This window comes from Burkholderia sp. 22PA0106 (genome assembly GCF_047497155.1).
Classification (GTDB): domain Bacteria; phylum Pseudomonadota; class Gammaproteobacteria; order Burkholderiales; family Burkholderiaceae; genus Burkholderia.
In genome coordinates this window covers 2,064,295-2,176,143 of record NZ_CP163162.1, presented here as the reverse complement: position 1 = coordinate 2,176,143, position 111,849 = coordinate 2,064,295, and the positions used below count along the sequence as shown (strand labels likewise).

Annotated in this window: 102 protein-coding genes and 2 pseudogenes (2 of these 104 cut by a window edge); 52 read left to right on the top strand and 52 right to left on the bottom strand. The window is 68.9% G+C overall.

Features of this window, described 5'->3' with window-relative positions:
- From AB4850_RS09280 to AB4850_RS09260, 5 genes are all read left to right on the top strand, one after another.
- Positions 1–153, top strand: partial view of a hypothetical protein gene (locus tag AB4850_RS09280; RefSeq protein ID WP_414439526.1) — the 3' portion only. 129 nt of this gene lie to the left of the window's left edge; the window shows 153 of its 282 coding nt (coding positions 130–282); its start codon lies beyond the left edge, outside the window; its stop codon occupies positions 151–153.
- Positions 154–171: 18 nt separating this feature from the next.
- Positions 172–516, top strand: coding sequence for a carboxymuconolactone decarboxylase family protein (locus AB4850_RS09275; protein ID WP_414439525.1), 345 nt, complete (start codon positions 172–174; stop codon positions 514–516).
- A gap of 238 nt (positions 517–754) precedes the next feature.
- Positions 755–1,435: a cupin domain-containing protein gene (locus AB4850_RS09270; RefSeq protein WP_414439524.1), complete on the top strand. Its 681-nt coding sequence runs from the start codon at positions 755–757 to the stop codon at positions 1,433–1,435.
- Entirely contained in the window at positions 1,432–2,592 is a 1,161-nt protein-coding gene (locus AB4850_RS09265) for a flavin monoamine oxidase family protein (protein ID WP_414439523.1), read from the top strand. The genes AB4850_RS09270 and AB4850_RS09265 overlap by 4 nt, the downstream gene beginning before the upstream one ends.
- Positions 2,589–3,611 carry an alcohol dehydrogenase catalytic domain-containing protein gene (locus AB4850_RS09260; protein WP_414439522.1) on the top strand — a complete coding sequence of 341 codons (1,023 nt, stop codon included), beginning with the start codon at positions 2,589–2,591 and terminating at the stop codon, positions 3,609–3,611. The genes AB4850_RS09265 and AB4850_RS09260 overlap by 4 nt, the downstream gene beginning before the upstream one ends.
- Before the next feature lie 19 nt (positions 3,612–3,630).
- Here AB4850_RS09260 and AB4850_RS09255 read toward each other — a convergent pair whose 3' ends face one another.
- Positions 3,631–4,113, bottom strand: a complete 483-nt coding sequence (locus AB4850_RS09255) for an Lrp/AsnC family transcriptional regulator (RefSeq protein ID WP_414439521.1) — start codon at positions 4,111–4,113, stop codon at positions 3,631–3,633.
- Positions 4,114–4,390: 277 nt separating this feature from the next.
- Here AB4850_RS09255 and AB4850_RS09250 point away from each other — a divergent pair, with 277 nt between their 5' ends.
- Entirely contained in the window at positions 4,391–5,032 is a 642-nt protein-coding gene (locus AB4850_RS09250) for a LysE family translocator (RefSeq protein WP_414439520.1), read from the top strand.
- A 36-nt stretch (positions 5,033–5,068) separates the two neighbouring features.
- Here AB4850_RS09250 and AB4850_RS09245 read toward each other — a convergent pair whose 3' ends face one another.
- Both AB4850_RS09245 and AB4850_RS09240 read right to left on the bottom strand, forming a co-directional pair.
- Positions 5,069–5,338, bottom strand: coding sequence for a 4-oxalocrotonate tautomerase (locus AB4850_RS09245; protein WP_414441993.1), 270 nt, complete (start codon positions 5,336–5,338; stop codon positions 5,069–5,071).
- Between the two features lie 108 nt (positions 5,339–5,446).
- Positions 5,447–6,334, bottom strand: a pseudogene (locus AB4850_RS09240) (urea transporter); the annotation flags it as partial.
- A 181-nt stretch (positions 6,335–6,515) separates the two neighbouring features.
- On the opposite strand from AB4850_RS09240, the gene AB4850_RS09235 reads away from it, so the two are divergent.
- Positions 6,516–7,082, top strand: coding sequence for a putative glycolipid-binding domain-containing protein (locus AB4850_RS09235; protein ID WP_414439519.1), 567 nt, complete (start codon positions 6,516–6,518; stop codon positions 7,080–7,082).
- Here AB4850_RS09235 and AB4850_RS09230 read toward each other — a convergent pair.
- Genes AB4850_RS09230 through AB4850_RS09215 form a run of 4 tightly spaced genes read right to left on the bottom strand, consistent with a single transcriptional unit; the run spans position 7,060 to position 11,483 of the window.
- A complete protein-coding gene (locus AB4850_RS09230) occupies positions 7,060–8,052 on the bottom strand; it encodes an alpha/beta fold hydrolase (RefSeq protein WP_414439518.1) in 993 nt (330 codons plus the stop codon). The two genes, AB4850_RS09235 and AB4850_RS09230, sit on opposite strands and share 23 nt — an antisense overlap.
- 10 nt (positions 8,053–8,062) lie before the next feature.
- Positions 8,063–8,962 (bottom strand): metal-dependent hydrolase, encoded by a 900-nt coding sequence (locus AB4850_RS09225; RefSeq protein ID WP_414439517.1) that lies wholly within the window; start codon positions 8,960–8,962, stop codon positions 8,063–8,065.
- Positions 8,959–9,888: an SDR family NAD(P)-dependent oxidoreductase gene (locus tag AB4850_RS09220; protein WP_414439516.1), complete on the bottom strand. Its 930-nt coding sequence runs from the start codon at positions 9,886–9,888 to the stop codon at positions 8,959–8,961. The genes AB4850_RS09225 and AB4850_RS09220 overlap by 4 nt, the downstream gene beginning before the upstream one ends.
- Positions 9,889–9,905: 17 nt before the next feature.
- A complete protein-coding gene (locus AB4850_RS09215) occupies positions 9,906–11,483 on the bottom strand; it encodes a flavin-containing monooxygenase (RefSeq protein WP_414439515.1) in 1,578 nt (525 codons plus the stop codon).
- Between the two features lie 380 nt (positions 11,484–11,863).
- Between AB4850_RS09215 and AB4850_RS09210 the strand changes: the two genes are divergently transcribed.
- On the top strand, positions 11,864–12,829 hold the full coding sequence (locus AB4850_RS09210; protein ID WP_414439514.1) for a LysR family transcriptional regulator: 966 nt from the start codon (positions 11,864–11,866) through the stop codon (positions 12,827–12,829).
- Positions 12,830–12,895: 66 nt separating this feature from the next.
- Here AB4850_RS09210 and AB4850_RS09205 read toward each other — a convergent pair whose 3' ends face one another.
- Positions 12,896–13,384 carry a nuclear transport factor 2 family protein gene (locus AB4850_RS09205; RefSeq protein ID WP_414439513.1) on the bottom strand — a complete coding sequence of 163 codons (489 nt, stop codon included), beginning with the start codon at positions 13,382–13,384 and terminating at the stop codon, positions 12,896–12,898.
- Positions 13,385–13,825: 441 nt separating this feature from the next.
- Between AB4850_RS09205 and AB4850_RS09200 the strand changes: the two genes are divergently transcribed.
- Positions 13,826–15,169, top strand: coding sequence for an MFS transporter (locus AB4850_RS09200; protein ID WP_414439512.1), 1,344 nt, complete (start codon positions 13,826–13,828; stop codon positions 15,167–15,169).
- A 313-nt stretch (positions 15,170–15,482) separates the two neighbouring features.
- Here AB4850_RS09200 and AB4850_RS09195 read toward each other — a convergent pair whose 3' ends face one another.
- Together AB4850_RS09195 and AB4850_RS09190 are read right to left on the bottom strand one after the other, a co-directional pair.
- Positions 15,483–16,547 carry an Ldh family oxidoreductase gene (locus AB4850_RS09195; protein WP_414439511.1) on the bottom strand — a complete coding sequence of 355 codons (1,065 nt, stop codon included), beginning with the start codon at positions 16,545–16,547 and terminating at the stop codon, positions 15,483–15,485.
- 151 nt (positions 16,548–16,698) lie between these two features.
- Entirely contained in the window at positions 16,699–18,273 is a 1,575-nt protein-coding gene (locus AB4850_RS09190) for a UxaA family hydrolase (protein WP_414439510.1), read from the bottom strand.
- Positions 18,274–18,447: 174 nt separating this feature from the next.
- On the opposite strand from AB4850_RS09190, the gene AB4850_RS09185 reads away from it, so the two are divergent.
- Positions 18,448–19,401, top strand: a complete 954-nt coding sequence (locus tag AB4850_RS09185) for a LysR family transcriptional regulator (protein WP_414439509.1) — start codon at positions 18,448–18,450, stop codon at positions 19,399–19,401.
- Between the two features lie 84 nt (positions 19,402–19,485).
- Here the strand turns inward: AB4850_RS09185 and AB4850_RS09180 are convergent, their stop codons facing one another.
- Complete coding sequence (locus tag AB4850_RS09180; RefSeq protein ID WP_414439508.1) at positions 19,486–20,172, bottom strand: hypothetical protein; 687 nt, start codon at positions 20,170–20,172, stop codon at positions 19,486–19,488.
- A gap of 570 nt (positions 20,173–20,742) precedes the next feature.
- Here AB4850_RS09180 and AB4850_RS09175 point away from each other — a divergent pair.
- Positions 20,743–21,852, top strand: coding sequence for a lactonase family protein (locus AB4850_RS09175; protein WP_414439507.1), 1,110 nt, complete (start codon positions 20,743–20,745; stop codon positions 21,850–21,852).
- 192 nt (positions 21,853–22,044) lie between these two features.
- The gene (locus AB4850_RS09170; protein WP_414439506.1) at positions 22,045–22,644 is read left to right on the top strand and encodes a GNAT family N-acetyltransferase; all 600 of its coding nucleotides are present in this window, start codon (positions 22,045–22,047) and stop codon (positions 22,642–22,644) included.
- Between the two features lie 90 nt (positions 22,645–22,734).
- Here the strand turns inward: AB4850_RS09170 and AB4850_RS09165 are convergent, their stop codons facing one another.
- Together AB4850_RS09165 and AB4850_RS09160 are read right to left on the bottom strand one after the other, a co-directional pair.
- Positions 22,735–23,619, bottom strand: a complete 885-nt coding sequence (locus AB4850_RS09165) for a dihydrodipicolinate synthase family protein (protein WP_414439505.1) — start codon at positions 23,617–23,619, stop codon at positions 22,735–22,737.
- 98 nt (positions 23,620–23,717) lie between these two features.
- Positions 23,718–24,500, bottom strand: coding sequence for an aldolase (locus AB4850_RS09160; protein WP_414439504.1), 783 nt, complete (start codon positions 24,498–24,500; stop codon positions 23,718–23,720).
- Between the two features lie 86 nt (positions 24,501–24,586).
- Here AB4850_RS09160 and AB4850_RS09155 point away from each other — a divergent pair, with 86 nt between their 5' ends.
- Positions 24,587–25,204, top strand: a complete 618-nt coding sequence (locus AB4850_RS09155; protein ID WP_414439503.1) for a helix-turn-helix domain-containing protein — start codon at positions 24,587–24,589, stop codon at positions 25,202–25,204.
- Between the two features lie 219 nt (positions 25,205–25,423).
- On the opposite strand, the gene AB4850_RS09150 is transcribed toward AB4850_RS09155, so the two are convergent.
- Positions 25,424–26,590: a porin gene (locus tag AB4850_RS09150; protein ID WP_414439502.1), complete on the bottom strand. Its 1,167-nt coding sequence runs from the start codon at positions 26,588–26,590 to the stop codon at positions 25,424–25,426.
- A 522-nt stretch (positions 26,591–27,112) separates the two neighbouring features.
- On the opposite strand from AB4850_RS09150, the gene AB4850_RS09145 reads away from it, so the two are divergent.
- Positions 27,113–27,691, top strand: a complete 579-nt coding sequence (locus AB4850_RS09145) for a hypothetical protein (RefSeq protein WP_414439501.1) — start codon at positions 27,113–27,115, stop codon at positions 27,689–27,691.
- A gap of 238 nt (positions 27,692–27,929) precedes the next feature.
- On the opposite strand, the gene AB4850_RS09140 is transcribed toward AB4850_RS09145, so the two are convergent.
- Together AB4850_RS09140 and AB4850_RS09135 are read right to left on the bottom strand one after the other, a co-directional pair.
- Positions 27,930–28,940 (bottom strand): sulfonate ABC transporter substrate-binding protein, encoded by a 1,011-nt coding sequence (locus AB4850_RS09140; RefSeq protein WP_414439500.1) that lies wholly within the window; start codon positions 28,938–28,940, stop codon positions 27,930–27,932.
- A gap of 158 nt (positions 28,941–29,098) precedes the next feature.
- Entirely contained in the window at positions 29,099–29,953 is an 855-nt protein-coding gene (locus tag AB4850_RS09135; RefSeq protein WP_414439499.1) for a MerR family transcriptional regulator, read from the bottom strand.
- Positions 29,954–30,289: 336 nt separating this feature from the next.
- On the opposite strand from AB4850_RS09135, the gene AB4850_RS09130 reads away from it, so the two are divergent.
- Positions 30,290–31,843 (top strand): methyl-accepting chemotaxis protein, encoded by a 1,554-nt coding sequence (locus AB4850_RS09130; RefSeq protein WP_414439498.1) that lies wholly within the window; start codon positions 30,290–30,292, stop codon positions 31,841–31,843.
- A gap of 124 nt (positions 31,844–31,967) precedes the next feature.
- Here the strand turns inward: AB4850_RS09130 and AB4850_RS09125 are convergent, their stop codons facing one another.
- Positions 31,968–33,626, bottom strand: coding sequence for an ATP-binding domain-containing protein (locus AB4850_RS09125; protein ID WP_414439497.1), 1,659 nt, complete (start codon positions 33,624–33,626; stop codon positions 31,968–31,970).
- A 186-nt stretch (positions 33,627–33,812) separates the two neighbouring features.
- Positions 33,813–34,667 (bottom strand): helix-turn-helix domain-containing protein, encoded by an 855-nt coding sequence (locus tag AB4850_RS09120; RefSeq protein ID WP_414439496.1) that lies wholly within the window; start codon positions 34,665–34,667, stop codon positions 33,813–33,815.
- A gap of 508 nt (positions 34,668–35,175) precedes the next feature.
- Between AB4850_RS09120 and AB4850_RS09115 the strand changes: the two genes are divergently transcribed.
- The 7 genes from AB4850_RS09115 (at position 35,176) to AB4850_RS09085 (ending at position 42,451) form a co-directional block, all read left to right on the top strand.
- A complete protein-coding gene (locus AB4850_RS09115; RefSeq protein ID WP_414439495.1) occupies positions 35,176–36,504 on the top strand; it encodes an NAD(P)/FAD-dependent oxidoreductase in 1,329 nt (442 codons plus the stop codon).
- Positions 36,505–36,786: 282 nt separating this feature from the next.
- On the top strand, positions 36,787–37,524 hold the full coding sequence (locus tag AB4850_RS09110) for a hypothetical protein (protein WP_414439494.1): 738 nt from the start codon (positions 36,787–36,789) through the stop codon (positions 37,522–37,524).
- A 298-nt stretch (positions 37,525–37,822) separates the two neighbouring features.
- Entirely contained in the window at positions 37,823–38,617 is a 795-nt protein-coding gene (locus AB4850_RS09105; RefSeq protein WP_414439493.1) for a DUF4118 domain-containing protein, read from the top strand.
- 1 nt (position 38,618) lies between these two features.
- A complete protein-coding gene (locus AB4850_RS09100) occupies positions 38,619–39,536 on the top strand; it encodes an alpha/beta hydrolase (protein WP_414439492.1) in 918 nt (305 codons plus the stop codon).
- Positions 39,537–40,328, top strand: a complete 792-nt coding sequence (locus AB4850_RS09095; RefSeq protein WP_414439491.1) for a MipA/OmpV family protein — start codon at positions 39,537–39,539, stop codon at positions 40,326–40,328.
- Positions 40,329–40,492: 164 nt separating this feature from the next.
- Complete coding sequence (locus AB4850_RS09090; RefSeq protein ID WP_414439490.1) at positions 40,493–41,254, top strand: 2-keto-4-pentenoate hydratase; 762 nt, start codon at positions 40,493–40,495, stop codon at positions 41,252–41,254.
- 153 nt (positions 41,255–41,407) lie between these two features.
- On the top strand, positions 41,408–42,451 hold the full coding sequence (locus AB4850_RS09085) for a sulfonate ABC transporter substrate-binding protein (RefSeq protein WP_414439489.1): 1,044 nt from the start codon (positions 41,408–41,410) through the stop codon (positions 42,449–42,451).
- Positions 42,452–42,572: 121 nt separating this feature from the next.
- Here AB4850_RS09085 and AB4850_RS09080 read toward each other — a convergent pair whose 3' ends face one another.
- Entirely contained in the window at positions 42,573–43,565 is a 993-nt protein-coding gene (locus AB4850_RS09080) for an aliphatic sulfonate ABC transporter substrate-binding protein (RefSeq protein ID WP_414439488.1), read from the bottom strand.
- Positions 43,566–43,682: 117 nt separating this feature from the next.
- Complete coding sequence (locus AB4850_RS09075; RefSeq protein ID WP_414439487.1) at positions 43,683–44,258, bottom strand: flavin reductase family protein; 576 nt, start codon at positions 44,256–44,258, stop codon at positions 43,683–43,685.
- A gap of 259 nt (positions 44,259–44,517) precedes the next feature.
- Here AB4850_RS09075 and AB4850_RS09070 point away from each other — a divergent pair, with 259 nt between their 5' ends.
- Entirely contained in the window at positions 44,518–45,387 is an 870-nt protein-coding gene (locus AB4850_RS09070; protein ID WP_414439486.1) for an AraC family transcriptional regulator, read from the top strand.
- Between the two features lie 34 nt (positions 45,388–45,421).
- On the opposite strand, the gene AB4850_RS09065 is transcribed toward AB4850_RS09070, so the two are convergent.
- Together AB4850_RS09065 and AB4850_RS09060 are read right to left on the bottom strand one after the other, a co-directional pair.
- The gene (locus tag AB4850_RS09065; RefSeq protein WP_414439485.1) at positions 45,422–45,883 is read right to left on the bottom strand and encodes a DUF2000 domain-containing protein; all 462 of its coding nucleotides are present in this window, start codon (positions 45,881–45,883) and stop codon (positions 45,422–45,424) included.
- Between the two features lie 138 nt (positions 45,884–46,021).
- Positions 46,022–47,302, bottom strand: coding sequence for an Nramp family divalent metal transporter (locus tag AB4850_RS09060; protein WP_414439484.1), 1,281 nt, complete (start codon positions 47,300–47,302; stop codon positions 46,022–46,024).
- Between the two features lie 360 nt (positions 47,303–47,662).
- Between AB4850_RS09060 and AB4850_RS09055 the strand changes: the two genes are divergently transcribed.
- The gene (locus AB4850_RS09055) at positions 47,663–48,847 is read left to right on the top strand and encodes an ATP-binding protein (RefSeq protein WP_414439483.1); all 1,185 of its coding nucleotides are present in this window, start codon (positions 47,663–47,665) and stop codon (positions 48,845–48,847) included.
- 12 nt (positions 48,848–48,859) lie between these two features.
- On the opposite strand, the gene AB4850_RS09050 is transcribed toward AB4850_RS09055, so the two are convergent.
- Both AB4850_RS09050 and AB4850_RS09045 read right to left on the bottom strand, forming a co-directional pair.
- Entirely contained in the window at positions 48,860–49,879 is a 1,020-nt protein-coding gene (locus AB4850_RS09050) for a porin (RefSeq protein WP_414439482.1), read from the bottom strand.
- Between the two features lie 211 nt (positions 49,880–50,090).
- Entirely contained in the window at positions 50,091–51,347 is a 1,257-nt protein-coding gene (locus AB4850_RS09045; RefSeq protein ID WP_414439481.1) for an MFS transporter, read from the bottom strand.
- Positions 51,348–51,502: 155 nt separating this feature from the next.
- Between AB4850_RS09045 and AB4850_RS09040 the strand changes: the two genes are divergently transcribed.
- Both AB4850_RS09040 and AB4850_RS09035 read left to right on the top strand, forming a co-directional pair.
- The gene (locus tag AB4850_RS09040) at positions 51,503–52,183 is read left to right on the top strand and encodes a hypothetical protein (protein WP_414439480.1); all 681 of its coding nucleotides are present in this window, start codon (positions 51,503–51,505) and stop codon (positions 52,181–52,183) included.
- A gap of 71 nt (positions 52,184–52,254) precedes the next feature.
- Complete coding sequence (locus AB4850_RS09035; RefSeq protein ID WP_414439479.1) at positions 52,255–53,079, top strand: IclR family transcriptional regulator; 825 nt, start codon at positions 52,255–52,257, stop codon at positions 53,077–53,079.
- A gap of 97 nt (positions 53,080–53,176) precedes the next feature.
- Here the strand turns inward: AB4850_RS09035 and AB4850_RS09030 are convergent, their stop codons facing one another.
- Together AB4850_RS09030 and AB4850_RS09025 are read right to left on the bottom strand one after the other, a co-directional pair.
- Positions 53,177–54,454, bottom strand: coding sequence for a mechanosensitive ion channel family protein (locus AB4850_RS09030; protein WP_414439478.1), 1,278 nt, complete (start codon positions 54,452–54,454; stop codon positions 53,177–53,179).
- Positions 54,455–54,634: 180 nt separating this feature from the next.
- Positions 54,635–55,744 carry an OpgC domain-containing protein gene (locus AB4850_RS09025; RefSeq protein ID WP_414439477.1) on the bottom strand — a complete coding sequence of 370 codons (1,110 nt, stop codon included), beginning with the start codon at positions 55,742–55,744 and terminating at the stop codon, positions 54,635–54,637.
- A gap of 450 nt (positions 55,745–56,194) precedes the next feature.
- On the opposite strand from AB4850_RS09025, the gene AB4850_RS09020 reads away from it, so the two are divergent.
- From AB4850_RS09020 to AB4850_RS09010, 3 genes are all read left to right on the top strand, one after another.
- Positions 56,195–57,358, top strand: a complete 1,164-nt coding sequence (locus tag AB4850_RS09020; RefSeq protein ID WP_414439476.1) for a porin — start codon at positions 56,195–56,197, stop codon at positions 57,356–57,358.
- 304 nt (positions 57,359–57,662) lie between these two features.
- Positions 57,663–58,412, top strand: coding sequence for a sulfite exporter TauE/SafE family protein (locus AB4850_RS09015; RefSeq protein ID WP_414439475.1), 750 nt, complete (start codon positions 57,663–57,665; stop codon positions 58,410–58,412).
- Positions 58,413–58,588: 176 nt separating this feature from the next.
- A complete protein-coding gene (locus tag AB4850_RS09010; protein WP_414439474.1) occupies positions 58,589–60,010 on the top strand; it encodes a PLP-dependent aminotransferase family protein in 1,422 nt (473 codons plus the stop codon).
- A 103-nt stretch (positions 60,011–60,113) separates the two neighbouring features.
- Here the strand turns inward: AB4850_RS09010 and AB4850_RS09005 are convergent, their stop codons facing one another.
- From AB4850_RS09005 to AB4850_RS08990, 4 genes are all read right to left on the bottom strand, one after another.
- Positions 60,114–60,992, bottom strand: a complete 879-nt coding sequence (locus tag AB4850_RS09005) for a PhzF family phenazine biosynthesis protein (protein ID WP_414439473.1) — start codon at positions 60,990–60,992, stop codon at positions 60,114–60,116.
- Positions 60,989–62,026, bottom strand: coding sequence for a threonine aldolase family protein (locus AB4850_RS09000; RefSeq protein WP_414439472.1), 1,038 nt, complete (start codon positions 62,024–62,026; stop codon positions 60,989–60,991). Before AB4850_RS09000 ends, AB4850_RS09005 begins: the two co-directional genes overlap by 4 nt.
- Positions 62,023–63,084, bottom strand: coding sequence for a carbon-nitrogen hydrolase family protein (locus AB4850_RS08995; RefSeq protein ID WP_414439471.1), 1,062 nt, complete (start codon positions 63,082–63,084; stop codon positions 62,023–62,025). The genes AB4850_RS09000 and AB4850_RS08995 overlap by 4 nt, the downstream gene beginning before the upstream one ends.
- A 211-nt stretch (positions 63,085–63,295) precedes the next feature.
- A complete protein-coding gene (locus AB4850_RS08990) occupies positions 63,296–64,189 on the bottom strand; it encodes a LysR family transcriptional regulator (protein WP_414439470.1) in 894 nt (297 codons plus the stop codon).
- Between the two features lie 110 nt (positions 64,190–64,299).
- Here AB4850_RS08990 and AB4850_RS08985 point away from each other — a divergent pair, with 110 nt between their 5' ends.
- Positions 64,300–64,491: a hypothetical protein gene (locus AB4850_RS08985; protein WP_414439469.1), complete on the top strand. Its 192-nt coding sequence runs from the start codon at positions 64,300–64,302 to the stop codon at positions 64,489–64,491.
- A gap of 23 nt (positions 64,492–64,514) precedes the next feature.
- On the opposite strand, the gene AB4850_RS08980 is transcribed toward AB4850_RS08985, so the two are convergent.
- Positions 64,515–64,778, bottom strand: coding sequence for a cupin domain-containing protein (locus AB4850_RS08980; RefSeq protein WP_414439468.1), 264 nt, complete (start codon positions 64,776–64,778; stop codon positions 64,515–64,517).
- Between the two features lie 174 nt (positions 64,779–64,952).
- Here AB4850_RS08980 and AB4850_RS08975 point away from each other — a divergent pair, with 174 nt between their 5' ends.
- A complete protein-coding gene (locus AB4850_RS08975; protein ID WP_414439467.1) occupies positions 64,953–65,525 on the top strand; it encodes a murein hydrolase activator EnvC family protein in 573 nt (190 codons plus the stop codon).
- Between the two features lie 185 nt (positions 65,526–65,710).
- The gene (gene bla / locus AB4850_RS08970; protein WP_414439466.1) at positions 65,711–66,598 is read left to right on the top strand and encodes a class A beta-lactamase; all 888 of its coding nucleotides are present in this window, start codon (positions 65,711–65,713) and stop codon (positions 66,596–66,598) included.
- Positions 66,599–66,988: 390 nt separating this feature from the next.
- Here the strand turns inward: bla and AB4850_RS08965 are convergent, their stop codons facing one another.
- The 10 genes from AB4850_RS08965 to AB4850_RS08920 all read right to left on the bottom strand — a co-directional run bounded on the left by AB4850_RS08965 (position 66,989) and on the right by AB4850_RS08920 (position 78,870).
- Positions 66,989–67,243: a GlsB/YeaQ/YmgE family stress response membrane protein gene (locus AB4850_RS08965; protein WP_414439465.1), complete on the bottom strand. Its 255-nt coding sequence runs from the start codon at positions 67,241–67,243 to the stop codon at positions 66,989–66,991.
- Between the two features lie 151 nt (positions 67,244–67,394).
- Positions 67,395–68,150 (bottom strand): ABC transporter ATP-binding protein, encoded by a 756-nt coding sequence (locus tag AB4850_RS08960; RefSeq protein WP_414441992.1) that lies wholly within the window; start codon positions 68,148–68,150, stop codon positions 67,395–67,397.
- A 44-nt stretch (positions 68,151–68,194) separates the two neighbouring features.
- Complete coding sequence (locus tag AB4850_RS08955; protein ID WP_414439464.1) at positions 68,195–69,073, bottom strand: ABC transporter ATP-binding protein; 879 nt, start codon at positions 69,071–69,073, stop codon at positions 68,195–68,197.
- 4 nt (positions 69,074–69,077) lie between these two features.
- A complete protein-coding gene (gene nikC / locus AB4850_RS08950; protein ID WP_414439463.1) occupies positions 69,078–70,016 on the bottom strand; it encodes a nickel transporter permease in 939 nt (312 codons plus the stop codon).
- A gap of 53 nt (positions 70,017–70,069) precedes the next feature.
- Positions 70,070–71,140, bottom strand: coding sequence for an ABC transporter permease (locus tag AB4850_RS08945; protein WP_414439462.1), 1,071 nt, complete (start codon positions 71,138–71,140; stop codon positions 70,070–70,072).
- Between the two features lie 133 nt (positions 71,141–71,273).
- The gene (locus AB4850_RS08940) at positions 71,274–72,881 is read right to left on the bottom strand and encodes an ABC transporter substrate-binding protein (RefSeq protein ID WP_414439461.1); all 1,608 of its coding nucleotides are present in this window, start codon (positions 72,879–72,881) and stop codon (positions 71,274–71,276) included.
- A gap of 102 nt (positions 72,882–72,983) precedes the next feature.
- Positions 72,984–74,573: an ABC transporter substrate-binding protein gene (locus tag AB4850_RS08935; protein ID WP_414439460.1), complete on the bottom strand. Its 1,590-nt coding sequence runs from the start codon at positions 74,571–74,573 to the stop codon at positions 72,984–72,986.
- 84 nt (positions 74,574–74,657) lie between these two features.
- The gene (locus AB4850_RS08930) at positions 74,658–75,389 is read right to left on the bottom strand and encodes a hypothetical protein (RefSeq protein WP_414439459.1); all 732 of its coding nucleotides are present in this window, start codon (positions 75,387–75,389) and stop codon (positions 74,658–74,660) included.
- Positions 75,390–75,470: 81 nt separating this feature from the next.
- Positions 75,471–76,379, bottom strand: a complete 909-nt coding sequence (locus tag AB4850_RS08925) for a bestrophin family protein (protein WP_414439458.1) — start codon at positions 76,377–76,379, stop codon at positions 75,471–75,473.
- A 166-nt stretch (positions 76,380–76,545) separates the two neighbouring features.
- Positions 76,546–78,870, bottom strand: a complete 2,325-nt coding sequence (locus tag AB4850_RS08920; protein ID WP_414439457.1) for an FdhF/YdeP family oxidoreductase — start codon at positions 78,868–78,870, stop codon at positions 76,546–76,548.
- Between the two features lie 166 nt (positions 78,871–79,036).
- On the opposite strand from AB4850_RS08920, the pseudogene AB4850_RS08915 reads away from it, so the two are divergent.
- Both AB4850_RS08915 and AB4850_RS08910 read left to right on the top strand, forming a co-directional pair.
- Positions 79,037–80,452, top strand: a pseudogene (locus tag AB4850_RS08915) (PLP-dependent aminotransferase family protein); the annotation flags it as partial.
- A gap of 143 nt (positions 80,453–80,595) precedes the next feature.
- Positions 80,596–80,928 carry an ArsR family transcriptional regulator gene (locus tag AB4850_RS08910; RefSeq protein WP_414439456.1) on the top strand — a complete coding sequence of 111 codons (333 nt, stop codon included), beginning with the start codon at positions 80,596–80,598 and terminating at the stop codon, positions 80,926–80,928.
- Between the two features lie 55 nt (positions 80,929–80,983).
- Here the strand turns inward: AB4850_RS08910 and AB4850_RS08905 are convergent, their stop codons facing one another.
- Positions 80,984–81,973, bottom strand: a complete 990-nt coding sequence (locus AB4850_RS08905; protein ID WP_414439455.1) for a LysR family transcriptional regulator — start codon at positions 81,971–81,973, stop codon at positions 80,984–80,986.
- A 198-nt stretch (positions 81,974–82,171) separates the two neighbouring features.
- On the opposite strand from AB4850_RS08905, the gene AB4850_RS08900 reads away from it, so the two are divergent.
- The 7 genes from AB4850_RS08900 (at position 82,172) to AB4850_RS08870 (ending at position 91,174) form a co-directional block, all read left to right on the top strand.
- Complete coding sequence (locus AB4850_RS08900; protein WP_414439454.1) at positions 82,172–83,287, top strand: porin; 1,116 nt, start codon at positions 82,172–82,174, stop codon at positions 83,285–83,287.
- Between the two features lie 88 nt (positions 83,288–83,375).
- Positions 83,376–84,560, top strand: a complete 1,185-nt coding sequence (locus AB4850_RS08895; RefSeq protein WP_414439453.1) for an alpha/beta hydrolase — start codon at positions 83,376–83,378, stop codon at positions 84,558–84,560.
- A gap of 77 nt (positions 84,561–84,637) precedes the next feature.
- The gene (locus AB4850_RS08890; RefSeq protein WP_414441991.1) at positions 84,638–85,945 is read left to right on the top strand and encodes an MFS transporter; all 1,308 of its coding nucleotides are present in this window, start codon (positions 84,638–84,640) and stop codon (positions 85,943–85,945) included.
- Positions 85,942–86,964 (top strand): alpha/beta fold hydrolase, encoded by a 1,023-nt coding sequence (locus AB4850_RS08885; protein ID WP_414439452.1) that lies wholly within the window; start codon positions 85,942–85,944, stop codon positions 86,962–86,964. Before AB4850_RS08890 ends, AB4850_RS08885 begins: the two co-directional genes overlap by 4 nt.
- Positions 86,965–87,079: 115 nt before the next feature.
- Positions 87,080–89,332, top strand: a complete 2,253-nt coding sequence (locus AB4850_RS08880) for an autotransporter outer membrane beta-barrel domain-containing protein (RefSeq protein WP_414439451.1) — start codon at positions 87,080–87,082, stop codon at positions 89,330–89,332.
- Positions 89,322–90,836 carry an autotransporter strand-loop-strand O-heptosyltransferase gene (locus AB4850_RS08875; RefSeq protein WP_414439450.1) on the top strand — a complete coding sequence of 505 codons (1,515 nt, stop codon included), beginning with the start codon at positions 89,322–89,324 and terminating at the stop codon, positions 90,834–90,836. The genes AB4850_RS08880 and AB4850_RS08875 overlap by 11 nt, the downstream gene beginning before the upstream one ends.
- Positions 90,837–91,036: 200 nt before the next feature.
- Entirely contained in the window at positions 91,037–91,174 is a 138-nt protein-coding gene (locus tag AB4850_RS08870) for an oxidoreductase-like domain-containing protein (protein ID WP_414439449.1), read from the top strand.
- Between the two features lie 172 nt (positions 91,175–91,346).
- Here AB4850_RS08870 and AB4850_RS08865 read toward each other — a convergent pair whose 3' ends face one another.
- Both AB4850_RS08865 and AB4850_RS08860 read right to left on the bottom strand, forming a co-directional pair.
- Positions 91,347–92,012 (bottom strand): cation diffusion facilitator family transporter, encoded by a 666-nt coding sequence (locus tag AB4850_RS08865; protein ID WP_414439448.1) that lies wholly within the window; start codon positions 92,010–92,012, stop codon positions 91,347–91,349.
- 327 nt (positions 92,013–92,339) lie between these two features.
- A complete protein-coding gene (locus tag AB4850_RS08860) occupies positions 92,340–94,130 on the bottom strand; it encodes a S8 family peptidase (RefSeq protein ID WP_414441990.1) in 1,791 nt (596 codons plus the stop codon).
- 515 nt (positions 94,131–94,645) lie between these two features.
- Here AB4850_RS08860 and hpaI point away from each other — a divergent pair.
- The 4 genes from hpaI (at position 94,646) to AB4850_RS08840 (ending at position 97,784) form a co-directional block, all read left to right on the top strand.
- On the top strand, positions 94,646–95,446 hold the full coding sequence (gene hpaI, locus AB4850_RS08855) for a 4-hydroxy-2-oxoheptanedioate aldolase (protein WP_414439447.1): 801 nt from the start codon (positions 94,646–94,648) through the stop codon (positions 95,444–95,446).
- A gap of 355 nt (positions 95,447–95,801) precedes the next feature.
- Positions 95,802–95,942 carry a hypothetical protein gene (locus tag AB4850_RS08850; protein ID WP_414439446.1) on the top strand — a complete coding sequence of 47 codons (141 nt, stop codon included), beginning with the start codon at positions 95,802–95,804 and terminating at the stop codon, positions 95,940–95,942.
- Between the two features lie 146 nt (positions 95,943–96,088).
- Positions 96,089–96,790, top strand: coding sequence for a hypothetical protein (locus tag AB4850_RS08845; protein WP_414439445.1), 702 nt, complete (start codon positions 96,089–96,091; stop codon positions 96,788–96,790).
- Positions 96,791–96,815: 25 nt separating this feature from the next.
- Positions 96,816–97,784, top strand: a complete 969-nt coding sequence (locus AB4850_RS08840; protein WP_414439444.1) for a LysR family transcriptional regulator — start codon at positions 96,816–96,818, stop codon at positions 97,782–97,784.
- Positions 97,785–97,877: 93 nt separating this feature from the next.
- On the opposite strand, the gene AB4850_RS08835 is transcribed toward AB4850_RS08840, so the two are convergent.
- The gene (locus AB4850_RS08835) at positions 97,878–99,551 is read right to left on the bottom strand and encodes a thiamine pyrophosphate-binding protein (RefSeq protein ID WP_414439443.1); all 1,674 of its coding nucleotides are present in this window, start codon (positions 99,549–99,551) and stop codon (positions 97,878–97,880) included.
- On the bottom strand, positions 99,544–100,785 hold the full coding sequence (locus AB4850_RS08830) for an MFS transporter (protein ID WP_414439442.1): 1,242 nt from the start codon (positions 100,783–100,785) through the stop codon (positions 99,544–99,546). Before AB4850_RS08830 ends, AB4850_RS08835 begins: the two co-directional genes overlap by 8 nt.
- A gap of 685 nt (positions 100,786–101,470) precedes the next feature.
- Here AB4850_RS08830 and AB4850_RS08825 point away from each other — a divergent pair.
- The 3 genes from AB4850_RS08825 (at position 101,471) to AB4850_RS08815 (ending at position 104,416) form a co-directional block, all read left to right on the top strand.
- Positions 101,471–102,463 (top strand): TRAP transporter substrate-binding protein, encoded by a 993-nt coding sequence (locus tag AB4850_RS08825; RefSeq protein ID WP_414439441.1) that lies wholly within the window; start codon positions 101,471–101,473, stop codon positions 102,461–102,463.
- 114 nt (positions 102,464–102,577) lie between these two features.
- Positions 102,578–103,057, top strand: a complete 480-nt coding sequence (locus AB4850_RS08820) for a TRAP transporter small permease (RefSeq protein ID WP_414439440.1) — start codon at positions 102,578–102,580, stop codon at positions 103,055–103,057.
- 6 nt (positions 103,058–103,063) lie between these two features.
- Positions 103,064–104,416 carry a TRAP transporter large permease gene (locus AB4850_RS08815; RefSeq protein ID WP_414439439.1) on the top strand — a complete coding sequence of 451 codons (1,353 nt, stop codon included), beginning with the start codon at positions 103,064–103,066 and terminating at the stop codon, positions 104,414–104,416.
- A gap of 107 nt (positions 104,417–104,523) precedes the next feature.
- Here AB4850_RS08815 and AB4850_RS08810 read toward each other — a convergent pair whose 3' ends face one another.
- Positions 104,524–105,249, bottom strand: coding sequence for an RES domain-containing protein (locus AB4850_RS08810; RefSeq protein WP_414439438.1), 726 nt, complete (start codon positions 105,247–105,249; stop codon positions 104,524–104,526).
- A 9-nt stretch (positions 105,250–105,258) separates the two neighbouring features.
- Complete coding sequence (locus AB4850_RS08805) at positions 105,259–105,936, bottom strand: hypothetical protein (RefSeq protein ID WP_414439437.1); 678 nt, start codon at positions 105,934–105,936, stop codon at positions 105,259–105,261.
- Between AB4850_RS08805 and AB4850_RS08800 the strand changes: the two genes are divergently transcribed.
- Positions 105,935–106,216 carry a hypothetical protein gene (locus AB4850_RS08800; RefSeq protein WP_414439436.1) on the top strand — a complete coding sequence of 94 codons (282 nt, stop codon included), beginning with the start codon at positions 105,935–105,937 and terminating at the stop codon, positions 106,214–106,216. The genes AB4850_RS08805 and AB4850_RS08800 overlap by 2 nt on opposite strands.
- A gap of 235 nt (positions 106,217–106,451) precedes the next feature.
- Here AB4850_RS08800 and AB4850_RS08795 read toward each other — a convergent pair whose 3' ends face one another.
- Positions 106,452–106,583, bottom strand: a complete 132-nt coding sequence (locus tag AB4850_RS08795; protein WP_414439435.1) for an HHHH-motif protein — start codon at positions 106,581–106,583, stop codon at positions 106,452–106,454.
- Between the two features lie 247 nt (positions 106,584–106,830).
- On the bottom strand, positions 106,831–107,355 hold the full coding sequence (locus tag AB4850_RS08790) for an Lrp/AsnC family transcriptional regulator (RefSeq protein ID WP_414439434.1): 525 nt from the start codon (positions 107,353–107,355) through the stop codon (positions 106,831–106,833).
- A gap of 197 nt (positions 107,356–107,552) precedes the next feature.
- Here AB4850_RS08790 and AB4850_RS08785 point away from each other — a divergent pair, with 197 nt between their 5' ends.
- The 3 genes from AB4850_RS08785 (at position 107,553) to AB4850_RS08775 (ending at position 110,665) form a co-directional block, all read left to right on the top strand.
- Positions 107,553–108,569, top strand: coding sequence for a 1-aminocyclopropane-1-carboxylate deaminase (locus AB4850_RS08785; RefSeq protein WP_414439433.1), 1,017 nt, complete (start codon positions 107,553–107,555; stop codon positions 108,567–108,569).
- A 207-nt stretch (positions 108,570–108,776) separates the two neighbouring features.
- Positions 108,777–109,550 carry an SDR family NAD(P)-dependent oxidoreductase gene (locus tag AB4850_RS08780; protein ID WP_414439432.1) on the top strand — a complete coding sequence of 258 codons (774 nt, stop codon included), beginning with the start codon at positions 108,777–108,779 and terminating at the stop codon, positions 109,548–109,550.
- A gap of 50 nt (positions 109,551–109,600) precedes the next feature.
- The gene (locus AB4850_RS08775) at positions 109,601–110,665 is read left to right on the top strand and encodes an L-idonate 5-dehydrogenase (protein WP_414439431.1); all 1,065 of its coding nucleotides are present in this window, start codon (positions 109,601–109,603) and stop codon (positions 110,663–110,665) included.
- Positions 110,666–110,824: 159 nt separating this feature from the next.
- On the opposite strand, the gene AB4850_RS08770 is transcribed toward AB4850_RS08775, so the two are convergent.
- On the bottom strand, positions 110,825–111,661 hold the full coding sequence (locus AB4850_RS08770; RefSeq protein WP_414439430.1) for an ABC transporter permease: 837 nt from the start codon (positions 111,659–111,661) through the stop codon (positions 110,825–110,827).
- Positions 111,654–111,849, bottom strand: the final stretch of a protein-coding gene (locus tag AB4850_RS08765) for an ABC transporter substrate-binding protein (protein WP_414439429.1). The gene runs 995 nt beyond the window's last position; only the last 196 of its 1,191 coding nucleotides appear in the window; its start codon lies beyond the right edge, outside the window; it ends in the stop codon at positions 111,654–111,656. Before AB4850_RS08765 ends, AB4850_RS08770 begins: the two co-directional genes overlap by 8 nt.

Below are 111,849 nucleotides of genomic sequence, written 5' to 3'. Positions count from 1 at the left end.
CGCGATGCGGACGTGCAGGTGCTGCACGGCTTCGACACCGAGGCGCACGCGCAGGCCTATCTGACGAGCGCGCTGTTCACCGCCGACGTGGTGCGCGAGCTGACGCCGCTGCTCGACGCCGCGCCCGATGTGCGCGTCTACCAAGCCGCTTGACCCGAGGAGCAATCGATCATGATGCAGGAATGGAATGGCTACCGCGACGCGCTGCTGGAGCGTGTCGGCGATTTTGCGAAGCTGAACCCCGACGCGATGCGCGGGCTGATGACGATCGACGGCGCGGGCGCGAAGCTCGGCAAGCTCGAACCGAAGATCCACGAACTGATCGCGCTGGCCGTGGCCGTGACGACGCGCTGCGATGGCTGCATCGCGGTGCATACCCGGAAGGCCGTCGAGCACGGCGCGACGCGCGAGGAGATCGCCGAGGCGCTCGGCGTGGCGATCGCGCTGAACGCGGGGGCGGCGCTGACCTATTCGGCACGTGTGCTTGAAGCGCATGCGGCGCTGCCGGCTGCTTGAGGGGGGCGGGTTGCAGGGCGGTGGTGATTGCGGCTGAGGCTGCAATCACTGCTGCTGCGACCACCGCGACGGCTCAACTGCCTCAACTGCTGCGATCGCCGTAGCAGCCGTAGCAGCCGCAACACCGCGATGACTGCGACCGCCGTAACCGCCGCAATCTGCGGCACCTCCCGTGCCCCCGCCGCGGATTCCCGCTCGCACTCGAAGCCGCGGCGCAAGTTCTATCAAGGATGCCCTCATGCTCGTCAATGCCGATTTCGCGCTCCGTGCCGTGGTGCCGGCCGATCAATACCGCTGGATTGCCTCGCCGCAGGCCGGCGTCGAGCGCGTGATGTTGGATCGCGTCGGCGGCGAGCAGGCGCGCGCCACCAGCCTCGTGCGCTACGCGCGCGCCTCGTCGTTTCCGAGTCATCCGCATCCGGGCGGCGAAGAGATCCTGGTGCTCGCGGGCGTGTTCTCCGAAGGCGAGCGCGATTACCCGGCCGGCTGGTATCTGCGCAATCCGCCCGGCTCGGCGCACCGGCCGTCGAGCGACGACGGCGCGCTGCTGTTCGTCAAGCTGCGCCAGATGCGCGCCGACGACACGCGCACCGTGCGCATCGACACGCGCGATCCGGCCGCCTGGCTTCAACGCGGCGAGCGCGAGTTCTGCCCGCTGTTCGATTCGCCGAGCGAAACCGTGGCGTTGCAGCGGCTGGCCGCGCAGGCCGAGCCCGATCTCGCGGCGGCGGGGCGCGTCGAATTGTTGGTGGTCGACGGCGCGCTATGGCTCGACGATCGCAGCTACCCGTGCGGAAGCTGGATTCGCCTGCCCGATGGCGACCGCCCCGATTGCCGCGCGCAATCGGCCGGCACGACCGTCTACGTGAAGACACTGCGCGAGACGCCCGACGAGACGCCCGACGAGGTGCCGGCATGACGCGCGACGCCAGCGTGGTGATCGTCGGCGGCGGCCTGGCGGGCCTCGTCGCGGCGTGGCGGCTCGAACGGCAAGGCGTGGCGGTCGTGCTGATCGAGGCCGGCGAGCGGCTGGGCGGGCGGATCGAATCGCTGACGACCGCGCAGATGGGCACGGCCGAAGCCCTGACGGACGACTCCCCGCGCTTCGATCTCGGCGCGACGTGGTTCTGGCCGTCGCTGCAGCCCGAGTTGAGCGGCCTGATCGAGGCATTGGGCCTGCCGAGCAGCGCCCAGCACGAATCCGGCGACATGCTCGTGGAGCGCTCGCCGCACGCCGCGCCGCAGCGCGTGCAGGGCTATGCGACCGGATCGATGCGGCTCGACGGCGGCATGGCGGCGCTGGTCGAGGCCGTTCGGGCGCGTCTGAACGCCACGCGGATCGTCACGGGCGAGACGGTGCGCCGGATTCGTCGCGTGGCGTCGGGCATCGAACTGGACGCAACCGATACCTGCGACCGAATCACCACGTATCGGGCCGGGCATGTGCTGCTCGCGCTACCGCCCCGGCTCGCGGCGGCCACTATCGCGTTCGAGCCGGCGTTGCCGCGCGCGCTCGCGATCGCGTGGCGCGACACGGCCACCTGGATGGCGCCGCATGCGAAATACCTGGCCGTCTACGACGCGCCGTTCTGGCGCGAGGCCGGCCTGTCGGGCGCGGCGCGCAGCGCGGGCGGCCCGCTCGCGGAGCTGCACGACGCCTCGCCGGCGCATGGCGCGGGCGCGCTGTTCGGCTTCTTCGGCGTGCCGGCGCGCACGCGCTCGCGCGTGGCCGACGCCGTGCTGCGCGAGCAATGCCGCGCGCAACTCGTGCGTCTGTTCGGCGCGGAGGCCGCCACGCCGCGCGCCGAGGCGATCCGCGACTGGGCGCGTTTGCCCACTGTTGCGACCGCCGCCGATCAGGATGGCGGCGCGGGCCATGGCATCGCGCCGCCGGCCGCCGTTGCCATCGGCCCATGGCAGGGCTGCCTGACCGGCATCGCGAGCGAATGGTCGCCGCGCTTTCCGGGCTACGTGGCCGGGGCCGTCGAGGCGGCCGAGCGCGGCGTGCATGCCTGGCTTGATGGCGTAGGCCGCGCGCCAGTGTCATGCCTTTCATCGAACCGGGAGCCATCATGAAACCGACTTACCGCGCCATGCAGGCCAGCGCGCCGGGCCGCCTCGAATGGGTCGAGCGCGCCATGCCCGCGCCGCCGCCCGACGAAGTGCTGATCGAAGTGGAAGCCTGCGGCGTATGCGGCGCCGACGCGGCCGACATCGAACGCGCCGATCCGGCGCTGACCCCGCCGCGCGTGCCGGGCCACGAGGTGGTGGGGCGCATCGCGGCGCTCGGCGCGGGCGTGCCGCCGATCTGGCGGCTCGGGCAGCGCGTGGGCGTCGGCCGTTTGGGCGGCCATTGTCTGATCTGCCCGGCGTGCCGGCGCGGCCAGTTTCAGCTGTGCGCGAACCAGCCGTTCGTCGGCGCGAGCCGCGACGGCGGTTACGCCGAGATGATGCTGGCGCGTGCCACGGGCCTGGTCGCGATCCCCGACGAACTCGCCTCGGAGGAGGCTGCGCCGATCCTCTGCGCCGGCATCGCCACGTTCAACGCGCTGAAGAAATGCGGCGCGCAGGCCGGCGACACGGTGGCCGTGCTTGGCATCGGCGGGCTGGGCCACATGGCGCTGCAATACGCGCGGCGGATGGGGTTTCGGGTGGTGGCGGTGGGGCGCGGCGCATCGATCGCGGCCGATGCGCTGGCGCTCGGCGCGCACGTGTATGTCGATGCCGCGCGAGAGGATGCCGCCGCGCCTCTGTTGGCGCTCGGTGGCGCTCAGGCGATCCTGACCACGATCGGCGACGCGGCGGCGGCCGCCGCGCTGATGGCCGGGCTTGCGCCGCAAGGGCGGCTGGTGGTGCTGGGCGCGGGCAGGGACCCGCTGCCGGTGTCGCCGGGGCATCTGGTGGCGGGCGAGCGCAGCGTGCTCGGCTCGATCACCGGCTCGCCATGGGAGAACGAACGCACGCTCGATTTCAGCGTGCTGGCCGGGGTGCGCCCGCGCATCGAGACGCTGCCGCTCGAACGCGCCGAGGAGGCCTACCGGCGCATGCGCTCGGGCGAGGCCACGTTCCGGATGGTGCTGACGATGGGCCGCTGAACGCGCGGCCGGCCCGCCGTCATACCTGCATCGACGGCACGTCCTTCACGCAGCGCAGCGCGAACATCGAGCGGCTGTGGCGGATGCTGGAGATCTTGTAGAGCTTCTCGCGCAGGAAGCGTTCGTAGCCGGCCGTGCCGTCCACCGCCACCTTGATCCAGTAGTCGTATTCGCCGGAGACGAGGTAGGCCTCCAGCACCTCGGGCAGCGCGGCCAGTTCGGCGCCGAAGCGGGCCAGCGCGTCGTCCTCGTGGCGGTCGAGCGTGACTTCGAGGATCACGATGTCGGCATAGCCGAGCCTGCGCGGGTTGACGAGCGCGACGTAGCCGTCGATATAGCCATCGGTTTCGAGCTGGCGCGTACGGTTCCAGCAGGCGGTGGTGGACATGCCCACCTGTTCGGCCAGCTCCGCGTTCGACAGCCGGGCATTGGACTGGAGCGCGCGCAGGATCTTGCGATCCTGGTTGTCGAGCGATTTGGGGGAGCGTTCGCGGGTGGCCATGATCGAAAGGGAATTCTGTTCCGGGGATCGCGAGTTTATCTGAAGAAGCTTCCGGTTTTGCGCGCATTTCGCTGGATAAGCGGAAGCCTTTTCAGCGAGCGGCCGGTTATATTTTCTCCATGCCCGAATGCCCGGCACGACCGATCCGAGCACCCTTCGGAACGGTAAGCGTCGCCGCGATCACGAGTCGCGACGCCGGGCGGACAGGCATGCGTCATGGCGCTGATCCGCGCTTTCGCTGTTTTCACCACCTGCCTTTTGCCCTCCCTCCCGAACCATGTCGTTCCAGCTTTACCTCTCGTTCGTCGCCGCCGCGCTCGTGCTGATCTACGCCCCCGGTCCCGTCAACCTGCTGACCATGAGCCTCGCGCTGCGCGCCGGCTGGCGGCGCGCACTGCCGTGCGTGTGGGGCGGCACCGTGGCCGTGCTGCTGCAACTGATGCTGACCGCGCTGTGCCTCAATTCGCTGCTGACGATCGATGCGCGTGCGCTCGGCGTGCTGCGCTGGGTCGGCGCGGCCTACCTGGTGTGGCTCGGGGTGCGGCAGTGGCGCAGCGTCTCGCTGACGGGGCCGGCGGCCGACGCCGCCTCCGGCGAGGAGCCGGCGCTGAGCGGCACGTCGCGCGGCCTGTTCTGGCGCGGCGTGGCGACCTCCGGTTTCAATCCGAAGACGCTGCTGTTCTTCCCGTCGTTCTTTCCGCAATTCATCAGCACCGACGCGCATTGGAGCGTCAACACGCAATACCTGGCGCTCGCGGCAAGCTTTGTGGTGCTGTTCGTGGCCGGGGTGGCGTCGATGGCGCTGTTCTCGCAGCGCCTGAGCCACTGGCTGCGGCGGCCGACGCGCGTGCGCGCGCTCAATCGCCTGATGGGCGGCCTGCTGGCCGGGATGGGCGCAATGATGGCCGGCTGGGGTTGAAGCGCCCGGGTTTCGGGCGCGTCGCACCGGACTCGCTTACTCGCTGTCGCTCCACAGCTTGCCGGCCGTCGCCCAGTTTTCCTTCTTCACGTCGCGCAGGATGATGTCGACCGACGACGGCGCGCAATCGAGCGTCTCGCAGGTCACGCGCGTGATGGCTTCGACGAAGCGGCGTTTCTGTTCGACGGTGCGGCCTTCGAACAGGTCGATCTGGAACGTGGGCATGACGGATCTCCGGGAGTGGGAAAAATCGGAAGGGGAAGGCGAAGGGGATGCGCTTGCGGCGGGCTGCGTGGCGGCTTGCATGGCCGGGTTCGCGGCGGCTTGTGCCGCCGTGTGTTCAGCCGTGTGCGCGCCCAGTTTCGCGGCATGCGCATCGCCGCGCAGCAGGCGTAACGCCATCGCCACACCGCACGCCGCGACGGCGAACGGCGCGCTGAACGGCGGCAGGCCGGCCCGCAGCGCGAGCCATTGTAGCGCCGCCGCCAGCAGCGCCGCACCGAGCGCGACACGCGAACCGAAGCCGCTCAGCGCGAGCGCGGCCAGCGCGCCGTTGTAGCCGAGCAGCCCGGCCGCGCAATGCGGCGCGGGCGAGCCCGCCGCCAGCATCAGCAGCGACGTGCCCGCGGCGCCGGCCAGCGCGAGCAGCGCGGCGCGCGGCGAAGCGAGCGCGACGCCGGCCAGCATGATCGCGCCGGGCAGCGCACCGCTCGCGAAGCCGGCCTGCGCGATCGCGCCGAACGCCGCGCCCGAGGCGCAGGCCGGCAGGTCGAAGGCGCCGGCATGGCCGCTGGCGGCCGTCGCCGCGCCCGATGACACCCACGGCAACCACAGCCCGATCGTCAGCACCGCCGGCAGCGAGTAGGCCGCGCCGCCGAAGCGCGCGAGCCGGTGCTCGACCGGCCGGTACAGCGCACCGGCCAGCAGCGCCGCGATCACCGCCAGCGCGAACGCGGTGGCGCGATCGGCCAGCAGCGCCACCGGCGCGAGCGCGGCCAGCGCGCCGCTGTAGCCGTGCAGGCCGAGGCGGGCCTGCGCCGCGTCGCCGGCATCGCGCGTGCCGCCCGTCAGCAAGGCCGCCAGATTCGCGGCGGCGGTGCCGGCCAGCGCCGCTGCCGCGAGTGCGGGCGAGGCGAGCGTCAACCCCGCCAGCACGCATGCGCCGGTGCCTGCATGCGCCTGCAACAGAATTTGTCCGAGGCCGCGCAGCAGCGTGCGCAGTTCCGCCGGCAGCGCGAGCGGCGACAGGGCGGGCAGAAGCGGACCGGAGCGGAGCAGACCGGAACGAAGGCGGGCGGGCATGGCGGCGGTATCGATGGCGCAATCGGCAACGGGCCGCAACGCGGCTGCGGCCCGGGAAGCCGCGAGCATAGGGGATCGCCGCACGAGGGGGAGAAGCGATGCCGGATACCGGATATTTGCGCTACGATCGTGCGCACTGCGCGCGGCACCGCCGCGTGGGCTGCCCACGGAGGTCCCCGGCATGCGCGATGTGCGTTGGGCGTCGCTCGACAGCGACGGAATCGAACACCTGACGCTCGTACGCGACGGCGGCGGCTATCTGGCGGAGAGCGTGATCGTCGGCCGGCACGACGACGGCCGGCGCTATGGCCTGGCCTATCGGGTCGCCTGCGACGCGCACTGGCGCACCACGCTCGCGACGCTCGCCGTGATGGGCGGCGCCAAGCTGACGCTCGAACGCGATCACGACGGCCATTGGTGCGAAGTGGTTGATGCCTTCGAGCGCCGCGCGTTGCCCGCGCTCGAAGGCTGCGTCGACCTCGACATCGCCGCCACCCCGTTCACCAATACCTTGCCGATCCGCCGCCTCGGGCTCAAGCGCGACGAGCGGCGCACGATCGACGTCGTCTACGTGACGATTCCCGAATTGAGCGTGGCGCGTGCCACCCAGACCTACGTGTGCATCGAGCCGGGCCGGCGCTATCGCTACGAAGGGATCGACGGCCGCTTCAAGGCCGGCTTGAGCGTGGACGACGACGGGCTGGTCGTCGAATACGACACGCTGTTCAGACGCTTGCCTGCGGCTTGACGGGCACGTCGCCGGCCGGCCGCGCGCCGTCGGCATCGTTGGCGCCGGCGCGGCGCGTGCGGTGCGCGGCGGCGTTGTCGTCCGGCACGGCCACGCCCGGTTCGTCCAGTGCCTTTGCCGCGAACGCCGGCTCGTACTGCGCCGCGAAGCGGTCGATGCGCTCGGCGATCAGCGCCGCGTCGCGCAGCACCGTCCAGTGCGGCGCGTCGATCAATTCACGCCGGTGCGGGCCGAGCCAGCGTTCGAGGTTTTCCGTGAGCACGGGCGTGACGTAGCGGTCGCGGGTCGGCACCAGGATCTGCACGGGCGCTTGCGCATAGCGTTCGCGCGGCGCGCGCGAGCGCGCGATGAAGTTCGCGCGATACAGCCGGATGCCGTTCACGCCGTTGCGCAACTGGTGCGGGTCGGCCTCGGCGCGAATCCGCTCGGTGCTGCGCAGCCACAGCGGCCACAGCCGCGCGCCGCCGAGCCGCCAGAACAGCGGCGGCAGCACCGGCAGGTGGAAGAACACGATGTACCAGGATTTCAGCGATTGCCGCAGGTTGAACGGCGCGCGGAACACGTGATCGAGGCACGGCCCCGAAATCGACGTGTACGACAGGATGCGCCCGCGCATCGCCGGATCGGTCGCGGCTTCCCAGCTCTGGATCGATCCCCAGTCGTGCCCGACCAGATGGAACGGCCGCGTGCCGCAGGCGGCCGTGGCCACCGCCGACAGGTCGCGTTCGAGTTGCGCCATCCGATAAGCGGCGGTGGCGCGCGGCGCATCCGATTCGCCCGAACCGCGCGTGTCGTAGGCGATCACGCGATAGCGGCGCTCCAGCACCTCGCGCACGCGGTCCCACACGCGCGACGAATCGGGGTAGCCGTGCACCAGGATCACGGGCGGCGCGTCGCGCGGCCCGCTCAGGTGGACGGCGAGCCGCACGCCGTCCGAATCGACCATGAGCGTGTCGCGCGGGTTCGTCATGGCGCGCGCCTCAATGAGCCGGCGCGGCGGCGCCCGGATGCAGCGGCACGCGACGCGGCGCGGCTTCGGCGGCGTAGCGCGCGTTGGTCTCGTCGATCTTGGCCAGCAGGCTCGGGATCTCGCTCAGATAGCGGCGGTTGTCGTAATCCCACGGATGGAAGCCCGGGCGGAAGAAGCCGAACCACTCGCGCGCAATGCCCGGGAACACGCCGCCGCGCGGCGCGTACAGGTACTTGACGAGCGTCCACATGCCCGAGAAGCGGCCGTACCGGCGACGGTGCGCGAACATCAGGCGCACGTGGTAATCGAACACGATGGTCCAGAAGATCGCGGTGGTGATCAGCATCGTGCCGGTGCGCAGCAGGTAGCGGCCGAGGCCCGGCTTGATCACGCGCAGCCACACGTCGTAGGACACCGATTTGTGCTCGGTTTCCTCCATCGCGTGCCACATCCACATCTGCGTGTAGCCGTCGACGGAGCCGTCGATGCGCTGCTTGTGGCCTTCGAGCAGCAGGTTCGCCAGCATCGCCGTGTAGTGCTCCAAAGCGATCGTGATGGCCAACTGCATTGACGGCGGCAGGGTTTTCCTGAACAGGCCGAGCACCCACCACAGCCGCTTGTCGAGCTTGTGCGCGGGCAGGCCGGCCGATTGCAGCAGGTCGTTGTACTCGATATGCTCGCGCGTGTGCATCGCTTCCTGGCCGATGAAGCCGGCCACCTGCTTCTTCAGTTCGGGATCGTCGATCTGGTCTCGATAGTGGCGCACCGAATCCATGAAGAAGCGCTCGCCGGCCGGGAACAGCAGCGACAGCGCGTTCATGAAGTGGGTGACGGGCACGCCCTTGACGTGCCAGTCGCACGCGCGATCGGGGGGCATGGCGAAACGGACGTCGCGGCGGACGGGCATCATGACGGTTCTCCCTGATTACCTGTGTTGTTGTAGGTCGAGTGGGCCGGCGCGAGCGTGCCGCCGCGTGCGGCGCGCTTGCGCGCCTTGGCCCGTTCGCGTTTGGTCGCGAGCACGACCAGCGCCTGGTAGGCGGCGGGCAGCGTGCGCGCGAGCCAGTCGGCGCCGCGCGCGTCGCGCCCGATCAGCACGCGGCGCTTGTTCTTGCGCACGCCGTGCAGGATCACGCGCGCGGCTTCCTCGGGCGTCGTGATGAAGAACTTCTCGAAGTCGTCCTTGCCCTGCTGCTCGCTGTCGACCATGAAGCCGAGCATGTTCTGCGAGATCCGGCTCGACTGCGCGATGTTGGTCTTGATGCCGCCCGGATGCACGCAGGTGGCCGACACGCCGCAACGCATCATGTCGAGTTCCTGGCGCAGCGATTCGGTGAAGCCGCGCACCGCGAACTTGGTCGAGTTGTAGGCGCTCATGCCCGGCTGCGCGAAGATGCCGAAGATGCTCGAGGTGTTGATCACGTGGCCGTCGCCCGCCGCTTTCAGGTGCGGCAGGAACGCCTTGGTGCCGTGCACCACGCCCCAGTAGTTGATGTTCATGATCCATTCGAGGTCGGCGTAATCCATGCCCTCGATGGTGCTCGACAGCGCCACGCCGGCATTGTTGAACACCAGGTTCACGCGGCCGAACTGGCGCGCGGTGTCGTCGGCCCAGCGGTGCACGGCGGCCCGGTCGGCCACGTCGAGCACGCAGGTGGTGATGCGCACCGTGGGCGCGAGCGCGCGCACGATCCGCTCGGTTTCGGCGAGGCCCACGCCGTTGCGGTCGGCCAGCGCCACGTGGCAGCCGGCCTGGGCCAGTTGCAGCGCGAGCGAGCGGCCCATGCCCGAGCCGGCGCCGGTGATCGCGGCGACCTTGTCGTGGAAGGATTTCATCGGTGTGCTCCTTGTCGTCAGACGGCCGGGGCGCTGCGGGCCGGGGCGTCGGTGGCGGCGGCAGCGCTGGCCGCGGCCGGTTGGGCGTCGCGGCGCGCGGCCGCGTAGGCTTGGTAATCGGCGATCGAGAACTGCGCGGTGGCCTGCCGGAAGCGCCACGTGAAGCCCGGCCACAGCGTGGTGTTCTTGCCGGTGCGCGGGTCCAGGTACCAGCTCTTGCAGCCGCCGGTGGACCAGATCGCGCGCTTCAGGCGCTGTTGCAGCCGCGCGTTGTAGTCGGCCTCCACCAGCGGGCGCACCTCGATCGCATCGGCGCGGTCGCGATCCATCGCGTCGAGCGCGCCGAGGATGTATTCGATCTGCGACTCGATCATGAACACCATCGAGTTGTGGCCGAGGCCGGTGTTCGGGCCGACGATCATGAAGAAGTTCGGATAGCCGGGCAGCGCGGTGCCGAGGTAGGCGTGCGCGCCGTCGCGCCAGGTATCGACGATGTCCACGCCGTTGCGCCCGCGAATCACGCCGCGCGGGTACGGGTCCGCCACCTGGAAGCCGGTGCCGTAGATCAGGCAATCCACCTCGTGACGCTGGCCGCTGGCGGTGACCACCGCGTTCGGCTCGATGCGCGCGATCGGATCGGTGATCACGTCCACGTTGGCGCGCGTGAGCGCCGGGTAGTAGTCGTTCGAGATCAGCACGCGCTTGCAGCCGAGCGTGTAGTCGGGCGTGACGGTGGCGCGCAGCGCCGGGTCGGCAATCTGCTTGCGGATATGGCGTTCGGCCACTTTCTGCACGAGCTTCATGATGCCGGGGTGGATCGCGAAGCCGAGCACGCGCGATTCGAGCATCCAGTAGCGGCTGGTGCGCGCGAGCTTCTGCGTGAACGGCAGCGCGCGGAACATCCACTGCTCGACGCGCGTGAGCTGGCGGTCGGGCTTCGGCATGATCCACGGCGGCGTGCGCTGGAACAGCGCCAGTTGCGCGACGCGCGGGGCGATCTGCGGCACGAACTGGATCGCGCTCGCGCCGGTGCCGATCACGGCCACACGCTTGCCGCGCAGGTCGTAGTGGTGATCCCAGTGCTGCGAGTGGAAGGCGTGGCCCTGGAAGCTGTCGAGGCCGTCGATCTGCGGCAGCGCCGCGCGCGACAGCCCGCCCATGCCCGACACCAGCACGCGCGCCGACACCTGCTTGCCGTTCGCGAAGCTCAGGCGCCAGCGGTGCGCCACGTCGTCGTATTCGGCGCTGGCCAGCTCGTGGCCGAGACGCAGGTAGGGCGCCACGCCGAACTGCTCGACGCAGCGCTCCAGATACGCGCGGATTTCGGGTTGCGGGGCGAACGCGCGGGTCCAGCGCGGGTTCGGCGCGAACGAGAACGAATAGACATGCGAAGGCACGTCGCAGGCGCAGCCGGGGTAGTGGTTGTCGCGCCAGGTGCCGCCCACCGTGGCGGCCTTCTCGAACACCGCGAAATCGCCACGGCCCTTCTGGCGCAGCCGGATCGCCATGCCGAGGCCGGCGAAACCGGTGCCGATGATGGCGATGTCGACGGATTCGGGCATGCCGTTTCGGTCGGGCAGGGTACGGGCATTCATGCGGTGTCTCCGTTCCGGTTCATTTTTAAATGTGACATTGACGGATGTAACGATAGTCGGTGACGGGCGAAACCGCAAGCGAGTAGATGCCGGCCTCTAGCGTCGCGCGGCGGCCGTTGTTGCGCTGCAATGCATTGAATTTAAAGGGGAATTTATTGATGCGCCGCGCGGCTTGGGGTGCGTTGGTGAAAACACGTAGGCCGGAGCGCCGCGCCGATCTCGCGCGTTCAGGCGAAATCGACGGCGCATCGCGGCCAGTGCAACGGCCATGTGCGGGATTGGTCGCGTCGCGCGAATAATCGCGGTGCCTCTTGAATCGCGATACCCCGACGCTCTATCCTGTTCCGTTGGCCGTTTGAAAAGCAAGAAAGGGGGATTTGATGGACCGTTTACAGGCGATGCAGGTTTTTACGCGCGTGGTCGATGCAAATAGCTTCACGCGCGCCGCGGAAACGCTCTCGATACCACGCGCTTCCGTCACGACGATCATCCAGAACCTCGAAGCGCTGCTCGGCGTGCGCCTGCTGCACCGGACCACGCGGCGGCTGTCGCTGACGCCCGAAGGCGCCGGCTATTACGAGCACTGCGTGCGGATTCTGACGGAAATCTCGGAGGCCGACGCCAGCTTCCAGGTGGGCAACCGCAAGCCGCGCGGCGCGCTGCGCGTGCACATGCCGTCGTCGCTCGGGCGGCGCGTGGTGCTGCCGGCGCTGCCGCTGTTCCACGCGCGCTATCCCGATATCGAACTGCATTTCGGCATGGCCGATCGGCCTGTCGATCTGGTGCGCGATGGCTACGACTGCGAAATCCGGGTGGGGCCGCTGGAGGATTCGTCGATGGTGGCGCGGCGCGTGGGCGTCATGAATCGCGTCAGTTGCGCGTCGCCGGGCTATCTGGAGCAGTTCGGCGAGCCGAAGACGATCGAGGAACTCGAACATCACCGCGCCGTGAATTTCGCCTACTCGAGCGGCGGGCGCGCGATGCCGTGGACCTTCGTGATCGACGGCAAGCTGCGCGAGGTGCGCATGAATTCGGTGGTCACCGTCAACGATTCGGACGGCTACGTCACGTGCGCGCTCGAAGGTTTCGGGCTGATCCAGCCGACGCTGTTCTCGGTGATCCCGCACCTGATGGACGGCTCGCTGGTGGAGGTGCTGCAGGGCGTGTATCCGAAGCCCAAGCCGATCTCGATCGTCTATCCGCACAACCGCCATCTGTCGATGACGGTGCGCGTGTTCGCCGATTGGGTGGCCGAGCTGTTCTCGACGGTGCCGGCGCTGGAGAACGATCCGGCCAAGCGGGTCATGCCGATCGTGAAGAAGGCGCGGGGGGCGGTGGCGGCCTGATCCCCGCTCCGAATCGCCCCGCGCTCGAGGCGGCGGGCCGGCATCGCGCCGGCTCGCCGCCTTTTTTCATTGCGCCGCTTTCTGCGGCAGCGGCACGGCCTGCCGGGCCAGCAGCCGCCAGCCGTCGCTGTGGTGCTTCCAGACTTGCAGCACGCCGATGTGCGAGCGCGTGACCGAGCCGTCCGGCTGGTTGTTTTCCGAATCGAACACGTGACGCACGATCGCGTTGTCGCCGACCACCTTGACGGTCTGGTCCGACAGCGTGACCGACTTGAACGCGTGCGTGCCCACCAGGTCCTTCATGAACTCGGCGCGATCCTCGATCTTGGCCGACGAGTGGCCGTAGCTCAGTTGCGGCTCGGTCAGCTTCTTCAGCGTTGCCTCGTCGCCGGACACCAGCGCCGCGCGCAATTGCTCCGCTGCCTTCGTGACGGAGGCCTCGCTGCCGGATGCAGCGGTGGCGGCGCCGGCGCTCAGGCTGGCCGCGGCCAGCGCGGCGGCGAGCAGGGCGTTCAAGGCGAGCAGGGCGGGTTTGCGGGTCGTTCGACGTGCCATGGGTTGTCTCCGGGTAGGTTTGAACTGTCGTCTGATGACGATTCGGAACGTTATTCCATTTTTGTTTTGCAGCGCATCGAGGTAAACCCGGCGAGCGTCGCCAGATGTGCGTTTGACGTCGGCAGAATCGACCGGGTGCGGCGCGAAATACGGAACGAAGTTCCATACTCATACGACGTGCGACCTAAAAACGGGCGCGGAACGCCGCCGTGATGCGCGTAGGGCTTACCCGGCAACGGGTTAGCCCCTAACGCGCGATAAGCGAATGGAATCGCTTCCCTGCAAAATTTGATTGGATTTTCATCGTCGGCCGCCTGTATGTTTGTCGGAACCGGTACCTTGCGCCGCCGTTGGCGCCGTGCTGGTCAGGATCGGGTTTCGACATGCCTGCCCCCATCGGGGCGGCCCATATATAGAACGAGACTGTCAGGAGACACCACGATGAAGCCAAGCACCCCCACGGCGCTGCCGATCGATGCCGAATCGCCGCCCGCGCTGGCGCAGGACGCGGCCACGCCGCGCGTGCGCCGGATCCAGCGCACCGCGCTCGGGCTGTTGTTGATGGCCGGCGTCGTCAACTACCTCGATCGCTCCACGCTGGCGATCGCCACCCCGCTGATTCGCCAGGATCTCGGCTTCTCGGTGCCGCAGATGGGCCTGCTGCTGTCCGCGTTCCTTTGGGCCTATGCGTTCGCGCAATTGCCGGCCGGCATGCTGATCGACCGGCTCGGCGCGCGCGTCACGCTGGCCGCGAGCCTCGCGCTGTGGTCGATCGCGCAAACCTTCGGCGGCGTGGTCAACGGCTTCACGCAGTTCTTCGCGGCGCGCATGGTGCTCGGCGTGGGCGAGGCGCCGCAGTTCCCGACCAGCGCGCGGATCGTGCGCGACTGGTTCGCCAAGCACGAGCGCGGCTCGGCCACCGGCATCTGGAACAGCTCGTCGACGCTCGGCACGGCGATCTCCGCGCCGCTGCTGACGGTGCTGATGCTGAACCTCGGCTGGCGCTGGATGTTCGTCGTGATGGGCGTGGCGGGGCTCGGGCTGTCGCTGGCCTTTTACCTGCTGCATCGCGACCCGCGCCACGTGCAGTTGACGCAGCGCGAACGCGAATATCTCGACGACACCGAAGGCGTGGCCAGCACGCGGCCGACCTGGGCCGACTGGCGTCATCTGCTGCATTACCGCACCACCTGGGGCATGCTGCTCGGCTTCTTCGGCACGATCTACGTGCTGTGGCTCTACAACGCCTGGCTGCCCACCTATCTTCAGATGGAGCATCACCTGACCATCGCGCGCACCGGCTGGGTGGCCGCCGTGCCTTATCTGTTCGGCGTGGTCGGCAGCCTGTCGGGCGGCAAGATCTGCGACGTGCTGGCCCGGCGCGGCGTGTCGCAGATCAACAGCCGCAAGTATCCGATGGTCGCCTCGCTGTTCGGCATCGCGGTGTTCACGACGCTGACCGCGCTGACCGACAACACGGCGCTCGCGATCACCTTCATCTCGGTATCGATGTTCCTGATGTACATCTCGTCGAGCGCGGCGTGGGCGATGGCCTCGGTCGCCGCGCCGGCCAATTCGACGGCCTCGATCGGCGCGATGCAGAACTTCGGCGGCTATTTCGGCGGCGCGCTCGCGCCGGTCGTGACGGGCTTCATGGTGCAGGCCTCGCACTCGTTCAAGCCGGCGCTGTATGTCGGCGCGAGCGTGGTGGTGGTGGCCATGATCGGCTACTGGTTCCTGGTCGGCGAGCCGGTGCCGATGCGCGAGCAGGGCGCGGAGCGTTGAGGCGGCTGCGCTGTCGAATGCGTGACGCGGCAGGCTGAATCGGGCCCGCCGCGCAGTAAGATGAAAAAATCCCGCGCGAAGCGTTTCGCGCGGGATTTTTCGTTTGAGGCGTGTTGTGGTGAGGAGCGGTTCAGCGGCGGGATGGTTGCCGGTTCGGCCCACGCTCCAGGCTGCCGCTTCATCTCGCCGGCTTGCCTGACAGTTCGGCTGCCGGTCCCGTGCCGCCGCTTCAGCCCGCCAGCGGCGCTGCCGTGCGCAGTCGCCTGCGCGATCGCCGCATGCAGTTGCACACCGTCGCGCAGTTGCTCGCGCTTCATCCCGCCAACGGCGCCGGCAGCTTCAGATCGTAACGCTGCGCGCAGGCTTCCAGCGCCGGCGCGATCGCCGCATGCAGTTGCACGCCGTCGCGCAGTTGCTCGCGCTTGCGCGCGAGGCCGCGGTCGCCCGGCATCCGCACCGATGAAAAACCGGGGCGCGGCGGGTTGTTGCGGCAGGCGTCGGCGATCCAGTCCATCTGCCGCTTGAAATCGGCCTCGCCGCCGAACGCGCTCGGGTCGTACAGCGACAGGTGCACGGTCGCGCCCCAGCCCTCGGACGGATCGGCGCGGCCGAAGCCGGCCAGCCCGCCCGTCATCGCCTCGATCAGCAGCGCCATGCCGAAGCCCTTGTGGCCGAACGGCAGCCCGCCCAGCGGCAGGATCGTGCCGGCCGGCGTGGTGGCGAGCACGGCCGGGTCGCGGCTCGGATGGCCGTCGGCGTCGAGCAGCACGTCGTCGTCGAATTGCTGGCCGGCCTTGGCGAGCCGGCCGCTCATGCCGTTGGTGACGAGCGAGGCCGAGATGTCGATCAGGAACGGCGTGCCCGAGGTGGGGATGCCGGCGGAAATCGGGTTCGGCGTGAACACCGCGCGGGTGCCGCCGAACGGCGCGACGCTCTTGCCAGCCGGGTCCGAGCAGCCGAGCACGATCATGAAGCCGTCGGCGGTGGCGCGCTCCAGGTAGCTGGCGAGGCAGGCGATATGGTGGCTGCGGCGGATCACCAGCGTGGCGCTGCCGTAGCGGCGCGCGCGCTCGGCGAGCGTCTCGATGCCGGCCAGCACCAGCGACGGCCCCGGCAGGCGGCGGCCGTCCCACAGCAGCGCCGCGCCGCGGTCGGACAGCACTTCCGGCGCGCCCGAGCGGGTCATGGTGCCGCGCTCGATCTCGCCGACATAGGCGGCAAGCTGGGCGAGGCCGTGCGTGTCGTGGCCCATCAGGTCGCCGTCGACGAGAATCTCGGCGACGGCGCGCGCGTGCGGCGCGTCGAGCCCGGCGGCGGCGAGCAGCGCATCGGCGAAAGCCTGCAGTTCGGGAGCGGAATAACGGACGGCTTGAGTCATGGCGGAATCGGTGTGGTGAGGTCGATGAGGCGTGAAGGAGCCGGGCGGGCGCGCGGGAACAATCGGCCCGGCGATGCGGGGTGAGCGCCGGGCGGGTGGCGCTCGATGCCGCCGACACCGCCCGATCGAGTGGAAGCGTAAACGAACGCGTTCAGAGCGTCGCGCCCAGTTGCCACGGCACGAATTCGTTCTGCCCGTAGCCGTGGATTTCGCTTTGCGTGCGCGTGCCCGAGGCGGTGGCCAGCATGCGCTCGAAGATCCGCTGGCCGAGCGTGTCGATGCTGGCGTCGCCGGTGAGGATCGCGCTGCAATCGATGTCGATGTCCTCTGCCTGCCGCTGCCACAGCGCGGCGTTGGTGCCGAGCTTCAGCGACGGCGCGGGCGCACAGCCGTAGGCCGAGCCGCGCCCGGTGGTGAAGCACAGCAGGTTCGCGCCGCCCGCCACCTGGCCGGTGGCCGACACCGGGTCGTAGCCCGGCGTATCCATGAACACCAGCCCCTTGGCGCGCACCGGCTCGGCGTAGCGGTACACGTCGACCAGGTTGGTGGTGCCGGCCTTGGCCACCGCGCCGAGCGATTTTTCCAGGATGGTGGTCAGGCCGCCGGCCTTGTTGCCGGCCGACGGGTTGTTGTTCATGTTGGCGTTCATGATCCGGCAGTATTCCTCCCACCAGCGGATCCGCGCCATCAGCTTCTCGCCCACCTCGGGCGACACGGCGCGGCGCGTCAGCAGGTGCTCGGCGCCGTAGATCTCGGGCGTTTCCGACAGGATCGCGGTGCCGCCATGCGCCACCAGCCGGTCGACGGCCGCGCCGAGCGCAGGGTTCGCGGTGATGCCCGAGTAGCCGTCCGAGCCGCCGCATTGCAGGCCGACGATCAAGTGGCTGGCGTCCACCGGCTCGCGCCGCACGGCGTTGGCGCGCGGCAGCATCGCCTTGACGGCCTCCACGCCCGCCGCCACCGTGGCCGCCGTGCCGCCGCTGGCCTGGATCGTCATGGTTTCGAGCGTCGCGCCCGTTTCGATCGCCTGATCGCGCAGCAGCGCGTCGATCTGGTTCGTCTCGCAGCCGAGCCCCACGATCAGCACGCCCGCGAAGTTCGGATGCCGCGCATAGCCGCCGAGCGTGCGGCGCAGCACCGCGATCGGCTCGCCGTCGGAGGCGGTGCCACAGCCGAGGCCGTGCGTCAGCGCGACCACGCCGTCCACGTTCGGGAACGCGTCGAGCGCCTCGGGGCGGATGTCGCGGCGGAACTGGTCGGCGATCGCGCGCGCGGCGGTGGCCGAGCAGTTCACCGAAGTCAGGATGCCGATGTAGTTGCGTGTGGCGACCCGGCCGTCGGCGCGCACGATGCCGTCGAATTGCGCACGCGCGGCGGCGGCCTGCGTGGGCTTCGCATCGGCGCCGAACGCGCCGTCGCGCTCGAATTCGCCCATCGACAGGTTGTGGACGTGCACGTGCTCGCCGGCTTCGATCGCCCGCGACGCGAAGCCGATGATCTGGCCGTAGCGGCGTACCGGCGCGCCGGCGGCCACCGCGCGCCGCGCCACCTTGTGGCCGGCCGGGATCAGCCCGCGCACCGGCAGGCCCGCATCGATCGATGCGCCCGCAACGAGTTGCTGGCGGGCGATCACCACGTCGTCGTCGGGATGCAGCGTGACCACGTTCGGTTGGGGCTGCGCGGGGGCGGCTGCGCGGGTGTCGGTATCGGGGGTATCGAGCTTCATCGATGTCTCGTCTGGATTCGGGGAGTGGAGCGGGGCGGGGCGGGGCTTCGGCCGTGGCGTGTGTCTCGGGCACGCCCACTTCGTTGCACTTTATGCAGCGAAGCGATAAACGTCCAATCGAAGAATTGTTAGACTCGATTCCTTTCGGTTATCGCCGAGCGCGGGAATACCCTCATGGATCGCCATCGCCCCCAGCTTGCCGCCACGCTGCCGCCGAAGCTGCGGTTCCGGCACCTGCAGTTGCTCGAACTGCTGGGCCGCACCCGCAACCTGCGCGCGGCGGCCGAGCAGATGCACGTCACGCAGCCGGCCGCCACCAAGATCCTCGGCGACATCGAAACCATGTTCGGCGCGCGCCTGTTCGAGCGGCTGCCGCGCGAGATGCGGCCCACCGATCTCGGCCAGTTGGCGATCCGTTACGCGAGCAGCGCGATGGCCGATCTCGGCAAGTTCGCCAACGAATTCGTCACGCAGCAGGGCGGCGGCTACGGGCACCTGACGGTGGGCGCGATCTCGGCCTCGGCCGCGCAACTGGTGATCGCGGCGGTGCGCGAGATTCAACGGCAGCGCCCGCGCCTCGTCATCAAGCTGGTGGAGCAGAGCAGCGATCAGCTTGCGATCTGGCTCGAACAGAAGCAGCTCGACCTGATGATCGGCCGGCTGACCGAGCCGCGCCATCGCGCGATCTTCGATGCGGTGGAGCTGTCGGACGAGCCGGTGCGGGTGGTGGTGGGCTGCCACCACCCGCTGCTGAAGGCGCGCCGCGTGGATGTGGCCGATCTCGGCGCGTGGCCGTGGATTCTCTATCCGCCGCCCACCGCGATCCGCCAGTTGTTCGAGGAAACGTTCGCCGGCGCGGGGCTGGTCGCGCCGGTGGGCATGGTGGAGACGCCGTCGATCTTCTCGACGCTCGAGCTGCTGCAATCGACCGACATGGTGTCGTTGCAGCCGCAATCGGTGGTGCGCAAGTTCGTCGACGAGGGGTTGCTCGCGTATCTGCCGGTGGAGATTCGCCGCAGCATGAGCCACTACAGCGCGATCACGCGCAAGCACGAGGTGGCGTCGCCGCAGATGGAGGAGTTCATCGCGATTCTCAGGCGGCGCGCGCGCGGCGAGACGCAAGACTGAGCGAGGCGGCGCGGCGAACGCCGCGCGCGGAAAGCCGGTTGCTGGGCCGGCCCGCCGATTGTGGGCGGGCCGGTGCGCGATCGATCAGGACACGTTCGCGCTGCAGCTTGGGTACGGGGCCTTCTCGCCCTGCACGATCGGGCAGACCTTCAACGGCATCAGGTTGCGCACGCGTTGCAGCCACATGGCAGCGTCGATCGGCGCGGGCTTGGCCGCCTGCGGGCCGCGCTCGGCCCATTGCAGCGTGTACAGATCCTTCGCGCCCTTCACCACGGTGATCGCCGTGGTTTCGCTGTGGCCCGCGCTGGCGGAGGCGTTGCCGCAACTGACGACCATCGAGAACGCGTCGCTGCCGTTCAGCTTGCCGTCGAAGATGCCCTTGGCCGCGAAGGTTTGCGGGCAGGCCTTCTGGAAGCCGGCCGCGATGCTGGTGGCGTAGCTCTTGGCGTCCGCTTCGGGGTGCTTGGCGATGACGTTCTGCGCGCCTGTGAGCGTGATCATCTGCGACCAGTTCGCGTTGGTTTCGCCGGGCAGCACCCATTCGTGCGCGTAGTCGTCGCCGCGCGTGCCTTCGTAGATCGACACGAAACGCGTGGGCAGGCGGAAGTAGACGAGCTGGCTGTAGATCGGCGCGATCGTTGCGATCACGGGCAGCACCGGTTGTGCGGTTTGCGGTGCGGCGGGCGCGGGGGTTTGCGCGTGCGCGCCGGCGGCGAGTGTCAGGGTCAGCAGCGAACCCGCGATCAGCGCGGTGGATCGGATAGCACGCATGATGTCCTCGTGGATGGTGGGCGTCGATGTCGATAGCGTCGGATGCGCCATCTCTAGGCTGGCAATGTAGCGCAATCCTTGCGGATTGGTCGATGGTTTTACGCTCTGCAACATGTTTTGTTATCGAATCGACGCTGCAATGCGACATGCGCGTTCACAATCTTTCGGCCGTAGAAGACAGGGACGGGCGGTGGCGAAGCGGGTGCGAATGCACCTATGAATGATGCGCAGATTTCGTAGATGGTTGCGGGCGCATCTATTTTTATTTTGATTCGGATTTCGAAGTAAATGGCGGAGGGTGACGCATGGGAAAATGCGGCGCGCAGGCGAGCGGCGCTCGGGTAGCCGGGCCGTTGAACCGGATCGGTCGGCACCAGGCGATATCAGGGTCATGGAGCATAGCTGCTCGGAAAATCAAGATGTACGATGTCACGCGACTTGAATTCGATAAAATTGGCAGGCGGCAGTACGGCTAAACGAGGCTATTTACGGAGAGACAAGCCGCAGATGGTGCAATTCAATCTCATCGAACGATTCAAGTTATACGACAACAGACAATAGGAATAAAGAATGACTCGCCACCGTGCCCTGAGCGCCATCGCGGCCGCCGTTTCGCTGGCCGCCGCCCTGACGGCCGCGCCCGCCGCGCAAGCCGCCACCTACGCCTATGTATCGAACGCCGACAGCGGCACGATCTCCGTGTTGCGGCTCGATACCGGAACCGGCGCGGTGACGCCGGTGGAAACTGTGCCGGTGGGCGGCACGGTGATGCCGATGACGCTGTCGCCCGATCATCTGCGCCTGTACGCCGGCGTGCGCTCGCAGCCGTATCGCGTGCTCAGTTTCGCGGTGAATCCGCTCGACGGCCATCTGGTCGAACTCGGCCAGGCGCCGCTCGCGCACAGCATGCCGTTCCTGTCGACCGACCTGAGCGGGCGCTGGCTGTTCTCGGCCTCGTACGACGGCGCGCTGTTGGCGGTGAACGCGATCGGCGCGGACGGCGTGGCCGGCCCGGTGCGGCAGACCGTCCCGACCGGCCCGAAGGCGCACGCCATCCTGCCTGCGCCCGACAATCGCACGGTGTTCGCCTCGGTGCTCGGCGCGGACGCGTGGCTCAAGCTCGGCTTCGATGCGGGCAGCGGCGAGCTGACGCTCGAACCGAAGCCCGGCTATGCGCTGCCGCCGAAATCCGGCCCGCGCCATTTCCGCTTCTCGCCCGATCAGCGCTTCATCTACCTGATCGACGAACTCGACGGCAAGCTGCACGTGCTGGCGTTCGACCGCGATCACGACCGCGTCAGGCCGGTGCAGACCGTGTCGATCGTGCCGCCCGGTTTCGGCGACGCCACGCCGTGGGGAGCCGACCTGCATCTGACGCCGGACGGCCGCTTCCTGTACGCGTCGGAGCGCACCTCCAGCACGCTGGCCACGTGGCGCGTCGATCGCGCCACCGGCCACCTGACGCGGATCGCCACCACGCCCACCGAAAAGCAGCCGCGCGGCTTCGCGATCGATCCGTCGGGCCGTTATCTGCTGGCGGTGGGGCAGTTGTCGACCTCGTTGCAAACCTACCGCATCGACGCGCGCAGCGGCGCGCTCGCGCCGCTCGGCGAGACACCGGTGGGCAAGGGCGCGAACTGGGTGGAGATCGTCGATTTCGGCGGCTCGAACGCGGACTGACCGGCGTGATGGCCGGCGGGCGTCGCGCTGACGCAACGCTCGCCGGCCTGCTCAGCGGCTTTCATATCGACTGCGTAAGATCACGGATGGCCGCGCGCTCCGCCTCGTGCGAGGATCGCGGGCGACACGCTACCCAGGCCCCGGGCGCCGCCCGAACCGGCCAGCACCCGAGGCGCGCGAGCGACCCATCCGATGGAACCCTTTCCGAGCCTGATGACGCGCCGGCTCGTGCTGCGCGAACTGCGCGCGGCCGACGCGGCGGCGTTGTACGCCATCCACGGCGACGTCGAGGGCATGCGCTGGTACGGCGCGGACCCGATGACGATGCCCGCCCAGGCCTCGCGCCTGATCGATACCTACACCGCCTGGCGGATCGCCGGCAGCGGCCTGCGCTGGGCGCTCGAACGGCGCGAGGATCGCGCACTGATCGGCACCTGCGGGCTGTTCCGCTGGAGCCGGCCGTGGCGCAGTTGCGTGATCGGCTATGAGCTGGCGCCCGAGGCCCGCGGGCAGGGCCTGATGCGCGAGGCGCTGACGGCCGTGCTCGATCACGGCTTCGGCCCGATGGGCCTCAACCGCATCGAGGCGCGCGTGCATCCCGAGAACGCGCCGTCGTTGCGCACGCTCGATGCGTTCGGTTTCGTGCGCGAGGGATATCAGCGCGAGGCCGGGTATTGGGGCGGGGCGTTTCGCGATCTCGCGCAATACGCGCTGCTGCGCGGCGAGTACCGGCCGGCGCGGGCTTCGACGCGCGAATGCGAGCCGGCGGACGAGGTGTTGCGGGTGGTTTGATACGAGCGCCCTAACACCGGGTGTAGGTGGTCTGGCGCGCAGCATGCGGCCGCTTCATGCATCAACCTGCCCCCGCCAAGCCGAGCCGCGTTACGCCACCGCCTTCAACAGCCCGGCCAGCCGCTCGGTCTGCTCGGCCGACAACGCTTGCAGCGGGCGGCGCGGCGCGCCGACGTCGTGCCCTTGCAGCTTGAGCCCGGCCTTGACGGTGGTCGGCAGGCCGCCCTTCAGGATGAAGTTCAGCACCGGCAGTTGCCGGTAGAACAGCGCGCGCGCCTCGGCCAGCGCGCCTTGCTGCGTCGCGCGGTAGAGCGCCAGCGTCAGCTCGGGAATCAGGCACGGCGCGGCCGTGCACCAGCCCGTCGCGCCGGCGCAGAACGCTTCGAGCGCGAGCGGGTTGCAGCCGTTGTAGAACGGGATCTCGCCGTTCGACAGCTCGCGCAGCGTGTGCATGCGCTGGATGTCGCCGGTGCTTTCCTTGACCATCGTGACGTTGTCGATCTCGCGCACCAGCCGCGCGATCAGTTGCGGGCTCATGTCGACGCCGCTAGTCGCCGGATTGTTGTAGACCATGATCGGCGTGCCGACCGAGGTGGCGATCGCGGCGTAGTGATCGAAGATCTCCTGCTCGGCGAGCTTCCAGTACGAGATCGGCAGCACCATCACCGCGTCGGCGCCGGCCTGCTCGGCGAACCGCGCGCGGCGGATCGCGTTGCGCGTGGTCAGGTCGGAAATGCCGACCACCACCGGCACGCGTTTGGCGACCTGGCCGATCGATGCCTCGGCCGCCTCGTTCCATTCGTCCTCGCTCAAATAGGCGCTTTCGCCGGTGCTGCCGAGCGGGGCGATCGCATGCACGCCGCTGTCGACCAGGCGGTCGATGCCGGCGCGCAGCGCGGGGAGGTCGAGGGTGTCGTTCGCCGTGAACGGCGTGATCGGGTAGGCGATGATGCCGGCGAATTGCGGTTGGGACATGTGGGACTCCTGACTGACTGGCTATCGAGCGAATGGAATTAATCGTGGCTAAGCGGGGCGAATGAATCGGACAAGGCGTCGAGGCGTCGGCACCCGGTTTAGCCGAGGCAATCGGGGTGGTTGCGCAGCGCGCGGCGCGCGTAATAGTCGAACGTCACCGCGTGACGCTTGGGTGTCGAGGTCCAGTCGTGCGCCTCGGTGGCCAGCGGCGCCGCAATCGGCTGGATCGTGCCGGCCTGCATGGCGATCAGTTGCAGGCGCGCGGCGCGCTCTATCAGCAGCGCGAGCAGGCAGGCTTCCTCGACCGTCTTGCCGGTCACGAGCATGCCGTGGTGCGCGAGCAGGATCGCGCGCTTGCTGCCGAGCGCGCTCGAGATGATCTCGCCTTCCTCGTTGCCGACCGGGATGCCGGGCCACTTGGCCAGGAACGCGCAATCGTCGTAGAGCGGCGTCATGTCCATGTGCGACACCACCAGCGGCGTTTCGAGCATCGACAGCGCCGACACGTAGAGCGGATGCGTATGGATGATGCAGTTGACGTCCGGCCGCGCGCGATACACCCAGGTGTGGAAGCGGTTCGCCGGGTTCGGGATGCCCTTGCCGTCGAGCGTATTCAGGTCCTGGTCGACGCGCAGCAGGCCATCGTGCGTGATTTCGTCGAAGCCCTGGCCGAGCGGCTGGGTGTAGAACGTGTCGGCGTCTTCCGCGCGGCAGGTGATCTGCCCGGCCAGGCCCGAATCGTGGCCCCCATCGAATAGAATCCGGCAGGTGAGCGCGAGCTTCTGGCGCGGGGTCCAGCGCTGCTCGGCGAGTTCGGCGTTCATCAGCGCCTGAGAGCGGGCAACGATTTCGGACTTCGTGAGGTTCAGTGTGTCGGGCATGACGCGCCTCCTGGCGATCAATCATTCAAAGTGTGACCGACCTGCCGTGCAGGGCAGGAAGTTGACGGTGTGTAGTATATGACACGATGTGTCATTTCGGTTCGGGAAAATTTGGGGAAATATCGGTGCTCGCCATTCGTTTGAAAATGTTGCGCAAGCAGTTGGGCCTGAGCCTGCAGGATCTGGCGGACCGCACGGCGCTGACCAAGAGCTATCTGTCGAAGGTCGAGCGCGGCCTGAACACGCCGTCGATCGCCACGGCGATGAAGCTGGCCGGCGCGCTGAGCGTGGACGTGAACCAGTTGTTTTCAGTCGCGCAGGGCGAGGAGCCCGTGACGGTGGTGCGCGTGGCGGACCGCGTGCCGGTGGCGCAGGGCGGAGAGGACGGCGGCGACGCCGATCAGCCGCGCTACGCCATCCTCTCGCCGCGCGGCGGCCATGCGGGGCTGGTGCCGTTCATGATTTCGCCGCCGGCGGAATTCGAGGCGTCGGATTACAAGGAGCACGAAGGCGAGGAGTTCCTGTTCGTGCACCGCGGCAAGGTCGAGATCGATTTCGCCGATCACAAGGTGACGCTGTCGGTCGGCGATGCGGTGCACTTCAATGCGCGCATCCCGCACCGGATTCGCTCGTTGGGCGCGCAGCAGGCGGAGGTGCTGCTGGTGGTCGGCGCGGACAAGACGGTGTTGTCGAAGGCCGATTGAGATCGGTTGCGGCCGAGGTTGTCCGGCCGCGTGCGGGGCTGCTGATCGGACGGGTTGCGAGGCCCGTCGTGAGGGCGTTGATGAGGCCGGGCGCGAGGCCGTTCGCCATCTCGCCTGAGAGGCCGTTTCTCGCCGCAGGCAGGCAGCAGGCACGCACGCAGCACGCATGGCCGCCGGCCTGCGAGCCGGCGGCCATGCAGGTGGTTCAAACAACCCGCATCAGAACGTGTGCCGCAGGCCGGCCGTGACGGCCACCTGCTTGTCGGTCGACGACGGCGACAGCGTGTTGATCATCGCGTGCGACAGCACCGAGCCGGCCGGCGCGCCGTGCACGTTCTGGAACACGCCTTCCAGGTAGATGTCGGTGCGCTTGCTGAGTGCGTAATCGGTCTGCAGCATCGCGGTGTTCCAGCCCGGCGACGCGCCGTTGTAGGCGCCGCGCGTGTAGGTGTAGGCGCCCGACACGCTCAACGCCGGGGTCAGCGCGTACTTGCCGTTCACTTCGTAGTTGTCGAGGCGCAGCGTGCCGTTCAGGCTGCCCGCCGAGCTGTCGCCCGAGCCGAGATAGCTGCCGGTGCCGAACGAGAACACGCCGGTGGCGTTGTCGATCTGCGTGTGGCTCCAGACCAGGCCGACGGTGGCCGCGCCGAACGTGTAGTTGCCGCCGAGCGACCAGATCCGCTGGCGCTGCGAGACGAAGTTCGCGCTGGCGTCGCTCGACGTGATCGCGCCGGCCGCGTTGCCCGCGTTGCTGAACTGCAGGTAGCCGGCCGCGAGATTCACGGGGCCTTGCGCATACGACAGCGCGAAGCCGTACGCGCGGTTGTTGGCGAAGCTGCCGGCCTTGTTGCTGAAGCCGTACATGGTTTCGAACGTCAGGCCGTTCCAGGTGGGGCTCGCGTACTTCACGGTGTTGTTGACCACCACCGAGTTCGCGGCGAGGTTGTCGTTCTCGAACGGATGCGCGGCGATGCTGCCGCCCCAGGTGTTCAGCTCGGCGGTCAGCGGCCCGACCAGGTCGTTCATCACGTCGAACTGGCGGCCGAGCGTCAGCGTGCCGGCCTGGTCGCTCTGCAGGCCGACCCAGGCCTGCGAGCCGAACCCGTCGCCCGAGAACGCCTGCGCGCCGTTGTTGAGCAGGAAGCCCTGTTCGAGCTTGAACACCGCATGCAGGCCGCCGCCGAGATCCTCGCTGCCCTTCAGGCCGAACACCGTGTTCTGCGTCGAGCTGCTGTTTTCCTGCCAGGCGCTGTGGCCGAGCTGGTTGTTGGTGTACACGATGCCGGTGTCGATCAGGCCGTAGAGCGTGACGCTGCTTTGCGCATGCGCGGACGTCGTGACGGCAAACGCGCCGCACAATGCGGCGGCGATCAGGGTAGGTTTCATCGGATGTCCTCCAGAAGGGACGATAGGGAATGGCGGAATGCGAGACTGCGTTGCCGGATTGCCGAAATGACCGGTGGAATCATTGCGCGCGGTGGATGCGCGTAATCGATTCAGGTGAATCGACGCAAATCAAACGGCGCTGTGTGCCGCGCCCGGCAGGCTTGCCGGGCGGGCGTGGCGGCGTTCGTATGGCAATCGGGCAATGGGCCGCATGATAGGACGACGAAAATAAAAATGGCGTTGAAATACCCCGAGCGTGGTATTAAAAAAACAGAAACGATTTTCAGATTAATGATTGGGGAAATCGATTCGAGCGGATATTGACATTCTCGCAATGCGCTAAACGTGTGCAAATCGCATTCGTTGTCTTTCTATTGATTTAAATCTTTATTACCGATTGCTTTCGTCATTGCGGAGAGCCGGGGGCAATGCGATGATGGCGCGCCATGCGTTGCCGTTTGCGTAGCAATCCGCGCCGGCCGCGCCCCTTGATCGTCTGTCATGCACCGAAGGAGCGCACGCTTGCGTCCTGTCATTGTTCTCGCGTTGACCGTTGCGGCGCTGCTGTCCGCCTGCGCCGGCTCCGACACGCCGCGCATCCCGCAACCGGCGCCGGTCGTGCATCCGGCCGGCGCCACCGGCGCGCAACTGCTGCCGGCCGGCTATGTCTGCCAGGATTGCGCGATGGATTTCATCGTCACGGCGATCCGCCCGCCCGCGCACGGGCTGATGCTGGCGCGCGGCGGTTTCATGACGCCGCAGTCGCTGTGGCTGGTGGTCGATTACGACAGCGGGCGCATCACGCGGGTGGTCACGGCCGCCTCGCGCGACGCGGCCGGCAATTTCACCTTGCAGCGCGTCGCGCAGGAAGGCGCGGCGTTGAGCGAGGGGCAACTGCGAGGGATTCGTTCGGATGCCGATGCGATCTGGGGCGCGTTGCACACGATGCGCTCGACGTCGTCCACCGACATGACCTGGAGCCTTTATCTGATCGACGGCCGCGCGGTGCGCCACGAATTCGGCATCGGCCTGCCCGGCGAGGACGCCGCGAAGCTGGCCGACACGCTCGACAACGTGGTGCGGCAGCAGTTCGGCCGTTGAGCGGGCAGGGGCCGCCCCAGCACTTGCGCCGGGCTCGTTCGCGCGCCGACGGCCCATCCGGTTGAATGCCGCATCGCTTCGTCGACGTGGCGTGGAGGTGGGGGCATCTGCCCGAACCGAGCGAGCGCGACGATGATCGCCACGTACGCGCCGCTCTCGCACCGAAGTCGAAGGGCGGGGCGCCGGCAACAGGGGCGGCCGTCACCCGCACCATGCACCGGCGTTACGTCGTGCGGCCTTACTTCGCCGCCAGCGCGGCTTCCACCGCGGGATCGCGCCACACGTTGGCGGCCACGTCGAGCTTCTGCGGGATCAGCTTGACGCCGTAGAACGCATCGGCCACGGCCTGCTGCGAGGCGACGATCCTGTCGTTCACCGGCACCGCGCCGAACGGCACGCGCTTGAGCCAGGTTTCCACCAGCGCCGTGTCGAGGCCGACCTTCGGCGCGATGATCGCGGCCGTGTCGGCCGGATGCGCGTTGACCCACAAGCCCGTCTCGCGGATCTGCCGCAGCACCGCGCCGACGATGTCGGCGTGCGAGCCGGCGAAATCGCGGGTGGCCTCGTAGAAGTTGTACGACGCCACCAGCCCCGTGTAGTCCGACAGCGTGCGCACCTTCAGTGCGCTTTGCGCGGCGGCATAGTACGGGTCCCACACCACCCACGCATCGACGTCGCCGCTCTCGAACGCGGCGCGCGCGTCGGCGGGCGCGAGATACACGGGGTGGATGTCTTCGTAGCGCAGCCCGGCCTTGGTCAGCGCGGCCAGCAGCAGGTAGTTCGAGCTGGAGCCTTTCTGCAGCGCGATCTTCTTGCCGCGCAGCGAGGCCACGTCGCGGATCGGCGAGCCGGCCTTCACGAAGATCGCCTCGTTGTGCGGCGCGGGCGGCTCGGCGCCCACGTAAACGAAGCGCACGCCGCCGGCCTGCGCGAACACGGGCGGCGGCGCGCCGGTGTAGCCGAAATCGATGCTGTTGGCGTTGAGCGCTTCGAGCAGTTGCGGGCCGGCCGGGAATTCGAACCACTTGATCGCATAGCCGAGCGGCTTGAGCTTCGCGTCGAGCGCGCCCTGCGCCTTGACCACCGCGAGCAGGCCCGCCTTCTGATAGCCGATCCGCAGCACGTGATCGCCACCGTCCTGCGCCCAGGCAGAGGGGGCGGCGGTCGCGGAGATCAGCGTGGCGGCGGCGAACAGGGTAGCGGGAAGCCGGCGCGAAAGGCGGGCGAGGCGGGGCGATGCGAAGGACATCGGGCAATCTCCGGAGCGGCGCCGAACGGCGCGATTCATCGAAAACGGCGGCCCTCGTGCATCGGGGGCCGCCGCATTCGAAAAATCGTCGCACGGGCATCCGCGCGGACCAACCAAGCATTGCCGATATCAATATGACGGCGGCGCGACTATGGTTTTTAGCGCTTGCCGCGCGTGTTGCCGGGGGGATCGTCGGCCGGTTGCGCTTCGCCGCGCGCGGCTTCGTCGCTGAGCCGCTTGTCGAGGATGGTCGCCACGCGCCCGCCCAAATAATCGCCCGAGGCCGCTTCGAGCGCGCGGTTCATCTCGGCCTCGACGAACGTCGCCGACAGCGGGCGCAGCCGCCAGATCGAATCGACCAGCGCGGGCACGTCGGTGGCGGGCGGCAGCGAGCCTTCGTCGTAGCGGTCGAGCCGGCGCACCACCAGGTCCACCAGCACGCGCGCGATGGCATCGAAGTGCGGCCGCGCGATCGCCATCGCGTCCACCAGGTCGCGCACCGGAATGCCTTCGCGGGCCAGCGCGCCGGCCGCCTCGATCAGGCCCGGGGTCTTCGCGACGAACGACAGGCCGCGCCGTTCGAGCAGCCCGAGTTCGGTCACGCGCAGCAGCGAGGCCGGCGTCTGCGGGCCGAACAGCGACACCAGATCGGCCAGCGAATAGGTTTTCGGGCGCTCGTGCGACCAGCGTCCGCCGATCGCGTTCTCGAGGCCGAGAATCGAGCGCAGGTCGTGGCCATCGTCGATGGCCTTGATCAGATCCTGGATGTTCGACAGCGTGTAGCCGCGCGCGAGCAGATGGTTGATCACCTTGAGTCGCGCGACGTGGGTGTCGTCGTAGATGCCGACCCGGCCGCGTTTGCGCGGCGGCGTGAGCAGGCCGCGATCCTGGTACGCGCGCACGTTGCGCACCGTGGTGTCCGTCACGCGGGCCAGCTCGTCGACGGTGTACTCGTTGGAGATCGTGCCGTCGGAAGGCGGCTCGGCGGGAGAGGGCGAGGTCGGTGTCGGCATGCGCGGATTTTAGCGTGTGTGCGTGAAATCGTCGCGAAGTACGCGGTGCACTGCGGCATCGCGGCCGGCACCGGGCCGGATCGCGCGCGAGCGGCGGGCGTTGGCGCTGCCGGTATTTCGGAAATCGCAACGCGGGTTCGCGTGAGCGCTCGGGGACATAAGGGCCTGAAGAGGTACCAAAGTTGCCACTATGCGCGAGATCAAACTTTTGCGTAACGTCCTTCGATTTTTGCTTTATTAGGGAAAACGCAATATCAAGTTTTGTCTGTTTTTTCCGTAAACACCGGCAGCAATTCCCGTGCGCGCGAGCGCCATCAGCCCTGTCGACGGTCCGCCATGAACGCCCTGTTTTCCCGTTTTTCGATTCGCACGCGCCTTTATTCGACGCTCGCGCTGGCTGCCTTGATTCTCTGCGTGACGGGCGTGATCGGCCTGGCCGGCATGCAGAATTCGAACGACGCACTGAAGGACGCCTACGCCTCGCAACTGGCCTCGCAAACCGCGCTGGCCTCGGCGAACCTGAACCTGACGATCGTGCGCACCACGCTCGACCGCGCGATCCTCCACCCGGATCGTCCCGACCTGGCCTCGGTGCTGAACAAGGCCGAGTCGTATCTGGCGATCTCGGACCGCGCCTGGCAGGACTACAGCGCGCTGCCGCGCCACGAAGGCGAGCAGCAGTTGGCCGATGCGGTGGGCGTGGCGCGCTCGGCGTTCATCGCGCAGGCGATCCGGCCGATGATCGACGCGATGCGCAACGGCCATCCCGATCAGGCCGATCAACTGATGATGAAGACTTCCCCGGCGCTGTCGGTGGCGCTGAGCAAGGCCTCCGTCGAACTCGACAAGTACGGCATGGCGCGCGGCAAGACTGTTTACGACGGCGCGCAGAACAGCTTCTCGATGTTGCGCCTGGTGTCGGTGGTCACGATCGTGTTCGGCCTGGCCGCCTGCCTCGGTTGCGCGATCGGCCTGCACTACGCGATCTCGCGCCCGATCTCCGAGTTGCTCGAACACTTCCGCCGCCTGTCCGACGGTGACCTGACGCGCGAGCTGACCTGGACCTCGCGCGACGAAATGGCCGAACTGGTGACGGGCGTCACGCGCATGCAGCGCAACCTGGCCGACACGGTGCGGCGCGTCTCGCACGGCACCGAATCGATCGCCACGGCCACGCGGCAGATCTCGGCCGGCAATACGGATCTCTCGCAACGCACCGAGGAGCAGGCCGCCGCGCTGGAGGAGACGGCCGCCAGCATGACGCAACTGACCACCACGGTGCGCCAGAACGCCGATCACGCCCGCGATGCGCGCGAATCGGCCGACGACGCGAGCCGCATCGCCTCGCAGGGCGCGACGGTGGTGGGCGAGGTGATCGGCACCATGAACGACATCGATCGCAGCTCGCAGCGCGTGGCCGACATCATCGGCACGATCGAGGGCATCGCATTCCAGACCAACATCCTGGCGTTGAACGCGGCGGTGGAAGCGGCGCGCGCCGGCGAGCAGGGGCGCGGCTTCGCGGTGGTGGCGGGCGAGGTGCGCACGCTGGCGCAGCGTTCGGCCACGGCGGCCAAGGAGATCCGCGCGCTGATCGGCGAATCGGTCGAGCGCGTGGCGGCCGGCTCGCGGCTGGTCGGCACGGCCGGCAACACGATGAGCGAGATTCGCGAGGCCATCACGCGCGTCAATGACAGCATGGCGGCGATCGCCACGGCGTCCGACGAGCAGCGCGACGGCATCGAGCAGGTCAGCCGCGCGGTGTCGCAGATGGACGAGGTGTCGCAGCAGAACGCCGCGTTGGTCGAGCAGGCCGCGGCGGCTGCCGCGGCGCTGGAGGAGCAGGCCGACGGGCTGCGCGACGCGGTGCGCGCGTTCCGCGTGGCCTGAGGTTGACGTTGAGTGATGGTGAGTGATGGTGAGTTAAGGCAGGAAGCAAACAGGCGGCAAGCCCGAAGCGCGTGACGAATGACGCGCTGCCCTGTTCGGGCTTTATTCGGGCTTTAGCCGAGCCTCATTCGGCCGGTGCGATCCGGGCCGCCGCGCGCTCCGAGGCCACCACGATCAGTTTCATGGTCGCGCGCGTGGCGCCGACGAACAGCTTGCGCGCCGCGCGCGCATCGAAGCGCTCGAAATCCACCTCGGTCAGGATCACGCACGGCGCGGCCTGCCCCTTGAAGCGATAGATCGAATCGAGCAGCACGTCGCCGTCCTGATATTCGGGCGTGCCGAACAGGTCGTACTTGCCGGTGAAGCGGCGCACGCGGTGCGGCCCGAGCTGATCGAGCGGCGTGAATACCGAATGCTCGCGGCCGCGATACGACAGCACCGCGATGTCCTGCTTGCGAAAACCCAGCGACAGCGCCTGCGTGATGGCGCGCTTGGTGGCGTCGATGCAGGCCTCGCCGGTGACGTCGCCGTCGTCGTAGGCATTGAACGTCACGCCCGAATCGTCGAACGGGCTGCCCGATTTCAACTCGGCCGCGAGCGGCTCGAATTCCCCCACCACGTTGCGCAGGTAATGCAGCACGTCGCGCGGGCTGCGGTAGTTGGTCAGCTCGCGCAGCGTGACCCAGCCGTCGAACGGCACGTCGTCGCGCGAATAGAGCGCCTGCAGCGGATCTTCCAGCCACCACCATGCGCCGCCGGGGCTCAACACGCGGCCGAGCGCGGCGGCCCACGCCGGCTGGAAATCCTGACCTTCGTCGACGATCAGCACATCGACATGCCGGCGTTCCGGCACCGGCGTGTCGGCGAAGCGCGCCTCCAGGCGCGCGAACGCATCGGGTTCGCTGAAATCGGGCGTGTGGCCCGCGTCGCGCAACACCGAATCGCAGAACTGGTGGTAGTTGGCGATGGTCGCGCCGTCGGGCGCGACGCGCTTGATCGAATCGGCCAGCGGGCGGTTGAAGCACACATAGAGCACGCGCTTGCCGGCGGCCACGGCGTCGCGCATCACGCGCACCGCGAGCTGGGTCTTGCCCGAGCCGGCGGTGGCGATCACGCGCAGGCGGAACGGCTCGATCTCCAGCCGGCGCGCCCAGGTGGCGAGGCCGGCCGACAGCCGCGTGACGAGCGTGTCGGCCTGACCGACCAGCGCGCTGGTGTCGGGCGCGAGCGACAGCTCGTCGGACAGGAAGTGATGGATCTTGGCGGCGCTCGCGAACGGCGGTTCGTCCTCGGGCAGCAGGCTCGCGATCACGGCGGCGAGCTGGTCGCGGCGCGAGGCGTCGACGATCCGCTCGGGCGGCAGCCCGGCAATCGCCGGGTTCGCCACGGTGTGATCGGGGCAGTAGAGCAGCGCGTCCACGCCGTATTCGCCGGCGCCGAACGCGGCGGTCAGGCGGCGGTGCAGCGTTTCCTGCATGTGCGCGAGCTGGATCGCCACGTTGCGCTCGGTCTTCATGTAGACCTTGGCCAGCCCCTTCGGCGTCTCGCGCAGGAAGCCGGCCTTCTGCTCGACCAGCAGCACGCGGCCGGACGGGCTTACCACCACGAAATCGGCCTCGCCGAACACCGAGAAATGATGATCGGGGCGGGTCCAGTGGACACCGTGATACACGATGTACGCGGCGGGCAGCGCGTGTTCGAGCATCGCGAGCGTGTCGCGCTCGCGTTGCGCGGCGCCGGTGGCGGCCAGGCTTTGCCAGTCGTCGGGGATGATGCGGGCCATGAAGGGACTCGGAGGGGAGGGCGCCGGCTATTGTACGCAGGCGCATGGCCGGCGTGGCGGCCTGTCGCAGCGTGTTGCGGTGCTCCCCCGGTCTGCAATCCCGGTCAGCCTGGCGGTGCCGCCGCGTGGCGGCCCGCTGCGCGCATGACCGGGCGCGATGCCCGGCGCGCGCTCAACTGCCTGCGTTTAGGCGCGCGCGAGCCGCTTCGCCAGATCGGCGCAGAGCAGGCCGAGCCGGCCTGGCTTCTCGTAGCAGGCCACGTCGAAGGTGCGCATCACGTCGCTGATCTCGGCCTCGCTGGCCTGACCCGACAGCAGGGCGCCGGTCAGCACGAAAATCGGTGCGCCCGGGTTGTCCGAGGTGCGCACGGCGCGGATCGCCGAGATGGCGGGGCGGCCTTCCACCAGCCATTCGGTCAGCACGGCGTCGAACGCCTGGCTTTGCAAGGCATCGAGGAAGGTGGGCAGGCGCTCGAAATGCGCGGTGGCGAAGCCTTGCTCGTCGAGATGGCGGCACACGGCATCGGCGGCCACGCGGTCGGGATCGATCACGGCCACCAGCATCCGGTCGCTTTCGGCGCGGCGCGGGTAGATCTCGATCTTGTGGACGTCGTAGGCGCTTTGATAGAGCACGCCGGTGTGGCGCAGCACGCGCCAGCGGCCCTGATGCTCGTAGGCGACGAATTCGGGCCGCGCGCCCGGTTCGAGCAGCGCGCCGATCCAGACGGTGCAGGGGATTTCGGTCACGCCGGCGAACAGCACGGCGTCGTGCGCGCTCGCGCCGACCATGCCGGGGTCGAGCGACTGCGCGCCGAACAACTGCGCGGCCGGCTCGCCATAGGCTTCGGCGACCTTGCGGATCTGGGAGAGGGTCCAGGGGCTGCTGCCACGCAGCTTGCGATGCCCTTGGGAAAAACTGAGATCGAGAATGCGGCACAGCTCGGTGGTCTGCTGCCGTTTTCCTATGCCGTTGCGGCTCATCAACTCGCGCACGCGTTCGGCGACGGCGAGGGAATCCGTGGTCACTGCTTCGTTGGCCATGCTGCGGGTGCGATCGGGTCGAAAATGTTGCTGTACGACGTTTGGGTCTGACGGACGAAGCCGCTTGTAGTAGAGCGAGCCGACCGGCCACGCACGCAAACGTTAACTTTACCGCAAATTGGAAAGTGCTCCGCCGACATTTACACCGGCGGATGAGAAAGCTGTAACCAAACTTTGCCGGATGTCGCGTCGGGCGCGGATTCCAGTCGATCGTGAAGTTTTGTGTAAACGTTTCCGGCGGCCGCCTGACGCCCCCGGTCAAGCGGTTGAGCGCGCGATCCGGCCGGCTCCGGCGCCGGTCGCGCGAGGCATTGCGAGCGTTGGCACACGTCGCACGGGACGCAGCGTGCCACGGCTGTATGACGGTGTATGGCGTGCGGTTGTCGTCGGCATGCGCGCCGCCCTTTTTCGGACGCATAACGGTGCGCACCGCCGCCGGTAGAATGGCGCGCCGGTTTGCCATTTTTGCCCGATCGGCTTCGTCGTCACTGATTCTCCTAACGCCCGCATGACCACCACCTATCCACTCCATCGCGCGTTTTCGCGCGCCGATGCATCGTTTCCCGCCGAGGCCGACGTCGTGATCGTCGGCGCCGGCATCATGGGCTGCGCCGCCGCCTACTATCTGGCGCGACGCGGCCTGAAGGCCGTGGTATTCGACAAGTCGCGCATCGCGGGCCAGCAATCCACACGCGCCTGGGGCTTCGTGCGCCAGCAGGGGCGCGAATCGGCCGAGGTGCCGCTGATGATGGCCGGCATGCGAATCTGGGAAGGGCTTGAACAGGAGCTCGGCGCGGACCTCGAATGGCGGCAGGGCGGCTGCCTCTATCTGGCCGACAACGACGAAGATCACGCCACCTATACGGCCTGGCTCGACACGGCCCGCGAGCACGGGCTCGATACGCGCATGCTGTCGCGCGACGAAGTGGGCCGCCACGTGAACGGATTGTCCGCGCCGGTGAAGGGCGGCCTGTATACCGCCACCGACGGCCAGGCCGAGCCGCGGCGCGCCGCCCCGGCCTTCGCCGCGAAGGCGATCGAGCTGGGCGCGCGCTTCTTCGACGGCTGCGGCGTGGCATCGATCGACACGGCGAATGGCGCGGTGACGGGCGTGGTGACCGAGCGCGGTTTCGTGAAGGCCACGCGGGTGATCTGCGCGGCCGGCGCGACCAGCTTCCGGTTGCTCGATGGCGTGGGCATCCGCCTGCCGCAGCAAACCGTGCGCGGCACCTGCATCCGCACCAACGCGCTGCCGGCCGTCTCGGCCGCGACGATCTGGGGCCACGGCCTCGGCATCCGCCAGCGCGCGGACGGCGCGATCAACCTGGCCGACGACATGACCGTCGACCTCGATTTCACGTTCGGCCATCTGCGCGGGCTGTCGATGTATCTGCCGGAGTTCTGGAAGCATCGCGAGAAGTTCCGCGTGCGGGTGGACGGCGCGCTGCTGGCCGACCTGCGTCGCCGGCTGTCGGGCGGCTACGACGCGATCGAGCCGCGCGATCCGCAGCCGCGCCCGAACCCGGCGCAGGGGCCGCGCGCGCTGGCGCGGCTCAAGGCGATCTTCCCGGCTCTGGCCGCCGCGCAGGCCGTGGAAACCTGGGCCGGCCTGATCGACGTGCTGCCCGACGGCATCCCGGTGATCGATGCGCCCGACGCGGTGCGGGGCCTGGCGATCGCCACCGGCTTCTGCGGCCACGGCTTCGCGATGGGGCCGATCGTCGGGCGGCTGCTGGCCGAGATCGTCGATGCGGGGCAGCCGTCGCTCGATCTCGGCGCGTTCCGGGCCCGCCGTTTCGCCGATGGCACGATGACGCGGCCGCGCAGCATGCTGTGAGGCCGCCGCGGCGGGGGAGACCGTGCCGTTTCGGCGGCTCCGGCCGATCGTGCCGTGTCAGCCCGCAGCCGGCCTCGCGCGCCGGCGGCAGCGGCCGCCTCGCCCCGCGCATGGCGCTTGGCAAGCCGCGCGCTTGTCGGCATGATGCTGGGCCAGACCCCGCCGCGCTGTGCCAGCTCGTGGCGGGTACACCGAAGGAGCGCAGCGTTCGCTGCATCGATGAATCACTCGTGCCGTCCCCTTTTTCCCGGCGCCGCGCGCCTTGCGCGTCCGGCGCCGGCCGTGTCGCGTCGTTTTGTGGCGGGGCCGGCGGGCCGGCGGGAGCGCGCGGCGGCCGTCTTCGCGGCGTTGGCCGCGGCCCTGGCGCTGTCGCTGGCGGCGCGCCCGGCGCGGGCCGACGGCGTCGATCTCGCGGCGTCGCGGTTCCAGTCGATGCTGAGCTGCGCGCCTAACGCGCACTGGCCGTCACCGGCCGAGCGTACCGCCTGGCGTGGCGCGGGCATGGCGTTCGTCGGCTATGCGCATGACGGCAGCGTGGTGGTGGACGCCGGTCGCGACGCGCCGGCCGATCGCTGGGAGGAGATGCGCGTGCGCTTTCCGCGCCCGGTTGCGATCGAGGGCTTGCCCGTTACCCAACTGCATCTGTCGCGGCAGCAAAGCGGCGACACCGAAGCCGATTACGACTTGACCGTCTACGCCGAAACCACCGGCGAACTGGCCGCCTTCGCCGCCGCGCGTCGGCTGGTGCCGATGCCGTCGGCCGTGCCGGCCGGGCTCGACATCGGCAACAACATGGAAGACGGCCACGCCGCGGGCTTCCACGCCAGCTACCTGCACTGGGCCGCACCGCTCTCGAAGCTGCAGGCCGAGGCGCTGGCCGAGCCGGGCAGCACCTATCTGCCGGGGGCGCACCGCTTGCCGTCCGCACGGTTCGCGGGCGCGCTGGCCGGGACGACCGGCCGTTTCGCGTTCGGCTGCGTGGTGTTCGGGCCGGACGTCACGCCGATCGACGGGATGTAGACGTTCCGCCGGCAGGCCGCGCACGCGGCTTGCTCGGGCGGCCGCGTGCCGGGCGTGCGTCATGCCCGCTCAACCGGATGCGGCCACAACATGTGGCGTCGCAACACCCGGCGGCGCGGGCACCGATGCGCATCGGTCCATCCGCCTCAATGCAAAACGACACAAAAATTGACGATGACGTGTCAACACATGCGGCAAGCTGCGCGGCATCTCAGAAGTTAAAAACATCGTGTCGTGTTTGCCAAAATCCAGACAAAACTCGGTACCATTCCAGCGTTTTTTGCACGATCCGAGAGCCATGAAAGTTCGAAATGCGAGTCTGTGGGCGCCAGCCGGCATGCGGCGCTGGGCCACTGCGGCCAGCGCGCTGTCGCTCGCGATCGCGGTGCGGCTGTCCCTGCATCCACTGCTCGGCCCGATCATGCCCGGCACCGCGTTCGCGATCGCGGCCGTGCTCGTCGAATACTATCTGGGCCTCGCGCCGGCGCTGACGGTCATGCTGCTCGGCCTCGCGATCGCCGATTTCCTGTTCGTGCCGCCGTACTGGTCGATCGATGCGGTCGCCACGATCACGCGTGGCGACGTGGTGCTGCTGGTGTCCTATCCGCTCATCACGCTGCTGGTGATCGTGCTGGTCGAGCGGCTGCGCCGCGCGCAGTATCGCGCTCAGCTCGTCACGGCGGTGGCGCAGTCGCGCTACGAGATGCTGCTGCGCCAGGACAACGAGCGCGCGCTGGCGCGCCGCGCCGTCGACGAAACCCACCGCCTGCTGCGTCACCTGGCGCAGCACCAGCAGGACCTGATTCTCATCAAGGCGCTCGCGCGCGACGCGATGCAGCGCGCGCAGGTCGGCCAGAGCGTCGATGCGCCGCTGCCGTTCGACGGCGAGGTCGCCCCCGGCCGGCTGTTCCAGGAAGTGCATCCCGACGATGCGACGCGCGTGTCGCACACGCTGTCGGCCGGCAGCCATCGCGTGCGCATGCAGGTGTCGGCGCAGGCCGGCGATTTCCGCCTGACGCAGTGCGTGTGCGAGCGCTTCACCACGCACGCCGGCGATTTCCTGGTGCTGCGCACGACGCCGCAGGAGGCTTGAGATGAACGCGAACGACATCGGCCAGGCTTCGCGCCCGTCGGGCGCCGCGCCCATCTTCAACGAAGGCGATGGCCACGCGGTGCTGCTGCTGCACGGGCTGTCCAGCTCGCCGCTCGAACTGCGCTATCTGGCGCGTTATCTGCACGACGAAGGCTTCACGATCAGCGCGCCCGTGATCGAGGGCTACAGCGCCGGCTCGACCGAGCTGCCGATGGAGCGCTGGCTGGAGGGCGCGGTGCGCGAGTACGACGCGTTGGCCGCGCGCTACGAGCGCGTGTCGATCTGCGGGCTGTCGATCGGCGGCGCGCTCGCGCTGCGGCTGATCCGCGAGCGGCCGGGCGCGCAGGCGCTCGCGCTGCTGTCGCTGACGCTGACCTACAACGGCTGGGCGATCCCCTGGTATCGCTTCATCCTCGATCTGGCGTATTACACGCCGCTGCGCCATCGCTATCGCTACCGCGAGGCCGAGCCGTTCGGGCTGCGCAACGAGGCGCTGCGCGCCAAGATCGCGCGCGCGATGGAGCGCGATTCGTTCAGCGAGGTCGGCCCGTCGGAAATTTCGCTGCCGGCGCTGCACCAGGCCAACCGGCTCGCGCGTCAGGCCAGCAAGGACGTGGAAAGCATCGAGAACGACACGCTCGTGATCCACGCGATCGACGACGAAACCTCGAGCCCGCGCAACCCGAATTCCATCATCGACCGGATCGGCGCGAGCTTTTTGCGCACCATCTGGCTCGACGATTCGTATCACATGATCACTTCCGATAACGAACGGGAAATCGTTGCGCGCGAAACCGCGCTGTTCCTGCGTGAGAGCGAGATTGCACACGGCGCCGGCGCGGGGTCGCCGCCCGTCGTGTCGAAAGCGCTCGCGCGGCGGCTGCGTCAGCTCGCGGCGGTAGCCCGCAAGACCAAATAAATGAAGCCAGTTTCGATTCCCGCGAAGGCCGCCTGCGCGGCCGCCGTCATGTTGCTCGCCTCGCACGCGCAAGCCGATTCGGATACCGACGCCACCGCCAGCGCGTCGCCGTGGAAGATCACCGTCGGGCCGGGCGTGTACGTCGCGCCGCAATATCCGGGTTCGCGCCACCTGAAGGCCTATCCGTTCCCGGCGCTCGACATTTCCTACCGCGACCGCTTCTTCTCGCAAGGGCCGGACGTGCTCGGCTGGAACGTCGTGTCGAACCCGAACTATCACCTCGGCATGGCGGTCAGCTTCGACTTCCAGTCGCGCGACGCGAAGGACGACCCCCGGTTGCGCGGGCTGCCCGACGTGCACGACGGCCCGAAGCTCAAGCTGTTCGCCGACTACACCGTGTGGGCGTTCACGGGCGCGCTGGCGGTGTATCGCGACGTGGTCGGCTACGGGCAGGGCACCACGGCGAGCGCCGATCTGTATGCCTCGCTGCCGCTCAAGGGCTGGCTGTTCTCGATCGGGCCGGGGCTGACCTGGGCCAATGGCGCGTACACGCGCACGCTGTTCGGCATCTCGCCGGCCGAGAGCGCATCGTCGGGGCTGCCGACCTACGGGACCGGCTCGGGCGTGCGCGACGTGCACCTGAATTTCTACATGACGCACGACTTCTCGCGTCACTGGGTCGGCACCCTCAATTCCACGCTCGGCCGCCTGCAGCGCTTCGCGGCGAACAGCCCGGTGACCGAGCGGCGTACCGAGTGGACCACCTTCGCCTCGCTCGGTTACCGGTTCTGAGCCGGGGCGCGGGCGGAACCCCGCGCGCCGCAGCAGCGGCGGAGTCGGCCAATCGCCGGTAGCATGTGGCGTTGACGCGCGTGGCGCGGGCGCGGCGATCCGCACGGCCCGCGTCGTGCGCCCGGGTTTTGCGCCTTTCTCCTTTCTCGGAACCACCGACCGCGATGAACGACTCCCTTTCCCTTGGCCGCCTGCTCGCGCAGGCGCACACGCACCACACGCAGATCGACACGCTGCCCGAAGGCGTCACGCCGGCCGACGCGAATGCGGCCTACGACCAGCAGCACGTGCTGATCGAGGCGCTCGGCGGCGCGATCGGCGGCTGGAAGGTCGGCGCGAAAACGCCGGACGGCCCGGCGCAGGCCGCGCCACTGCCGGCGCACGGCGTGACGCAGGGCGATACCTCGGTCTACACGGCCGACGCGGGCCGTCCGTTCGGGCTGGAGCTGGAGATCGCGTTCCGGCTCGGCCGCCGCTTCGAGCCGAGCGACACCGCCTATTCGGACGCCGAGGTGCTCGGCGCGATTGCGGGGGTGGGCGCGACCATCGAGGTGGTGGGCAGCCGCTTCGCGAAGCATCCCGACGTCGATCGTCTGGCCCAACTGGCCGACCTGCTGAGTCACGCGGCGCTGGCGTCCGGCGAGTTCGTGCCGTATCGCGACGACCTGCCGTTCCTCGCGCCGTCGCTGTCGTTCACGTTCAACGGCCTGCCGCTGTTCGCCGGCACGCCGGGCAACCCGGCCGGCGACCCGCGCCGGTTGCTGCCGTGGCTCGTCAATCACGTCACCGTCGCGCGCCGCACCGCCATCACGCCGGATCAGATCCTGACCACCGGCACCTACGTGGGCCTCGTGCGCGCCGCGGGCAGCGGCGTGGCGATCGGCGAGATCGCCGGGCTGCCGCCCGTCACGCTGACGATCGCCTGATCGTCCGTCCGCCGCTATCGCATCGTCTCGATAAGCATTGCAGCAATTCGGATTTGGCTTGCGCGCCGGTTTGATTACCATCGGCGCTCCGGCCGGCCGCTTCCGGCGGGCCGCCGCGTTACCGCAAACCGAACCACGGATACCAACACGACGATGCGACACGGGCACCCGAATTTCCCCAGCGACGATTCCGATCTGACGGCGCCCGGCGCGGCGCGCCGCGACTGGCTCAAGGCGGTGGCCGCCGCCGCATTGGCGCTGGCCGGGCCGGCCGCGATCGGCGCGGGCGGCCTGGCCGCGCTGGGCGCGAGCCGCGCTGCGCTCGCGGCCGGCGATACGACGCTGCGCATCGGCTATCAGAAGTACGGCAATTTCGTGGCGCTGAAGGCACGCGGCTCGCTCGAGAAGCGGCTCGCGCCGCAGGGCGTCACGGTGCGCTGGATCGAATTCGCGGGCGGCCCGCAACTGCTCGAAGGGCTGGCGGCGGGCGCGGTCGATATCGGCACGGTGGGCGAGACGCCGCCGATCTTCGCGCAGGCCGGCAAGGTCGATTTCGTCTATATCGGCGCGGAGCCGCCGGCGCCGAAGGGCGAGGCGATCGTCGTGCCGCACGATTCGCCGATCCGCCGCGTGGCCGACCTGCGCGGCAAGAAGGTCGCGCTCAATCGCGGCTCGAACGTTCACTATCTGCTGGTCAAGGCGCTGGAGGCCGCGAAGCTCGACTATCGCGACATCCAGCCCGTGTACCTGGCGCCGGCCGACGGGCGCGCCGCGTTCGAGCAGCACGCGATCGATGCCTGGGTGATCTGGGATCCGTACCTGGCCGCGGTCGAGCGCCAGACCGGCGCGCGCACGCTGCGCAACGGCGAGGGCCTGGTCAGGAATACGCAGTACTACCTCGCGAGCCGCGCGTTCGCGAACGCGCACGCGGACCTGGTGCACGCGGTGCTGGCCGAGATCGATGCGACCGACGTGTGGGCGCGCGACCATATTCCGGCGCTGGCGGCGCAACTGTCGCCGCTGGTGGGGCTCGATGCGACCACGCTCGAACTGGCGCTGGGCCGCGCGAGCTATCAGGTCGAGCCGATCACCGACGCCACGCTGGCCTATCAGCAGCAGATCGCCGACGCGTTCACGGCGCTCAAGCTGGTGCCGGGCAAGCTCGACGTCACGCAGACGCGATGGGCCGCGCGCTGAGCGTGGCGGGGGCGGTTTGCGCCGCCCGCTTTGGTGCCGATTGATCGTTGCGCCTGCAACGAGATGGCATGAACCGACATGGCGCGCAGCCGGCTGCGCGCCGAACCTCAGGCGCCAAACCTCAGGTGCCGGCCGGCACGGCCTTGCGTGCCGCGAAATCCCAGCGCAACGCCTGTTTCGTATCGACGCGCACCGGCAGCAGGCCGGCGTTCCTGAACGTATCGGCGATCTGTTGCTGCTCGCCGTAGTTGGCCGGCAGCACCGCGCGCACGAGGTAGCTGCGGCGCGCGTTGGCGCGTGCGATGGTGGCGGCGTCGAGCCCCCAGATCGGCGCGAGCACGGCCGCGGCCTCGTCCTGATGCGCGCGCAGCCAGATGCTTTCCTGCGTCAATGCGTCGAACAGCGCCTTCACCACGTCGGGATGGGCGGCCGCGTAGTCGGTCGAGGCGAGGTAATAGCGCTGGTACGAGGCCAGCCCGTTGCCGTCGGCCAGCACCTTGACGTCGGGGCGGCGATCGACCGATGCGACGTACGGGTCCCACGTGATCCAGGCCGCCACGCTGCCGCGCTCGAACGCGGCGCGGCCGTCGGCCGGCGTCAGGTAGTGGACGGACACGTCGGCGGGCGTCAGCCCCGTCTTGGCCAGCGCGGCCAGCAGCAGGTAATGGCTGCCGGCGGCCTTGGTGGTGGCGATGTCCTTGCCCTTGAGCCCGGCCAGCGAATCGATGCCGCTGTCGCGCTTGACGACGATCGCCTGCGCGGACGGCGACGGCGCTTCCTGCGCCACATACACGAACCGCGCCTGCGCGGCCTGCGCGAACACCGGCACCGTATCGGCCACGTCGGCGCTGAAATCGACCGCGCCGATGTTGAGCGCCTCGGTCAGCGGCAGGCCGCTGGCGAACTCGTGCCATTCGACGCGCGTCTGCAGCGGCGCGAGCGCGCGGTCGAGCGTGCCGCGCGCCTTCAGCAGCGTGATCAGCGTCGACGATTTCTGATAGCCGATGCGCAGCACGTTGGGCGCGGGCTGGGCGGCGCGCGCGAACGGGCCGGCGGCGGACAGCGTCAGCGCGAGCAGGGAACGGGAAAAGGCGCGGCGCGTGAGTCGGGACATGGAGCGGATTCCTGGAGCATGAGCGGTCAACGAATCCGCTAACGTAACGGTTTCGGCTGCTGCAGCGAACCGATCATTTCAGCTATCGATATCCGCGCGCGGACTATTCACGCGCCGTCAGATATCGACCTGAAACCCCTTCCAGTTCAGCATGTGCTCGCGCAGGTCGAACACCTCGCCGTCGGCGGCGAACGTGCCGTCGCCGCGATGATGGAGCACGCGCCGTTCCTCGCGCGCGTCGTCCACGGCGGCGGCCACCGCGCGCAGCACGAACAGGTCGTGGCGCTCGGCGAGCGTGTCGTCTTCCACCACGCACTCGATGTTGTACAGGCAGCCGGCCAGGCGCGGCGGCGCGACCCGCTTCGACGGCCGCGCGGTGAGGCCGAAGCGCGCGAACTTGTCGACGGCCGCGCCGCTGCAATTGCCGATGTCGACCACGGTGCGCACCCAGTCCGCGCCCGGCACCGCGAGCACGCATTCACCCGTCTCGCGCAGCGCGGCGTGGCTGTGGTCCCACGGGCCGACGATCGCGCCGATCAGCGGCGGCGCGTGGCGCATCACCATGTGAAAGCCCATCGTCATGACGTTCGGGCGTTCGCCGTCGTGCGTGACGACCAGCACCACCGGGCCGGATTCGAGCAGGCGGTAGGTTTTCGACGGATCGATCTCGCGCAGGGCGGGTTGGGCGGGCATCTCGGGAGCCTCCATCGGGGTAGCGCGGGGGACGCGCCGGTTGGGTCCGCCGATTGTCGCGTAGTGTGCTCGATGGCGCAGGGGCCGTGCGCCGATGGGTCGGACGGTCGGCGAGTCGGCAAGTCAGTAAATCAGTAGACCAGTGGATCGGCGGTTCGGCCGGCCGCCTCGCAGGCCCACCGGCCGACTGGAAAACGCATGCCCGTGGATGGTGTACATTGGCGCGACCTTCACTCGTCAGCCTCCGCCGCCCCCGATCATGAACGCCCGAAGCGCCCGCCCGGCCAGGGCGCCGGACCCGAAAACCGACGTACGCATCTGGCGCGCGCCCGAGCTGGCCGCCGACCTGCTGCACGGCGATTTCCACGATTTCTCCTACGACGTCCACACTCACGACACGGCCTGCTTCGCGCTGATCACCGAGGGCGCGATCCGGATCCGCATGCATGGCAGCGAGTTCGTGGCCAAGGCGGGCGACCTCTACGCGATCGACGCCGACGCGCCGCACGCCGGCTGGCCGGTCGACGCGAGCGGCTGGCGGCAGCGCACCGTCTACGTGCGCACCGAGCATCTGCGCTCGCTGCTGGCCGACGGCGGCGCGGCCGAGCGCGGCGCGGCGATTCGCGGGCCGATCATCGGCGACGCGCGGCTCAACGCGTTGTTCTGCCGCGTGCATCGGGATTCCGAGGTGCAGGCCGATGCGCTGCGTCGCGAGGAGCGTTACCTGCGGTTTGTCGCGCGCCTGTTCGAGCGGCACGTGCACGAGCCGCTGGTGCCGCGCCAGGCCGGCGCGGAGCCGCAGGCGGTGCGCATCGCGCGCGAATTCCTCGATCACCGGCTCGACAGCCAGGTGCATCTCGACGAGATCGCCGGCGCGGCCGGGCTGCCGGTGTTCCGGCTGTTTCGCGCGTTCGAGCGGCATCTCGGCATGACGCCGCATGCCTATCAGCGGCAGGCGCGGGTGCGCTCGGCGATCGCGCTGATGCGGCTCGGCCGGCCGCTCAGCGAGGTGGCCGCCGCCACCGGTTTCGCCGACCAGGCGCATCTGACGCGTTCGTTCCGCCGCATGATGGGCGTCACGCCGGGCGTGTTCCGCGATGCGGCGCTCGGGCGGCGGCGCGGCGCCTGAGGCGCGCCGCCCGCTGGCTTCGACTCCGATCCGCCTACTTCAACAAACCGAGATTCGCGACGATCTTGCCGATCGGTTTGCGCGCGCCTGCCAGCGCGACGCCGACATAGCGCAGCGTGGCCGTGTCGACCAGCGCCACCGCGTCGCGGAACGCCGAATAGTCGGTGGTCTGCTGGCCCTGCACCGGGAAATCCACCACGTCGCAGCCGGCCGCCACGGCCTTGTCGCGGATCGCGGGCAGCGCGTCGGCGTCGGCCGCCAGCACGGCGATGCCGATCGGGATCAGGCCCGGATGCGCGATGCCGCCGGCATCCACCAGCGGCGGGCCGACCAGGGCCGGGTGGCGCTGGCCGATCGTCAGCGCCAGCACGGCGGCGGCGTTGGCCGCGCGGCCCGGCGGCAACTGGCTGTCGACCACGATCACGCAGCGCTCGGGCGAGACCGGGGCGGCGGAGGCGGTTGGGGTGGCAGAAGAAGGGGAAAGGTCCTGCGTCATGCGGATGTCCTCCGGCTATCGATGAGGACCGCATTATTCGGGCGGGCGCGGCGGGTGTCTTGAACGCCATTGCACCGGCCGCCGAGCCGCCGCTTTCGTCCCTTTCTCTGCTTTGCCGTTTTGCCGGCACGGCGCGCCTCAGCCGGCCCAGAGCTGCCAGAGCAGCGCCACGTTCAGCACGAGGATCAGCGCGGTGCTGGCCCAGGTCGCGGCCAGCACCGCGCCACGCACGCGCCAGCGGCCCATCAGTGCCGGGTCGGACGCGAAGCGCACCAGCGGAATCACGGCCAGCGGCAATTGCAGGCTCAACACCACCTGGCTGGCCACCAGCAGTTGCGCCGAGCCGTGATCGCCGAACGCCACCACGGCGGCCAGCGCCGGGCCGATCGCCAGCGCGCGCGTGAGCAGTGCGCGGCGCGTGGCGGTCATGCGCAGCTTCAGGAAGCCTTCCATCACGATCTGGCCGGCCAGCGTGCCCGTCACCGTCGAGTTCAGGCCGCAGGCCAGCAGCGCGGCGGCGAACAGCAGGCTGGCCCAGTCGCTGCCGACCAGCGGCGCGAGCAGGCGGTGGGCGTCGGCGAGGTCGTCGATATCGGTGTGGCCGCTCGCGTGGAACACGGCGGCCGCCACGATCAGCAGCGCCGCATTGATCACGAACGCGAAGCCGAGCGAGCCGAACGTGTCGTAGCCGACGCCGCGGATCGTGTCGGCGATCGCCGCGTCGCGGTCGTCGCCGGCGGGCGGCACGTGGCGCTTGACCAGCGCCGAGTGCAGATACAGGTTGTGCGGCATGACCGTCGCGCCCACGATGCCGGCCGCGAGCCAGACCATCCCCGCGTTGCGCACCAGTTCCGGCGAGGGCGCGAAGCCGCCGAGCACGGCGAGCCAATCGGGCCGGGCGAGCGCCACTTCGGCGACGAAGCACAGCGCGACGAACAGGATCAGCGCGGCGACGCAGATCTCGAGCGTGCGATGGCCGCGCCGCTGCAGCGCCAGCATCGCGAACGTGCCGACCGCCGACATCAGCACGCCCGCCAGCAGCGGCACGTGCAGCAGCATTTGCAGCGCGACCGCGCAGCCCACCACCTCGGCTACGTCGCAGGCGATGATGGCCGCCTCGGTGGCGAGCCAGAGCACGAACGTGGTGCGCGGCGCGAGGCGCTCGCGGCACAGCTCGGCCAGATCGCGCCCGGTCACCACGCCGACGCGCGCTGCCACCCATTGCAGCAGCACCGCGATCAGGCTGGCCAGCGCGACCACCACCAGCAGCCGATAGCCGAACTGCGCGCCGCCCGCCAGCGCCGTGGCCCAGTTGCCGGGGTCCATGTAGCCGACCGCCACCAGCGCACCCGCGCCGGCGAAGCGGGTCCACGGCGTCGGCGGGCGAAGCCTTGGCGCGGGCGAGGGAAGGGAGGGCATCATCGGATCGGACATGGGTTCGGGGCCGGTCAGGTCCGGCGGGTCAGGTCAAGCATAGTGGCGAAACGGAAATCATGTTCAAGAATGATAATTATTCTCATTCGTGTTTGGCAATCGAAAATATCGATCGGGGGGATAGAAAGCGTTCGAGGAGAAAGCGGGGGCGGGGTTGGGGCGTCGTGTGGGGGCGGAGGGCGGGGGAGCGGGACGGCTGGCGCGGTCGGGCGAGGCGCGCGATGAATGCGCCGCCTCCGGGCGATGGCGGCGCAAGTGCCGGACCTGTCGGATCGATCGCTTTACAGAGATTTATCCAATCCGGATAATTATCCAGTCTGGATAAAGCTGGATAAGGAGGTTCGAATGGGGCGCGATCAACAGGTCTATCACCGGCCGGATTACGCACGCGACATGGCGCGGCAGTTGTTGCGGCCCGGGCCGCTCGAGGTCAATGTGCGCTCGGGCGTGTTCTTGTCCGGTATTCGCCGGATCGGCAAGACCACCTTTCTGCGCGAGGATCTCGTGCCGGAGCTGGAGCGCGAGGGCGCCGTGGTGATCTACGTCGATTTGTGGGCCGATCCGTCGAAAAACCCGATGAACCTCGTGCTGGAGGCGGTGCGCGCAACGCTGGCAGCGCTGGCCGATGCGTCGTCGTCGCTGCTCGGCCGCTTGTCGCGCCTGAAGGGGCTGAACCTGGGGGCGGCCGGTTTTTCGTTCGGTTTTCAGATCGATGCGGTGGGCGAGGCCGGGGTGGGGGGCGCGACGCTCGCGCAGGCGTTCACGGCGATCGTCGATGCAGCGCGCACCGACGTCGTGCTGATCGTCGACGAAGTGCAGCAGGCGATGGGCGCGGAGGGCGGCTCCACGCTGATGCACGCCCTGAAGGCGGCGCGCGATGCGGTCAACACGCGGCCCGGCACGCCCGGCTACCTGTTGTTCCTCGGCACCGGCTCGCATCGTTCGTTGATCACGGAGATGGCCACGCGCCGTTCGCAGCCGTTCATGGGTGCGCAGGCTTCGATCTACGCCCCGCTCGACGAGGCCTTCGTGGCCTGGAAGCTGGCCGCGATCCGCGCATTGCCCGGCGCGGCCATCCCGTCGTCCGAGGTTGCAGCGGACGGGTTCCGGCTGCTGGGCTGCCGTCCGGAGGAATTGACCAAGGCGCTGGTCCAGTTGCAGGACGTGGTGCGCCAGCGCGGGCTGTCGGCCGATCAGGCCTTTCCGGTGATTTGCGACACGCTCGCGCAGGCGATGGCCGATGTCGAGATGCGTGCCGTGGAGGATTTCGGCGTGCTCGGGCAGGCCGTGTTCGATCTGATCGCGCGCAACGATGCCGATGCCGTGTCGGGGTTGTTCGGCCGCGCGGCGCTCGAAGAATACGCCGCCTGGACCGGCCGCGAGGTCGAGCCCAGCCACGTGCAGAACGTGATCGACAAACTCGTCGAATCGAACCTGATCGCGCGCGCCGGGCAGGGGGCGTACCGCGTCGTCGATCCGTTCGTGCGGCAATACTGGCGAGGCCGCGCGGCCCTGCTGCGCGGCCGGTAGCCCGCTCGCCCCTCAAAACCGCGTGCGCATCCCCACCCCCGCGTTGTACCCGTTCGAAAGCCCCGTCGCCGCGTCGTTCAGATACGCCACATACACGTCGGTGCGGCGCGACAGCGGATAGTCATAGCCCACCGTCCAGGTCTTGCGGATCGGGTCGCCGCGCCCCTTGCTCCTGGTGTACATGAACGAGGCCATCGCGTAGCCGGTGCCGAGCGGCACCGACACGCCGAGCTCGCCGCTGTTCGAGGCGATGTCGCCGGTCTGGATCGAATCCTCGATGCGCTGCACCAGGGCGCTGAACTTGGCCACCTTGAAGTCGTAGCTGGCCGCGGCCAGGTAGGCGCTTTGTTGCGTGAACCCGGCGATCAGCGTCTGCAGGTCGCCCGGCGTGACCGAATACTTGACGCGCTGATACGAGAACGCGGCCGCGAACGCGCCGTTCGCGTAGCGCAGGTCGCCGGCCACCTGGTTCGCGCCGTCGTGCCCGGCCTGGTTGCCGGTTGCGTACACGCCGGTGGCGGTGAACCCGGCCAGGGTGGGCGACACATACATGATCGAGTTGTTCCAGTTGGTGTCGCCCACCACCATCTGCGCGGGCAGCCCCTTGTACATCTGCACCAGCACCGGCGAAAAACCGAAGCTGTTGCCGAACGGGTTGAAACTGAGCGCGGTCACGTAATACGGCAGCGTGTTGCGGCCGAGCAGCAGCGAGCCCTGCGGCCCCTTGATGCCGACATAGGCGTTGCGGCTGAAGAACGGATCGGCCGCCGAGCGGCCCACCGCACCGTTGGACGCGCGAAAGAACGATTCGAGCGCGAACACCGCCGAGTAGCCGCCGCCCAGGTCTTCCTGGCCGCCGATGCCCCAGAAGCTGGTGGACATGCCGTTCGAATTCTCGGCCGCGGCGGTCTTGCCGCCGAGCGCGCGCTGCGCCCCGGCGTAGACGTCGACCAGGCCGTAAAGCTGCACGGCGCTTTGTGCCTGCGCGAACGGGCTCGACGCGAGGCAGCCGGCTGCCAGCGCAATCTTCATGATTTTGTTTTGCATGTCTAAGTAATGAGCGTGTGAATGAAGGCGTTTCGGGGTCGCGACGAAGCCGATCGGCCGGCAGCGATCGCGCAGGGTTTGCGTGGCATGCGGGTGCGGGCCGTCCCGCGCGCAGGCGGGCCGGACGGCGATCAGGGAAGCAAGGAGTGCGAACGGATTGAGCGACGCGAAGCTCGCGCGCGTCGCGCGCCCGGTGTCAGTCCAGCGCCTCGCCGAGCGTTTCCGGCAGGAAGGCCCAGACGATCAGGGCGGCCAGCAGGAAGAACCCGGCCGTGGCGGCGAGGCCTGTCTGCACGCCGTAGCGTCCGGCCAGCAGGCCGACGGCGGCCGGCGCGAGCGCACTGAGCGCGCGCCCGGTGTTGTAGATCCAGCCCTGCGCCGTAGCGCGGATGCGGGTAGGGAACAGCTCGGCGAAGGTCGGCGCGAAGCCGCTGTAGAAGCCGGTGCCGAAGAACGCCACCACCGGGCCGAGCACGAACAGCCACGACGGCGAGCGCACCCACGTGTAGACCGGCACGGCCAGCGCGGCCGCCACGAAGAACAGCAGATAGGTGCGGCGGCGGCCGATCCAGTCGGCCAGATAGCCGAACACCACGAAGCCGACCGCCGCGCCGGCCTGCATCACGACGATCCAGGCGGTCGATTTCATCAGCGTGAGGCCCGAGCCGCCGTGCGCGACGGGCGTGGCCAGATAGGTGGGGATCCACGTGAACAGCCCCCAGTAGCCGCACATCGCCGCGCTCGTGAAGGCCAGCCCGACCAGCGTGTTGCGGCGATACGGGCCGAACAGTTCGGCCAGCGTCTCGCGCAGGCCGAGGCGGCGCGTCTGGCGCAGCCACACCTGCGGTTCCTCGGTATGACGCCGCACCCAGAACGCGAACAGCGCGGGCACGATGCCGACGAAGAACACGCCGCGCCAGCCGAAATGCGGCAGCACCAGCGCCGCCACCACGGCGGCCAGCGCATAGCCGGCCGCGAACGCGCTCTGCACCCAGGCCAGCGCCTTGCCGCGATGCTCGGCCGGCCAGGTTTCGGACACCAGCGCGGCGCCCGCCGCCCACTCGCCACCCACCCCGAAGCCGAGCACGAACCGGAACACCAGCAGTTGCTGCACGTCCTGCGACACGCCGCACAGCGCGGTGCCGATCGAGTAGCAGAGGATGCTCATCACCATCGAGCGCGTGCGGCCGATCCGGTCGGCCAGGAAGCCGAACACCAGCCCGCCCACGGCGGTGGCCACCAGCGTCATCGAGGCGACGATGCCGGCCAGCCCCTGATCGAAATGCAGGTCGGCGGCGATGAACGGCATCACCATCGCGAACAGCACCAGGTCCATCACGTCGAGCGCCCAGCCCACATACGACGACCAGAACGCCTGCCACTGCGCCTTCCCCGCGTTCGCGTACCACCGTCCGGCGGCGGCCGGCGGCAAATGTGTCTCACTCCGTTCCATGCGATTCCTCTTATTTTCGAAACTCAAATATCGATGATCGACACGATATGGAGTCGGCGTGGTAATTTCCAGCATGGTTAACCACTATCGATACCGTGTGTATCGATAAACGATACTGCATGCACTTTCACGAACACGACAGGAACACGACCGCCATGTCCGCATATCAGCTTCATCTCTACGAAGACCGCATCGAAGCCGGCGCCGAGCCGATCTACCTGCCGCGCGCGCCGCGCGCGATCTACGTGGTCGACGGCGACGCCACGCTGGAGTTCGAGCGCGGTGCGCAGCACCAGCCGGGCGGCACCGGCTGGGTGGGCGACGGGCAACTCGCGATTCTGGCCGGCGCCGACGGCGCACGGCTCTGGCGCTGGGAACTGCAAGCGGCCGCGCGCCCGGCCGAGGCCGGGCTGCTGGGCAGCGCGCCGCGCGCGCATTCGGTCTCGAAGCTGTCCGCCGAGATTACGCTCGATCCGGGCTTCGACTGGCTGATGCGTTGCGACCGCGTGGATTTTCCTCCGGGCGGGATTGCGCACACGCATGTGCATCAGGGCCCGGGCATCCGCTGCACGCTGCACGGCGAGATCGCGATCGAGATCGACGGCGCGCGCCACACGCACGGCGCGGGGCAGGCGTGGCTCGAACTGGGCCGGGACCCGGTGCTCGCGCCCACCACGCCGGACGCCGAGACGGCCTTCATCCGCTGCTTCCTGCTGCCCCAGGCATGCCGGGGCCGCAGTTCGATCCGATATGTCAAAATCGAGGACGCACGACGGCCGAAGGATCAGCGCTATCACGTGTTCGCGGAGCGTCTGCTGACGCTCGCGGGCGCCTGATCCGCAGGCCGCGCCGGGCGCCCGCGCGCGGCCTCCGGCCCTCACACGATCATCCCGATATCTTCCCCTTCATGGCGACCAACAAAGCAGCAGACAGCGACGACCTCGAACCCGGCGCCCAGGACGACGCGACCTCATCCACCTCGGTGATGTCGCTGCGTCTGCTGGAAACCATCGCCTCCCATCCGCACGAAAGCGCGCTGACCAACCTCGCGCAGGAACTCGGCATTCCGAAGGCGCGCGTGCATCGACACCTGAGCGCGCTCAAGCGCGACGGCTACGTGACGCAGAACCCCGACACCAGCCGCTACCGGATCGGCTGGCGGATGTTCCTGCTCGGGCGGCGCGCGCTCGATCAATTCGACGTGGTGACGCTGGCCCGCCCGCTGATGGAGGAGTTGCGCGACACGGTGGGGCAGACGGTGGTGATCACCACGGTGTCCGACGAGGGCATGGTGGTGCTCAACATCGTGCCGGGGCGCAGCAAGCTGGAGATCATCTTCCACCCAGGCACGCGCTTCGATTTCCACACCGTCGCGCAGGGCAAGATCGCGCTGGCGTTCGGGCCGCCCAAGCTGCTCGAACGCGTGCTGGCGCAGCCGCTGGCCGCGCCGACCGCGCAAACCATCGTCGAGCGCGACCGGCTGCTGCACGAGGTGGCGCTGGTGCGTTCGCGGCAGTGGGCGGAAGCGCCCGAGGAAGCGTTCACCGGCGTCAACGCGCTGGCCGCGCCGGTGTTCCAGTTCGGCAACAAGCTGTTCGGCTCGCTCGCGATAGTCGGCTCGGTGCATTACCTGCCGGCGCAGGCCAGCGAGCGCACGGTGGCCGCGCTGAAGGACACGGCGCACCGCCTGTCGTTGCTGCTCGGAGCGGATGCCGAGGCCGCGGCGCAGTGAGGGGAGGAGAAGCCCGGTGCGGCGTGGCCGGCGCCGGGCGTGGCGGGGATCAGGCGGGGGAGGCGGCGGGGTTTGATTCAGGCCGGTTCAGGTCGGCTTAATGCGACGTCACGCGGCCCGTGGGTTCGTTGGCCGCCTCGCCGGCTGACGGCGTCACCGCACGCATCGCGCCGGCCGCCTCGAACATGCCGCGCATGTCGAAGCCCGACGGATGCTGATAGACGCGCAGCCCGAACTCCGGCAGCACCGCCAGCAGGTGATCGAAGATGTCGCCCTGGATCGTCTCGTAATCGAGCCACGCCGTGGTGTCGGTGAAGCAGTACAACTCCATCGGAATGCCTTCGGCCGTCGGCGGCAACTGGCGCGTCATGTGCGTCATGCCGGTGTGGATGCGCGGATGATGCTGCAGATACGCGTCGCAATACGCGCGGAACGTGCCGAGGTTGGTGAGCTGGCGGCGGTTGCCCGTCCATTCGGCGTCCGCGCCGAGCGCGCCGTTCCATTCGTCGAGCAGGCCGCGCTTGCTCGCGAGGTAATCCTTCAGCAGCTTGAAATGTTCGAGCCGGGCGATCTCGTTCGCGCCGAGAAAGCGCACGCTGGTCGCGTCGATGAAGATCGCGCGCTTGATGCGCCGGCCGCCCGATTCGGTCATGCCGCGCCAGTTCTGGTAGCTCTCGGTGATCAGCTTCCAGGTGGGAATCGTGATGATGGTGCGGTCGAAGTTCGACACCTTGACGGTGTTCAGCGTGATGTCGATCACGTCGCCGTCGGCGCCCGCGCTCGGCATGGTGATCCAGTCGCCGATCCGCAGCATGTCGTTCGACGAGAGCTGCACGCCGGCCACCAGGCCGAGCAGCGTGTCCTTGAAGATCAACATCAGCACCGCCGACATCGCGCCGATGCCCGACAGCAGCAGCCCGATCTGCTTGCCCGTCAAGGCGCCGATCACCACCAGCGCGGCGGTCAGGAACATCAGCAGCTTGACCAGTTGCATCGCGCCCTTCAGCGACATCGTGGACTGCTCGCGCGGCTTGGTGCGGTGCAGATGCTCGACGGCCGACAGCACCGCGCTGACCATCATCGTCGCGAGGAACACCAGTACCGCGAACAACAGCTTGTCGACCACGCGCTCGGCCGGTTCGGGAATCCCGGGCACGGCGCCGAAGCCAAGCTCGAACACCAGGAACGGCACGAGCCGCGACAGCCATTTGAACGCGCCGTACTGGAACAGCACGTCGTCGAAGCGGGTGGGCGTGCGCGCGGCGAACTTGGCGACCACGCGGAACAGCAGGAAGCGGACGGCCGCGGCGATCACGCAGGACGCCGCGACGAGAATCAGACAGCCGACGAGCGGCGCAAACCAGGTTTCATTCATTGATTCGGTACGGAACGGATGATCAGGTCACGGCGGCGCGCCCGCCCGTGTACGGGACGCGGCCGTCTGCGCGGCCGGGGCGGCGCGCGCAGTAGGAAGGCTGTCATGACAGCCGAACAGCGTGTCGGGTTCCCTTGTGGAGGCCGAAGTTTGATGCAGTCGGGGTTTGGCCTCAGCCCGTCAACCCCGGCGCCGCGGCCCCAGAAACGGCAATCTCGCCGCGATCGGGCCGTACAGCTTGGCCACTAGATAGAGCAGGCCGATCGCCACCCCGTCGGCGGTCAGCCCGAGCGGCACGTCGAGATAGCCGTCGGTTTCCCAGTACAGCACCGAATCGACCGACAGCGAGATCGCCGTGCCGGCCACGAAGCACAGCAGCCCCTGCCGGCCGATCGTGCCGATCCACGGCATCAGGCGGGCCACCTTGTGCATCCAGCCGAGGTGCACCAGCTTGGCGGCCAGCCAGGCGAACCCGAGGAAATTGACGAGCCGCACCGCGCCGAGGTTCTGCTTGATCGCCGGATCGGTCGGGAACGGCTCGATGCGCAGCCGGTAATACGCACCCGCGGCCACCACGGCCACTGCCAGCGCGGTAACCAGCACGCCGCGCGGCTGCTTCGACAGCGTGGGGTACACCGGCTGGCAACGCGACAGCACGCCGAGCACGAACATGAACTGCCACGCGAACGGATTGAAATCCCACGGCAGGCCGTCGACGGTCGGCAGATAGCCGGCGATGCGGCGCGCCGACAGCCAACTGAGCAGGCTGATCGCGAGCAGCAGCCACGGCTTGTTGCGCGCCATCGGCAGCGCCAGCGGCACCAGCGCCGCGAAGAACGCATACATCGGCAGCACCGAGGCCAGATACGGCTGGCGGCGGAACAGCACGATGTCGCGCAGCGCGGCCAGCGGGTGGTGCATCAGGCCTTCGAGATCGTGGGTCGGCATGTTGGGGCCGTCGATCGCGAGCGCGCCGAGTACGGCCGTGATCAGCAGCATCAGCCCGGCCGTCACCAGGAACGCGCGATAGATCTCGAACGCGCGGCGGATGAAGCGCTGGCGCGCGACGGCTTCGGTCTGGCGCTCGGCGAGCGAGTTGTAGGCGATCGCGGTGGCGAAGCCGCCCAGGAACACGAACACCTCGGCCGCGTCGCACAGCGCGTAGGCGTGCAGCGTCACGCGCGACAGGATGCTGCCGCCGATGTGATCGACCACGATCACCATCAGCACCAGCCCACGAAAGAAATCGAGTTCCGCGAAGCGGCCCGGGCGCGGCGGCGGCGTGCTCATGCGCGGCGGCGCCGGGTGGCGCGGAGCAGGGGGAAGAACGGGGACGCGAGCGCGGCGGCGCGCGGCGGGAAACTCGGCATGAAGCGGACGGCGGAAGCGGAAACGGACGTGATTGTGCCACCGTCGGCCCAAGCCCGGCGGATTGGCGCCGGGCGGCGCGTTGCACCATCGCGGCGCATGGCGTCGGCCATCGCCGAAAAGCCCGTGCGGGCGTGTGTCGTCTGCTTGAAAGCGCGAGCGTCGGCGCACACGAGTTGGTATTGCGCAACGGCCGCAGCAAGCGCCTCGAACGGCGTGGACGGCGCATTCGGGCCGTGACACACTCGTCACCGTCATTCACGCTGCCGGCAGCCACCGGGCGTCGAGGCATGAATCGAGGTCCGGCGAACGAAGCCCGCGTCGAGCGGTCTGCCGGGCCATTCCAGTTTTCCGGTTCGGAGACTGTCGACAATGAACAAGCTCCTGCTGCCCGCCGCTGCCGCCACGCTGGTCATGGCGCTGATCGCGCCCGCCCGCGCGCAGAGCAGCGTCACGCTCTACGGCGTGATCGACGAAGGCGTGAACTACACCAACAACGTCGGCGTGAACGGCGTCAATCGCAGCGACTACGCGCTCGCCAGCGGCTACGCCCAGCGCAGCAGTTGGGGCCTGCGCGGCGCGGAGGATCTGGGCGGCGGCCTGAAGGCGATCTTCGCGCTCGAAAGCGGCTTCGACGTCAACAACGGCACGGCCAGCAACGGCGGCCGGCTGTTCGGCCGCCAGGCGTTCGTCGGCCTGACCCACGCGCAATACGGCGCGCTGACGTTCGGGCGGCAATACGATTCCGTGGTCGACTACCTCGCGCCGCTGACGGCCGCCGGCAGTTGGGGCGGCATGCTGATGTCGCACCCGTTCGACAACGACAACGCCGACAACACGGTGCGCGCCAACAACGCCGTCAAGTACGCCAGCCCCGGTTTCGGCGGCCTGAGCTTCGGCGGTGCGTACAGCTTCGGCAACGCCACCGGCTTCGCCAACAACCGCCAGTACAGCGCCGGCGCGCGCTACGACTTCGGCGGCTTGCAGGTCGGCGCGGCCTATCTCGAGGCCAACAACCCGGGCCGCACGGCCGATGGCGCGGTGGCCGCCAACGACGCGAACTTCACGGCCGACCGGCTGCGCATTTTCGGCGGCGGCCTCAACTACACATTCGGCGAAACCACGGTCGGTTTCGTCTATACCAAGACCGACCTCAAGAACCCGTCCGCCACGGCGTATCTGCCGGCCGGCGCGCTGTCGGGGCTCGGGCTGTCGGCCACCCGCTTCGACAATTTCGAGATCAACGGCAAGTACCAGCTCACGCCGGTGTTCTTCGTCGGCGCGCAGTACACCTACACGAGCGGCACGTTCGACACCGCCGACGGCGCGGCCAAGCCGCATTACCACACGGTCGGGCTGATGGCCGACTACAGCCTGTCGAAGCAGACCGACGTGTATCTGCAAGGCGCGTGGCAGCGCGTCGGCGGCGACCGGTCCGGTGGCGTGATCGACGGCGGCTATCTGGTCGGCACCGACGGGCCGTCGGCCACGGCCAGCCAGTTCTCGGTGCGCGCGGCGATCCGGCACAAGTTCTGACGTCCTGACGGCGGCTTCGGCCGCTTGTCGTCGATTCCCCCGATTTCCTTCGATCGATTCGGCATCGCCCCTGTCATGCGGGGCGCGCCGCTTCGTGTTGATCGATTGAGTCGCAACTAACGGTCTGCCGCGAAGGTTCCATTGGAACGGCGGTGCCCGCCGCTCGATTCGGCATTCAGCGAGCGGGGGAGCATGTCGCCCCGTTTCTCCTGAGCCAGACTCAGGCAAAGCCAGATGGCGCGCCGTGTCGCCTGACGGCACCATCGGCGCGTTCGCCTGTCAGGCGTGTTTCCGGGAGTTTCATATGCACAATCACGGCTCGACGATCGCGATCGTCGTCGCGGTATTCGCCGTGGCCGGCGTGGTCAAGGGCATGATCGGCCTGGGCCTGCCGACGGTGGCGATGGGCCTGCTGACGTTGGTCATGCCGCCCGCGGCGGCGGCCAGCCTGCTGGTGGTGCCGTCGCTCGTCACCAACATCTGGCAATTGGCGCGCGGCCCGGCGTTCGGCGCGCTGCTCAAGCGGCTCTGGCCGCTGCTCACGGGGCTTGCCGTCGGCACCTTCGCGGGCGGCCTGCCGTCGCTGGCGCATGCCGCGCCGTGGACGCGCATCGCGCTCGGCGCGGTGGTGGCGCTGTACGGCGTATGGGGCCTGGCCGCCGCGCGCCTGCCCGCGCCGGGGCGGCACGAGCGCTGGCTGTCGCCGCTGGTCGGCTACCTGACCGGCGCGGTGACGGCCGCCACCGGCGTGTTCGTGATGCCGGCCGTGCCGTATCTGCAATCGCTGCAACTCGGCAAGGATGCGCTGGTGCAGGCGCTCGGCCTGTCGTTTACGGCCTCGACGATCGTGCTGGCGGCGCAACTGGCCGCGACGTCGAGCCTGCAGGCGTTGGACATTGGCCTGTCGGCGCTCGCGCTGGCGCCGGCGCTGCTCGGCATGGCGGCCGGGCAGGGGCTGCGCAACGTAGTGGGCGAGCGTACGTTTCGGCGCGTGTTCTTCGCGGGGCTGGTGGCGCTCGGGGTGTATATGGCGGTCGGGCCGGCGCACGGTTGACGCGGCGGGTTCGGGGCGGGAAGGCGGCACGCCTTGCGATCGCGCCGAAAACCCCGCATCCTTGACGCCGCCCGCGTCAGCGGGCGACACCTCGCCGGCCTGCGCGTCTGCCGCGCGGCCGCTTTCGCTCCCGCTTCTCCATCCCCATGGGACACCAGTCGAACGCATTGCATCTGATGCTCGCCGACCATCTGTCGGACGAGATCGGCCAGGGCCTCTGGACGGCCGGCCAGCGTCTGCCGTCGGTGCGCGATCTCGCGCGCAACCGCGCCGTCAGCGTGACCACGGTGCTGGCCGCCTATCGCACGCTGGAAGACCGCCGCCTGATCGAGAGCCGGCCGAAGCGCGGCTATTTCGTTCTGGCCGCCGAAGCGGCACCCGCGTCCGCCGTGAAGTCCGGGCGCACGCGCACGGCGGCTGTCTTGCCGTCGGCGCCTTCCGAGCCGCAATTCGATCGCGGCCCGCTCGATCACGACGCGCTCAACGAAATGGAAAGCCTGCCCGGCGTCGTGTCGTTCGGCACGGCGCTGTGCGGCGACGCGCTGTTCCCGGTGGAGGCGCTGGCGCGCAGCATCGCGTCCACGGCGCGCCGCCACAGCGGCCTGCTGGCCACGGTGTCGTTCTCGCCAGGCGCCGAGCGGTTGCGCGCCAGCCTCGCCTCGCACGCGGCGAACTGGAATTGCCATATCGGCGCGGACGAGGTGCTGATCACCAACGGCTGCGTGGAAGCGTTCGGGCTGTGCCTGCAGACGGTGACTCGGCCGGGCGATGCGGTGATCGTCGAATCGCCGGCTTATTACGGATTCCTCTCGACGCTCGCGCGGCTCGGCCTGCGCGCGCTGCCGGTGCGCTTCGCGGGCCGCGACGCCGCCGCGCTCGACGAGATCGCGCGCCTTGCCGGCGAGCAGCGGCTCGGTGCGTGCCTGCTGTCGACGGCAGTTAGCAACCCGACCGGCGCGAGCATGACCGACACCGCGCGCGCGGCCTTGGTGGCGCGGCTCGATGCGCTGTCGATTCCGCTGATCGAGGACGCCACGTTCAGCGACCTGCATTTCGACGCCGTGCAGCGCGCGGCCAAATCCTACGACCGCAGCGGCAACGTGCTGCTGTGCAGTTCGCTGTCCAAGACGCTCGCGCCGGGGCTGCGGCTCGGCTGGGTCAGCGGCGGGCGGTTTCATCGTGCGATCGTCGAGCTGAAGCGCACGATGAGCATCGGCCAGCCGTTGATCATCCAGGAAGCGGTGGGACAGTTTCTCGACGGCGGCGGCTACCGGCATCATCTGCGGCGGCTGCGCGCGCAATGCCGCGCGCAGCTCGACGACACCATCGCGTGGCTCGGTGCGCGCGCGCCGTCGGGCACCGTGCTTGAAATGCCCGACGGCGGCTATCTGTTGTGGGCGCAACTACCGGAAGGCGTGTCGGCCGAGGCGCTGGCGCGGCGTGCCGGCCGCGAGCGGATCGCGTTCGCGCCGGGCACGCTGTTCGCGCCCGAGCGCGGTTTCGACGACCGGATTCGCCTGAACTGCGGTTATCCGCTCGACGATGCGCGCCGTGCGGCGCTGGCGCGGTTGGCGGGGATGATCGGCGAGGCGGCGTGAGCCGGTGGTAGGAAGCGATATGACGCGGCATGCAGCAGCATGCAATGGCACGAAACGGCATGCAGTCCCGACCCAAGCCGTCGCTCAGGCCGCATCCAGCAGCTCACAGTTTCAGCGTGCCCTGCGACACCAGCACCGCGTGGCCACCGATTTCCAGCCGCCGTTCTCGATCCGGGCCGCGCCAGTAAAGCGTCGCATCGCGGCCGACGTGCCGGCCCTGCATCGCCACCGCGTTCGCGCCGTCCTCGCGCCAGTCGCGCAGCGCGGCGATCAGTGCCGCCGCGCAGGCGTTGCCGCCGCCACACGCCGCATCCTCGTCCACGCCGATCGCCGGCCCGAACGAACGCACCGAGATATCGCGTGGCGCCTGCACGGCCGGCATCACGACGGTGACGCCCGATACGCGATGGCGCGCGCTCAAGGCCTCGATCGCCGATAGATCGGGCGTGAGCCGATCGAGCAGGCCGGGTTGCTCGCCATGCACGACAAGCCAGCGCGCGCCGGCTTCGACGCAGGCGGCCGAGACGGCCTCCATTGACGCGATGCCGAGCGCGGCGCCCACTTCTTGCGCGGCAAGCGCATCGAGCATCACCACCTCCGCTCGCGGCGTCCGAAACCAGATCCTTCCGTGCGCGCCCTCATCCACGCGCATCGTCACCTGCCCGAACGGGCTGCCCTGAACGAGCCGCCCCGGCGACGTCGCGCGCACCGCAACGCGCTGCGTGGCCAGCAACGCATGCGCGGTGCCGATCGACGGATGGCCCGCAAACGGCAACTCGCGGCGCGGCGACCAGATCCGAACGCGGTAATCCGCGTCGGCGTCGCCGGGCGTCGCGAACACCGTTTCGGGCATGCCCGTCCACGCGGCCAGCGCGAGCATCGTCGCGTCCGGCGGCGTGGCGTCGGCGATCACGACGGCCACCGGGTTGCCGCGCAGCGCCTGCTGCGTGAAGACATCGACCAGACACAGAGCGGCGTTCACGACAGCGACGCCCCGGCCAATGCGACCAGCACCTCGGCGGCGCGCTCGCAATCGGCCTGCGACACGTCGAGATGCGTGGTGATGCGAACCCGCCGCGCATCGAGCGCGCGAATCCGCACGCCGCGCGCGAGCGCCTCGGCGGCGAACGCGTGCGCGTCGAGCCGCAGGCCGTCGAGGTCGAACAGCAGGATGTTGGTGGGCGGCGGGGCGGCGTCCAGCCGGAAGCCGGCCTGGCCGGCCAGCCGCGCTGCGATCCGTGCGGCGTTGGCGTGATCGTCGGCGAGGCGTTCGACGTGGTGGTCGAGCGCGTGCAGCGCGGCGGCCGCGAGCACGCCCGACTGGCGCATCGCGCCGCCGAGCCGGTATTTCCAGACCCAGGCCTGCCGCACGAACTCGCCGCTGCCGCACAGCACCGCGCCCACCGGGCAGCCGAGGCCCTTGCTGAAATCGATCCAGGCGCTGTCCCAGCCCTCGGTGTGGACGGCCGCCGCCGCGCCGCTGGCCACGGCCGCGTTGAGCAGCCGCGCGCCGTCCATGTGGGCGATCAGCCCGGCCTCGTGCGCCACGTCGCGCACCGCGCGCAGCGTGTCGAGCGGCCACACCGCGCCGCCGCTGAAGTTGGTGGTCTGCTCGACCGACACCATCGCCGAGCGCGGCGCGGTGCGCGACGGCGCGCGGATCGCGGCGCGGCATTGCTCGGCGTCGAAGATGCCGTCGCGCGTGGCGAGCGGCGCGATCGCCACGCCCGCGATGGCCGACGCGCCGGCCGCCTCGGTCGCGCAGATGTGCGCGCCGGCGTCGGCGATCAGCTCGTCGCCAGGGTGGGTGTGAACCAGCGTGGCCACCAGGTTGCACATCGTGCCCGACGGCATGAACACGGCGTCCTCGTAGCCGAGCAGCGCGGCCACGCGCGCGCAGAGTGCCGTCGTGCTCGGGTCGTCGCCCGATTGCTCGTCGCCCACCGGGGCGGCGGCCATCGCCGCACGCATCGCGGCGGTGGGGCGGGTTTGCGTATCGCTGTAGAGATCGATCATCGAAGGGTATCGGCGCCAAGGGAATCGTCGGGCACGAACGGCGCGTAGAGCGCATCCGCGCCGGGGTCGCCGCCGGGCTGCGCGCCGTCGAGGAACGTGGCGGGGCGCAGCGGGCGGCGGTCGACGCGCAGGTCGAACACGTCGAAGCGATTGTAGTAGCCGACCACGTCCTGGAACTGCTTCGGCACCACGCATTTCGCCAGATCGATGTCGGCGTAGACGATGCCTTCCTCGTCGCGCAGCACCTCGCTGATCACGCGCCCGTCCGGCCCGAAGATCATCGACACGCTCTTCGGCGATTCTTCGAGCAGACGGCGCGCGCGGGCGTCGTCGCGGGCGATCAGGTCGATCGCCTCGGGCGGCAGGAAGCCCGACGCGACGATGTTGAACAGCTTGCCCTCGAACGCGTGCGCGCCCGCGCGCAGCCGGATCGCCGCTTCCAGGTCGTAGCCGCCCTCGCCGGGCGGATGGGTGGGCCAGCGCGGCGAGAACGACGACACATGCACGTTCTCGCCCTGCGCCAGCAGCGCGAAACGCGCCAGCGAATTGGTGTTCTCGCCGCACACCAGCGCGCCGATCCGGCCGAGCGGGGTATCCACGACGCGCAGCCCGCTGCCGTCGCCGTTGGCCCAGGTCAGCTTTTCCCAATAGGTCGGCACCAGCTTGCGATGGCGGTTCAGCAGCCGGCCGTCGGCCCCGATCAGCAGGTTGGTGTCCCAGATGCAGGCCGGGCTGACGGGCGTGCCTTCGTTGATGCCGATCGACACGATCACGCCGTGACGCCGCGCGCATTCCTGCAACTGCCGCACCTCGGGGCCGGGCACCGTGATCGCGCTGGAGGCGAGGCGATGGAAGAACTCGTGCACGTCGACCGGCGCGAACACGCCCGACCACACCGGGAACGACGAGACGAACGCTTCGGGGAATGCCACCAGCGCCGCGCCGTTGGCGGCGGCCTCGGCGATCAGCGCGCAGGCCTTGTCGACGGTGCGGGGCGTGTCGAAGTAGTAGGGCGCGACGTGGCAGGCGGCCGCGCGAAATGCCGGGTAGGTGTTCATGATCGACGGGAGGGAGCGGGTAGCGGGAGAGCGATCATTCTCGGGCGGCTACCGGCCGGTGTCGATGTACAGTGCTTCGCGAAAATGGTGGCACACGGGGGTGCCGAGGGCGCATTGCCCGCGTGTTCGGGCCGGTGCCTCAGGGCTCAGGAAGTTGGTGAACGCGAAAACGCAGGCACACCTGCTTGCCGCCAGCACATTGCCCGCCCATTCAGCCCGCTGCCCCCGCACTCAGAAAATCGACGAATTCCCGCGTGTAGTTCGGCAGCGCATCGAACTCACGCGCGCACAGCACGAGCCGCCGATAGGCCCAGCCGTCGGCCAGCTCGACGGTGGCGAGCTGCATGGTGCGCATCGCGCGCTGCGCGGCGTGCCGCGACACGATGCCGACCCCCACGCCGCTCTCGATCACGCGGCAGATCGCGTCGAAGCTGCGCAACTGCGCGCGGTAGGTGATGCGCTTGCCGAGCGAGCGCGCCTGATCGGCCAGGTGCGCATGGAGCGCGCTGCCGTCGGTCAGGCCGACGAATTCCGCCCCGACGATTTCCTCGAACGACACCGTCTTGCGCCGCGCGAGCGGATCGGACGCGGCTGCCACCACCAGCAGCCAATCCTCGCGGAACGGCCGCTGTTCGAGCCCGTCCAGCCCGACCGAATCGGCCACGATGCCCACGTCCGCCGTGCGGCTGCGGATCGCGTGGACGATGTCCTCGCTCGACCGCTCCTCGACGCTGATCGAGATCTGCGGATGCGCCGGCAGGTAGGCGGCCAGCGCGTCGGGCAGGTATTCGCTGAGCGAGGCGGTGTTGCACAGCAACCGGATTCGCGCGCGCAGCCCCTCGCCGAACTGCTGCAGCTCGCCGTGCATCTGCTCGATCTGCTGGAGCACCACGCGCGCGTGATGTTCGAGCGAGCGGCCCGCGTCGGTCGGCTGCGCGCCGCCCTTGGTGCGATGCAGCAGCGGCACGCCGAGCGTGTCTTCCATGCCGCGAATCCGCTCGCTGGCCGATTGCAGCGTGATATGCGTGCGTTCCGCGCCGCCGGTGATGCTGCCGGCCTGGCACACGTTCAGGAACAGCCGCAGGTCGGTGAGATCGAATCGCATGGGGGAAGGCTCGGGTAGTCGGCAACGGACAGTAAGGCAAGCGATACGCTAACAGGGATCGCGGTGCGGCGGTGTCAGGCCGTGCCTGAGGCGCCCTGAGCGAGATCCGCATGGTGGCGGCAGCGGGGGGCGCGCATCATGGATCGCACGACGCCGGACTGCGTCGTGCGATCAACGTCAAGGTGACGGAAATGGATGGCAGCCCCGATTGGTTCGTCTCGTTCAAGCTCGCGCTGCATCTCGTGATGCTGTGCATCGGCGCGGCTAGCGCGTGGGCCACGTTGCTCGACCGGTTCGGTTGAGCGCGCGGCCTGCCGCTTGCCGCTTACTTGCGGCCGACTAGGTATTCGACGCCGTCCGGGCCGCAGGTTTCGAGATGCGGGATGTTCGGCAGCAGATGGAACACGTCGCCGGGGCGGTAGCAGGTGTCCACGCCCGCCACGCGCAGCGTGATCTCGCCGGCTACGATCAGCGCGCGGGCCTCGAACGGATGCGAGTGTTCGTCGAGCGTGCCGGCGCCGCGCTTGACGGGCACGGGCGCGGGGAAACCGTCGCGGGCGAGTTCGGCGAGGAAGGTGGGCTGGTCCATGGGATGGCTCCGGGGCGGTATCGAGGTAGTGGGGGCGGGCACGATCGGCCGGTAGAGACGCAGTATGCGCGAATCCGCCTCGCCGCACTTTGTCAGATTTGTTTGCGTCCGCTTACAGGTGCCGCGCGCCGATTTTGAGATCCTTGCCGGCTGATCCGTCGAGCCGAATTCCGCATGTATTCTCAGTTTTCCTCACTGTTCCGTGGCGTCGTCCGGTGTGTTGCGTCGGCGGCCGCGCTGGCCGCCGTGGGTGCCGTCGCCGGCTGCGCTAGCGGCCCGCAGCCGGCGCCGCCGAGCGACGCGTTGGCCGGGGCCCGGGCCGCCGTTCAGGCCCCGGCGGTATCGGCCGCCGACGCGGCGCAGATCGTGCGCGCGACGCGCCGCCACGCCCAGCGCGTCGCGCTGGCCTGGCCCGCCGACGGCCCGGTGGTGGAGGGCTTCCAACCCGGCCGCAATCGCGGCATCCGGATCGCGATGGGCTCGGCCGGCGCCGTGCGCGCCGCCGCCGACGGCCGTGTGATGTATGCGGGCACCGGCCTCAACGACTACGGCTCGCTCGTGATCGTCCAGCACAACGCCGATTTCCTGACCGCCTACGCGCGCAGCAGCCGGCTGCTGGTGAAGACCGGCGACATCGTCCGCCAGGGCGAGCCGATCGCCGAGGCAGGCGGGGCGGTGATGTTCGAAGTGCGGCGCGACGGCAAGCCGGTCGATCCGGCCGGGTATCTGCCGGTGCGGCAGGGCTGAACGCGGGCCCCCCCGCGGGGCCCCCATCACGCAGGCCTGCCGATATACCCTACGCGGCATCAGGCATGCGACAGCGATGCGAACCATTCGCCCGCCGCGTCTGTCAGAATCGGCTCCGGCGCATCCGCCGTGCCACGCGGCCGCGATCCGCCCCGATCCCCTTGCCACGACATCCACTTCCTGCCATGACCCATTCCCCGCTTCGCCGCTCGCTGTTGCTCGCCGCCGTGTCCGCCCCCGTTCTGGCCGCCTGCGCCACGTCGCGCCAGGGCAGCGCCCAGGTCGCCGACGCCGAGCGCCAGCTCGCGGCGATCGAAGCCTCGTTCGGCGGCCGGCTCGGCGTCGCCGCGATCGATACCGGCAGCAAGGCCCGCATCATGTATCGCGCCGACGAACGCTTCGCGTTCTGCAGCACGTTCAAGACGATCCTCGTGTCCGCCGTGCTGGCGCGCGCGAGCGGCGACGCGCGGCTGATGTCGAGCGTGATCCGCTACACGCCGCACGATCTCGTCAACTACTCGCCGGTGTCGAGCAAGCACGTGGCCACCGGCATGACGGTGGCGGCCCTGTGCGCCGCCGCGCTGCAATACAGCGACAACTCGGCCGCGAACCTGCTGATTCGCCTGATCGGCGGCCCGGCGGCGGTTACCGCCTACGCGCGCTCCACCGGCGACGCCGCGTTCCGGCTCGATCGCATCGAAACCGAGCTGAACGACGCCGTGCCCGGAGACGAACGCGACACCACCACGCCCGGCGCGATGGCCGAAACGCTGCGGCGCGTCACGCTCGGCGACACGCTCGATCCGGCGGGCCGTGCCCAGCTCGTCACGTGGATGCTCGGCAACACCACCGGCGACACCCGCATTCGCGCCGGTGCGCCGGCCGGCTGGCGCGTGGCCGACAAGACGGGCAGCGGCGATTACGGCAGCGCGAACGACGTGGCCGTGCTGTATTCGCCGAGCCGCGCGCCGGTGGTGCTGGCCGTGTACACCACGCGCCCGGCCAAGGATGCGGCCTACGACAACGCGGCGATCGCGTCGGTCGCGCGGATCGTCACGTCGGTGTTTGCGTGATCCGGTGCGGGTAGCGCCGAATCGCCCGAACCGCTGTTTGTCGGCCGTCTAGCGGTAATTCACGGTGACCACCATGGCGTCGTCGAGCCGCGCTTCGGCGGGCAGCGCGATCGGCGCACCGGACGCGAGCGTGCGGTTGTCGAGCGCGTCCACGAACGTGATTTCGGCGGATGCAGGGCGGGCGCAGCGCGGTTGAAGGTGCGTTGCGTCAAGGCCCAACGCGCACGGCGGCTCGACGATCCTGCCCGAGAAGCGGATCGTGCCGCTCTCGGCGTGCGCGCCGTGGCTGGCAGCGGCGGCAGCGCGAAGAAAAGCGCAATAGAAAGCGGTCGCGCTGCGACCGCATGGCGAAACCGGGCGCCGCCGGGAGGCAGCGCCCTCCAACCGGCCTCAGCGGGCGCGCTTGCGCACCGCGCCGACCACCACCAGCAGCACGATCGCGCCGATGATCGAGGCGATCCAGCCGGCGCCCTGGCCGGGCTGATACCAGCCGGCCGCGCGGCCGATATAGCCGGCGATGACCGAACCGGCGATGCCGAGCACGATGGTCATGACGATGCCCATCTTGTCGTCGCCGGGTTTCAGCGCGCGGGCGAGCAAGCCGACCACCAGGCCGACCACGAGCGTTTCGATGAGATGAATCACGGGCGCTCCTTATGCAGTTGAACAAAAATGCAGCGCCGGGCGGTCGCTCCGGTCACGCGATCCGCCGGACCTGCTGTGCGATGGTACGACAGTCGCCGGCCCGCTTGCGAGTGCGTGCCGGGGTGCGCTTGCCTCGCACGCCGTGTCGGGCTCAGGCCTCGGTGCGCCGGTAGCCGTCGATCGCGCGCAGCAGCGTGCGCGTATAGTCGCTCGCCACGCGCGCCTCGCGCAGCGCCGCGATTTCCAGTTGCTCGACCACCGCGCCGTGCTGCATGACGGCCAGCCGCTCGCACAGAAAGCCGATCACGGCGAGGTTGTGGCTGACCAGCAGCATCGTCAGCCCGCGCTCGCGATGCAGCCGCCGCAGCAGGTTCAGGATTTCGGCCTGCACGGACACGTCGAGCGCCGAGGTCGGTTCGTCGAGCAGCAGCACGCGCGGCTCGACGATCAGCGCGCGGGCGATCGCCACGCGCTGGCGCTGGCCGCCCGACAACTGATGCGGATAGCGGAAGCGGAACGCCGGCCCCAGCCCGACCTCGGCCAGCGCGCGCGGAATGCGCGTGTCGGCGTCGGCGATGCCGTGGATCGCGAGCGGTTCGCGCAGCGTTTCGTCGACCGTGAAGCGCGGGTGCAGCGATGCGTAGGGGTCCTGAAACACCATCTGCACGTCGCGGCGAAACGCGCGGTCGAGCTTGCCGCTCACGGCGCGGCCGTCGATCGCGAGCGTGCCGCCGGCCAGCGGCGCGAGGCCGGTCAGCGCGCGCAGCAGCGTGGATTTGCCCGAACCCGATTCGCCCACCAGCCCGAACGCGCCGCCGCGCGCCACCGCGAAGCTGACGTCGCGCACGGCGTCGACATGGCCGGTGCGCGTGGCGAACCGCACCGAGGCGTGGCGCACGTCGATCATCGGAGCCTCGGGGGCGTCGGATGCTTTCGAGTCAGCGGCTGCGTTCATCGTCCGGTCTCCTCGAACCAGGCCGGGTCGCGCGCGAGCACCGGCAGTTGATCGGGCGGCGCTTGCAGCGGCGGCGTCGCATTGAGCAGCCCGCGCGTGTACGGATGTTGCGCGTGCGCGAGATCGCGCGCGGCGCAGGTTTCCACCACGCGGCCCCCCACCATCACGGCCACCCGGTCGCAGAACGACATCACGAGCGGCAGGTCGTGGCTGATGAACATCAGGCTCGAGCCATGCCGCGCCACCATCGCGTCGAGCACGGCGAGCACCTGCATCGACACGGCGGTGTCGAGCGCGGAGGTGGGCTCGTCGGCGATCAGCAGGCGCGGGCCGGTGGACACCATCATCGCGATCATCACGCGCTGGCCCATGCCGCCCGACAGCTCGTGCGGCCAGGCGTCGGCCACGCGTTGCGGGTCGCGAATCTCCACCGCCGCGAGCGCCTCGACGATCCGCTCGCGCAGCGCCCGCCCGCGCAGGCCCGGTTCGCGCAGCCGGAACGCCTCGGCCATTTGCTGCGCCACCGTCATCACCGGGTTCAGCGAATATTTGGGATCCTGAAGAATCATCGCGATCTCGGCGCCGCACAGCTTGCGCCGTTCGGCCGCGCGCATTGCTTGCAGGTCGCGGCCGGCGAAGCGCAGCGTGCGCGCCGACCATTGCGCGGCGTCGGGCAGCAGGCCGAGCAGCGCGCGCCCGGTCAGCGATTTGCCGGAGCCGGATTCGCCGACGATGCCGAGCCGCTCGCCCGGCGCGAGCGTCAGCGACAAATCGCGCACGGCGTCGGTGACTTGGCCGTCGTGGCCGCGAAAGCCGATCCGCAGCCCGTCGATCTCGACGAGCGGCGCGGCCGGCGGGGAGGGTGCGTGGGTCATCGGTTCAGGCTCCGTGGCGCGGGTCGAGCACGTCGCGCAGCCCGTCGCCGAGCAGGTTGAAGGCGAGGCTGACGAGCAGGATCGCGCCGCCGGGCAGCGTGGCCACCCACCAGGCGTCGAGCAGCACGTTGCGGCCCGAGGCCACCATGAAGCCCCATTCCGGGCTGGGCGGCTGCGCGCCGAGGCCGAGAAAGCCGAGCCCGGCCACCGTCAGGATGATGCCGGCCATGTCGAGCGTGGCGCGCACGATCACCGACGACAGGCACATCGGCACGATGTAGCGGCGCAGGATGCGCGTGCCCGAGGCGCCTTGCAGGCGTGCGGCGTGGATGAAATCGGCCTGCGCGATGCGCAGGGTTTCGGCGCGCGCGAGCCGCGCGTAGGCGGGCCACGCGGTGATCGAGATCGCCACCACCGCGTTGACCACGCCCGGCCCGAGCGCGGCCGCGAACGCCAGCGCCAGCACGATCTTCGGGAACGCCAGCGCGATGTCGGTGATGCGCATCAGCACGCTGTCGACGAAGCCGCCCACGAAGCCGGCCGTGGTGCCGATCAGCACGCCGATCGGCACCACGATCGCCACCACCAGGATCGCGATGCCGAGCGTGATGCGCGAGCCGGCGATCAGGCGCGAAAGGATGTCGCGGCCGAGCTGGTCGGTGCCGAGCCAGTACGAGGGCGAGCCGGGCGGCAGCAGCCGGTCGTTCAGCACCTGGCGCAGCGGGTCGTGCGGCATCGCCAGCGGCGCGGCGATCGCGAGCAGTACCAGCGCGGTCAGGATCGCCAGGCCGAGCAGGTTCAGCGGGTTGCGCGCGAAGCGGCGCCAGCGGCGGTAGGCCAGGCCGAGCGAGGCCTGCGAGCGCGAGGCGGGCGCGTCGCTGAGCAGCCAGGCGCGCCAGCGCGGGCCGGGCGCTGTGTCGGGGGAAACGGGAGGCTGGGTCATCGGGGGAAATCCGTTCGAGGCGGCGGTTCGAGGCGGCTGGTCGGGGCGGCAAGTCAGCGCGCGCGCGGATCGAACACGCGGTAGAGCGCGTCGGTTAGCAGGTTGATCGTGATGAACATCGCGCCGATCACGAGCGTGGCGCCGAGCACGGCGTTCATGTCGCCGTTCAGCAGCGCGCCGGTCAGATACGAGCCGATGCCGGGCCACGCGAACACGATCTCGGTTAGCACCGAACCTTCGAGCAGGTTGCTGTAGGTCAGCGCGATCACCGTGAGCAGCGGCACGGCGATATTGCCGAACGCGTGCCGCCAGATCACGCGCCGCTCCGGCACGCCCTTGGCGCGCGCGGTGACGATGTATTCCTGGCTCAACTGGTCGAGCATGAACGAGCGCGTCATGCGGCTCAGATAGGCCACCGAGTAGTAGCCGAGGATCGCGGCCGGCAGCGCGATGTGCGAGAGCGCGTTGCGGAACACGTCCCACTCGCCTGCCAGCGCGGAATCTACCAGCAGGCTGCCGGTGCGGGTGTCGACCATGCCGTCCCAGGCCGGGTCGAGCCGGCCCGGGCCGCCCACCCAGTGCAGCTTCGCGTAGAACAGCAGCAGGCCCATCAGGCCGAGCCAGAACACCGGCACCGAGCTGCCGATCAGGCCGACGAAGCGCGCGAGGTGATCGATCGGGCGGTTGTGGCGCACCGCGGCGGCCACGCCGAGCGGCACGCCGATGCCGATGCCGATCACGGTGGCAATGGTGGCGAGTTCGAGCGTGGCCGGGAACACGCGCAGGATGTCGTCGCCCACCGGGTTCGAGGTCAGCAGCGAGATGCCGAGGTTGCCGTGCAGCACGTCGCGCGCGTAGATCAGGAATTGCGTGAGCAGCGGCCGGTCGAGGCCCAGCGCCGCGCGCTCGGCCGCGTAGGCGGCGGGCGAGGCGCGGTCGCCGAGCACCGCCAGCACCGGATCGATCGGCACCTTGCGGCCGATCACGAAGGTCAGCGCGAGCAGCCCCGCAAAGGTGATCGCCAGCGTCAGCGCCCAGCGCACGATGCGCAGCGTCCAGCGCGCGAGCGGGCGTCGCGCGGGCAGCGTGCGCAGCGCGTCGAACAGCGTGATGGGGGACGACATCGAGGCGGCGGTCTCCTGGGAGGGGAAGTCGGGCGCGGCGCGAGGCGGCCATCGGCTGCCGATCCGCGCGCGAACCCGAAGTATGCCGGATGCGCCGGGCGCGGCAAACCCGCTTGGCGCGGGTGCGCCGCACCTACTTCTTCAATTGCCGATACGACACGAGATCGTTGATCGGCCCGACCGCGAGGCCGGACACGCCCGGCGCGGTGGCGACCTGCGCCACCTTCTCGAACAGAATCACGAACGGCGAATCGGCCAGCATCGCGCGCTGCATCGCCTGATACCGCTTCGCGCGTTGTGCCGGTGACGGCTCGGCCAGCGCCGCGTCGGTCTGCCTGGTCAGCTCCGGAATGGCCCAGGCGTTGCGCCAGGCCAGCATCTTGTAGCGTGAGCCGTCCGAATTGTCGGGATTCCAGGCGAAGCCCTGCGCGTTGCTGTGCGGATCGATGTAATCGGCCGACCAGTCGCCGATGTAGATGTCGTGCTGGCGCGCGCGGTATTTCGACAGCGTCTGCTTGTTGTCGCCGGGGATCAGCGTGAGCTTGATGCCGGCCTGCGCGAAGTTGGCCTGGATCGCCTGCGCGATCTCGGTGTACGGGTAGTCGTTGCGCACGTCCATCGTCACGGCGAAGCCGTTCGGCACGCCGGCCTTGGCCAGCAGCGCGCGGGCCTTCGCCACGTCGAGGTGGTACGGGTTGTCGTCGAGCGTGCCGAGGAAGCCTTCGGGCAGGAAGGTCTGATGAACCTTGTAGATGGTCTTGACGACGTTGCGCTGGATGCCGTCGTAGTCCACCAGCCATTTCAGCGCTTGCTGCACCTCGGGCTTGGCGAGCGTGGGGTTCCTGGTGTTCAGGCCGAGATAGAGCAGCGTGGCCTGCGGCGATGCCATGACCTTCGCCTTGCCGCTGTGCGCCACGGCGGCGAGATCGTCGGGGCTCAGGTCGCGCGCGGCGTCGATGTCGCCGCTTTCGAGCATCAGCCGCTGGGTCGCGGCCTCGGGCACGTGGCGCAGCACGATGCGCTTCATCGCGAGCGGCAGCCGGTAGCCGTCGAAGCGTTGCAGCACGAGGCTGTCGCCGGGCGTCCACTTGACGAGCCGGTAGCCGCCCGAGCCGGCTTCGTGGGTCTTGAGCCAGCCGTTGCCGAAATCGCCGTTCTGCTGCTGCGAGAGCAGCAGCGCGCGATCGACAACCGAGGCCGGCCACGCGCCGAGCACGTTGAGCACGAAGGTGGGCGCGTATTTGCGATCGGTGCGGATCGTGACCGTGTGCGCATCGACGGCCCGCACGTTTTGCCGGACGTTGGCGGGCGTCAGGCCGATGCCGGCCAGCACCGCGGCCGGGCCCTTGTCGAGCAGCACCGCGCGCTGGATCGACCAGGCCACGTCCTCGGCCGCGAGCGGGTTGCCGGAGTGGAACTTGAGGCCATCGCGCAGCGTGAACGTGAAGGTGGTGCCGTCGGCGTCCACCTTCCACGACTGGGCGACGTCGCCGTCGAACTTCGACGGATCCTTCAGGTTCACGCGCACCAGCCGGTCGTACACGTTCGCGATGTATTCCTCGGGCACCAGTTCGTAGACCTCGGCCGGATCGAGCGTCGAAAACTCGTCGAGCAGCGTGGCCATCACGAACATGTCTTTCGGCGTGGCCGCCAGCGCGTCGCGCGCGGGCAGGCCGGACAGCGCGACGCAGGCGGAGAGGGCGGCGAGCGCCGCCAGCAGGCGTGGTTTTTTCGGTGTCATTCGCAGGTTCATATGCAGGTTCATACGCACTCCGTCGAATCGGGCACCGGTATTACATCAGACATTCGAGCGCGCACTAAGCGCGTCAAAAATCCGCCGCGCCTACTTCTTCAACGTCCGATACGAGGTCAGGTCGTTGATCGGCCCGATTTCCGGCCCGCTCACGCCGGGCCGCGTGGCGACCTGCACCACCTTCTCGAACATGATGACGAACGGCGAGCGGTCGAGCACTTCCTGCTGGAGCTTGCGGTAGAGCGCCGCGCGCTTGGCGGGCGACGGCTCGGCCAGCGCCGCGTCGGTCTGCCTGGTCAGGTCCGGAATGGCCCAGGCATTGCGCCAGGCCAGCATGCGCGATGGCGAGCTGTCCGAATTGTCCGGATTCCAGGCGAACCCGCGCGCGTTGCTGTTCGGGTCCATGTAGTCGGGCGACCACTCGCCGATGAAGATGTCGTGCTGGCGCGCGCGGTACTTGCCGATCGCCTGCTTGGCGTCGCCCGGCAGCAGCTTCACGCGGATGCCGGCCTGCGCGAAGTTCGCCTGCAGCGCCTGCGCGATCTCCACGTACGGATAATCGTTCGGCATGTCCATCGTCACGTCGAAGCCGTTCGGCAGCCCGGCCTTGGCCAGCAGTGCCTTTGCCTTGGCCACGTCGCGATGGTACGGGTTGCTGTCGAGCATGCCGAGGAAGCCATCGGGCAGGAAGGTTTCGTGCACCTTGTAGGTGGTCGAGACGATGTTGCGCTGGATGCCCTCGTAATCCACCAGCCACTTCATCGCCTGCTGCACCTCGGGCTTGGCGAGGTTCGGGTTCTTGGTGTTCAGGCTCAGGTACATCAGCGCGGCCACCGGCGTGGCGGCCACCTGGATCTTGCCGGCCTTGGCGAGGCTCGCCAGGCTGTCGGGGCTCAGGTTGCGCGCGGCATCGGCGTCGCCGTTCTCCAGCAGCAGCCGCTGCGCCGAGGCTTCCGGCACGTGGCGCAGCACGATGCGCTTCATCGGGTAGGGCTGCGGATAGCCGTCGAAGCGTTGCAGCACGAGGCTCTCGTTGGCTGTCCACTTGACCAGTTGATACGGGCCGGAGCCGGCGTCGTGCGTCTTGAGCCAGGCGTTGCCGAAATCGCCGCCGCGCGCGTTGGCTTCCAGCAGCTTGCGATCGACGATCGAGCCGGGGCCGGCGCTCAGCACGTTCAGCACGAAGCTCGGCGCGGTCTTGCGGTCGGTTTGCAGCGTGACGGTGGCGGCGTCCACGGCGCGCACCTTCTGCATGACGTTGTCCTTGGTGAGGCCCAGGTCGGCCAGCACGCTGGCCGGCCCCTTGCCGAGCAGCACGGTGCGCTGCAGCGACCAGGCCACGTCGTCGGCCGTCACCGGGTTGCCGGAGTGGAATTTCAGGCCGGGCGTGAGCTTGAACGTGTAGGTCAGGCCGTCGGCGCCGACGCTCCACGATTGCGCGATGCGGCCGTCGAATTTCGACGGATCGCGCAGGTCCACGCGCACCAGCCGCTCATACACGTTGGCCACGTATTCGGACGGCACCAGTTCGTAGATCTCGGCCGGATCGAGCGTGGTGAATTCGCCGATCTGGGTGGCGATCACGTAGATGCCGGGCGGCGTCGCGGCCGTGGCGGGAACGGCGGGCGCCAGCGCCGCGAGCGCGGCGGTGACGGCGAGCGTGGACATCAGGCGCTTCATGCAGGCTCCGTCGAATCGAATGAATCCGCGATTCTCTCATTAATGCCCGGGCCTTCCGGCGCGGCGTCGCGCATGTCCCCCACGTCACCAATACAGCACGAAGCGGCCGTCCTGGCGTTGCAGGCCGTGGCCTTGCAGCGTGATGCGCGCCACGCCGCCGTCGCAGGCAAGCACGGCCTGATGCGTGACGAGCCCGTCGTGCACCACCAGCATGCCGTCGCGGTAGGGGAAGAACGCGGGCTCGCCGTCGGCGTTGCCGTCGCTTTCGGCGGGCCAGTGCCGCAGCCCGCTGCCGGGCGGCGTGGACAACGACAGCGTGAAGCTGATCAGCCCGCCCGGCGCGGGCTCGTGCGCGGGGAACACGTCGCGGAATTGCAGATCGCGGTGGACGTTCGCCACCGGCTTGCCGAACGCCGGATGCGGCAGATAGATATGGAAGCCGGGCAGCGCGGCGCGATCGACGTCGGCGGCCAGCACGGCGGGCGCGCCGAGCCGGGCCGACAGCGCGGTGGCCACGGTGTCGAGCAGCGGCCGGAATTGCGCGTCGAGCAGCGCGTTGGCGGCGTGGCGCGCGGCGTCGTCGGCATACAGGCCGGTGCCGTGCGGGCCATGGTCGAGATAGGCCGCCAGCCCCAGCGTGAAGAACGGCGCGACCGGATGGCGTGGCCGCCAGTGCTCGCGCAGTTGCAGCACGCGCCGCCCCCAGTCCTTGCGCGCGGCCGGCTCGAGCAGGTCGAGGTGGATCGGCTCGCGCAGCCGGGCGGCGGCGGGCAGCATGACGGGCTGGGCGATGGGCAGCGTGGCGGGAGCGCTCATGGCCGCATTGTCGGCTCGCGCGCGCGGCGGCGCGGCCGGCGATGCGATCCGGCGTAGCGCGGATGCGAAGCGACGAGCCGCCTACGCGGCGCGGTAATGCGAATCGGTGGGGATTTCATCGGGCAGCGGTGCGCCGGCGGTTTCGAGCAGCGAGCGCTCGATCTGGCGCGTCAGCGTATCGAGCGCGAGGTGGTGCGGCCCGGTGCCGAACGGCTCGGCGATATGGCCGGCGATGGTATCGAGCGCGATCAGCGTGTACGACACGAACACCGACACGAACGGCGTGGCGAAGCCGATCGAATCGACCAGCCCGAACGGCAGCATCATGCAGTACGAATAGATCGTGCGATGCAGCAGCACGTGGTACGGGAACGGGATCGGCGTGGAGGCGATCCGCTCGCAGCCGGCCAGCTTCTCGCCAAGTGTGTTCAGTTGCGCGTCGAGCATCCACAGCCGGGTATCGCTCAGTTCGCCGGCGCGCTGGCGTTCGGCCAGCCGGCCGCGCAGCAGATGCAGGATCGCCACCGGCCGGAACCGTGCGGCGGCCACCTGCGAGAAGGCTTCGGCGTCGAGGTACTGCGCGAGATCCTCGGCCGGATCGCTGCCGCGCAACTGGTGCTTCATCGCGTAGACGAACGCGATCACGGTGCGCGCGAAGCCTGCGCCGTCGTCGGTTGCGCCGTAGGCCAGCGCCTGCGAAACCAGCGCGCGCCCGGCGGTCAGCACGCCGCCCCACAGCTTGCGCGCTTCCCAATAGCGGTCGTAGCTGGCGTTGTTGCGGAACGCCGCGAAGATCGCCAGTGCAAGGCCGGCCAGCGTGAACGGGGTGGGGTTCAGCGGCACCTTGGTGCCGAGGATGCGGCCGTCGGTCAGCAGCGCGAGCAGGCTGATCACGGTCATCACGGCCAGTTGCGGCAGGATCGATTGCAGCACCGAGCCGTTCCAGACGAACAGCATCCGGAACCAGTGTTCGCGTGGGCGAATGATCATGACGGCAACTCCGATGCGGCGGGTGAAGCGGGTAACGCTACCAGAAACGCGATGCCTTGCCGACACGGCGCGCCATCGGGCACGCCGCGCCGGCGGCAAACGACAAGCGGAGAACGGGAGCACGGCGCGGCGGTCGAGCGCCGCCGCGCCGTGTTCGATCTGACGATCAGGCCGCGGCGCGCTGGACGGCCGCGCGGTGCATCAGCACCGGGATCGACTTCGAGGTGGGCGTGTTGGCGATGTCGGCCGTGCTGTCGAGCGGCACCAGCGGGTTGGTTTCCGGGTAGTAGGCGCCCAGGCAGCCGCGCGGGATGTCGTATTCCACCAGCAGGAAGCCGTCGGCGCGGCGCTCGATGCCGTCGTGCCACACGGTTTCCAGGTCGATCCAGTCGCCGGCCTTGAAGCCGAGCATCGCCAGGTCGTCCTTGTTGGCGAACACCACGCGGCGCTGGCCGAACACGCCGCGATAGCGGTCGTCGAGCGCGTAGATGGTGGTGTTGTACTGGTCGTGCGAGCGCGTGGTCATCAACGTCAGCAGCTTCTCGCCGTGCTGCGCGCGGGCGCGCTGGATCGGCGTGTCGGTCGGCAGCGGGTGCGCGATGAAGTTCGCCCGGCCGTTGGGCGTGATCCAGTCGCGCTCGCGCGAGGCCACCCGCAGGTGGAAGCCGCCCGGCTGGGCGATCTTCTCGTTGTAGTTCTCGAAGCCGGGCAGCACGGCCTCGATCGCATCGCGGATCAGCGCGTAATCGTTGATGTAGGCCTGCCAGTCGACCGAATCGCCCGGGCCGAACAGCGCCATCGCCATCCTCGCGACGATCGCCGTCTCCGACAGCAGGTTGGGCGAGGCCGGCTGGTTCATGCCGTACGACACGTGCACCATGCTCATCGAATCTTCCACCGTCACGCCCTGCGACACGCCGTTCTGCAGGTCGATTTCGGTGCGGCCCATGGTCGGCAGGATCAGCGCGTCCTGGCCGTGAATCAGGTGGCTGCGGTTCAGCTTGGTGGTGATGTGCACCGTCAGCGCGCAGCGGCGCAGGCCGTCCCAGGTGCGCGGCGTGTCGGGCGTGGCCATCGCGAAGTTGCCGCCCAGGCCGATGAACACCTTGACGTGGTCTTCCAGCATCGCCTCGATGGTTTCCACCACGTCGTAGCCGTGATGGCGCGGCGGCTCGAAGCCGTACACCTTGCCGAGGCTGTCGAGGAACGCCATGGTGGGCTTTTCCTCGATGCCGATGGTGCGGTTGCCCTGCACGTTCGAGTGGCCGCGCACCGGGCACAGGCCCGCGCCTTCGCGGCCGATGTTGCCGCGCATCAGCATCAGGTTCGACAGCATGTGGATGGTCTGCACCGAATGCTTGTGCTGCGTGATGCCCATGCCCCAGGTGGCGATCACGCGTTCGCTCGAGGCGTACAGCTCGGCCAGCGAATCGATCTGCGCGTACGACACGCCGCTCTCGGCGGTCAGCGCGGCCCAATCCTCGGCGCGCAGGTCGTCGGCGAACGCGTCAAAGCCGGCGCAGTGTTCGTCGATGAACGCCACGTCCAGCACGCGCGGCCGGCCGGCCAGCACCGCTGCGTCGTCGAATTCGAGCACCCGCTTGGCCACGCCCTTGATCAGCGCGAAATCGCCGCCGATGGTCGGCTGCACGAAGCGCGAGGCGATCTTGGTGCTGCCCATGGTCAGCATCTCGATCGGGCTTTGCGGATCGGAGAAGCGTTCCAGGCCGCGTTCCTTGAGCGGATTGATCGAGACGATGGTGGCGCCGCGCTTGGCCGCCTCGCGCAGCTCGCCGAGCATGCGCGGGTGGTTGGTGGCCGGGTTCTGGCCGAAGATCATCAGCAGGTCGGCATGCTCGAAATCGTGCAGCGTGACGGTGCCCTTGCCGACCCCGACCGTGGCCGGCAGGCCGCGGCTGGTGGCCTCGTGGCACATGTTCGAGCAGTCGGGGAAGTTGTTGGTGCCGAAGCGGCGCACCATCAGCTGATACAGGAACGCGGCTTCGTTGCTGGCGCGGCCCGAGGTGTAGAACGCGGCGCGATTCGGGTTGTCGAGCGTGTTCAGGTGGCGCGCGATCAGCGCGAACGCGTCGTCCCAGCCGATCGGCAGGTAGCGGTCGCTGGCGGCGTCGTACACCATCGGGTCGGTCAGGCGGCCGTGCTGTTCGAGTTCGTAGTCGGACTGGTCGAGCAGGGCGGTGACGGTGTTGGCGGCGAAGAAATCCGGCCCCACGCGCTTCGAGGTGGCTTCGGCGGCCACGGCCTTGACGCCGTTTTCGCAGAATTCGAAGGTGGACGCGTGCTGGCGGTCGGGCCAGGCGCAGCCCGGGCAATCGAAGCCGTCCGGCTGGTTCTGGCGGAACAGCGTGCGGTAGTTGCCGCCCGATACCCGTTCCTTGATCAGGTTGATGGCAACCTGCTTGACGGCCCCCCAGCCCGCTGCGGCGTGGTGGTAGGGTTCGATGCGCGGAGTCGGAGCTTTCTTCTTCATGGCTGCTACGTGTCGTAAGGCCGCCTCTAGCGGCGATGGAAACAGCGTACCTTTGCCGCAGTGCGTCATGGGTACACACCTGGCGCGGTCGAAAAAGAGTACAGTTGCGTTTTTTCAGCACACCTGAAGCCAAAACTGTGCTTCAGAACAATCTTAACGAGACAGCATGAAGCGTTACGAAAAGCTGGCCGACGAGATCGACGACATGATCCGGCGCGGCGTGTATTTGCCGGGCGAGCGGATTCCGTCGGTGCGGCAGGCGAGTCACCAGCACGATCTGAGCATCACCACCGTGGTGCGCGCCTATCTGGTGCTGGAAAGCCGTGGCGCGATCGAGAGCCGGCCGCAGTCGGGCTATTTCGTGCGGGCGCGCGAGGTGGCGGCCGACGAGCCGGCGCTGAACGTCAGCACGCCGATTGCCGTGTCGTCGACGGTGGACGTGAGCCGGCTGGTGCTGTCCACACTGCGCACCATCGCGCGCGACGACGCCGTGCCGCTCGGTTCGCCGTATCCCGATTCGGCGCTGTTTCCGTCGCAGCGGATCGCGCGCCACATGCACGGCATTGCGCGCCGCCGCACGCGCTGGGGCGTGATCGACGACCTGCCGCCCGGCAACCCCGAACTGATCCGCCAGATCGCGCGACGCTATGGCGAGCGCGGCATCGCCGTCGATCCGAACGAGATCGTCGTGACGATCGGCGCGACCGAGGCGATCAACCTGTGCCTGCAGGCGGTGGCGCGGCCCGGCGACACGATCGCCGTCGAATCGCCCACCTTCTACGCGATGCTGCACGCGATCGAGCGGCTCGGCATGCGCGCGATCGAGGTGGCCACGCATCCGGTGGACGGCATCGACCTCGACGCGCTGGCGCGCATCCTCGATCGCGAGAAGATCGCCGCGTGCATGGTGATGCCGAATTTCCAGAACCCGCTCGGCTTTCGGATGAGCGACGCGCGCAAGGCCGCGCTGGTCGAGCTGCTGGCGCGCCACGACGTGCCGGCCATCGAGAACGACGTCTATCACGAGCTGTATTACGGCGAGGCGCGGCCCAGCGCGCTGAAGTCGTTCGACCGGCGCGGGCTGGTGCTGCATTGCGCGTCGTTTTCGAAGAGCTTGTCGCCGGCCTACCGGGTCGGCTGGGCGATGCCGGGCCGCTACCGCGATCAGGTCGAGAAGCTCAAGTTCCTGAACACGCTGGCCACGCCCGCACTCGACCAACTGGCGATCGCCGAATATTTGCGCCACGACGGCTACGACCACCATCTGCGGCGCATCCGCAAGGCCTTTGCCCAGCAGGCCAACCTGATGGGCGCGATGGTGCGGCGCTTCTTTCCCGACGGCACGCGCATTTCCCAGCCGGCCGGCGGCTACGTGCTGTGGGTCGAGCTGCCGGCCGGCTGCGATGCGATGGCGCTGTATCAACTGGCGCTGGCCGAGGGCATTACGATCGGGCCGGGGCACATGTTCTCGACCACCGGCAACTATCAGCATTGCATCCGGCTCAACTACAGTTACCCGTGGTCGCCGCAGATCGAGGAGGCGGTGCGCACGCTGGGCCGGCTGGTGGCGGCGGCGGTGCGTGGGGAGGGCGGCGAGGGTGGCGCGACGGGAGCGCGCGGCAAGGGCAACGAGGCCGGAGAGAGCGGCAAAGTCGCCGAGAGCAACAAGGGCGGCAACGGCAGCGACAGCGGCGGCCGGATCGAACCAGACGAGGAGGAGACGAGATGACGAACGGCACGGAACACGAAGGCGGCCAAGTGGGCGGCGATGAACCGGATACGCAGGACGACGGCGGGCTCGACCCGGTGATCGTCGCGGTGCTGGCCTGCCTGCGCGACGCGCTGACCGAAACGCCGGGGCGCGCGTGGTCGCTGGCGAAACTGAGCAAGCGCTCGCAGGTGCCGATGAGCACGTTGCGGCGCACGCTGACGCAACTCGATGGCGCGGGGCTGACGCACACCGAGATCGGCGAGGATGGCATCGGCCACGTGACGCTCAGCGACGAGGGCGTGACGTTGGCCGATGCGTTGTTCTCCGAGGGTGGCGGGGCCGGCTGAAGACTGAAGCGCTGGAAGTGCCTTTTAGCGCCACCAGCGGCTTCAGTGGCTGAGGCTACCGAAGCGACCGAGGCCCCTGCCACCCCCGATCAATCGCGCGTCCCCCCGCCGCATCGCCTTCGCGATCGGCCTGCGCCTTCTTCTCCAGCACGAACTCGACAAACCGCGCCGCGGCCGGATCGCGCATCTCGATCGGATAGGCCAGGTGCAGCGGTGCCGAAAAACCGGCCGGATCGGCCAGCGGGCAAAACACGGCGCTGCGGTGGTCGTAGCGCTGCATCGAGGCCGGCACCAGCGTCACGCCCAGCCCGGCCGCCACCATATGGATGCCGGTCAGCATGCGCGGCACCTCGCGCGCCACGTGCGGCACGAAACCCTGGCGGCGGCACGCGGCCAGGAAATCCGCATACATGCCCGGCGCGCCCGGCCGGCGCACCAGGATGAATTCCTCGTGTTCGAGCGCCTTCAGTGAAATGGCGGGCGGCTCGCCCTGCTTGCCCTGCATGCCGTCGAGCAGCCGGTGGCCCACCGGCAACACCACCACCATCGGTTCGTCGAGCAGCGGCTCGAACGCCACGCCGGGCAGCGTATCCACCGGCTTGCGCAGAAACGCCACGTGCAGTTGCCCGTTCGACAGCCGCTCGCTCAGTTCTGCCGCGTTCAGCTCGGCCAGCGTGATCTCGATGCCGGGGTGATCGGCGCGAAACGCCCGGATCGCGTCGGTGGTCATCGGGTGGAAGCCGGCCGAACTGGTCAGCCCGACCGCGATCGTGCCCAGCTCGCCGCGCGCGATCCGTCGCGCGTGCGCCACACCTTGCTGCAGCGTGTCGAGCACCAGCTCGGCGCTTTGCGCGAACGCACGCCCGGCCGGCGTCAGTTCCACGCCGCGCGGCTGGCGCACGAACAGCTCGAAACCGATCTCTTCTTCCAGCAGGCGAATCTGCTGCGACAGCGGCGGCTGCTGCATCGCCAGCCGCTCGGCGGCGCGCGTGAACTGGCCTTCCTCGGCAACGGCAAGGAAGTAACGAAGGTGACGCAATTCCATCGGGACGGCTCCGGCAGGCAGGACGATCGAGCCATATTTCAGACATATGGCACTACAAGCGAATCGATATTTTACATCTGGTTTGGGACTCCATAGGATTGCGCCTGACACATTGCAGCCTGATATGGCGGGGTTCCCCGGGCGACGGAGACGGCCATCGAAACATCGAAAACCACAACAAGGTCCAGGAGACACGAAGTGAAAAAGCACCACGCCGCAGCAGCCCTGCTGCTTGCCGGATGCGCGTCCGCTTACGCGCAGCAGGACGAAGTCGACGAAGCACTGCAACTCGCCACCGGCGGGGGCAGCGGCGGCAGCTCGGTGATGTTGTACGGCGTGGTGGACGTCAACGTCGAATACCTGAGCCATGCGAGCGCGCAAGGCGGCTCGCTGTTCCGGATGAATTCCGGCGGCATCCACAACTCGCGCTGGGGCGTGCGCGGCTCGGAAGACCTCGGCGGCGGCAATGCCGCGTGGTTCGTGCTCGAATCGGGCTTCAACAGCAACGACGGCACCCAGGCCACGGCGGGCACGCTGTTCAACCGCACCTCGGCGGTCGGCCTGTCGAACCGCACGTTCGGCTCGCTGTCGTTCGGCCTGCAATACACCCCGATGTACGACGTCCTGCTGCGCTACGACCCGATGCAGTTCTCGCCGCAATACACGTGGTTCCCGACCACCGGCTCGTCGAACGATTTCGCGTTCCGCGCGCGCAACAGCAACATGATCAAGTACGTCGGCAGCTTCGCCGGCATCACTGCGATCGCGGGCTACAGCTTCGGCGGCGATCCGACCTCGTTCCAGAGCAGCGCGGCCTACGGCGCCGGCCTCGATTACGACGGCGGCACGTTCGGCGTGGGCCTCGCCTACGACTACCGCAACGGCGCGATCAACACCACCGGCAACTTCACCAAGTCGCGCAACCTGAGCATCGCGTTCCGCCAGGACATCGGCCGCGGCCAGTTGCTGGCGGGCTACGAGCATTTTCTGACCAACCCGGCCACCACCAAGACGGCGTCGTCGGCGCAGGCGCTGTTCTTCGGCGGCGTGCGCTATCCGCTCGCGCGCAACCTGAAGGTGACGGCGGCCTATTACTACGATCAGGACAAGACGCCCGGCAACTCCAATACCTGGATGGGCGTGTTGAGCACGCAATACGCGCTGTCCAAGCGCACCTCGCTGTACGCGACCGTGGCCTACGCCCAGGCGACGCGCGGCAACAACGGCGCCTTCACGCCGGTCGGCACCACCGACAGCACGGCGTTCGGGCCGAACCAGACCGGCGTGACGCTCGGCATGTTCACGCGGTTCTGAGCACGCCGCACGCGCAGCACGGTTTTATTCGTCAGCAGTCGGGCCAGGGCCGTGCGATGCGCGGCCCGCGCCCTCAGGAGCAGTTCGCATGCAATCCGTACCGATCCTCACCCGCCTCGCGCGGCGCACCGGGCTGGCCATCGCGGCCGGCGCGCTGGCCACGATAGGCACGATAGCCGGCCCCGCGCTGGCGGCTTCGGCGGCGACAGTCACCCCCGCCGCTTCGGCCGGGAGCGCCGCCACCGCTGCCGCTTCGGCCGCCGCCGCGCCGCACGTCTACAACGCGCACCTGCGCCCCGTCGCGCGGATCTCGGCGACGCGCATGCCGATCGCCACGCCGGCCGGCGCCGCGCAATTCCCGCTCTACCTGTCGCGCGACTGGAACCAGCCGCTGCCCGAAGTGACGCGCGCGGTGATCGTGATCCACGGCAAGCTGCGCAACGCCGATCGCTATTTCCACAGCGCCGAGCAGGGCCGCGACGCGGCCGCCGCGCAAGGCGCCGACGTGAGCGGCACGCTGCTGATCGCGCCGCAGTTCCTGGCCTCGCTCGATCTGGCCGAGCGCGGCGGTGAAGCCGGCAACGCCGCGCTGCTGCGCTGGGACGCCAACGGCTGGATGGCCGGCGACGCCGCGCTCGCGCCGGTCGCGGTCAGCTCCTACACGGTGCTCGACACGATCGTCGAACGGCTGGCCGACCGCACGCGCTTTCCGAACCTGAAGACGGTGGTGTTCGCCGGCCATTCGGGCGGCGGCCAGGTGGTGCAGCGCTACGCGGTGGCGGCGCGCGAAACCGGTGCGCTGGCCCGCGAGGGCATCGCGTTGCGCTACGTGGTGTCGAGCCCGTCGTCGTATGCGTATTTCGACGCCGAGCGCCCCGGCGCAGACGGCAAGCCCGCCGCGTTCGACGCCGCCGCGTGCCCCGGTTTCGACGACTGGAAATACGGCATGGCCAAGCGCCCGCCGTACCTGGCCGACCGCACCGCCGCGCAGCTCGAATCGGCTTACGCGGCGCGGCAGGTTACGTACCTGGTGGGCGGCAACGACGACGATCCGCAGCAGAAGGCGCTCGACCAGAGCTGCCCGGCCGAGGCGCAAGGCCCGCAACGCCTCGCGCGCGCCGAAGCCTACTTCGGCTATCTGCAGGCGCGCCATCCGCAAGGCCTGAACCAGCATCTGCACGTGGTGCCCGGCGTGGGCCACAACGGCGCGAAAATGCTGACCTCGGCCTGCGCACTGGCCGCCATCTACGACACGCCGGGGTGCGGATCATGAGTCAAGCCAATTCAGTCAATCACGTGACCGAGGTCGCGCGCGACAGCGCGGCGGCGGAGTCTGCCGTGGCCGTGCGCATGTCGCCGTCGATGGTGCGCCGCGCGATTTTCGCGTCGGTGCTCGGCAACGGCCTGGAATGGTTCGACTTCCTGATCTACGGCTATTTCTCGAAGATCATCGCGCAGGTGTTCTTCCCGTCCGGCAACGGGCTGGTGTCGCTGATGCTGACGCTGGCCACGTTCGCGGTGGGCTTCTTCGTGCGGCCGCTCGGCGGCATCCTGCTCGGCGTGTATGCCGACCGCGCCGGCCGCAGCCGCGCGCTGTCGCTGCTGATCATCTCGATGGCCGGCAGCACGCTGCTGATGGGGCTGACGCCCGGCTTCGCGCAGATCGGCTACGCCGCGCCCGCGCTGGTGATCCTGGCGCGCGTGCTGCAGGGGCTGTCGGTGGGCGGGCAGTTCGCCACCGCCTCGGCGATGCTGGTGGAATACGCGCCGCCGGGCCGCAAGATGTTCTACGGCAGCTTCAACATGACGGCGCAGTCGTTCGCGCTGCTGCTGTCGTCGGCCGCGGGCTATCTGCTGACCACGCGGCTGTCGCATGCCTCGCTGGTGGAATGGGGCTGGCGCGTGCCGTTCCTGTGCGGCGCGCTGGCCGGGCCGCTCGGCTTCTACATCCGTCACAAGGTGGCGGAATCGCCGGAGTTCCAGCAACTGCGCGCGGAAAGCGCCGGCGAGCGCCCGAAGGTGCCGCTGCGCACGTTCTTCCGCGACAACGGCCGCGCCGCGCTGTGCGCGATGGGCGTGATCGCGGTGGGCGCGGCCACCAACTATGTGTGGCACTCCTATCTGGCCGTGTACGTCGAGCGCCAGTTGCACCTGCCGTTGCAGGTCGCGCTGCGCGGGGCGTTCTTCTCGGGCCTGCTGAATTTGTTCCTGTTCCCGCTGTCGGGGCGTCTGGCCGACCGCTACGGGCCGTACCGGCTGTTCTATCCGATCACGATCGCCTGGATGCTGTGCGCGTATCCGCTGTTCGTGTTCGTGGTGTCCGCGCCGTCGGCCGAGCGCCTGTTGATCGCGCAACTGATTTCCACCGTGTTTCTCGCGGCGATGTCGGGCGCCCACCCGGGCATGCTCGCGACGCTGTTCCCGGTGCGCAGCCGCTCGTCCGGCGTGGCGCTGTCGTACAACGTCGCCGTCACGCTGTTCGGCGGGCTCGCGCCGTTCACCATCACCGGGCTTACGTCGCTGACGGGCAGCAGCCTGACCCCCGCGTTCTATCTGATCTTTGCCGGCTTCGTCTCGCTCGCCCTGGTCGGGCTGTCCCGTCGCGGACACCCCGAACTCGGCGCCGACGCAGCGGCCACCATGAGGACCCCCGCTTGAGCACCGTGCCCGACCACGCCCACGACGAACGCGCGCCGAACGAACGGCCCGTCGATGTCGTCGCGCCGCAACACCTGACCGTCAACGCACCGGCCGGCACCGGCATCGTGCCGCTGTTCGCCACCGGCGAATGGAACGCCTCGCAGCCGGACGTCACGACTGCCGTGATCCTGCTGCACGGCCGGCTGCGCAACGCCGACGCGTATTTCCGCTTCGCCCATCGCGCCCGCGCCGCGGCCGGCCGCAACTCGAACGACACGGTGCTGCTGGTGCCGCAGTTCCTGGCCCAGGCCGACGTGGAAGCGCACCGGCTGCCGGCCTCCACGCTGTGCTGGGACTGGACCGGCTGGATGGGCGGCGGCGAGGCGCTGGCGCCCGCGCCGGTCAGCTCGTTCGACGTGCTCGACGCGCTGCTCGCGGCGCTCGCCGACCGCGCCACGTTCCCCGCGCTGCGCGAAGTGGTGGTGGCCGGCCATTCGGGCGGCGGGCAGGTCGCGCAGCGCTATGCGGTGCTGGCGCACGGCGAGGCGGCGTTGAGCGCGCAGGGCGTGGCGCTGCGCTACGTGATTGCGAATCCGTCGTCGTACGTGTATTTCGACCGGCTACGCCCCGATGCCGACGGCGGCTTCTCGCCGTTCGACGGCGCGCGCTGCACCGGCTTCAACGACTGGAAATACGGCCTCGACGCGCTGCCCGCCTATGCGAGCGAGCAGCCCGCCGCCGCCGAGCCGGGCGCGTTCGAGCGCGCCTATCTGGAACGCGACGTGACCGTGCTGCTCGGCGAGCGCGACTGCGATCCCGAACACCCGGCGCTGGACCGCTCGTGCGCGGCGATGACGCAAGGCGAGCACCGGCTCGGGCGCGGCCTGGCCTACGCCCGCTATATCGCCTCGCGCGGCGCGGCCGATTGCACCCACGAAACGCACCGGATTCCGGGCGCGGGCCACGACGCCGATGCGGTGTTCGGCTCGCCGGCCGGCATCGCGGCGCTGTTCGGCAAGACCGCGCACGAAGCCTGAGCGGCGCACGGAGCCCGCGCGAGCGGGCTGCGCGAATCATCACGAATCATCAAGAATCAGCAGGCAGCACCCCGGACACGAATCCGGAACATATCGAAAAAAATCAGGAGACCGTATGAATTTGCGTAGCCCGAACTCCACCCCCGATCGGCTCGCCATGCCTGGCGCGACGGTCCGGCGTGCCGCTTCGTCACGTGTGCCGGCCGCGCTGGTCGCGCTGGCGCTGCCTGCGATCGCGCCGGCCGTACACGCGCAATCGTGCGACAACCAGGCCCTGCCGGGCGGCGCGGCCTGCGTGTCGACGGTGGCCGCCGGCCAGACCGTCAACGGCACCACCATCAACAACGGCGGCCAGCAGACAGTGCGCGGCACGGCGGTGGGCGCGACCGTCTCGTCGGGCGGCACGCAAACCATTTCGTCGGGCGGCGGCACCACCAACACGCAGCTCGCGGGCGGCCGGCAGGTGGTGTCGCGCGGCGGCGTGGCGACCGGCACCGTGATCGGCAACGACGGGCTGCAGACGGTGTTCTCGGCCGGTTCGACGCTCAGCACGGTGGTGTCGTCGGGCGGCACGCAGTACATATCGGCGGGCGGCGTGGCAACCGGCACCACGGTGGTGTCGGGCGGCAGCTTCGGCGTGTCGCGCGGCGGCCTGGCCAGCGGCTCGGTAGTCGGCACGGGCGGCCTGATGCGCATCTATTCGGGCGGCCAGGCCAACGACAGCGTGGTGACGGGCGGCAAGCAATACGTGTCGGCCGGCGGCTCGGCCGTCGGCACGGTGGTCAGCGCCGGTTCGCAAGTGGTGTTCACCGGCGGCGCGACCACCTCGACGGTGGTCAACGGCGGGATCCAGCTCGTGTCGAGCGGCGGCCTGGCCACCGGCACGCAGGTCAACGCGGGCGGTGCGCAAACGGTGCTGCTCGGCGGCTCGGCCGCGCAGAGCACGGTGGCGGCCGGCGGCAACCTGACGGTCGACGTGGGCGGCAACACGGCGGCGGGGCCAGTGGCCGCGCAGACGCTGGCCGGCGTGGTGCTGGCCGGCGGCACGCTGACGCTCGACGAAGCCGCCACCGACTTGCTGACCGGCAACGCCGCGGTGTCCGCCGGCACGCTCGCGATGCAGGGCGGCACGGTGGCGTTCGCCGCGCCGAAGGGCGGCGGCTTCAAGACGCTGAGCGTCGGGCAACTGTCGGGCAGCGGCCAGTTCGTGCTGAACACCAACGTCGGCGCGGGGCAGGCCGACCGGCTGGTGGTGGCGCAGGGCACCGGCGCGTATTCGCTGTCGGTGCATGACGGCAGCACCACGGCCGCGGCCGCCAACGCACGCGTGCAGCTCGTGCAGGCGGCGGGCACCAGCGCGACGTTCACGCTGGCGGGCGGCGGCAACGGCATCGACGTCGGCGCCTACAAGTTCGCGTTGCAGGACGATGGCGGCAACTACTTCCTGGCCAATACCGGCCGCACCAGCGACATCGCCTCGGTCGCGCAGGCCGCGGCGGCCACCACGCCGATGCTCTGGTATCAGCAGCTCGAAACGACGTTCTCGTATCTCGGCGACCTGCGCGGCGGCGCGGGCGACGGCGGCGGCCTGTGGGTGCGCGCCTACGATCAGCGCCTGAAGACCAACCCGGGCGGCACCGCGACCGATTCGACGCTGTACGGCGCGCAGGTCGGCCGCGACTGGGCCTTTGCCACGCACGCGGGCACGGTGCACGTGGGCGCGACGGGCGGCTACGCGGAAGCGAACGAGAGCTTCGACGGCCTCGGCAACGGCACCGCGCGGCCCTGGAACATCGGCGCCTACGCGGGCATCGACACGCCGTCGGGCCTGTTCGCCGATACCGTGGTGCGCTACCTCGGCTTCAAGCAATCGCTCGGCGTTACCACCTCGGGCAACCAGGCCACCGGCGGCTACGCGCAATCGGGCTTCGCGCTGTCGATCGACGCCGGCAAGCGCTGGCAGCTCGGCGGGCGCTGGTGGGCCGAGCCGCGCGTCGAGGCCACCTGGCAGCACGATGGTGCGGTGTCCTATCAAACCTCGCTCGGCACGCCGATCGTGCTGCAATCGAAATCGGTGGTGTTCGGCGGCGCGGGCGCGCGGCTCGGCGCGTCGTTCGCGGTGGGCGACCTGAAGCTCGACCCGTATGTCGGCGTGGAGGCCATGCACGTGTTCAACGCGGGGCTGAACGACACGATCGGCGGCACCGCGCTGACCGCCGCGCTGCCGAAGACCTGGATCAACGCCGATCTCGGCGTGGGCGCGACGCTGACGCGCCACGTGCGGGCCTGGGGCGCGTTCGGTTACGGCAAGGGCCACGATTATTCGCAACCGTGGTCGGTGACGGTGGGGCTGCGCTATGTCGACTGAACTCGATACGCCGGCTGCGCGCCGCACGTCGTCGATCATCGAGGCGGCGTTGTCCGCGGTGTCCGCGTCGGGCATCGCGGCGGGAGATGGTTTGACGAGCATGCCGGGCCGGATGGTGGTCGATATGCCCGCGATGGCCGCGCCTGCCGTGGCGCCGGTTATCGAACCGGCAGTGGCATCGGTTGTTGCACCGGCAGCGGCGCTGGCGCCTGCCGCCGTGCCGGTCGCGTTCGCCGCGCCGCCGGCCCCGGCTGGCTCCGCCGCGCTGGTCGACACCGTGCCGACCGCGATCGTCGATCCCGGCCCGCCGGTGCTCGAAGGGCCGCACGGCATCCGCTACGACTTCAACTACGGCTGCCGCGTGCAGGTGCCGCCCGGTTCGTGGCAGGTGCGCCTGCTCGATACCGACGCCGACGTGGTGCTGTTCGACGAGCCGGTGGACGACGGCATCGTCAGCAGCACGAAGCGCTATTTCGTGCGCTTTCGCATCGAGGTGCTGCGCGACGGCGAGCTGGTGTTCGAGCACGACTACGACGCGCGCGACCGGCAGGTCTACATGCGTCTGCCGGTCGGCACGCTCGGCGACATCCTCGCCTGGTTCCCCTACGTCGACGAGTTTCGCCGCACCCACGGCTGCCGCGTGGCGGTGTCGATGGGCGCGGCGCTGTGGTCGCTGTTCGAGGATGCCTATCCCGACCTCGAATACGTGCGCCCCGAGGACGAGGCCGCCGTGCTGGCGCGCAGCTACGCGAGCTACTACCTCGGCATCTTCTTCCCGTGCGACGACCGCACGCATCAGCCGACCGATTTCCGCGTCAGCGGCCTGCAGAAGACGATTCCGTACCTGCTCGGCCTGATGGCCGTGGAGCGCCGCCCGCGCATCGGCGTGCGCGACACCACGCGCCAGATCGCCGAGCCTTACGTGGTGATCGCGGCGCAATCGTCGTCGCAGTGCAAGTACTGGAATCACCCGACCGGCTGGTACGAGCTGGTGAAGTTCCTGAAGGCGAGCGGCTATCGCGTGCTCTGCATCGACAAGCAGCCGGCGCACGGCGAAAAGCTGATGTGGAACCTGATCCCGTACGGCAGCGAGGATTTCACCGGCGACCTGCCGTTGCAGCAGCGCGCGAGCCTGCTGCTGCACGCCGATTTCTTCGTCGGGCTGTCGAGCGGGCTGTCGTGGCTGGCCTGGGCGCTCGGCAAGCCGGTGGTCATGATCAGCGGCTTCACGCATCCGATGAACGAGTTCGAGACGCCATACCGCGTGATCAACTTCCACGTCTGCAACAGCTGCTGGAACGACACGTCGATCGAGTTCGATCACCGCGACTTCGCGTGGTGTCCGCGCCATGCGGGCACCGATCGGCAGTTCGAATGCTCGCGCACCATCACGCCGGGGCAGGTGATCCGCACGGTCAAGAGCCTGATGACGAATCTCGATCTCGATCCGCGCCGGGCTGCCGCGCCGGTGGCAACCGACGTGCCGATGGCGCCGGCCGCCTGAATTTCCGGGCGGGTCGGCGGGAACGGGGCGCGGCGCAAGCCTATACTTGCGTTTCGTCCTGTTCCTTGTTCCCCATTGCCGCTTGCCCGAGTCACGCCGTGTCGAATTCCCCGCAACCTCCCGCTTCCGCCGCTGTTTCCATTTCCGCCGCTGATACCCAGCCGGCCGCTTCCCCCGCCGATCCGCGTCCGGAGGCACCCGTGCCGCCCGAACTCGAGGATTGCTGCCAATCCGGCTGCGCGCCCTGCATTTTCGATATGTACGACGACGCGCTCGCCCAATACAAGGCGGACCTGGCGCAATGGCTCGAACGCCATCCCGAGGCGCGGTCCGCCTGAGCGGGGGCGCCGGGTCGGGGCGTTGGAGAAGAAGGGAGGGGGACCGACGAGGTACGAATGGTGCCGAGTCAGCGCGAATCGACGAGCGTCGACGCGATCTCCAACTCGATCGCCCGTTCGATTTCCGGCGCGATTTCCAGTCCGACAATCAGCGCATCGATCAGCGCATCGATCAGCGCGACTCGGCCCGATACACGCCGCCCGTCTGTTCCGCGCGCAACTGATAGCCGCGCTTGGCGAACAGATAGCCGGTGCGCACGATCATCACGCCGATCAGCGTGGCCGCCAACTCGTCGAGACGCGGCAGCCCGGCGCGCGCGCCGGCCAGCGCCAGGGTGGCGACCAGCAGCGTGAGGGCGTCGGTGCGGATATGCCAGGCGCTCGCCTCGATCAACGCCGCGCCGCCGATCGCGCGCGCCCGGCGCAGCATCCAGCGCGACAGCGTTTCCTTGCCCGCCAGCGCGATCGCCAGCACTGCGAACGACAACGCATCGGGCGTCACGTCGCTCGGTGAGCCGAGGTCGGTGGTGGCGCTCCATACCATCTGTGCGCCGGTGGCGAGCAGCAGCACGCCGAGGCCCAGCAGCGCGAACGGCTCGTAGGTCGGGCGCTGTTCGGGCGGCAGCTTCGCGTCGAGCCGGCACGCCACCAGCAGCAGCGCGTCGGCCAGCAGGTCGACCGCCGCATGCACCGTATCGGCGAAGATCCCCGACGAATGCGCGGCATAGGCGGCACCGGCCTGCGCGGCCATCAGCACCAGGTTGACGACGAGGCTCGTCGTCAGCACACGGCTGGTGATCGCATGAACGGATTGGGACGCGCGCGCTGAACTCGGCATGGAGGCGTGGGGAGTGTTCTGCTTGAATGAAGCAGGACTCTATCGGCCGGAAATGGCAGACCTGTGACAAATGGGGTAACGGCTGGCCGCGAAGGGAAACGGGCCGAACGCCGCGCGGCGCGCCGGGCGTGGGGGCGGGAATGTCCCGACGCGCCGGAGCGGTCGGTGTCACATGCGTGTCACAGGCGGCGGATTGCAGCCTGCCGCACGCACGTAGGCGGGAACCGCAAGGGCGTAAAAAACGACGGCCCGCGCAACGTGGAAGCGTTACGCGGGCGCCGTGGGGAGCGGCATCGAACCACGATGCCGTGACAGGGACGGGCTTGCTTAATTCGTTGCGGACGCAACCGCTGCGCCGGCATCCATCAGGCCGGCGCCCGGCGCCATCGCCGTGCACGCCGACGAGGACGTGACCGCGATCTGCGAGGGGCGGGCCGTGGCGATCAGCTTCTGCGAGATCTGCGCGGGCGTCAGGTTCGGGTTGCGTGCCAGCATCAGGCTCGCCACGCCGGCCACTTGCGGTGCGGCCAGGCTGGTGCCGCTGTTGGTCTGGTACGTGTCGCTGCCCGGGCTGGTGGTGCCGGTGTTGCTGGTCGACAGGATCGTCGAGCCCGGCGCGCTCACCGTGATTTCCGGGCTGTAGTTGCTGTACCAGGCGCGCTTGCCGGTCGAATCGGTCGCGCCGACGGCAACCACGCCCGTGCAGTTCGCGGGGCGATCCTGGCCGTTGGCGAGGCCGTCGTTGCCGGCTGCCACCACCACCGTCACGCCGCGCGCGATCACGTCGTTGATGGCCGACTGGAACGTGCTGCCACACGGGCCGCTGCCGCCGAGGCTCAGGTTGATGACCTTGGCCGGGGTGGGGTTGTCGGCCACGCCCGACACCGAGATGCCGGCCGCCCAGCGCATCGCGTCGGCGATGTCGCTGGTGGTGCCGCCGCACTTGCCGAGCACGCGCACCGGCTGGATCTTGCCGAACCAGCTCGCGCCCGCGATGCCGGTGCCGTTGTTGCCGACCGCGCCGATCAGGCCGGCCACCTGCGTGCCGTGCCAGCTGCTGTTGCTCGGCGCGCTCGCGCAGTTGTAGAACGGGCTGGTCGAATCGTTCAGCTCGGCCTGCGTGACCCAGTCGCCCGGATCGGTCGCGTCGGCGCTGCGGCCGTGGCCGTTGTTGCCGGTGTTCACGTCGGTGATGAAGTCGTAGCCGGCCACCAGGTTGGCGGCGATGTCGGTGTGCGGGCGGTAGCCGGTGTCGAGCACGGCGGTCACCACGGTCGACGCGCCGGTGGTCAGGCTCCAGGCGGCCGGCATGTTGGTGCCGGTCGCGGTGCTGAAGTCGTTCCATTGCTGTGCGTAGCTCGGATCGTTCGGCGTGACCGTCGTGGCGCTCGCGAACAGGCGGCGGTCCGGTTCGGCGTAGGCCACGTCGCTGTCGGCGGCGAACGCCTGCGCCAGCGTGTTGGCGTCGGTGCTCGACACGCGCTTGCCGAGCGACACCACCGCCGAGCCGTCCGACATGGTGCGCTCGAGCTGCACGTTGTCGAAGCTCGGCAGCGCGGCGGTGCTGCCGCCGGTGCTGGTCGCGGCGAGGATGCTGGCCTTCGAGCGTTGCGTGTTCCATTGCGTCAGCACGCGGCTGATCACGTTGCCCACGCGCGCCGGATCGGCGGCGGTGGACGTGGCGGCCAGCGTGCGGGCGCCGTTGCTGCTGGTCGAGGCGGCGGCCGAGGCGAGTTTGACGATCAGGTGATCGACCGGCGCCTCGAACGCGCTCAGTGACACCAGCGACGGCGTGGCCGTCGAGTTGCCGTCGGTCGTCGTGCTGGACGTGGTGCTGCTGGAGGTGGTGGTCGAGGCCGTGGCGGCTTGCGAGGAGGCCAGGGCCGTGGTGCACATCGCGGAGTTGTTCGACGAGGTGCCGGAGGACGAACCCGAGGTGGATGCCGTGGTGCCGCTGCTGTTGCCGCTGGCCGCAGCCGACGGCGTGGGCGAATCACCGCCGCCGCCACCGCCGCAGCCGGCAATCACGGATGCGATCAACGTCATCGAAACGACGGTGGCCAGCGTACGAATCTGACCCGGGCGGAATTGGGCGGGGTTGAAGCGCTCGATATTCATGTCGTGACTCATTCTTTGTGTTCGCAACCGCCATCCCGCGGTCAGGGGGACCGCCTGGCAACGTGGCTACACGACACCCCGGTCGCGTTCGCCGCCATCGTCGCGATGGAAGGCCGGTCCGTTTCTCCCGCTGCGCTGACGCGTGCAGCAAGAGCTTCTGTTCCGGGTAACGGCGCGCGTTCACAATTCTTAATAGTTACCTGTAAAAGCTTGGCCTCCGAAATGATCGGAATCCTTACGGGGACGGATCGCAATCCCGGAAATGCATGAATGAGTTCTGATCGATCCTTTGAATAGCGGCTTGTAAACCCCGTACATCAAGGGATTCGTATTTGTCATATGAATTTGGATAACTAAGAAATGCGACAAGTAAGTTTTGAAAGTCCGATTTGGAGGCGGGGAATCATCTGATCGAAGCCGAATCGAAAAGTCGGAATCGAGGGCGCGGGCGAGCGGGCCGGCAGGCCGCTTTGCTTCGCCATGCCAAGCGAATTGATCGAGAGGAACGCACCACCATGACTGCAAGCCATTCGTATGGAATGAACCGCTTCAAGGCCGCGCTCGCGGCGCGGCGCCAGCAGGTCGGCTTCTGGGTGTCGATGGCCGAGCCCTATCTGTCGGAGATCACCGCGACAGCCGGTTTCGACTGGCTGCTGATCGACGGCGAGCACGCGCCGAACGACGTGCGCAGCATCGTCGGGCAGTTGCAGGCCGTGGCGCCGTATCGTGCCGAGGCGGTGGTGCGGCCGGTGGAGGGCCATACCGCGCTGATCAAGCAGTTGCTCGACGCGGGCGCGCGCACCTTGCTGGTGCCGATGGTCGAAACCGCCGAGCAGGCGAGCGCGCTGGTGGCGGCGGTGCGCTATCCGCCGCGCGGCGTGCGGGGAGTGGGCAGCGCGGTGGCGCGTGCCTCGCGCTGGAACCAGCGCACCGATTACCTCGATCTGGCCGACGAGGAGATCTGCCTGTTGGTGCAGGCCGAAAGCGCCACCGCGCTGGCAAACCTGGAGGCGATCTGCGCCGTCGATGGCGTGGACGGCGTGTTCATCGGCCCGGCCGACCTGGCCGCGTCGATGGGGCATCGCGGCAACCCGCGCCATGCCGACGTGCAGTTCGCGATCGACGACGCCATCGCGCGCATCGTGCGCAGCGGCAAGGCGGCCGGCACGCTGACGGACGATGCGACGCTCGCGCGTCATTACCTGTCGCTCGGCTGCCTGTTCGTGGCGGTGGGCGTGGACGTGCTGCTCTACGCGAACGCGGTGCGCGCGGTGGCCAATGGGTTCGGCGTGGGGCCGTCCGATCGCGAACGCTGATCGCGACGAGCGCGAAACGCGGCCGGAGCGCGTGCGCTGAACGTCGCGCGCATTACCGGTGTAATGCGCCGCGATCGGTGGCGGGCGGGGCCTGCGGCCGATCCGCCCGCATCGCGCGGCGGCACGGAAAGATGCGGTAAGACGCCGAAATTGCATCTGCGGGCACAACTTCCTAAAGTGAAGCGCACTCTTTCCCCAAAGAGTGTTATCGAAACGCGGTTTGCCTCGGCACCGGAACCTTCCGGGCCGAGGCGTTTTTTTGGTGCGCCGCCGTTGCACGCGAGCGGGCCGCCCGCGCCGCGAAGCATGCGAAGATGGCGCCGCGCCCCGGTCGCGGGCACACGACGGAGGCACGATGAATGGATGGTGGGCCGGCGCGACATCCGGCGTCTGGCGGGAAGGCTTGTGGGATCTGCTCGAACGGCTGTGGGCGCTGCTCGTGCTGGTGTTCCATTTCCTGTTGTGGCTGTTGCGCTTTCTCGGCGGCGGCGGTTGAGCGTGCGGCCGCCCGCGCGCCGTTGACGATTCGCATGATTTCGCAACGAATCGGAACGGTAGAATCGATCGCGCGACACGAACGGCCTGCATCCCGACCGGCGATCGATACGGGCCGACGAGCTAACCACGAACCATGGGGTTGTGATGACGCGAATCATCGAATGGCTGGCGCTGGGCGGCATGTTGACCTTCGGCTCGGCGGCCCTGGCTGCTCAGGCGGCGGGCCATGCGGCGGCAAGCGACGCGCGCTACGCGCACGTCGAGCTGTACCAACGTTGGGAGCCGACCGTGCAGGGCGGCATCTCGGCCGCGCAATGCAACGGCGGCGCGCACGGCGAGATCGTGACGGGCTTCGGCGATTGGTCGCGCACGATCCGGATGGCCACCAACGGCGCGCCGGGCGGTTGCGTCATGCAACTGGCCGTGATCGACCCCGACCACCGCCTGCAGGACTGGCAGCCGATCACGCGCTTCACGCCCACCGGCGACCCGGGCCAGTGCGGCAACGCCGGGATCAACCGCGTGCCGGTGGTGCGCACGCTGGAGGAAGCGCGCGCGCAGGCGTCCGCCATCGTGGTCGATACCGACAACCGCCCCGGCGGCTGCGACCTGCAGTTCGCCACCAACGTGGCCGGCCCGCGCATCGGCGTGTGGTTCGACACCGAACGCAGCCGCGGCCCGTGGGACAACGGCTGCCAGATGACGGGCCAGCACGCCGCCACGGCCAACGAACCGGCCACCATCCATGTCGATACCGACGATGCCCGCTCGGCCTGCCTGTTCCAGATGGGCCTGTTCCCCGACCGCGATCCGCTCAAGCCGCACGCCACGGTGAGTTACCGGTGAGCGTGCAACGATCGGCGGCCCGCTGATGAATTCGGACGATTTCAAGGTGTTTCTGCACGTCGCGAAAACGCTCAGCATTTCGCGCACGGCGATGGAGTCGGGCACCAACCAGTCGACGGTGAGCCGGCGCATCGGTTTGCTGGAGGCGGAGCTGGGCGTGCGCCTGTTTCGCCGCAGCGGTCGCGGCGTGGAACTGACCGAGCGCGGCCGGCACCTGCTCGGCTATGCGCAGACGCTCGAACGCACGCTCGACGAGGCGCGCGAGGCGATGCGCAGCGGCGGCGGGCGCGGCCCCGAAAGCCTGACCATCGCCGCGCAGCCCACCGTCGCGCGCATCATGTTCGGCCGCCTCGGCAATCTGCTGAAGGCGCGCTATCCCGATACGCGCATCCGCTTCGTCGAGGGGCTGGCGAGCCAGATCCTCGGCCGCCTCAGCGACGGCGAGATCGATCTCGCGGTGATGTACGTGCCGGAGCATCGCGGCGCGATGCAGTTCGACGCGCTGCTGACCGAGGCGGTGTGCCTGGTCACCTATGCCGGCTATGTGTTGCCGCCGGGGCCGTTCGACGTGCGTGAGCTGGGCCGGATTCCGCTGATCCTGCCGAGCACGCATCACGGGCTGCGCCTGCTGGTGGAAACGCTGGCCGAGCGGCATGGCTTCACGCCGCAGATCGCGCTCGAATGCGACGGCTCGATCTCGCTGACCAAGCGCCTCGTGATGGAACGTTGCGGATGCACCGTGTTGCCGGCGGCATCGGTGGTGGAGGAGGTGGCGGGGGGACGGCTGCGCTGCTTCGCGCTCAGTACGCCGCCCGTCACGCGCGAGGTGGCGATCGCCTGGCCGCAGAACCGTGCGATGCCCGAGGGCGTGTGGGAGGTGACGCGCGCGATCCGCGATCTGGCGGCCACGCTGGTGGACGACGGCAGTTGGCCGGGCACGACGCTGCTTGCGCCGCAGGCGCTGGGTGGGGCGCAGGCGCCGCCCGAAGCTTAGGCGTGGCGGGCGTATCCGGGGGTAACCGGCGCGGTTCGCGCCGCCTGCCGGCGACGCGCTCCAGGGGGGCGAACCGCCCAAGCCCCTTCGATCTCAACCCAACCGATTCGCCGGCGTGATCTGACGCGGATCGGTGCGCAACTCGATCACCGCGGGCACGCCTGCCTGGCGCGCGCGTTCGAACGCGGCCGGGAAATCCTCGGTGCGCACCACGCGCTCGGCATGCGCGCCGAACGCGCGCGCCATCGCCACGAAATCCGGATTGACCAGCCGCGTGGCCGACACGCGCCCCGGATACTCGCGCTCCTGATGCATGCGGATGGTGCCGAGCATCGCGTTGTTGACGACGATCGCGATCAGCGGCGCGCCGAATTGCACGGCTGTGGCCAATTCCTGCGGATACATCATGAAGCAGCCGTCGCCTGCGAAGCACACCACCTCGCGCGCCGGAAACTTCAGCTTGGCGGCGATCGCGGCCGGGAAGCCATAACCCATCGCGCCGTTGGTGGGCGCAAGCTCGGTGGCCATCCGGCGGTAGCGGTAGAAGCGGTGCACCCACACCGTGTAGTTGCCCGCGCCGTTGGTGATCACCGCGTCGTCGGGCAGCACCGCGTCGAGATGCGCGACCACCTGCGCCAGATCCACGCCATCGAGTTCCGGCGAGGCCGGCGGCGGCGTGGAGTGGGCGATGTAATCGGCGCGTGCGGCGGCCGTCCAGTCGTGCCAGCGTTGCCGGGTGGCCGCGTCGAGCGGCGCGAGCGCGTCGAGCGCCTGCGCGAAAACCGGCAGCGAGGCCGCGATCGGCAACGCCGCCTGGTAGACGCGGCCCAATTCTTCGGGGTCCGGATGAACGTGGATCAGCGTCTGCTTCGTGACCGGGCTGTCGAACAACGTATAGCCCGACGAGGTGGTTTCGGCGAGCCGCGAGCCGATCACGAGCAGCAGGTCGGCCGCCTTCGCGCGCGCGGCCAGCGCCGGCGACACGCCCAGGCCCAACTGGCCGACGTAATGCGGATCGCGGTTGTCGAGCAGATCCTGGCGGCGGAACGAGGCCGCCACCGGCAGGCCGTTGGCCGCCGCGAAGCGCGCCAGCGCGGCGCAGCCGGCTTCGTCCCAGCCGGTGCCGCCCGCGATCACGAGCGGGCGCTCGGCCTGCGCCAGCCGCTCGCGCAGCTCCGCCATCGCCTGCGCGTCGGGTGCGGCGCGCGCGATGCGCACCGGCGGCGCGTCGGCCACCTCGGCCTCGGGCGCGTTGAACAGCACATTTTCCGGCAACGCGATCACCACCGGCCCCGGCCGGCCCGACATCGCCACGCTGAATGCACGCGCGACGATCTCCGGAATCCGTTCGATGCGGTCGATCTCCACCACCCATTTCGCGAGTCCGCCGAACATGCGGCCGTAGTCCACTTCCTGGAACGCACCGCGCCCCGCGAAGCCGCCCTCGATCTGGCCGATGAACAGCAGCATCGGCGTCGAATCCTCGTTGGCGGTGTGCACGCCATTGCTCGCGTGCGTCGCGCCGGGGCCGCGCGTCACGAAGCAGATGCCGGGGCGGCCGGTCAGCTTGCCGTACGCGTCGGCCATGTTCGACGCCGCGCCCTCGTGGCGCGTGGTGATGGTGGCGATGCCCGGGGTGTCGTACAGCGCGTCGAGTACCGGCAGGTAGCTTTCGCCGGGCACGCAGTAGACGGTATCGGCGCCGTTGCGCACCAGCGCATCCACCAGCAGGCGGCCGCCGTTGCGCGGCTGGGTGAGGTCAGACATGGGTTTCAAGCTCCTTGTTGCGGGTTTCCGGCAGGAATACCGCGGCGATGAGGACGAGCACGTAGGACGCGGCGGCCCACATGCCGATCGATTTGGCGAGGCCGGCGGCGGCGCTCGTGAAGCCGACCGCGGCCGGCACCAGCGAGCCGATGCCGCGGCCGAAGTTGTACGAGAAGCCGCCGGCCGAGGCGCGGATCTGCGCCGGAAACAGCTCGGTGAAGCAGGCGCCCATCCCCGAGACGATGCCCGACTGGAACAGGCCGAGCGGGAAGCCGAGCAGCAGCAGCGCGAGCGGCGGCAGGTGCAGCAGCGTGTAGGTCAGAACGGTCAGGATCGCGCCGGCCGCCGACAGCGCGAACGTGGCGCGGCGGCCGATGCCGTCGCTGAGGTAGGCCATGCCGATATAGCCGCAGAACGAGCCGAGCAGGTTGACGACCAGGTAGAGCGTGGCGAGGTTGACGGGCAGGTTCTGCGTCTGGCGCAGGTAGGTGACGAGCCAGGTCAGGATCGTGTAGTTGCCGCCGAGCGCGCCGGCCGCCATCAGCGAGGCCAGCAGCGTGCGCGGCAGCACGCCCGGCGCGAACACCTGCGCGAACGTTTCCAGCATGCCGGTGCGGGCGCGATGCTCGGCCGCCGCCTCGAACGCCGCCGATTCGCCGACGTTGCGGCGCATCCAGAGCACCAGCAGGCCGGGCAGGATGCCGATCAGGAACAGCACCCGCCACGCCAGATGCTCGGGCAGCGCGTTGAACAGCGCCCAGTAGGCGAGTGCTGCCAGCGCATAGCCCACCGGCCAGCCGCTCTGCACCGCGCCGACAGCGCGGCCGCGAATGCGCTTGTCCACCACCTCGCCGATCAGGATCGCGCCCGCCGCCCATTCGCCGCCGAAGCCGAGGCCCTGCAGGCTGCGCGTGAACAGCAACTGCTCGAAGCCGTTGGTGAACGCGGACAAGCCGGTAAACAACGAGAACCACAGGATCGCCAGCTTCAGCACGCGCACGCGGCCGATGCGGTCGGCCAGCACGCCCGCGATCACGCCGCCGATCGCCGACGACACCAGCGCCGAGGTGCCGATCACGCCGGCCTGCGCCTTGGTCATGCTCCACGCGCCGAGCAGCGTCGGAATCACGAACGCGAAGAACTGCACGTCCATCGCATCGAGCACCCAGCCCAGGAAGCATGCCCAGAAGGTGCGGCGCTGGGCGGGCGCCATCGTGCTGTACCACGGTTGCATGATCGATCGTCTCCTGCAGGCGGATGGGCGCCTGTCGTCTGTCGTTATGGGTGCGGCGAGGCGGCCCGAAGGCGCGGGTGGCGCGGGCCGCATCGTCGTACCGATTATGGCGACGGCCGCACGTGGTGCGTTGCGCCGGCCGCATAGCAGCTATGCGCGCGCGGCCCGGCGTGTTTCGGCATGCGAACGAAAGGCAATTGAAATGATTGCGAGGCATTCGGTAAGCCGGTGCTCGGACATCACGGTTGATTCCGGGACGACCGCGATCAACCTGTGCGGGCAGCTTTGCCGTCGGCCGAAGCCGCCACGGCAAAAACGAAACACGGTTAACCCGCAATGATCAGTTGTCTAATGACATCTGTCCGAGCAGTCAGGACCACCAAAGAGTTTTCCCTCGGTCGCGCGGAGGCGCTGCGGCGAAGGGCGCGAGTTTCGGATTCAAGTCGTTGAATCCTATATAAAACCTGCCTGAGAGGCAGATTCGGCGAGGTGGTCCTCTGCGGGTATGCACCAAGTGTACAAGCGTAGTTCTGGCCCGATAGACTCGCTTCCTAGTTGTACGACGTGAGACAGCGGGTGGCTGCCTGACAGTGATCGGACGACAAGACGGAACGCAGCGCGCAACGAACGCCGCCTGCCCGGCACGGCAAAACCAATACTCGATATTCCCTGAGGAGACTTGACCATGAAAACGATCTTCACGCGTACGCGCGTCACCGCCGCCGTCGTCGCGGTGCTCGCCGCGGCCACGACGATGTCCGCCGAGGCCCGCGTGTTCCGCTCGGCCGACGTCCACAGCGACACCTTCCCGACCAACATGGCCGTGAAGTTCATGAGCGACGAGATCAAGAAGGCGACCGACGGCAAGGATTCGATCAAGGTCTACGGCAACAGCGCGCTCGGTTCGGAAAACGAAACGGTCGACCAGGTGCGGATCGGCGCGATCGACATGGTTCGCGCGAACGGCGCGGCGTTCAACGAGATCGTGCCGGAATCGATGATCCCGTCGTTCCCGTTCCTGTTCCGCGACATCGAGCACTTCCGCAAGGTGATGTACGGCCCGGAAGGCCAGAAGATCCTCGACGCGTTCAAGGCCAAGGGCATGATCGCGCTGACGTTCTATGAAAGCGGCGCGCGCTCGATCTACGCGAAGCGCCCGGTCAAGTCGCCGGCCGACATGAAGGGCCTCAAGGTGCGCGTGCAACCGTCGGACCTGATGGTCGACGAGATCCGCGCGATGGGCGGCGTGCCGACCCCGATGCCGTTCTCGGAAGTCTATACGGGCCTGAAGACGGGCCTGGTGGATGCCGCCGAAAACAACCTGCCGTCGTACGACGAAACCAAGCACTACGAAGTGGCGAACGTGTTCTCGGAAACGCAGCACGCCATGACGCCGGAAGTGCTGGTGTTCTCGAAGAAGATCTGGGACACGCTGAGCCCGCAGGAACAGGCCGCGATCAAGAAGGCCGCCGCCGATTCCGTGCCGTACTACGTGAACCTGTGGACGGCGCGTGAAGCCGATGCGCGCACCGCCGTGCTGAAGGGCGGCGCGACCATCGTGCCGGCCGCGCAGATCGACCGCGCCGCGTTCGTGAAGGCGATGCAGCCGCTTTGGACCAAGTACGAGAAGACCCCGATGATGAAGCAGATCGTCGACGAGATTCAGCAGATCAAGTAATACCCGGCAATACCCGGTGCGCGGGCCGCCGCGACAAGCGAGCGGCCCGCGCCCGTGCTTCAACGGCCGCGCGAGGCTTCGCCCGGCCGCGTTTCCTGTCCCGAGAGGTTCCCAATGAGGTTCATCAAGCACTCGAACGACGTGCTGTTCATGGCGCTCGCGGTGGTGGCGTCGGCGAGTCTCGTCGTGCTGACGGCCATGGTGTTCTACGCCGTGGTGATGCGCTACGTCTTCAACAACGCGCCCGATTTCGTCGAGCCGATCGCGCTGCTGCTGGTGATCGTGATCGCGATGTTCGGCGCCGCGATGAAGGTGCGCGACGGCGGCCATATCGGCCTCGATTCGTTCGTGCGGCGGCTCTCGCCCAAGGCGCAGACGGCCGTGCACGCCTTCCAGCATCTCTGCCTGATGGCGTTCGCGGTGGCGATCATCGCCGGCTGCTATCAAATGGCCGAAACCACCTTCGAGGATCGCATCCCGATCATCGGCCTGCCCGAATCGGTCCGTTACCTGATCCCGATGCCGGCCGGCCTGGCCATCATCCTGTTCTCGCTCGAGCACCTGCTTGCGCTGCGCAAACGCAACCGAACCTGACCCAACATGGAACTCGCAATCCTTTCCATCAGCTTCCTGCTGCTGCTGTTTCTCGGGGTGCCCGTCTCGTTCGCGCTCGGGCTCGCCTGCGTCGCGACCTATCTCGCCGAGGGCTTGCCGATCGCCACCGCGATGCAGTCGGTCATCTCCGGGATGAACGCGTTCTCGTTCCTGGCAGTGCCGTTCTTCATCTTCTCCGGCGAACTGATGCTGCACGGCGGCATTGCCGACCGCATTTTGAAGTTCGCGCAGGCGATCGTCGGCCACTTCCGCGGCGGCCTCGGCATGGCCAACGTGGTGGCCTGCACGCTGTTCGGCGGCGTGTCCGGTTCGCCGACCGCCGACACCTCGGCGATGGGCGGCGTGGTGATTCCGCTGATGAAGCGCGAAGGCTACAGCGCCGCGTATGCGGTCAACGTCACGACCCACGCCTCGCTGGCCGGCGCGCTGATGCCGACCTCGACCAACATGATCATCTACGCGTTCGCCGCGCAGGGGATCGTGGGCATGCTCAACGGCCAGCGCGTGAGCGGCGTGTCGATCGGCGACCTGCTGTTCTCGGGCCTGCTGCCGGTGCTGTGGGTGATGGGCTTCGTGCTGCTCGCCGCCTATTGGCAGGCGCGCCGCTACGGCTATCCGCGCCGCGCCGACGGCAGCACCGCGCTGCAGAAGTTCCCGGGCTGGGCTGCGGTGGCGCGTGCGTTCGCCGGCGCGTTGCCGGGCCTCGGCGTGATCGCCATCATCCTGGTGTGCGTGGCCAAGGGCATTGCGACCGCCACCGAGGCGGCCGCGATCGCGGTGGTGTATTCGCTGGTGCTGACGATCTTCATCTACCGCACGCTGACCATGAAGAAGCTGATGCGCGCGCTGTCGCACGCCGCGCGCACGACCGGCGTGGTGCTGCTGCTGATCGCCGTGTCGAACATGCTTCGCTTCCAGATGTCGTACCTGGAAATTCCCGATTCGATCGAGCACCTGCTGCTGCAATCGAACGCGCAGCCGTGGCTGATGCTGCTGTACATCAACATCCTGCAGGTGTTCCTCGGCACGTTCGTGGACATGGCCGCGCACATCCTGATCACCACGCCGCTGTTCCTGCCGATCGCGATGGCGTGCGGCGTGGGGCCGGTGCAGTTCGGGATCATGCTGCTGCTGAACTGCTCGCTGGGCCTCGTGCATCCGCCGATCGGCTCGGTGCAGTTCGTGGGCTGCGCGATCGGGGAGGTGTCGATCGGCGAGACCACCAAGACGGCCTGGCCGTATTACCTGGCGATCTTCAGCGCGATCAACATCGTGACCTACTGGCCGTTCTTCTCGACCTGGCTGCCGAGCGTCATCAGCGGGCACCCGGTGTTCTGATTCTGATCGAATGACTGGCCGGCCCGAGTGAGGGTTCGGGCCGGTGCAAAGCAAAACGCCAGGCGCGGAGGAATCCTCGCCTGGCGTTTTCTATTGGGCGTCGTGCATCAGAGCCGGATCAAGGGCGGCGCATCGGCATCGGGACCATCGGTCAGCATCGGGTCGTCGAGAAAATGCCGATGAATGGCCGAGCCGTCGAAGCGTTCCATCAGGATTCGCGATCGGCCGAACAGTGCGGGCGCCGCCCAGTCGCCGAGCGCCAGCGCCGGGTAGCCGTGCACGCGTCGCGACGGGTAGACGAAGCCGTCGGGGCGTGCATCGGCGACCAGCGTCAGCATCGCGTTGCGCAGCCGCAGGCCGAGCCATTGGCAGGCTTCGTGATCGGGCGAGCCGATGATGTCGTGGATGCCCAGCCGGCTGCAGTGGTCGAGGCCGAGATGCCAGAGCACCAGTGGCCTGGCGAAGCGGACCCGCGCGATCACGCCGTGATCGAGGGCCTGCGGCGACACGTGGAAGCCGTTGCCCGCACCTCGGTTGTTGCGCACGAGCTGGCTCTCCCAGGCCGCGACCGCGTCGTCCGTGGCGAGGTAGAGCCAGGTGAACGGCAGGCGATGGTCACGGCGCACGAGTTCGAGCGGTGGCCCGAACCAGTGCGGGGTGAGCGGCGATGCCGTGGCGACGTACTTCTCGTTGTCGATGGCGCGCACGAATACCTGGCTCGGATGGTAGGTATAGGTGCGGCCGTCAAGGGCGCGAAGAATGGCTTCGGTGGTCGGGACGATCTCCGTCAGATAGCCCGGAAGCGGTGCATCGATGAGGGTTGGCCTGCTCACATTGCAGTCTCAGTCGGGATCCTCGGCCTGGAGCTTCGCGAGTGCGATGACCTTGTCGAACCGTGCGCCTTGCGAAAGACCGAGCATTCGCGTTTGCGCTTGCGCCAGGGGGCCGCGATCGGCAAACGGCAGGCCGGCGAGCACTTCCGCGGGCGACAGTTCGTTCAACGAATCTTGCTCGGTCAGGAAAAAGCCGTGAATCCGTGTTCTCGACTTCCGTTGGAGGATGCGAAGCACGCCGGGCATGATCGACGGTATATCGCCGACGAATTGCCAGGCAGGGTAGGCGCGACCGTTCTGCATGCCTGCCGGGATGACGCTGTAGAAGCGTGTGCCGTCACCGCGGTAAAGCGTGCTCCTGGACATGCCCGATTGCTCGAGTACCTCCTCGGGGCTCAATCTGGAAACCGGCAAACCCTGTTGCGCGACCGATGCCGCACGCGAATGCGATCGCTCCAGCCCGAGAATCTTGCGCAGCGACGCGGCCAATGCACTGCGCGTCGTGGCCTGGAGCAGGATGTCGTCGCGCTCCATGTGCTTGCGTTCGAGTTCGGCGGAGGCGCCGCACAGCAGATCCGCCGCCACGCGGTCGAGCAGCTTTTCGGGATCGCCCGAGTAATGCCCGGTTGCGAGTGCGATCAGGTCGGCGCGCGTTGCGGTTTTCTTTCTCCGGGTAGCGAGTTCCATGGACAGCTCCTTCAGCAAACCGAGGGGGCGCCGTGAGCGGCGCGACGTTATGTTGTTCCGCTTCGAGGCGCGCGAGCAGTGCGGCGCGCTTGGTTCCTTCGGGCACGGCGCGCGACAGCGATTCGTCGGCCCGGGCCAGCCTGTCACGGGCGGCGTCGAGTTCCGACAGAACGGTTTCCCTGATCCTGCCGCACTCGTTGGCGGACAGGGCGATCGCTCGATCCCGGTTCGACATGTCGGTGTTTCCAGCCCGGAAAGCATGAAGGAGTCACGACTCTAGCATATTTCTCATTTGTCCCATTTATCCCGTTTTTCTCAAGTGCTCGATGTGGACGTGACATGGCATCCGGCACGAACGGCAGGTGACGAGCGGCACAGGGAGCGAAATGGGAATGCGGGTGGGAGGAGCGGAAGATTTGCTACGGAAGGCGAAGCATGGGCAATGGCGTGCGCCGCGTGGTGCGGGCAAACCGGCCATCGTTGCGACGGCCGGTTTCGATCAGCTTGCGAAAGGCTTAATGCACCCAGTGGCAGCTGCGATGGTGGTGGTGATCGAAATGGCAAACCTTGTGCGGGCGGGCTTCCGCGTTCGTCACGAGGAGGGCGAGCGTCACGGCCAGGGCCGATGCGAGCAGCGTTTTTTTCATGGAGATGTCCTGAACGGAATAGTGTGGTTGTAGTACCGGATACGCCGTGTCGTGGCGGCCGACGTCATCGATGGGCTTGCGTGATCCGGGTTCGTTGCCGAACGAACTCGATGATACGAAGCCGGCTTATTTCAGGTGCAACGGTTTGTAACCATCCATTTAAAACAGCATTCAATTGCCTTTCGATCATGAATCCTGATCGATGGTCATGACCGTGTCATGCGCGTTCATGGGCATTCCGGCCACTTCAGACCGGAAACTGCGTGGTCGACAAAATTTCCTTCAGGACCACGAACGTGCGGATCTGCCGAACCCCGGGCAGATAGAGCAATTGCTCGGCGTGCAGCCGGTTGAAGGTTTCGCTGTCGCGCGTGCGCACCAGCATGAACGCATCGAACTCGCCGGTCACCACATGGCATTCCATGCATCCCGACACCTTCTGCGCGGCCTTCTCGAACGCGGCGAACGACTCGGGCGTAGAGCGATCGAGCACCACGCCGATCATGACCAGCATCCCGGCATTGAGCGCCTTCGGCTCCAGCAACGCCACCACGCCGCGAATCAAGCCCGCATCCTTCAGTTTCTCGACGCGCCGCAGGCAGGCCGGCGGGCTCAGGTTCACGCGCGCGGCCAGCGCGACGTTCGAGACCGAGGCGTCCTTCTGCAACGCCCGCAGGATTGCGCGGTCGGTGCGGTCCAGTTCGGCGCCCGCCGCCTCGGCCTTGGCCCGGGCGGACGCCGTGCTTGACGATGTTCGTTTTGTTGCGCACATGGGTGAGTTTTCCTAATGAAATTCCGCCTGATTATCCATCTGTTTTCCAAACGTCGAAAATCGACAATTTATTCACAACCCTGGTTCGTTCGAACGCTTCTACCATGATCGGGTCGTTTCGATGACAGCCGCACGACGGCGCCGGGCCATGCCGGCGCCGCGCGCCACGACCGAATCCATCGCCCAAGGAGCGCAGCATGAACCTTCAGAAATTCCCGCGTTACCCGCTAACCTTCGGCCCGACGCCGATCCAGCCGCTCAAGCGGCTCAGTGCGCATCTGGGCGGCAAGGTCGAGCTGTACGCGAAGCGCGAGGACTGCAACAGCGGCCTCGCGTTCGGCGGCAACAAGACCCGCAAGCTCGAATACCTGATCCCCGACGCGATCGCGCAGGGCGCCGATACGCTGGTGTCGATCGGCGGCGTGCAGTCGAACCAGACGCGCCAGGTGGCGGCGGTGGCCGCGCATCTCGGCATGAAGTGCGTGCTGGTGCAGGAGAACTGGGTCAACTACAGTGACGCCGTGTACGACCGGGTCGGCAATATCCAGATGTCGCGCATGATGGGCGCCGACGTGCGGCTGGTGCCGGACGGCTTCGACATCGGCATCCGCAAGAGCTGGGAAGAAGCGATGGCCGACGTGCGCGCCAGCGGCGGCAAGCCGTATCCGATTCCGGCCGGCTGCTCCGAGCATCCGCTGGGTGGCCTCGGCTTCGTGGGCTTTGCCGAGGAAGTGCGCGCGCAGGAAGCCGAGCTGGGGTTCCGCTTCGACTACATCGTGGTGTGCTCGGTCACGGGCAGCACGCAGGCCGGCATGGTGGTGGGCTTCGCGGCCGACGGGCGCGCCGATCGCGTGATCGGCATCGATGCGTCGGCCAAGCCGGCGCAAACGCGCGAGCAGATCCTGCGCATCGCGCGCGGCACCGCCGATCGTGTCGAGCTGGGCCGTGCGATCACGGATGCCGACGTGGTGCTCGACGAGCGCTTCGGCGGCCCCGAATACGGCCTGCCGAGCGAGGGCACGCTGGAGGCGATCCGCCTGTCGGCGAAGTTCGAGGGCATGCTGACCGATCCGGTGTACGAAGGAAAATCGATGCACGGCATGATCGAGAAAGTGCGGCTCGGCGAGTTCCCGGCCGGCTCGAAGGTGCTGTATGCGCATCTGGGCGGCGTGCCGGCGCTGAGTGCCTACAGCTATCTGTTCCGCGACGGTTGATGCCGCAGCGGCAGTAGCGGCATCGCCCCAAGGGCCGGCTGGCGCGTTGCGTCGCCGGCCCTTCGTGCTTTGATCACGATTCGTGATGACGCAATCAGCAAACAGCATTGGCGAGGCGCGGCGGCATGCGGTTTACTTGGCGCGCCGCCGCAGCGCGCCGATTCCCGGCCGCGCGCGGCGTGCACACGAAAGATACGGAGAACAGGCATGGGAGACGTCAATCGCCTGTTCCGGCTCGACGGGCGCCGCGCGCTCGTGACCGGGTCGGGACGCGGCATCGGCTTGGCACTCGCGCGCGGCCTCGCCGAAGCCGGCGCCAGCATCGCGATCAACGATCGCAATCCCGAGAAGGCGGCCGTGCTGGCCGCCACGTTCCGCGAGCAGGGCTTCGACGCCGCGCCCGCGGTGTTCGACGTGACCGATTCGGCGCAGGCCACGGCCGCGATCGATGCGTTCGAGGCCGAGGTCGGTCCGATCGACATCCTCGTCAACAACGCCGGCATCCAGCGCCGCGCGCCGCTCGACCAGTTCGCGGACGACGACTGGCACGCGCTGATGCGCGTCAATCTCGACGGCGCGTTCATCGTGTCGCGCGCGGTGGCGCGCCACATGATCGCGCGCGGGCACGGCAAGATCGTCAACATCTGCTCGGTGCAGAGCGAACTCGCGCGGCCCTCGATCGCGCCGTACGCGGCCTCGAAGGGCGCGCTGCGGATGCTGACCAAGGGCATGTGCGCCGACTGGGCGCGCCACGGCATCCAGGCCAACGGCCTTGCGCCGGGCTACTTCGAAACCGAACTGAATCAGGCGCTGGTCAACGATCCGGCATTCAACGACTGGATCTGCAAGCGCACCCCGGCGGGCCGCTGGGGCCGCGTCGACGAGCTGTGCGGCGCGGCGGTGTTTCTCGCCTCGGCGGCGGCCGATTTCATCAACGGCCAGACCTTGTTTGTCGACGGCGGCCTGACGAGCACGGTATGAGCGACGCACACGTTATCCTTCAGGAACCCGAAGAAACAGGAGGACGCCCCATGAAACTGCGTTGCATGTGTCTCGTCATTCACGCACCGAACGATCTGCGTTACGAAGCCGGCGAAGTCGAAACGCCGGGCGCGGGCCAGGTGCGGGTGCAGGTTGCGATGGGCGGCATTTGCGGCTCCGACCTGCATTATTTCCGGCACGGCGGCTTCGGCGCGATTCGCCTGCAGCAGCCGATGGTGCTCGGCCATGAAGTGGCCGGCACGGCGGTGGAAGTGGGCGAGGGCGTGACCGACGTGCGCGTGGGCGACCGCGTGGCCGTCAACCCAAGCCGCCCGTGCGGCAAGTGCAAGTTCTGCCTCGAAGGCCTGCCGAACCAGTGCCTCGACATGCGCTTCTACGGCAGCGCGATGCGCATGCCGCACATCCAGGGCGCGTTTCGCGGCGCGCTCGTGTGCGACGCGGTGCAGTGCGTGAAGGTGGCCGAGCATGTGCCGTTCACGCTGGCCGCGATGGCCGAGCCGTTCGCGGTGGGCCTGCACGCCGTGTCGCGCGCCGGCCCGCTGATCGGGCGGCGCGTGCTGGTGTCGGGCTGCGGGCCGATCGGCGCGCTGGCGGTGGCCGCCGCGAAGGCGCACGGCGCGCGCGAGGTGGTGGCCACCGACGTGGTGGACGAGCCGCTGGCCGTGGCGAAGGCGCTCGGCGCGGATCGCACCATCAACGTCGCCGCCGATCCCGAATGGACCCGGGCGTTTTCGGCCGACAAGGGCACGTTCGACGTGATGATCGAGTGCTCGGGCAACGAGCGTGCGCTGCGCGACGGGCTCGATGCGCTGCGCCCGCGCGGCGTGGTGGTGCAGCTCGGCCTCGGTGGTGACGTGGCGATTCCGCAGAACGTGGTGGTGGCCAAGGAGCTGACGATCTGCGGGTCGTTCCGCTTCCATTCGGAATTCGCGCTCGCGGTGCAGTTGATCAACGAGGGCCGCGTGGATCTCGCGCCGGCCATCACGCGCGTGTTCCCGGCGCGCGAGGCCAACGAGGCGTTCGCGCTGGCCGGCGACCGCCGCCGCGCGATGAAGGTGCTGATCGACTTCGAGGAAGCGGCGCTCGACGCGTGAGCGCTGCGGCGGTTCGTGCGCCAGGGGTCGCGCCTTGGAGCCCGTGCATCGAAGTGTGTGCTTCAGGGGCCGTGCTTCAAGGTTCGTGCGTCAGGGGCCGTGCCTCGGAGCCCGTGCGTCGAAGTTCGTGCCTCGGAGTCCGTACCCAGCGCCCCTGCCTCAGCGCCCGTCCTCGGGCGCGTGGCCGCCGTTCAGCCTGGCGGCCAGCGCACGGGCCGCCAGGTCGAGCGTGAAGCCGAGCACGCCGATCACGAGAATCACGGCGGTCAGTTCCGAATAGGCGAGCCGGTCGCGCGTGTCGAGAATCAAATAGCCCAGCCCGGAACTGACGCCGATCATTTCCGCCGGCACCAGCACGATCCACAGAATCCCGATGGCGAGCCGCACCCCGGTCAGCACTTGCGCGGCGATACCGGGCACGTAGATGTGCCAGAGCATTTCGGCGCGCGTGGCGGCCAGGCTGCGGCCCAGTTCGATCCAGCGGCGATCGAGCTGCACGACGCCGGCTGCGGTGCTGAGGATCAGCGGCCACACCGCCGCGAAGGCGAGCAGGAAGATCACCGAGCGATCGCCCACGCCGAGCGACATCACCGCGATCGGCATCCACGACAGCGGCGACACCATGCGCAGGAACTGCAGTGTGGGCGACAGCGCCTGCTCCAGCCAGCGCAGCCTGCCGATCGCGAAGCCCACCGGCACGCCCACCACGAGCGCGCAGCCGAGGCCGGCCGCGATGCGGCGCAGGCTGGTGGCGACGTGGCCGAGCAACTGATCGTCGTGGATCAGCGCCGGCAGCGCCTGCCAGGCGCGCCACGGCGAGAACTGCGCGAGCATCGCGTTGCTGCCGCCGAGCGTGGCCACGGCGAGCCACCAGAGGCCGAGCGCGGCGGCCAGGCCCGCCACGCCCAGCAGGGCCGCGCGAGCGCGGGCACGCCGCGCACCGGGCGCCTGCCCCGCGCGCGGCGCGGCCGGATCGACGGGCAGCACGCTAGACAAGAATCGTCTCCTGGCGCGTATAGCCGGCCGGCAGGCCGAAGGCAGCCATGCCGCCCGCCGCTTCGATGCTCTTCTTCACGAACCGGTCGTCCACCAGGTCGCGCGCCGCGAAGGCCGGATCGAGCTGCGCGAGGAACCCGCTCGCGCCCTCGGTGCGGGTCGTCTTCAGGCGCCGCACCAGTTCCTCG

What these genes read in the sequence shown, in the direction of transcription:
- AB4850_RS09190 (WP_414439510.1), bottom strand. Translation starts at nt 18,273, where the DNA reads ATGAAGCTCGATACCCCCGATACCGACACCCGCGCAGCCGCCCCCGCG.
- AB4850_RS09055 (WP_414439483.1), top strand. Translation starts at nt 47,663, where the DNA reads ATGGGGCGCGATCAACAGGTCTATCACCGGCCGGATTACGCACGCGAC.
- AB4850_RS09000 (WP_414439472.1), bottom strand. Translation starts at nt 62,026, where the DNA reads ATGATCGATCTCTACAGCGATACGCAAACCCGCCCCACCGCCGCGATG.
- AB4850_RS08820 (WP_414439440.1), top strand. Translation starts at nt 102,578, where the DNA reads ATGAGGTTCATCAAGCACTCGAACGACGTGCTGTTCATGGCGCTCGCG.
- AB4850_RS08905 (WP_414439455.1), bottom strand. Translation starts at nt 81,973, where the DNA reads ATGGAATTGCGTCACCTTCGTTACTTCCTTGCCGTTGCCGAGGAAGGC.
- AB4850_RS08795 (WP_414439435.1), bottom strand. Translation starts at nt 106,583, where the DNA reads ATGAAAAAAACGCTGCTCGCATCGGCCCTGGCCGTGACGCTCGCCCTC.
- AB4850_RS09140 (WP_414439500.1), bottom strand. Translation starts at nt 28,940, where the DNA reads ATGTCCTTCGCATCGCCCCGCCTCGCCCGCCTTTCGCGCCGGCTTCCC.
- AB4850_RS08850 (WP_414439446.1), top strand. Translation starts at nt 95,802, where the DNA reads ATGAATGGATGGTGGGCCGGCGCGACATCCGGCGTCTGGCGGGAAGGC.
- AB4850_RS08830 (WP_414439442.1), bottom strand. Translation starts at nt 100,785, where the DNA reads ATGCAACCGTGGTACAGCACGATGGCGCCCGCCCAGCGCCGCACCTTC.
- AB4850_RS09095 (WP_414439491.1), top strand. Translation starts at nt 39,537, where the DNA reads ATGAAGCCAGTTTCGATTCCCGCGAAGGCCGCCTGCGCGGCCGCCGTC.
- AB4850_RS08960 (WP_414441992.1), bottom strand. Translation starts at nt 68,150, where the DNA reads ATGATCGACGTGCGCCACGCCTCGGTGCGGTTCGCCACGCGCACCGGC.
- AB4850_RS08985 (WP_414439469.1), top strand. Translation starts at nt 64,300, where the DNA reads ATGGTGGCGGCAGCGGGGGGCGCGCATCATGGATCGCACGACGCCGGA.
- AB4850_RS09275 (WP_414439525.1), top strand. Translation starts at nt 172, where the DNA reads ATGATGCAGGAATGGAATGGCTACCGCGACGCGCTGCTGGAGCGTGTC.
- AB4850_RS09165 (WP_414439505.1), bottom strand. Translation starts at nt 23,619, where the DNA reads ATGTCCCAACCGCAATTCGCCGGCATCATCGCCTACCCGATCACGCCG.
- AB4850_RS08845 (WP_414439445.1), top strand. Translation starts at nt 96,089, where the DNA reads ATGACGCGAATCATCGAATGGCTGGCGCTGGGCGGCATGTTGACCTTC.
- AB4850_RS08925 (WP_414439458.1), bottom strand. Translation starts at nt 76,379, where the DNA reads ATGATCATTCGCCCACGCGAACACTGGTTCCGGATGCTGTTCGTCTGG.
- AB4850_RS09245 (WP_414441993.1), bottom strand. Translation starts at nt 5,338, where the DNA reads ATGCAAGCCGCCACGCAGCCCGCCGCAAGCGCATCCCCTTCGCCTTCC.
- AB4850_RS09070 (WP_414439486.1), top strand. Translation starts at nt 44,518, where the DNA reads ATGAACGCCCGAAGCGCCCGCCCGGCCAGGGCGCCGGACCCGAAAACC.
- AB4850_RS08880 (WP_414439451.1), top strand. Translation starts at nt 87,080, where the DNA reads ATGAATTTGCGTAGCCCGAACTCCACCCCCGATCGGCTCGCCATGCCT.
- AB4850_RS09030 (WP_414439478.1), bottom strand. Translation starts at nt 54,454, where the DNA reads ATGAATGAAACCTGGTTTGCGCCGCTCGTCGGCTGTCTGATTCTCGTC.
- AB4850_RS09225 (WP_414439517.1), bottom strand. Translation starts at nt 8,962, where the DNA reads ATGATGCCCGTCCGCCGCGACGTCCGTTTCGCCATGCCCCCCGATCGC.
- AB4850_RS08930 (WP_414439459.1), bottom strand. Translation starts at nt 75,389, where the DNA reads ATGAGCGCTCCCGCCACGCTGCCCATCGCCCAGCCCGTCATGCTGCCC.
- AB4850_RS09025 (WP_414439477.1), bottom strand. Translation starts at nt 55,744, where the DNA reads ATGAGCACGCCGCCGCCGCGCCCGGGCCGCTTCGCGGAACTCGATTTC.
- AB4850_RS08945 (WP_414439462.1), bottom strand. Translation starts at nt 71,140, where the DNA reads ATGTCGTCCCCCATCACGCTGTTCGACGCGCTGCGCACGCTGCCCGCG.
- AB4850_RS09130 (WP_414439498.1), top strand. Translation starts at nt 30,290, where the DNA reads ATGAACGCCCTGTTTTCCCGTTTTTCGATTCGCACGCGCCTTTATTCG.
- AB4850_RS09255 (WP_414439521.1), bottom strand. Translation starts at nt 4,113, where the DNA reads ATGGCCACCCGCGAACGCTCCCCCAAATCGCTCGACAACCAGGATCGC.
- AB4850_RS09085 (WP_414439489.1), top strand. Translation starts at nt 41,408, where the DNA reads ATGCGACACGGGCACCCGAATTTCCCCAGCGACGATTCCGATCTGACG.
- AB4850_RS09015 (WP_414439475.1), top strand. Translation starts at nt 57,663, where the DNA reads ATGCACAATCACGGCTCGACGATCGCGATCGTCGTCGCGGTATTCGCC.
- AB4850_RS09060 (WP_414439484.1), bottom strand. Translation starts at nt 47,302, where the DNA reads ATGCCCTCCCTTCCCTCGCCCGCGCCAAGGCTTCGCCCGCCGACGCCG.
- AB4850_RS08890 (WP_414441991.1), top strand. Translation starts at nt 84,638, where the DNA reads ATGTCGCCGTCGATGGTGCGCCGCGCGATTTTCGCGTCGGTGCTCGGC.
- AB4850_RS09155 (WP_414439503.1), top strand. Translation starts at nt 24,587, where the DNA reads ATGTGTCATTTCGGTTCGGGAAAATTTGGGGAAATATCGGTGCTCGCC.
- AB4850_RS09020 (WP_414439476.1), top strand. Translation starts at nt 56,195, where the DNA reads ATGAACAAGCTCCTGCTGCCCGCCGCTGCCGCCACGCTGGTCATGGCG.
- AB4850_RS08805 (WP_414439437.1), bottom strand. Translation starts at nt 105,936, where the DNA reads ATGGAACTCGCTACCCGGAGAAAGAAAACCGCAACGCGCGCCGACCTG.
- AB4850_RS08910 (WP_414439456.1), top strand. Translation starts at nt 80,596, where the DNA reads ATGACGAACGGCACGGAACACGAAGGCGGCCAAGTGGGCGGCGATGAA.
- AB4850_RS08920 (WP_414439457.1), bottom strand. Translation starts at nt 78,870, where the DNA reads ATGAAGAAGAAAGCTCCGACTCCGCGCATCGAACCCTACCACCACGCC.
- AB4850_RS09040 (WP_414439480.1), top strand. Translation starts at nt 51,503, where the DNA reads ATGTCCGCATATCAGCTTCATCTCTACGAAGACCGCATCGAAGCCGGC.
- AB4850_RS09200 (WP_414439512.1), top strand. Translation starts at nt 13,826, where the DNA reads ATGAAGCCAAGCACCCCCACGGCGCTGCCGATCGATGCCGAATCGCCG.
- AB4850_RS09220 (WP_414439516.1), bottom strand. Translation starts at nt 9,888, where the DNA reads ATGAAATCCTTCCACGACAAGGTCGCCGCGATCACCGGCGCCGGCTCG.
- AB4850_RS09065 (WP_414439485.1), bottom strand. Translation starts at nt 45,883, where the DNA reads ATGACGCAGGACCTTTCCCCTTCTTCTGCCACCCCAACCGCCTCCGCC.
- AB4850_RS09210 (WP_414439514.1), top strand. Translation starts at nt 11,864, where the DNA reads ATGGACCGTTTACAGGCGATGCAGGTTTTTACGCGCGTGGTCGATGCA.
- AB4850_RS09175 (WP_414439507.1), top strand. Translation starts at nt 20,743, where the DNA reads ATGACTCGCCACCGTGCCCTGAGCGCCATCGCGGCCGCCGTTTCGCTG.
- AB4850_RS08990 (WP_414439470.1), bottom strand. Translation starts at nt 64,189, where the DNA reads ATGCGATTCGATCTCACCGACCTGCGGCTGTTCCTGAACGTGTGCCAG.
- AB4850_RS08800 (WP_414439436.1), top strand. Translation starts at nt 105,935, where the DNA reads ATGGACAGCTCCTTCAGCAAACCGAGGGGGCGCCGTGAGCGGCGCGAC.
- nikC (WP_414439463.1), bottom strand. Translation starts at nt 70,016, where the DNA reads ATGACCCAGCCTCCCGTTTCCCCCGACACAGCGCCCGGCCCGCGCTGG.
- AB4850_RS08840 (WP_414439444.1), top strand. Translation starts at nt 96,816, where the DNA reads ATGAATTCGGACGATTTCAAGGTGTTTCTGCACGTCGCGAAAACGCTC.
- AB4850_RS09170 (WP_414439506.1), top strand. Translation starts at nt 22,045, where the DNA reads ATGGAACCCTTTCCGAGCCTGATGACGCGCCGGCTCGTGCTGCGCGAA.
- AB4850_RS09125 (WP_414439497.1), bottom strand. Translation starts at nt 33,626, where the DNA reads ATGGCCCGCATCATCCCCGACGACTGGCAAAGCCTGGCCGCCACCGGC.
- AB4850_RS08815 (WP_414439439.1), top strand. Translation starts at nt 103,064, where the DNA reads ATGGAACTCGCAATCCTTTCCATCAGCTTCCTGCTGCTGCTGTTTCTC.
- AB4850_RS09270 (WP_414439524.1), top strand. Translation starts at nt 755, where the DNA reads ATGCTCGTCAATGCCGATTTCGCGCTCCGTGCCGTGGTGCCGGCCGAT.
- AB4850_RS08935 (WP_414439460.1), bottom strand. Translation starts at nt 74,573, where the DNA reads ATGAAGCGCCTGATGTCCACGCTCGCCGTCACCGCCGCGCTCGCGGCG.
- AB4850_RS09135 (WP_414439499.1), bottom strand. Translation starts at nt 29,953, where the DNA reads ATGCCGACACCGACCTCGCCCTCTCCCGCCGAGCCGCCTTCCGACGGC.
- AB4850_RS09235 (WP_414439519.1), top strand. Translation starts at nt 6,516, where the DNA reads ATGCGCGATGTGCGTTGGGCGTCGCTCGACAGCGACGGAATCGAACAC.
- AB4850_RS08875 (WP_414439450.1), top strand. Translation starts at nt 89,322, where the DNA reads ATGTCGACTGAACTCGATACGCCGGCTGCGCGCCGCACGTCGTCGATC.
- AB4850_RS08895 (WP_414439453.1), top strand. Translation starts at nt 83,376, where the DNA reads ATGCAATCCGTACCGATCCTCACCCGCCTCGCGCGGCGCACCGGGCTG.
- AB4850_RS09205 (WP_414439513.1), bottom strand. Translation starts at nt 13,384, where the DNA reads ATGGCACGTCGAACGACCCGCAAACCCGCCCTGCTCGCCTTGAACGCC.
- AB4850_RS09050 (WP_414439482.1), bottom strand. Translation starts at nt 49,879, where the DNA reads ATGAAGATTGCGCTGGCAGCCGGCTGCCTCGCGTCGAGCCCGTTCGCG.
- AB4850_RS09180 (WP_414439508.1), bottom strand. Translation starts at nt 20,172, where the DNA reads ATGCGTGCTATCCGATCCACCGCGCTGATCGCGGGTTCGCTGCTGACC.
- AB4850_RS08865 (WP_414439448.1), bottom strand. Translation starts at nt 92,012, where the DNA reads ATGCCGAGTTCAGCGCGCGCGTCCCAATCCGTTCATGCGATCACCAGC.
- AB4850_RS09215 (WP_414439515.1), bottom strand. Translation starts at nt 11,483, where the DNA reads ATGAATGCCCGTACCCTGCCCGACCGAAACGGCATGCCCGAATCCGTC.
- AB4850_RS09010 (WP_414439474.1), top strand. Translation starts at nt 58,589, where the DNA reads ATGCTCGCCGACCATCTGTCGGACGAGATCGGCCAGGGCCTCTGGACG.
- AB4850_RS09115 (WP_414439495.1), top strand. Translation starts at nt 35,176, where the DNA reads ATGACCACCACCTATCCACTCCATCGCGCGTTTTCGCGCGCCGATGCA.
- AB4850_RS09105 (WP_414439493.1), top strand. Translation starts at nt 37,823, where the DNA reads ATGAAAGTTCGAAATGCGAGTCTGTGGGCGCCAGCCGGCATGCGGCGC.
- AB4850_RS09250 (WP_414439520.1), top strand. Translation starts at nt 4,391, where the DNA reads ATGTCGTTCCAGCTTTACCTCTCGTTCGTCGCCGCCGCGCTCGTGCTG.
- AB4850_RS09185 (WP_414439509.1), top strand. Translation starts at nt 18,448, where the DNA reads ATGGATCGCCATCGCCCCCAGCTTGCCGCCACGCTGCCGCCGAAGCTG.
- AB4850_RS08835 (WP_414439443.1), bottom strand. Translation starts at nt 99,551, where the DNA reads ATGTCTGACCTCACCCAGCCGCGCAACGGCGGCCGCCTGCTGGTGGAT.
- AB4850_RS09160 (WP_414439504.1), bottom strand. Translation starts at nt 24,500, where the DNA reads ATGCCCGACACACTGAACCTCACGAAGTCCGAAATCGTTGCCCGCTCT.
- AB4850_RS09035 (WP_414439479.1), top strand. Translation starts at nt 52,255, where the DNA reads ATGGCGACCAACAAAGCAGCAGACAGCGACGACCTCGAACCCGGCGCC.
- AB4850_RS09260 (WP_414439522.1), top strand. Translation starts at nt 2,589, where the DNA reads ATGAAACCGACTTACCGCGCCATGCAGGCCAGCGCGCCGGGCCGCCTC.
- hpaI (WP_414439447.1), top strand. Translation starts at nt 94,646, where the DNA reads ATGACTGCAAGCCATTCGTATGGAATGAACCGCTTCAAGGCCGCGCTC.
- AB4850_RS09120 (WP_414439496.1), bottom strand. Translation starts at nt 34,667, where the DNA reads ATGGCCAACGAAGCAGTGACCACGGATTCCCTCGCCGTCGCCGAACGC.
- AB4850_RS08980 (WP_414439468.1), bottom strand. Translation starts at nt 64,778, where the DNA reads ATGGACCAGCCCACCTTCCTCGCCGAACTCGCCCGCGACGGTTTCCCC.
- AB4850_RS08860 (WP_414441990.1), bottom strand. Translation starts at nt 94,130, where the DNA reads ATGAATATCGAGCGCTTCAACCCCGCCCAATTCCGCCCGGGTCAGATT.
- AB4850_RS09100 (WP_414439492.1), top strand. Translation starts at nt 38,619, where the DNA reads ATGAACGCGAACGACATCGGCCAGGCTTCGCGCCCGTCGGGCGCCGCG.
- AB4850_RS08780 (WP_414439432.1), top strand. Translation starts at nt 108,777, where the DNA reads ATGGGAGACGTCAATCGCCTGTTCCGGCTCGACGGGCGCCGCGCGCTC.
- AB4850_RS09075 (WP_414439487.1), bottom strand. Translation starts at nt 44,258, where the DNA reads ATGCCCGCCCAACCCGCCCTGCGCGAGATCGATCCGTCGAAAACCTAC.
- AB4850_RS08995 (WP_414439471.1), bottom strand. Translation starts at nt 63,084, where the DNA reads ATGAACACCTACCCGGCATTTCGCGCGGCCGCCTGCCACGTCGCGCCC.
- AB4850_RS08940 (WP_414439461.1), bottom strand. Translation starts at nt 72,881, where the DNA reads ATGACACCGAAAAAACCACGCCTGCTGGCGGCGCTCGCCGCCCTCTCC.
- bla (WP_414439466.1), top strand. Translation starts at nt 65,711, where the DNA reads ATGACCCATTCCCCGCTTCGCCGCTCGCTGTTGCTCGCCGCCGTGTCC.
- AB4850_RS09045 (WP_414439481.1), bottom strand. Translation starts at nt 51,347, where the DNA reads ATGGAACGGAGTGAGACACATTTGCCGCCGGCCGCCGCCGGACGGTGG.
- AB4850_RS09195 (WP_414439511.1), bottom strand. Translation starts at nt 16,547, where the DNA reads ATGACTCAAGCCGTCCGTTATTCCGCTCCCGAACTGCAGGCTTTCGCC.
- AB4850_RS08790 (WP_414439434.1), bottom strand. Translation starts at nt 107,355, where the DNA reads ATGTGCGCAACAAAACGAACATCGTCAAGCACGGCGTCCGCCCGGGCC.
- AB4850_RS08775 (WP_414439431.1), top strand. Translation starts at nt 109,601, where the DNA reads ATGAAACTGCGTTGCATGTGTCTCGTCATTCACGCACCGAACGATCTG.
- AB4850_RS08955 (WP_414439464.1), bottom strand. Translation starts at nt 69,073, where the DNA reads ATGACCCACGCACCCTCCCCGCCGGCCGCGCCGCTCGTCGAGATCGAC.
- AB4850_RS09080 (WP_414439488.1), bottom strand. Translation starts at nt 43,565, where the DNA reads ATGTCCCGACTCACGCGCCGCGCCTTTTCCCGTTCCCTGCTCGCGCTG.
- AB4850_RS09090 (WP_414439490.1), top strand. Translation starts at nt 40,493, where the DNA reads ATGAACGACTCCCTTTCCCTTGGCCGCCTGCTCGCGCAGGCGCACACG.
- AB4850_RS08975 (WP_414439467.1), top strand. Translation starts at nt 64,953, where the DNA reads ATGTATTCTCAGTTTTCCTCACTGTTCCGTGGCGTCGTCCGGTGTGTT.
- AB4850_RS08785 (WP_414439433.1), top strand. Translation starts at nt 107,553, where the DNA reads ATGAACCTTCAGAAATTCCCGCGTTACCCGCTAACCTTCGGCCCGACG.
- AB4850_RS08825 (WP_414439441.1), top strand. Translation starts at nt 101,471, where the DNA reads ATGAAAACGATCTTCACGCGTACGCGCGTCACCGCCGCCGTCGTCGCG.
- AB4850_RS09265 (WP_414439523.1), top strand. Translation starts at nt 1,432, where the DNA reads ATGACGCGCGACGCCAGCGTGGTGATCGTCGGCGGCGGCCTGGCGGGC.
- AB4850_RS09230 (WP_414439518.1), bottom strand. Translation starts at nt 8,052, where the DNA reads ATGACGAACCCGCGCGACACGCTCATGGTCGATTCGGACGGCGTGCGG.
- AB4850_RS09150 (WP_414439502.1), bottom strand. Translation starts at nt 26,590, where the DNA reads ATGAAACCTACCCTGATCGCCGCCGCATTGTGCGGCGCGTTTGCCGTC.